Source organism: Buttiauxella sp. JUb87, assembly GCF_004361975.1.
In the GTDB taxonomy this organism is placed as follows: domain Bacteria; phylum Pseudomonadota; class Gammaproteobacteria; order Enterobacterales; family Enterobacteriaceae; genus Buttiauxella; species Buttiauxella ferragutiae.
On record NZ_SNVY01000002.1, the window covers coordinates 110,795 to 226,137 of the forward strand.

A 115,343-nucleotide genomic window follows, 5' to 3' on the forward strand; every position below is an offset into this window, starting at 1 on the left:
CCCCGTTAATTCCTCCGCCAATCACAATCAGATCTTTAGTTTCCATGTCACCCTCACGCACTTTCGTTAAAGTTCAAATATGTTCGTTATCGCTCATACTAGCAAGTCCGTGCGCGCTTTGTAACGAAAAAAAAACATTACTGCGTGATATGGATAACATAATGGCGTTAATATCAGCGGCCAGAGGGCAGATTCCCTTAATATGGCGCAAGCCGATTCAATATTATGACGAGCATAACCATGGAAACTTTTGAGTGTATTGGTGTGGAAGAAGCGCACCAGAAGTTGCAGCAAAAACACGCTGTGTTAGTTGATATCCGCGATCCACAAAGCTTTGCGATGGGCCATACGCCGGGCGCGTTTCATCTGACTAACGATCGTCTGGTGGCTTTTATGCAACAAACCGATTTTGAAACGCCGGTGCTGGTGATGTGCTATCACGGCAATAGCAGCAAAGGGGCAGCGCAATATCTGCTGCAGCAAGGTTACGACCAGGTGTATAGCGTCGACGGGGGTTTTGACGCCTGGCATCACCATTTCCCGGCTGAAGTCGCGCACGGCGCGTCTTAAATCGCTGCGTTAGAGGTATACTGCTTCCTTTTGTATGGATTTGGCTGAAACCTTATGATCATGATTACCTCGTTTGCCAACCCGCGAGTCGCGCAGGCATTTGTCGACTATATGGCGACGCAGGGGATTATCCTCACTATTCAACAACACGAACAAACGGATATCTGGCTGGCAAACGACAGCCAGGAATCCCATGTTCGTGCTGAGCTTGAACAATTCCTCGCAAACCCGGGTGATTCGCGTTACCTCGCAGCAAGCTGGAATACCGGTCATACCGGTAGCGGTTTGCAGTACCAGCGCTATCCTTTCCTCGCGACTATTACGCAAAAAGCTGGCCCGTTCACCATGGTTATCATGGCCGCCTGTGTGCTGGTTTACCTAATGATGCAGGTGATGGGCGACCGAGCGGTGATGGTGTGGCTGGCGTGGCCGTATAAAGAGAGTTTGGACTATGAACTGTGGCGCTATTTCAGCCATGCGTTGATGCACTTCTCTATCATGCATATTGCGTTTAACTTGTTGTGGTGGTGGTATCTCGGTGGCCCGCTCGAAAAGCGTCTCGGTAGCGGCAAACTCATTACCCTGACGCTGGTTTCTGCGCTGTTGAGCGGCTTTGTACAGGCGAAATTTGGCGGCCCGCTGTTTGGTGGTTTGTCGGGTGTGGTTTATGCGCTAATGGGCTATGTCTGGCTGCGCGGCGAACGCGACCCGGACAGCGGCATCTATATGCAGCGCGGCCTGTTAGCCTTTGCTGTTCTGTGGATTGTAATAGGATTTTTCGATGTTTTAGGAATGTCGATCGCCAACGCCGCGCATATTACCGGCCTGGTTGTCGGGCTTGCGATGGCGCTGGTTGATACCCTACACGCGCGAAAACGAACATAGCATTTCAGGAGAATAAAACAGCGTGAAGCAAACACAACGTCATGATGCCATTGTCGAACTGGTTAAAAAACAGGGCTATGTCAGCACTGAAGAGTTAGTCGAAGAGTTTGCGGTTAGCCCACAAACCATTCGTCGCGATCTGAACGATCTGGCCGACCAGAACCTGATCATGCGCCATCACGGTGGCGCCGCGTTACCGTCGAGTTCCGTGAATACACCGTGGCATGATCGTAAGGCGACGCAGACAGCAGAAAAAGAGCGTATCGCCCAGAAAGTTGCCAGCCAGATCCCCAACGGTGCCACGCTGTTTATTGATATCGGCACCACACCGGAAGCGGTGGCACATGCGCTACTCAACCACAGCAATTTACGGATCGTCACCAATAACCTGAACGTGGCGAACACGCTTAAGGTGAAAGAGGATTTCCGTATTATTCTGGCGGGCGGTGAATTACGCAGTCGCGACGGCGGGATTATCGGCGAAGCAACGCTCGATTTTATCTCTCAGTTCAGGCTGGATTTCGGCATTCTGGGGATTAGCGGCATCGATGGCGACGGCTCATTACTGGAGTTTGATTACCACGAAGTACGCACCAAACGCGCGATTATTGAAAACTCACGCTGCGTGATGCTGGTTGTCGACCATTCTAAATTTGGCCGCAATGCGATGGTTAATCTCGGCAGTATTAGCCTTGTTGATCAGGTTTATACCGATGTAATGCCTCCGTCAGGCGTGATGCAGGTAATTGCTGAGAACAATGTGCAACTGGAGTTATGTTGATATTTGCGTGAGAACAACCCTCACCCCGTCCCTCTCCCTGAGGGAGAGGGGGAATACCGGGCTAGCCCCCTCGCCCCTTTGGGGAGAGAGGGAATACCGAGCTAGTCCCCTCGCCCCTTTGGGAGAGGGGGAATACCGAGCTAGTCCCCTCGCCCCTTTGGGGAGAGGGGAATAATTACAATCTCACCGGCTTAATATGCCAAATCTCATCGGCGTATTCCTGAATCGTCCTGTCAGACGAGAAATACCCCATGTTGGCAATATTATGGATGACACGGAACGTCCACTCTACTTGCTGGCGATACACTTCATCTACCCTATCCTGGCAATCTACATAACTGCGGAAATCTGCCAATACCTGATAGTGGTCACCAAAGTTAATCAGTGAATCCAGCAGGTCACGGTAACGTGTAGGTTCGTCAGGGCTGAATGTCCCGGTACCAATTTGCGTCAGCACCTGATGCAGTTCTTCATCCTTTTCATAATACTCGCGTGGCTTATAGCCTTCGCGCCGTAGCGTTTCGACCTCTTCGGCCGTATTACCAAAGATAAAGATGTTATCCGCACCCACGTGCTCCAGCATTTCGACGTTTGCGCCATCCAGCGTGCCAATCGTCAGCGCGCCGTTCAGACCAAACTTCATATTACTGGTGCCGGAAGCTTCCGTTCCCGCCAGAGAAATCTGCTCCGAGAGATCCGCCGCTGGGATAATGATCTGCGCAAGACTGACGCTGTAGTTCGGGATAAACACCACTTTCAGGCGATCCTTTACCACCGGATCGTTGTTGATCACCGCCGCCACATCGTTGATGAGATGAATGATGTGTTTTGCCATGTAGTACGCCGACGCCGCTTTACCGGCGAAGATGTTCACACGCGGTACCCAATCGGCTGTTGGGTCTGCCTTAATGCGGTTGTAGCGCGTAATCACATGCAGCACATTCATCAACTGGCGTTTGTACTCATGAATACGTTTGATTTGCACATCAAACAACGCATTTGGGTTCACCACCACATTGAGATGCTGGCCGATGTAACTTGCCAGCCGTTTCTTGTTAGCCAGCTTCGCCTTACGCACATCCTGATGCACAGTTGGGTAATCAATATGCTGCTTCATCTCGTTCAGCTGACTGAGATCAGTACGCCAGGTGCGGCCAATATTTTTATCTAACACTTCTGAAAGTGGTGGGTTCGCCAAAGCCAGCCAGCGACGAGGTGTCACACCGTTGGTTTTATTGCAGAAACGCATCGGGAAGATAGCGGCGAAATCGGCAAACAGCGACTGCACCATTAAGTTGGAGTGCAGCTCCGAAACACCGTTGACTTTGTGGCTGACGACAACCGCAAGCCACGCCATACGGACTTTACGGCCGTTCGACTCATCAATAATCGAAGTACGCCCCAGCAGCTCGGTATCGTTCGGATGTTGCTCCTGCAAGGTTTTCAGGAAGTAGTCGTTAATCTCGAAAATTATCTGTAAGTGGCGCGGCAAAATTTTGCCTAACATGTCCACTGGCCAGGTTTCCAGTGCTTCACTCATCAGCGTGTGGTTGGTGTATGAGAATGCCTGGCAGCAAACCTCAAACGCATCTTCCCAACTGAATTTATGCTCATCAATTAACAAGCGCATCAGCTCAGGGATCGCCAATACCGGGTGCGTGTCATTGAGGTGGATGGCGATTTTATCCGCCAGATTGTCATAAGTTTTATGTAGCTGGTAATGGCGGCTGAGAATGTCCTGCACGGTAGAGGACACCAGGAAATATTCCTGACGCAAACGCAGCTCACGGCCTGAATAGGTCGAGTCATCTGGATAAAGGACTCGCGAAACGTTTTCTGAATGGTTCTTGTCTTCCACCGCCGCGAAATAATCGCCCTGGTTAAACTTACCGAGGTTAATTTCGCTACTCGCCTGCGCATTCCACAGGCGCAGCGTATTGGTGGCATCAGTATCGTAGCCCGGGATTATCTGGTCATAGGCTACCGCCAGAATCTCCTCGGTTTCTACCCAGCGGAATTTTTTAGCTTCCATTTGCACGCGCCCGCCAAAGCGAACTTTGTAGCGTGTGTTGTGGCGCTTGAATTCCCACGGGTTACCGTATTCGAGCCAGTAGTCCGGTGATTCTTTCTGGCGACCATCAACAATGTTTTGTTTAAACATGCCGTAATCGTAGCGAATGCCATAACCACGGCCAGGCAAACCGAGTGTCGCTAATGAATCGAGAAAACAGGCGGCAAGACGACCGAGCCCGCCATTACCGAGGCCGGGGTCGTTCTCCTCGTCTATCAACTCTTCAAGATCCAGCCCCATCTCTTCCAGCGCATTTTTGACATCTTCATAAATGCCTAACGAAAGCAGTGCGTTAGAGAGGGTGCGGCCAATCAAAAATTCCATCGACAGGTAATAAACCTGGCGAACTTCCTGGGAAAGCTGAGCGCGGTTGGAACGCAGCCAGCGTTCGACCAACCGGTCACGAACCGCAAATAGCGTGGCGTTCAGCCACTCATGCTTATTGGCGATAACCGGGTCTTTCCCAACGGTAAACATCAGTTTGTAGGCGATTGAGTGCTTTAAAGCCTCAATGCTCAGCGTCGGTGACGAATAGGAAAATGGTGCGTTCATATCAGTGATTCCTGGTGGATGGCTACAGCAAACGTTGGTACAGATCGCGGTAGGAATGCGCCGCCACCTGCCAGCTAAAATCCATGCCCATCGCCTGACGTTGGACAAATCTCCACAACGACGGGCGGGACCACAACACGAAGGCACGCCTGATTGCTCTTAACAACGACCAGGCATTACTGTCCTCAAACACGAATCCACTGGCGATTCCGTCAGCCAGGTTTTCCAGTGAGCTATCAGAAACCGTATCGGCAAGCCCACCAGTGCGCCGCACCAGCGGCAAAGTGCCATACTTCAGACCATACAATTGTGTTAAACCACAAGGTTCAAAACGGCTTGGCACCAGTATCACGTCAGCTCCGCCCATAATCCGGTGCGAGAAAGCTTCGTGATAACCGATCTGAACGCCCACTTGTCCAGGATGCTCTGCGGCAGCCGCCAGGAAACCTTCCTGCATCACGGTGTCACCGGCTCCCAGCAACGCCAGTTGCCCGCCTTGCTCAAGTAAACCCGGCAACGCCTCCAGCACCAAATCCAACCCTTTCTGGCTGGTTAAACGGCTCACCACCGCAAACAGCGGCGCTTTCTCGTTCACTTTCAGCCCCATCGCCACCTGCAACTGGCGTTTGTTTTCCGCCTTTTCTTCCAGCGTATCGCGGGTATAGCGTGAAGCCAGAAGTAAGTCATGGGCCGGGTCCCAAATTTTTTCGTCCACGCCATTGAGGATGCCGGACAACCGCCCCTCACGGTGACGCTGACGCAACAGCCCTTCCATACCGTAAGCAAATTGCGGCTCGGTTATTTCGCGAGCATAGGTCGGGCTGACCGCCGTAATATGATCAGCATAATAAAGGCCCGCTTTCAAGTACGAAATTTGACCATTAAACTCCAGGCCGTTCATGTCGTAGAACGACCATGGCAGGTCAATTTCATTCATATGATGAGCGAAAAACAGCCCCTGATAAGCCAGGTTGTGCACTGTAAAGACTGACTTTGCCGGACGCCCTCGCGCTTCCAGATACGCTGGCACCAGGCCCGCATGCCAGTCATGCGCATGTACAATATCCGGATGCCAGAAGGGATCCAGGCCACAGGCCATTTCCGCCCCCACCCAACCCAACAGCGCAAAACGATGCACGTTGTCGGTGTACGCGAACTGGTTAGTATCGTGATACGGGCTACCCGGTCGGTCGTATAAATGTGGAGCGTCAATGAGGTAAATCCCCACGCCGTTGAAGTGGCCATATAACAAAGTCATATGACCCGCGAAGGTGTCGCGATGGGCGACCACTTGCGCGTCAACGATGCCACGACGAATGTCAGGGAAAGCAGGCAGCAAGACTCGCGTCTCAACGCCGCCTGCGATTTGTGCCGCAGGTAGCGCACCAATCACATCCGCCAGGCCACCCGTTTTCAGCAGTGGAAAAATTTCAGAACATACATGTAAGACCTGCATTATCGCTCCCGTATGGAAAGTCGTGGCGCGCTCTTAATGTCACAGCAGGCGCGCCGCGCGTGGGTCATTCCTTCACTTATTAACCATGCAATTTGGCAAGCATCTCGCGCGTCACCAGCACAATACCTTCTTCTGAGCGGTAGAAACGGCGAGCATCTTCTTCGGCATTTTCGCCAACCACCATGCCTTCCGGGATGACACAAGCGCGGTCAATAATGCAACGGCGTAAACGGCAGGAGCGCCCGACGATGACATCAGGCAACAATACTGACGAGTCAATGTTACAAAACGAATTAACACGCACGCGCGGGAACAGCACCGACTGAACCACCACTGAGCCAGAAATGATACAGCCGCCGGAAACCAGCGAGTTCAGCGTCATGCCATGGCTACCGGAGCGGTCTTGCACAAATTTCGCGGGCGGCAGCGGCTCCATATGGGTACGGATCGGCCAATCCCGGTCGTACATATCCAGTTCTGGTGTCACCGAGGCGAGATCGAGGTTCGCTTTCCAGTAAGCTTCCAGCGTGCCGACATCACGCCAGTACGGCTCGGCATTCGGGTCAGACTGCACGCAAGAAAGCGGGAAGGGATGGGCAAAAGCAACGCCGGATTTCATCACGTTCGGGATAATATCTTTCCCGAAGTCATGGCTTGAGGAGTCGTCTTTGTCGTCAGCCTCTAACAGTTCGTAAAGGTAATCTGCATCGAAAACGTAGATCCCCATACTGGCGAGCGCTTTGCTGTCATCACCTGGCATCGACGGCGGATTAGCCGGTTTCTCAACGAATTCAATGATTTTCTCTTCGTTATCTACCGCCATAACGCCAAACGCCGAGGCTTCATGTAGCGGCACTGGCATACATGCCACCGTGCAGCGTGCGCCTTTTTCTACGTGGTCAATCAACATGCGCGAGTAATCTTGCTTGTAGATATGGTCACCCGCGAGGATCACCACGTATTCCGCTTTGTAACGGCGGATAATATCGAGGTTTTGTGTCACCGCATCGGCGGTGCCGCGATACCAGTTTTCACCGTGTACACGCTGCTGTGCCGGGAGCAAATCCACAAACTCGTTCATCTCTTCACTGAAAAACGACCAGCCACGTTGGATATGTTGAATCAAGGTATGTGACTGATATTGGGTAATCACGCCGATGCGGCGAATACCCGAGTTAATGCAGTTCGACAACGCAAAATCGATAATTCGGAACTTGCCACCAAAGTGAACGGCAGGCTTAGCGCGCGTTGAGGTCAAATCTTTCAATCGGGTACCGCGCCCACCAGCCAGAATCAGGGCCACGGATTTATTTGGCAGTTGACGTGCCAACATCAGAGGATCGTTCTTATCAAGCTTAACCATGACTGACTCCTTTTTTTATGACTTCTGGAATACGCAGACTCCGTGCGCAGGACCATGCCATACAGCCATCACCACCGGGTTGTCTTCACCGGCAAACGGAGGAATGGCTCGCCATTCCCCTTCGGGTAGTACGATGTCAGCCAACTCTTCGGTCGCGTTAATCGTAATGAGCCAACGTTCAGAAAGTTGGATTTGCAGGCGATGAACCCCGTTTTCCCACTCGTCAGCACTCAGAGGCTGAGCCTCTTTATTCCACCAGCGAACATTGTCATCACCTTCCTCCCACCAGAGATTTCGGGTTAGTGCCGGAATCGTCTTGCGTAGATGAATCAATGCCGCGGTAAATGTGGTTAAGCCATCGTTACAGTGTTCCCAATCAAGCCAGGTCAGTTGGTTGTCCTGACAATAAGCATTATTGTTGCCGTGCTGGCTGTGGCCATGTTCATCACCAGCCAACAGCATCGGCGTTCCCTGAGAAAGCAGTAACAATGTGAGCAAGGCGTGCACGCTGTCGCGCCGCCGCTCTTTGATATTCAGTGAAGCTTCCAGCCCTTCGAAACCATAGTTATTGCTGTAGTTATTATTAGTGCCATCGCGGTTATCTTCGCCGTTCGCTTCGTTATGTTTTTGATTGAAGCTGACACAATCACGCAGCGTGAAGCCGTCGTGGGCAGTGATTAAATTGACACTGGTTGAAGGCTTGCGCTCTCCACGACGGTAGACATCGCTTGAACCAGCAAAGCGGCAAGCGAATCCCCCCAACGATAGATCTTGTCGCAGCCAGAAACGCCGCATGCCGTCACGAAAATGGTCATTCCATTCCGCAAATAGCGGCGGATAGTTCCCCACCTGATAACCTCCCGCGCCAATATCCCACGGTTCAGCAATCAGTTTTATTTGCGACAAAACCGGATCGTTTTTTATCGCTTCGAACAACGGAGCATCCTGCCGGAACTCCGGCGTACGCCCCATGACCGAAGCTAAATCAAAGCGAAAACCATCGATATGGCAGCTATCGACCCAATAACGCAGACAATCCACCATCTGAGCGACCACGCCCGGCGTGCTCAAATTCAACGTGTTACCGCAACCTGTCCAGTTCTGGTAATCACCGTTTTCCATTAACCAATAATAGCTACGGTTGTCGATTCCGCTCAGTGAGAGGGTTGGGCCATCGCGGTCCAGCTCAGCACTGTGGTTCAGAACAATATCGAGAATGACCTCAATGCCCGCTTCGTGCAGTGCTTTTACAGCACCCCGTAGCTCATTGGCGGCCACCAGTGGATCTTGATTTACCGCGTAATAACCTTCGGCGGCGTACAGCGCACGGGGGTTATAGCCCCAATAATTGCTGAGCCCTAAATGGGCGATGCGCGGCTCGGTGACAAAATGCGCCACCGGCAACAATTCAAGCGCCGTAATCCCCAGGCGTTTGAAATAGTTAATCATCACCGGATGACCAAGTGCGGCATAAGTGCCCCGCAACTCTTCCGGGATGCCAGGATGAAGCAGTGTCAGGCCACGCACATTGGCTTCGTAAATTACCGTGTCGCCCCACGGGATTCGTGGGTGCACATCGTCTTCCCAGTCGAATTTATCCTGCACCACCACACATTTCGCCATGTGCGGAGCGCTATCTTCCAGGTTGGGTTCATCATAACCGCCATGCAGATGCGGATGGTCGGCTGCACCGCCAACTACCACGCGAGCACAAGGGTCGAGCAGCAATTTTGCCGGATTAAAACGATGGCCGTTTTGCGGTTCCCACGGCCCATGCACACGATAGCCGTATTTCAGACCAGGTTTAGCGTTGGGCAAATAGCCGTGCCAGATGTCACCGGTTCGCACCGGTAAATCGTAACGTTGCTCGTGACCATGCTCGTCGAACACACACAGTTCGACTTTATGGGCATTGGCGGAAAACAGGGTGAAGTTCACCCCTTTCCCATCGAAGTAAGAACCGTACGGCGCGGAATTCCCGGCGCTGAGTTGTGTCATTCAGCCTCCCGTACCAGCCAAATGGTCGACAGCGGTGGCAGCGTCAAACTTAAAGAGTGATCGCGCCCGTGGCTTGGGATCGCATCGCTGTGTACCGCCCCGCTGTTCCCGGCATTGCTGCCGTGATAATGCATTGAGTCAGTATTCAGTTCTTCACGCCAGCGTCCTGGCTGGTTAATGCCGAAGCGATAGTGGTAACGCGGCACCGGCGTAAAGTTGCTGGCGACAATGATTTCATTACCTTGTGAGTCGCGGCGCACAAAGATAAATACCGAGTTAACGTTGTCTTCCACCACCAGCCATTCGAAACCGTAACTATCAAAATCCAGCTCGTGCATCGCAGCATGTTGGCGATAAGTGCGGTTCAAATCACGCACCAGACGTTTCACGCCGTGGTGCCAGTTGTCGCCGCCTTCCAGCAAGTGCCAGTCTAGGCTGCTGTCATGGTTCCACTCGCGCCCTTGAGCAAACTCATTGCCCATAAACAGCAACTTCTTGCCAGGGAAGGCCCACATCCAACCGTAATAAGCACGCAAGTTGGCAAACTTTTGCCAGGCATCGCCAGGCATGCGGTCGAGAATCGATTTTTTACCGTGTACCACTTCATCGTGCGACAACGGCAGGACAAAGTTTTCGGTGCTGTTGTACAACATGCCGAAGGTCATTTTGTCGTGGTGATACTGGCGATGCACCGGGTCAAGCTTCATGTAGTCGAGAGTGTCGTGCATCCAGCCGAGGTTCCATTTAAACCAGAAACCCAGTCCGCCCATCGACGCTGGACGCGACACGCCCGCAAAGTCGGTCGACTCTTCCGCCATGGTCACGGCACCAGGCGTTTGCTCGCCAATGATGCGGTTGGTGCTACGCAAAAATTCGATCGCCTCGAGGTTTTCACGGCCGCCTTTATCGTTGGGGATCCACTCGCCTGGCTGGCGGCTGTAATCGCGGTAAATCATCGACGCCACCGCATCAACGCGCAAACCGTCAATGCCGAAACGCTCAATCCAGTACAGACCATTGCCGACCAGATAGTTGCTGACTTCACGCCGCCCATAGTTGTAAATCAGGGTGTTCCAGTCCTGGTGATAGCCTTCGCGCGGGTCGCCATGTTCGTACAGCGACGTACCATCGAATTTCGCAAGCCCGGCGTCATCCGTCGGGAAATGCCCTGGCACCCAGTCGAGCAACACGTTTAAGCCCGCAGCATGTGCGGCATTGATAAAGTAACGGAAGTCTTCTCGCGTGCCGAAACGGCGCGTCGGCGCATACAGCCCTTGTGGCTGGTAACCCCAACTGCCATCGAACGGGTGTTCGTTAATCGGCAACAGCTCGAGGTGGGTAAAGCCCATCTCTTTCACGTACGGCACCAGTTGGTCCGCCAGTTCGCGGTAACTGAGCCAGAAATTATTATCAGTGTGGCGGCGCCACGACCCGAGATGCACTTCGTAAATTGAAATTGGCTGATCGAAGCCATTGGCGCGCTGGCGCGCAGGGCTAAGGGTGGTTTTTTCCGGTAACCCGCAAATCAGCGATGCCGTTTCCGGGCGCATTTGCGACTCAAACGCATACGGGTCGGCCTTCAGGCGCAGATGCCCGTCGGTATCAATCAGTTCGAATTTGTATAACTGCCCAGGGTGAGCGCCAGGGATAAAGAGTTCCCAGATCCCGCTTTCGCGGCGTAAACGCATCGGATGGCGACGGCCGTCCCAATAGTTAAACTGGCCAACGACGGAAACACGGCGGGCGTTAGGTGCCCAAACGGAGAAACGCGTGCCGGTGACGCCATCCATCGTGTCGGCGTGCGCACCGAGAGTTTCATAAGGACGCAAATGCGTACCTTCGGACAACAGCCAACTATCCACTTCCTGGATTAGCGGCCCAAAGCGGTAAGGATCATCAATGAGATTTTCATGGCCATGCCACATGACGGCCAGTTGATAACGGAATGGATTTTTACGCCGGGGAATAACCCCGCAAAAGAAACCGCGCGAATCAAGGCAGTCTAATTTACCGACCTTCCCCCCAGTTTTTGGTTCGATAACCCACACTTCGGTGGCGTCAGGTAACAGGGCACGCACTTCCAGCCCGGCATCCGTTTTATGCATTCCCAGCAAGGAAAAAGGATCAGCAAAGTGACCCGCAATTAGCGCATTTATCACGTCTTTTTCTGGATGAACAGACATGGATTTTGTCCTGTTTTTTGTCTTATCCTGACGCTACGCTTACGCGCTCAGGATAACGTTATCATTGACCCAACGGGCAGCGTAAATGAACTCCTGTAAGCTGCTCCGCCCAACAACCTATCAAGACGGTTTTTTCCGCCCTGAATAAAGCATAGCCAACGCGCTGTTTTACTCCTGAAAAATAATTAATAACGATCATACGCTCCATGTATGACGCGAAAAAAAAGGGGCTGCAATGCCCCTTATGTAAACAAGTGTACTTATGCGAGCAGACGCAACATTCTACGTAACGGTTCTGCAGCACCCCACAGAAGCTGGTCACCCACGGTGAACGCTGAAAGGAATTCAGGGCCCATATTGAGTTTACGCAGGCGTCCAACTGGCGTGGTCAGCGTGCCGGTGACGGCAGCAGGCGTCAGTTCGCGCATGGTGATCTCGCGATCGTTTGGCACCACTTTCGCCCACTCGTTATGCCCGGAAAGCATCGCTTCAATGGTTGGCAGAGAGACATCTTTCTTCAGTTTGATGGTGAATGCCTGGCTGTGGCAGCGCAATGCGCCCACGCGAACACACAAGCCATCAACTGGAATAATCGTGCCGGTGTTGAGGATTTTGTTAGTCTCAGCCTGGCCTTTCCACTCTTCGCGGGTCTGGCCGTTATCCAGCTGCTTGTCAATCCACGGGATCAGGCTTCCTGCTAGTGGCACGCCAAAGTTATCCGTTGGCAGGCCGCCGCTACGGGTCAAGTCAGTCACTTTGCGCTCGATGTCCAGAATGGCAGACGCAGGATCAGCCAGTTCAGCCGCAACGTGATTATGCAGTTGGCCCATCTGGCTCAGCAGTTCACGCATATGACGCGCACCGCCGCCGGACGCTGCCTGATAAGTCGCCACAGACACCCAGTCAACCAGGTCATTCGCAAACAAGCCGCCGAGGGACATCAGCATCAGGCTGACGGTACAGTTACCGCCAACAAAGGTTTTGACGCCATTGTTCAGCCCTTCCTGAATGACGTGCTGGTTAATTGGGTCAAGAATGATGATGGCGTCATCTTTCATACGCAGTGAAGAAGCGGCATCAATCCAGTAACCCTGCCAACCGCTTTCACGAAGCTTTGGATAGATTTCGTTGGTATAATCGCCGCCCTGGCAGGTAATGATAATATCCAGCGCTTTCAACGCTTCCAGGTCATAAGCATCTTGCAGGGTGCCATTATTCTGGCCTGCAAAAGACGGGGCCGCGAGGCCGAGCTGAGAAGTGGAGAAGAAAACCGGACGAATGGCGTCAAAGTCGCGTTCCTCAACCATGCGCTGCATGAGAACGGAACCGACCATACCGCGCCAACCGATAAAACCAACATTTTTCATAGAGACTAATCCTGCGAAGAAGATGTGTGCGTTGTGTGCATTAATTGGAAACAGCCTTCACATTACAAAATGCTGCCAAAGTCGCAAGTGAAATTAATCAATGATATGCAAGCGATTAGAAATACAACTTATTAGAGACAATTATTCATGACCGAAATCATTTCTGCGGCAGTGCTGTTAATCCTGATTATGGACCCGCTGGGCAACCTGCCGATCTTTATGTCAGTGCTCAAACATACCGAGCCAAAACGCCGCCGCGCCATCATGATCCGCGAGCTGCTGATTGCGCTGATCATCATGCTGATTTTCTTATTCGCTGGGGAAAAAATTCTCGCATTCCTTAACTTACGCGCCGAAAGCGTTTCCATATCCGGCGGGATTATTCTGTTCCTGATTGCGATTAAAATGATTTTCCCAAGCCATGAAGGTAATGCCTCTGGCCTGCCTGCGGGTGAAGAACCGTTTATCGTGCCGCTGGCAATCCCGCTGGTTGCCGGACCGACGCTGCTGGCGACATTAATGTTGTTATCGCACCAGTATCCGAATCAGATGGGGCATTTAGTGATCGCGTTACTGCTGGCCTGGGGCGGTACCGTGGCAATTTTGCTGCAATCTTCGCTGTTCTTGCGCCTGCTGGGCGAGAAAGGTGTGAATGCGCTGGAACGCCTGATGGGCCTGGTGTTGGTGATGCTGGCAACGCAGATGTTCCTCGATGGCCTGCGGGTGTGGATGAAGGGATAAACTTGCGTCCCCTCTCCCCCAACTGTCTCTTGTACACATCTTTGAAGAACAGTTCCTGCCAATTCGGAGAAGGTTCCGTTCACCAGGCGATTGAATGTTTATGTCGCCACGAAACCGGTGAACGTCTTAGGGTGGCCACCGTCGCCACCCTAAGGACCCGGACTCCCGGCAAATAAATCGCCGCAAGCGGTAAACCTCCATTTAGCCTCCGTGTCAGGGTCGGTTGCGATTCGTTCCCGACGATCGCGCCCTCCAGCCGTTCCCGACGGCTGGACCCTGCCACCTGGAGTCAAAATGGAGGCGATTTAAGCCGGACCCGAAATTCAAGGTCAAAGTCATAAGCCAGAGCGGTTTTGACCTTGTTCCCGGCTTCGATCGCACCGTTTGCGGGAATTACAGAGATAACTGAACGCACGGGTGAACGGAAAACCTGCGGGGCTGACAGCCCTCAGGGAGAGAGTTAATTGTAGGGCGGGCAAGCGCAAGCGCCCCCGCCACAAACATTAAAGCTCGATAACCAATCCCGCCTCGTACGAATCCGGTGTAATCACCACACCGTGTTCACCCGCTGCACTCTTGCCTTGCTTCACGCCTTTCACACTGCCGATATTACGCAGACACAGCGTCCAGTCTTTCGCCTGGCCTGCGCTTTGTACCGCCAGCGTATTGCCTTCGCGACGCACCTTCAGCGTGAAGACAACCGAACCGTCTGCCGCCGGGACTTCACAAATCGCCTCGCGGCCATCGTCCAGGTTAAACAGCTGGAAAGCGGTGCCTTCGTGCCACGCGTAATCTGGTTTCTGGTCATTATTACCCAGCGCCAACAGCGTATTGTCACGCACATAAACCGGCAGGCTCTGGAAATCATGCTGCTCTTTATGCCAGCGGCTACCTTGCGCTTGCTGGTTGTTGAGCAGATGCGTCCAGCGCCCTTCTGGCAGATAGAACTGCACGTCGCCCGCCTCAGAGAACACCGGCGCAACCATCACTGAATCACCCAGCATGTACTGGCGGTCGAGATAATCGCAGCCCGGATCGTCCGGGAACTCCAGCATCATGGCGCGCATCATCGGCGTACCGAACTCTGCGGCCTGCGCTGCCTGACGGTACAGATACGGCATCATGCGCGATTTCAGCTGCGTGAAGTGGCGCACCACATCGCAAGCTTCGTCGTCATACGCCCATGGCACACGGTAGGATTTGCTGCCATGCAGGCGGCTGTGGCTGGAAAGCAGCCCGAATGCGCACCAGCGTTTATAAACATGCGCCGGAGCGGTGTTTTCGAAGCCGCCAATATCGTGGCTCCAGAAACCAAAACCAGACATGCCGAGCGACAAACCACCGCGCAGACTTTCTGCCATTGACTCATAGTTGGCATAGCAGTCGCCGCCCCAGTGAACCGGGAATTGTTGTGCGCCAACGGAGGCCGAACGGGCAAACAGTACGGCTTCTTCGTCGCCCAGTTCCTGCTTGAGCACGTTCCACACCAGCTCGTTATAAATGAACGCGTAATGGTTATGCATTTTCTGCGGGTCGGAGCCATCGTGCCACACCACATCGGTTGGGATGCGCTCGCCGAAGTCAGTTTTGAAGCAATCCACACCCATGCGCACCAGGCGTTTCAGATGGCTTGCGTACCAGTCGCAAGCCGCCGGATTGGTGAAATCAACAATCGCCTGGCCTGGCTGCCATTTATCCCACTGCCACACCGCGCCGTTCGGGCGTTTCAGCAGATAGCCTTTTTCCATCCCTTCGCGGAACAGCGGAGATTTCTGACCAATGTACGGGTTAATCCACACGCAGATTTTCAGACCACGCGCTTTCAGGCGTTTCAACATGCCTTCAGGATCGGGGAAGGTCACCGGGTCCCACTCGAAATCACACCACTGGAAGGCTTTCATCCAGAAGCAGTCGAAGTGGAACACATGCAGCGGCAAATTACGTTCGGCCATGCCGTCGATAAAACTATTCACCGTCGCTTCGTCGTAGTTGGTGGTAAAGGAAGTGGTGAGCCACAGGCCAAACGACCACGCTGGCGGCAGCGCCGGGCGGCCAGTGAAGCGGGTGTAACGGTCAAGAACCGCTTTCGGCGTTGGGCCGTCAATCACGAAATATTCGAGATATTCACCTGCGACGCTGAACTGCACTTTGGATACTTTTTCGGAACCGACTTCAAAGGAGACACATTCCGGATGGTTCACCAGCACGCCGTAGCCACGGTTAGTGAGGTAGAAAGGAATGTTTTTGTAAGATTGCTCGGTGCTGGTGCCGCCATCGCGGTTCCAGGTTTCCACCGTCTGGCCGTTTTTCACCAGCGCGGTAAAACGCTCGCCCAGACCATAAACCGTTTCGCCAACGCTCAAATCCAGGCGCTCGAACATGTGCGTGTTGCCGCTGTTAGCATCCTGCACATAACCGTTATTTTTCACCGCACTGCCGGTGATGCGCACGCCATCGCGCAGGAAATCCAGCGCCCATTCAACACCTTTGGTGACACGCACCGCCAGATTGCCGCTTTTCAACTCGGCAAATTCAGCGGTGTTTTGCATCGACACTTTCACGTCGTGCAACACGTTCAGTGGATAATGCGGGCCGTTATCCACCGCGCCCTGGAAATGCTCGATACGCACGCCGACCACACCTTCCTGCGGGGAGAAAAAGCGTAACGTAAACAGTGGGGTATCAAGCTGATTTCCCCGCTCGCGCACATCCTTCATGCCTGCATACACCACCATCTCATTACCCTGCTGTTCCACATCAAACACTTGCACCGGGTGGATAAGCGCTAAACCGGGCTGGATAAGCCAGTTACCGTCACTAATTTTCATTATGCCGTCCTTTTCAATGCTGAATTTTTTGGAAACGGTGTGCCCGTGGGTCTGGTGCGCACCTTCAAAAATGAATGTGAAAAATTCGATATCAAAGGTTGTAAAGCATCGGGGACGGACGATGAATTCTAATTTCTGGTTATCAGATTATGTTTCTTGATAAGTGTGAGCGGAGTCGCTCTCTTAGCAGACTAAGATTTAAGGAATGGGTGTTTTTCGCGCGGTTTGATTGATCTGGCTAATAGTTTCAGAAGAATCATGGGGTAAAGGGGAAAGCATTGTTTGGTAAGGGGGAAAAACTGGGTATACTGCGCACCGCCTCCATGTAGCAATCGAGGCAAGGAAGATCGTCGTCTCCGGTGAGGCGGCTGGACTTCAAATCCAGTTGGTGCCGCCAGCGGTGCCGGGCAGGTTCAACTCCTGTGATCTTCCGCCATTTTCTTACGGTCTATTTTCTATATTTCAACAGCAAAATTAATTCAGGTAAATACAGCGATTAGATCGCTCCTTGGTTTTTTAACATGTCAGCATTTTTTAAAATAAACTTCGCAGAGGTAATATTATTATCACAATAACTGACTGCCCACTGATTTAAAATAATCCATATAAACGCAGCCCTTTCTGTTAAAAGAACTTTATTCTCTTCATCGGGAATAGAAAAATCTCGTCTTACTTCATTTTTCAGCGTCTCATTGAGGCTAGCATTTATTTCTAGTTCAAGAGGAAGAAACTTATTCCATAGTTCATCGTATTCCAAGCTATGTTCACGGTCTATATCACACTCTGTTTCCGTAACATCTATAACTCGAGAAAAATTAAAATTCTTGAACTTGATCAATGTGTTACTATTCTCGTGATGCGCTCTAAATATCCAATTCCTTCCATCAAACATAATGACCAAAGGGGATAATACCCGCTCACTCTTATCGGCATTAGCAGCAGAATAATACCTACATTTGATATTTTTCTTGTTATATATACTCCGCGTAATTGTAGCTATAGAATCTCTATTTAATAAAGGTTGATGCAAGCCAATCCGTTCATATCTTATTATTTTTCGTCCACGTAATAATTTATTTTTGTCAAATCCGGTTGCAAGCATACTTAGTGCATCCTCAGCGTGAATATCAATCAATGGGACGAATGATTTTTCTAATAGGAATTTTTTTTCCTTATTACTATATGTGATATTTTTTGGTCGAACTTTTTTATATTCACTAAGGATTCTGGTCGCAGTGATCTCCGAAACAGAAAACTCATTTACTAAATCGGTTCTGGACAAGCTACCTGTGTAGAAGGATTTAAAATCGATGAAAGCAAGCCTTATGGCAAGTTCATGATCCCCATTCAAAACTTCAGTGAAAGTCTTAAGTGACATTTTGTTATACCTCAACTAACCAGTTTCTATCCTGATAGTTTAACACTAACACCCACCATAGTGTCACCCAAAGTCGATATCATTTTGATAACCATATGAAGTAAAAATGCTCACTAGATATAGTGGCGATTAAATGCCTAACTCTAGCATTTATTTGATATGTACGTATTGACAAGGGTACCACAGAGGAATAGTCTGATTTCAGACAGAAGGATGGTCCTTCCGTTCTAAATAAAAAGAGGTGTAGAAATGGCTACTAACCCACCAAAAGACAACAGTCGTATTGGCATGGTTAAACAACGATCTCAGACTTTTAATCCAGTAACCGAAACCTGGGTTAAACGTAATACCGAGACCGGTCGCTTTATGGATGTAAAATCAAATGGTGAACCCTTCAAAGGAGTTCGCAAGGAAAAATAAAACGAGATCACGATCAGATAAATCTCGTTTTATTTAAATTGAATGCACTTAAATTTCCGCCAAGAAAAAAGTGCCTAATCCGCAATGGGACTATTGGCAATACTCTCAGTTTCTGAAAGGACAGTCAATAGTCTTATTTTATGAGACATCAAATATATGAATTTTCAACATTACGATCTTCGTACATTGAGTGCTGGCCAAACTGTAGAGATCAATCTTTCAGGTAATTCTGCAAATGTAAAACTGATGGATAATAATAACTTTAATCTCTACAGAAACGGCAGTCGCCACCAATACTTTGGTGGTCATGCAACGTCCTCTTTGACTCGATTGAATGTTCCTCATACTGGGCATTGGCATGTTACTGTAGATTTAATCGGATACCGGGGTACAGTCCGGTCAAGCGTTAATGTATACTAGAAAAATTAACAACTTTAACGAGGTCTAACCATGGCCTCTTTTATAATATGAAAGCACTAGCATTATTTGGGAGTACAGCACGTCACGAACGAGATTTTAACTCTGATATTGATTTATTAGGTGTTTACGACGGTTCAGCGATAAGATCAGTAAATAGATCTATTGTAAGTTTATTTTTATATCCAGAAGATTATTTAGTCGAAAAAATGACCACCGGCGATTTATTTGCACTTCATTTGGTTAAGGAATCAACAGCGATTTATGGTGCTGATGTTCTTCAAAATATATTTGATAATTTCAGGTATAAAGATAGCTATGGTGAAGATATTTGCACTGCAATTTATTTAGCAAATTCCATCCTTAAAGAATATGCAAAAATAAATAACAAAAAAGAAGCAAATAAAAAAATAGTATGGTGTTTAAGAACTATTATAATCTCTTTGTCTGCTCAAGATCGAACTCCCGTTTTTTCTAAAAAATCCCTTTCCGAATATATAAAACTAGATAAAATCACAGCCAGAGATATACTCACAATGATTGATCTAAAAACATCAAGCATGCCTATACCTTTGATATATTTGAATTTATTTCATGATTTCTTTTATCACTTTGAGATTAAATTCGCATCAGATATGAATGGTATAAATAGAAAACTCATTACTAATTGCTTGATAAATCTTGGTATAATTTCAGGTTCATCAAATTTAAAACAACCACCTTATATTTAATTATAAAAATAAAGTTTACCCTTTGGGTTCAATCCCTTTCCCCTTCAAAGCTTCGCGAGCTAAATTCTTAAACCAGTTCGCAAGGCTCATTCCTTGCTCCGCAGCTTCTACATCTAACTGCTCACGCAAAGCCGGATCTATACGCATTTTGAACTGGGGCGACTTCCCACCCCCTTTTGGTTTTTTTTCACGTGATACAATTGACATGAGGCCACCTATTAGTTCATCTTAGCTATATAGGAGGCCACATTATCATGTGAACTCCTAAAACAGCAACGCCCCGGAGTGCGCTAACACTACCGAGGCGTTTAACCACAAACGTTAATGGAGTTAACGGCATGGCTAACACGAATACTATCACAACCAATCCCCTTGAAACCGCATACACACAACCAGTTATTGAATCCGCAATCACAACGCTATTAAAAACCCCTCTCGGAGCAACGCACGATCTCTTCCAGGTGCTCGACGCCTGCCAGCATTATGTCGATGCGATGATTGAAAACGATGACAACACCGAATGTATGGCGCTTTGTGGGCGTTTGTATGCAGCACTGGAAATGTTGAAGTTCGCGCTTAAAGCGCCGTTACCAGCCCATCTAATCGAACGCCTGACGGTGGATGTGGCAGAACCCGATAATTATCGCGGCGCGCTTTCTACCGATTCAGAAACCCTGCGCGAATACAGCGCGGCGTTAGCCATGCTTTTGTTGCAGCGCCAGCAGTCACCGGAACAAAGCGAACACATCACTGGATTATTATTCGAGTTGATCAACGTTCTGGTCGAGGATTTGAAAACACCGCGTTTTGTTCGTACCGATGGTGGACTGGCAATGATTAGCGGCGAAGCGGTTCCAGGGATTCACTAGTTTTCCCAGGGCGGTTAAGCGTAGCGCCACCCACCAAAAAACGGTGGATGACGCTTGCGCTTATCCACCCAACAAATGCCTCGCAATCAGTCCAGAAATAAACCCTTCGTAATACACCTTAACATTCTGTCTTACTCTCAACAGGTACTATTTTGATTCACTATTAAAGGGATATTTCTGCATGAATAAGTTGATGAAAATTTTGTTGTTAAGCGGCGTTGCGTTGTCTGCTACTGCTTGTTCAAGTGACTATGTGATGTCGACTAAAACCGGTGACATGATTGTGACGCAAGGGAAACCGCAGGTGGATAAAGATACCGGCCTGATTAGTTACACCGATGCGCAAGGTAACGAACGCCAGATTAATGACGAGCAAATCGTGCAGATGATTAAGAAGGACTGATTTGCTGTGCAGATACCAGCCAGCCCATGCTGACTGGTATCTCGTCTTAGCGTGCTTGACCTACCCGCCACGCAACATCACGCATAGCATCGCGCGCTGCCTGGCTGATACCACCAAGCTGGAAGAAGCCGTGGATCACGCCAAGATAGCGTTGGCAGGTGGACTCAACGCCTTGATCCATCAGGCACTCATGCAAGACCTCACCTTCATTGCGAAGTGGGTCGTATTCAGCGGTGATGATATGCACCGGTGGCAGGCCTGCAAAATCTTCACGAAATAACGGGCTGGCTTCATCATCCATTGGGTCAAGATCGGGCATGTAGGCTTCGTAACCGGAAAGCAGCGTATCGCGGGTAATGATGTAGTCGTAGCCATTTTCCTGATAGCTGACAGATTCCGCCGTCGCGTCCAGCATCGGGTAAATCAGCATCAGCCGCGCAGGCAACCAGTTTCCCGCACTTTTCAGGCGCAGAGCGGTGACCAGGGCAATATGTCCACCAGCGCTGTCACCCGCGAGCGTGATTCGTTCACGATCCACTTCCAGCTGTTCAGCCGCTTGCCAGATAGCGTCCGCTGCACGCTCAGCATCATCATGCGCTGCCGGATAAGTGTGCTCCGGGGCTACGCGATACTGAACGGCAATCACCCGACAACCACTGTGATAGCAAAGCTGGCGTAACGGATTGTCATGGGTTTCAAACCCACCGCTAACAAAACAACCACCGTGGTAATAGATCACGGCTGGAAGCGATCCGGTCGCATTTAGCGGGGAAAATATGCGTAACGTGCAGCCATTAAGGCTGATATCTTTCACGTCGACTCGGGTTTCCGTTTCACCCGCTAAAACAGTGCTGGCGATATACCCAGCCCGGCGTTCGGCAAAAGTTTGTTGGCGTGAAGAAGGTCGGCCAGAGTCGATGAATTCATCAACCAGCCCGGCGATTGCGGGTTCGAGGGACATAGCGGAATTCCTTTTATGCTGTATAGATGAACAGTTATATCGCATTTATGGGATCGCGTGAACCGAGTTTTTTCACTATTTCAGCATTCTGGAAAGCGCCTCGAACAAATGAAAACTTCCAGGAAAAAGCAGATAACCGTACGCTTTTTGAGGTTTATAGTACCCAGCAAGCTCATTCACAAAACAACATTAGATGCCGTAAATAATGTAAATGGTTAAACATTGTGCGATTTACCCATCGTGTTAAAATGAGTTTAAACATTGTTTAATTTGGTAATCATTGTGAAAACGCTGATTCGTAAATGGGGTAATTCCGCAGGGGCCATTATTCCTGCAGCTGTTCTGGAGAAAGCTGGGATGAGAATAGGTGACAAAGTGGATATTGAAGCCGTTGAGGGTGGAATTATGTTGCGAGTCGCAAAGCCGATATACACGCTAAGTGAGTTACTGGCCCAATCACCCGAAGGAAGTTTCGAGCTTGATGATGAAGACCGTGAGTGGCTGAATTCTCCGCCTGTTGGCAAGGAGATCGATTAGGTGAGTCTTTATATGCCTGATAGAGGCGATTTAGTGTGGCTCGATTTTGATCCTGCCGCTGGTCACGAACAAGCCAAAACTCGGCCTGCGCTAGTATTGTCTCCAGTCGAATTTAGCCGCAAGGCTGGCATGGCGATTGTGGCACCAATAACATCTCGTGTTCGTGGCAATGCATTTGAAGTACATCTGACAGAAACTCACACCCGGGGGGTTGTCATTTGCCATCATGTTAAATCAATCGATTTCCGGGCCAGACAGATGCGTTTCATTGAAAAAGCACCTGAAGAAGTCACAGAAGAGGCGCTGTCCAGAGTGAAGGTATTTTTCGAATAACACAGTGGGATGCAAAGCATCCCACTGCATCACTTACTCGCCTTCCCCTGGGAACAGGAAAGGATTGATGCTGCTGCGGGCAAAGCCTTCTTGCTCCATGCGTGCATCCAGCACCAGCGAGGCTAAATCGTCGGCCACGGCTTCAACTTTGGCATCTTTTTCCTGATAGAGGATCTTCAGGTAAGTGCCGCAGTCGCCGCAGCTTTCCGCTTTAATCGCTGACTGCTCGCTTTCCAGCGACCAGTAGTTCAAATCGCGGGTTTGCTCGCAGTTGCTGCATTTAATGCGCACCACATGCCATTCGGTTTCGCATAAGTTGCAATGCAGGTAACGCAGGCCGCTGGTGCCGCCAATCTGCACCACGCTGGAAACCGGAATCGAGCCGCAAACCGGGCAGAACTGGCGTTGTTCACCGTATTCAGCTTTCGCACGGCCTGGGATCAGGCTCGCCATTTGCGCCCAGTAGAGCGATAACGCCGCCCAAATGAACGGGGCTTTATCACTGCTTACCAGCGCAAAATCAGCGTTAAACAGCGCGGTCGCCATCTCTTCGAGTTCTTGCGTCGACGCCTTTTCCAGGTTTTCGATAACTGCCAGTGCCTGGCCGCTCATCTCTGGTTTCAGCTCGGCAATCAACGAATTCAGCAGGCGCTGCCAGTGGGGATCACGCGGTAAAACGTGAATATCCAGCGGCGGCTTGCCGGTTTCCGATGACTTCTGAATCAGCGCCGTTAAATCCATTTCCAGCGGGTGGTCGTACAGCACCACTTCCTGGGCGTGGGCGATCAGTGCAGCAAAGCGCAGGAAATCACCCAGCGGATTATCGGTCGCCAACTCAAGCAGGCGTTCAGCGCGGCGGTTATAGAGATTTTTCAGCCTGGGGAACAGCAACGGCGGGATCATCTCCGCCGTGCGTTTATCGCTCTTCTCCAGCTGGTCTTGCGGGATTATGCGAATACTCATTCCGATCGTTTTTCCTGTTTTTGGCGAACTTCACGATACCATTTCGGATGGTGTTTTTTGGCCCAGGTCGTGGTGACCCAGCCTTCCACCATCGCGGTAATCGTGCCTTTCACCCAAAGGGCGGCATAGATGTGGACCATAATAACCACAATCAGTGCCACTGCTGCAAATGAATGCACCAACAGGGCAACGCGAATCAACGGGATTGAGAATGCAGGCGCGAAGTACGGGCGCCAGATAATCACGCCGCTCACCAGCAACAGTACCAGGAAGATAATCGCCGCCCAGAACACGCATTTCTGGCCGAAGTTATACCGCCCGGTGTCCCCCACTTCTTCGTTAACGACGATCTTGCGAATATTCTTCGCCCAGAAAATATCGTCACGATTGATGAGGTTATGGTGCCAGTAACGGAAAAACATGATGATAAACGAGGCAAACATCACCACACCGACGAACGGGTGGAGAATGCGCGCCAGTTGCGGCGTGCCCAGAACGTTCATCAACCAGTTAAAGGAGGGGAAGAAAAACCCCAGCCCGCTGATGGCCGCCAGCATAAAGCAGAAGGCGGTTACCCAGTGGTTGATACGTTCAGGCGCGCTGTAACGCTGAATAGTCACTTGTTTTTTCATGGTTTGCGCACCTCGTCGTCGTCATGGTGCAGGTTATCGTCCTCTTCTTCGGCACGGTTCGGGCCGACCCCCACATAGTGGAACACGCTGGCGGCGAAGGTTGCAGCAAAGCCAATAGCGGCGAGCGGCTTCCAGACACCTTTCCAGAATTTCACGGTTGGGCTGATGGACGGGTTCTCTGGCAGGCCGTGATACAACGTCGGCTTGTCCGCATGGTGCAGCACATACATAACATGTGTGCCGCCAACGCCTTCCGGGTCGTACAATCCGGCGTTGTCGTAACCGCGCGTTTTCAGTTCGCTCACACGCTCGCCCGCCAGGTTTTTCATATCCTCTTTCGAGCCGAAATGAATTGCACCAGTTGGGCAAGTTTTCACGCAGGCAGGCTCCTGGCCGACGGTCACACGGTCTACGCACAGGGTGCATTTGTAGACACGGTTGTCCTCCGGGTTCAGGCGCGGCACGTCGAACGGGCAACCGGCGATGCAGTAACCGCAGCCGATGCACTGCTCAGACTGGAAATCGACAATGCCGTTGGCGTACTGAATGATTGCGCCTTCAGCCGGACACGCTTTCAGGCAGCCTGGGTCCGCGCAGTGCATACAGCCATCTTTGCGGATTAACCATTCCAGTTTGTCGTTTTGTTCCACTTCCGAGAAGCGCATCACCGTCCATGATTTGGCGGTCAAATCTGCCGGGTTATCGTAAACGCCGACGTTGCTGCCGATCTCATCGCGCAGATCGTTCCACTCCGAACAGGCCACCTGGCAGGCTTTACAGCCGATGCAGGTGGTCACGTCGATAAGTTTCGCAACCTCTTGCTGGTGATCCCGCGCTTGTGGCGCGGGTGTGAGGCCATTGGTGGCGGAACGACGGATGATGTCCTGAGATTGATAAGCCATAATTCGTCTCCGTTACACCTTTTCCACATTGACCAGGAACGCTTTAAATTCAGGCGTTTGCGTGTTGGCATCACCGACAAATGGCGTCAGGGTGTTAGCGATAAAGCCTTTCTTCGCCACACCTTCATAACCCCAGTGAATCGGAATACCGATGGTGTCCACTTTCTGACCATTCACATCTAGCTGGCGAATACGCTTGGTCACCACCGCTTTGGCTTTGATAAAGCCACGGTTGGAGGAGACTTTCACCGTGTCGCCGTGCGCGATACCGAGTGAATTCGCGAGCTTCTCGCCAATCTCGATAAACTGCTCTGGCTGCGCGATGGCGTTCAGTACCGCGTGTTTGGTCCAGTAGTGGAAATGCTCAGTCAGACGATACGTGGTGCCGACATACGGGAACTTGTCATGCTTGCCCATCGCTTCCAGGTCACCTTTGAACACGCGCGCCGCCGGGTTAGAAACCACGTTCGGGTGCAGCGGGTTGGTGCCAAGTGGCGTTTCAAACGGCTCGTAGTGTTCCGGGAACGGCCCTTCTGCCATCTTGTCGATAGCAAACAAGCGCCCTAAACCTTCCGGCTGCATGATGAACGGCCCAACGTCAGTACCCGGTGCGGCAGTGCTGTAGTCGGCAATATCTGCGCCGCTCCACTTCGCGCCATCCCAGGAAATCAGGCGGCGTTTTTCGTCCCACGGTTTACCCGCTGGATCGGCGGAAGCACGGTTATACAGAATGCGACGGTTAAGCGGCCACGCCCAGGCCCAGCCTAGCGTGTTACCCAAACCTGATGGGTCCGCGTTATCGCGGCGTGCCATCTGGTTGCCGTCTGGCGTCCAGCTACCGGCGAAGATCCAGCAGCCACTGGAAGTGGTGCCGTCATCGCGCAGTTGTGCAAACGAGCTGAGTTGCTGGCCTTTTTTCACCAGAACCGCACCAGTTGCCGGGTCGACCACGTCCTGCAACGCTTTACCGTTGCTTTCCATCGCCACTTCTTCCGGTGCTGGGTTGTCAGGAGTCTGGTAGTTCCAGCTCATGTTCAGCACTTGCTCAGGCAGCGCACCGCCTTCGCTCTGGTACATGTGGCGCAAACGGCTAAAGATACCCGCGAGGATTTCGCCGTCGTTCAGCGCTTCCCCTGGGGCGTCCGCACCTTTCCAGTGCCACTGCAACCAGCGGCCGGAGTTAACGATAGAACCGTTTTCTTCGGCAAAACAGGTGGATGGCAAGCGGAACACTTCGGTCTGGATTTTCGACGGATCAACGTCGTTCATCTCGCCGTGGTTCTGCCAGAAGTTCGAGGTTTCGGTGTTCAGCGGGTCGATGGTCACGAGGAATTTCAGCTTCGACAGTGACGCAATGACTTTGTTTTTGTTCGGGAACGAAGCAACAGGGTTAAAGCCCTGGCACAGGTAACCGTTCACCTTGCCCTGGTTCATCATCTCGAAATATTGCAGGACGTCGTAGCCCTTGTCCCACTTCGGCAACCAGTCATAACCCCAGCTGTTTTCTGCTGTGGCTTTGTCACCAAAGAAGGCTTTCATCATCGAAACGAAGAATTTCGGGTAGTTGCCCCAGTAGTTGACCTGGCCTTCCAGCAGCGGTTTCGGCGTGTTGGCGGCAAGATAAGTCTGGATGTCAGGCTGTTTCTCGTTCGGCAGCGTCATGTAGCCTGGCAGGCTTTGTGACAACAGGCCGAGATCCGTCAGACCCTGAATGTTGGAGTGCCCGCGCAGTGCATTCACGCCGCCGCCCGCCATCCCCATGTTGCCAAGCAGCAACTGAATCATCGCCATAGTACGAATGTTCTGCGCGCCCACGGAGTGTTGCGTCCAGCCCAGTGCATACAAGAACGACGCCGTTTTATTCCTGGCGCTGGTTTCTGCGATGTATTCACATACTTTCAGGAAATCATCTTTCGGGGTACCGCAAATATTGGAAACCACGTCTGGCGTGTAGCGGGAAACGTGCTCTTTGAGCAGGTTCCACACGCAGCGCGGATGAGTCAGCGTCAGGTCGCGTTTAGCGAAGCCTTTTTCGTCCAGCTCATAGTTCCAGGTGGTTTTATCGTATTTACGGTTTGCCGCGTCGTAGCCTGAGAACAGGCCGTCTTCGAAGCTGTAATCCTCACGCACAATCAGATTGGCGTTGGTGTAAGCCTCGACGTACTCGCGGTTAAATTTATTGTTGTTGATCAGGTACAGCAGTACGCCAGACAAGAAAGCGATGTCTGAGCCGGAGCGAATCGGGGTGTAGAAATCCGCCACCGAAGCGGTACGCGTAAAGCGCGGATCGATAACGATCAGCTTCGCGCCGTTGTGGATTTTGGCTTCCATCGCCCAGCGGAACCCAACTGGATGCGCTTCTGCCGCGTTTCCACCCATCACAATCACGAGATCGGCGTTCTTAATATCAACCCAGTGGTTGGTCATCGCACCGCGACCAAATGTTGGAGCAAGACTTGCTACCGTTGGTCCGTGTCAGACACGCGCCTGGTTATCCACGGCTAACATGCCGAGGGCGCGGGAAAATTTCTGGGTTAAATAACCGGTTTCGTTACTGGACGCTGATGCGCACAACATGCCAGTGGAGAGCCAACGGTTGACCGTGGTTCCCTGGGCGTTCTGCGCAATAAAGTTGGCGTCGCGGTCTGCTTTCATCAGTTTGGCGATACGGTCAAATGCCGTTTCCCAGCTGATTTGTTCCCACTTATCCGAGCCTGGTGCGCGGTAAGAAGGGAATTTTAGACGGCTTTCACTGTGGATGAAATCCACCAGACCTGCACCTTTCGGGCAGAGTGCACCGCGGTTTACCGGATGGTCCGGGTCGCCTTCAATATGGAAGATGGATGCTTTGGCATTTTTCGCGCCGTCACCGAGGCTGTACATCAATAGCCCACAACCGACGGAACAATATGTGCAGGTGTTACGGGTTTCACGTGTACGCAGCAGTTTATATTGCCGTGTTTCCGCGAGTGCAACACCTGGGGCAAAGCCCAGTGCCGCTGCCGTAGTCCCTGCCATACCGCCAGCACAGATCTTAAAGAACTGTCGTCTGCTGACCTGCATGGATGCTCCTTTTTTCGACATTTTTCACATGACTTATAAGTGTAATTTTTGCGGTTTAAGCCGCAAAGGTTCAAACTGGCAATAGCCCTTCATCCGGAAGGGATAGTGTTTCAAGAATACCACATTAGTTTTAAGGCTGTTCCAATCAGGTTAAGACAAAGTGAACAATCCCAACCCGAATCAAAGCAAAATTGTGAACGCCATCACTGGCGCACGGACGATAGATTTGTGGCAACGCCACGATTTACAGCAAGCCAAAGGCGACTGGCTGGCTGAAGAAATCCCGGTAGCACTGGTCTACAACGGTATTTCGCATGTCGTAATGATGGCATCCCCCAAAGATTTGGAACTCTTTGCATTAGGTTTTTCCTTATCAGAAGGAATTATAGAATCCCCTGCCGATATTTACGGAATGGATGTTATCGCGGTGTGCAATGGTCTGGAGGTACAAATAGAGCTTTCCAGCCGCCGTTTCATGGGGTTAAAAGAACGCCGTCGCTCTCTTGCCGGGCGCACCGGTTGCGGCGTCTGCGGCGTTGAACAGCTCAATGATATTGGCCGCCCGCTGTCCCCATTACCCTTCACACAAACTTTTGATTTGAATAAACTGGACGCGGCGTTAAACCAGATGCGCGACTACCAACCCGTTGGGCAACTCACCGGTTGTACGCATGCCGCACTTTGGCTTAATGAGAACGGCACGATTCTGGATGGCAAAGAAGATATTGGCCGCCATGTGGCGCTGGATAAACTGCTTGGGGTGCGAGCCCGCGAAAGCTGGAACACTGGCGCAGTGTTAGTCTCCAGCCGTGCCAGCTATGAAATGGTGCAAAAATCGGCCCAGTGCGGCGTCGAGATTTTGTTTGCTGTTTCTGCCGCCACCACGCTTGCGGTGGAAGTTGCCCATCATTGCAATTTGACGCTGGTCGGCTTTAGTAAACCAGGCCGCGCCACGGTTTATACCCATCCGCAGCGGCTGCGTTAAGGAGTTGTACATTCCGTTACTTACCGACACCAATCACTCACGGAAGGTATTTGTTTATTGGAATAGAGTTATTTCAACGGGCCAACCGGCCGCACATAAACAAATACGAGACTATCAAAATGAAAAAAGTATTAACTCTGATTGCTGTCGCTGTAATGGGTCTGTCTTCTGTTGCTTTCGCGGCTGATACCACCACAGCACCTGCTCCGGCAAAACACACTACTGTGCACCACAAAAAACACCATAAAGCAGCACCGGTAGCGCAGAAAGCGCAAGCAGCTAAAAAACACCACAAAAAAGCCACTCACACAGCAACACCAGCCGCTCCACAGAAAGCTCAGGCTGCCAAAAAGCACCACAAAAAAGCGGCTACCACAGTAGCGCCAGCGGCAAAACCAGCGGTTAAACCTGCTGCATAAGTCAGCCACACAATCCCTCTTCTCTAAAAACACTCGGCTTGCCGGGTGTTTTTTTCTTTGTTAGGGGGGAAGCGATTACGCCGTCCATCATTCACTCGTAATCGCACTCCATTTTTCCCGCAATCTGCCGATAACTTCTACAGGCGCCAGGGCGATTTTCCGCCAGGTTATCGAACAGAGGTTTAAATGGATAGTTTTCAAAAAGATATCGATGAAAGAGCTAACCTGGCGTTATCCAATAAATTTGAGCTGTTACTTTTCCGCTTAGGCGATGGCCAGCACGGTGGGAAATCTGAGTTGTATGGCATTAATGTTTTTAAGCTGCGTGAAATTGTACCGATGCCAAAAATTAACCGTGCAGCGGGAATGATGTCGCCGCTGTTGGGCATGGCAAATATTCGCGACCAGTTTATCCCGGTTATCGACCTGCCAGCCGTTACAGGCTGCACACCAAAAACCGGGCTGAATCTGTTACTGATAACCGAATATGCCCGCAGCACGCAGGCGTTTGCAGTAGAGTCGGTGGAAAATATTATCCGCCTCGACTGGAGCCAGGTTCACGCTGCCGAATCAGGCGTGAGCAGCCGTAACATCACCAGCATTGCCTCACTGGATAGCGACGAGCACAAAGGCGAACTGGCGCTGGTGCTCGATGTTGAACAGATCCTCTACGACATCATCCCTTCCGGGCGCAAAGTCGATATGGCGGCAATCGAAGGCAATACCAATCCGTTAAAACCCGGTGCCGTGGCGATTGTTGCCGAAGATTCCAAAGTCGCACGCCTGATGCTTGAGCAAGGGCTGAAAGGCATGGGCATTCCGGCAATGATGCACTCCACAGGGCTTGAAGCGTGGGAGAAAATCAAGGTTATCGCCGCAGAAGCTAAAGCCGCAGGCCAGCCCATCACCGACCGCATTGGCATGGTGTTAACCGATATTGAAATGCCGGAAATGGATGGTTTTACCCTGACGCGAAACATCAAAACAGATATCACGTTAAAGCACATTCCGGTGGTGATTCACTCGTCTTTATCCGGCAGCGCCAACGAAGACCACGTGCGCAAAGTGGGCGCGAACGGCTATGTGGCAAAGTTCGATGTGAAAGAGCTTTCACAGGTGATTAATAAAGCGCTGGAAGGGGCGGTGGTTTAGTTTGTCAGACCAAGGGCGGGTGGCACTCCCGTCTTTCCCCTCCTTAGTAAACTATTCCCTGGTTGATACGACAATCGTTAATTTTCTGTGTCTTTGGTTATGATACAAAGAAGTACTCACTGAAAATGCCGCTCAGTAAAACGCTGCGCTACCGCCACAGGAAAGGACAATGCCATGACGAATTCAGCAATCACTCCAGCCCCGGATGGTGAATTTATTTTTTTTCAGACATCTGATGGGAGAGTGCGGCTTGAGTGCCGGTTTGAATCTGAAACATTGTGGCTATCACAGGCAATGATTTGTGATCTCTATGGGAAAGCTAAGGCGACGATCAGCGAGCACATCAGCAATATTTTCAGTGAGGGTGAACTAGAAGAAAGTTCAGTTGTTCGGTTTTACCGAACAACTGCCGCAGATGGTAAAAACTACAATGTTCAATATTTTAGCCTGCCGTTAATTCTTGCCGTCGGCTATCGCGTTCGCTCAACGCGCGGCACTCAATTCCGCCAGTGGGCTACGCAGACTCTGCAAGAATATCTGATAAAAGGCTTCGTGATGGATGACGATCGCCTGAAAAACCCGCCAGTGGGTAAATCCGTCGTACCAGATTACTTCGACGATATGCTGGAACGCATTCGTGATATCCGCTCCAGCGAGCGGCGCGTCTATTTGCGGGTACTGGATATTTTTACCATGGCAGCGGACTATCAGCCTTCCAATAAAGAAACCACTCATTTCTTCCGCGTGATTCAAAACAAATTGCATTATGCCAGCACAGGTTTGACCGCTGGTGAACTTATCGCAAAGCGCGTGGATGCCAGCCAGCACAATATGGGGCTAACCAGTTTTAAATATGACGAAGTGCGCCGTACCGATGTCACGATTGCTAAAAACTACCTCAGTGAAACGGAAATTGACGAACTGAACCGTATTGTTTCAATGTGGCTGGACTTTGCTGAAGACCAGGCCAAGCGGCGTAAACAGGTATTCCTGCGCGACTGGCAGACCAAACTCGATCAATTCCTGGCATTTAATGACCGCGAAGTCCTACAGCATTCCGGCTCTGTCAGCAAAAAAGAAGCTGATGAGAAAGCGCATCAAACCTTTGAAGATTTTGCCCAACGTCGCCGTAGCCTGAAAGAAGCGGAAGGCGAGCGAGTGAATATTGAGATTTTGTATGCGACCGCCAGACAGGAAAAAAAAGATAGCTAAGCTGCTGGATGAGTTCTACTTCCCCACCCAGCTATTTTTAATTTTAAACATATCTGCGCGGTTGTAACTGCATGAAAAGTTAAAAGCTTTGCCATCTTCGAGTTTAGTCACACCAGAGACTTTCAGCATTGGCAACCCTTCAGAAATCGACAGTAAAGCGGCAAGTTCCTGATTAAACAAATCGCCTTCAATAACCGAGTTATAAAACTTTATTTTTTTGCCGGTGACTTCTTCGATGTATTGGTACAGCGAACCCTGTTCGAGCACATTAACGGGGATCGTGGGAATAACCTCGCAGTTAATCCATGAGTCTTCAACCAATACCGGAACGTCGTCGATTAAACGAACTCTGCGAATAAAGTGGACGGGCTGATTGGCTGGTATCTCCAGTTGCCCCGCTATCGTCTGTGGGGCCGGGATAAGATTATGCGAAATAAGCTGGCTGGAGATTTTCGCCTGCTGAGCCAATTCACGAGAAAAACCTAAAATCGAATCTCCGGTACCGTTGTTGAGCAAGTAGACGTTGTCTTCAATGACGTTGGTCACAAACATCCCTTTGCCATGAATGCGTTCGATAAACCCTTCTTGCTCAAGGACATTCATCGCCTTTTGCAGTGTGACTCGCGTGACGCCATACAACGCAGCAAGCTCTCTTTCCGAAGGGATTTTCTCACCAACCCGGTAGCGATGGCTGAGGATATCTTCCTGAATACTCTGTTTTATTTCTATATATCGCGCAGCCATAGGGATTCTTTTATTCGCGTTATCGTCGGGCCGTCAGTGTACCACTTCAGCCGAAAACTGCGCTTCCTGTGCTTCAACAGCCAACTGTTTGACTTCCATTATTCTAAAGAATGGATAGTAGATTATTGTCGAGATAATAATCATGCAGCCTGACCAAATGGCCGCCGGAATGTTCCCGCCCGTGGCGAAATAAGCATTCAGGATTGGCGGCATCGTCCAGGGAATTTGAAATACCGGCCTGCCGATAATGCCAAAATCCATCAGCAGATATGAACAGGTGCAAATCACCAGCGGTGCGACAATCAGCGGGAACATCATTATTGGGTTGAGCACCATCGGCACACCAAAAATAACCGGCTCGTTGATACAAAAAATGGAGGGGCCAAAAGAGACCCGACCAATAGATTCGTAGTAACGACTTTTAGACAGCAACATCGCCAGCACTAAGCCCATCGTTGCTCCCGAACCACCCGCGCAGATAAAGAAGTTATAAAAACCTTCGGCAGTAATATGTGGAACAGGCTGGCCGCTTAGATATGCCTGGGTATTTTCAGCAATAAATTTCAGGAAGATCGGGCTGGTGATACCGGAAAGCACATTCGTGCCATGTATACCGCAGCTCCATAATAACGAAATAAGCGCCACCAGAATTAACATGCCAGGCAGCGTATCCAGCCCGTGAACTAAAGGGCTAAGTAAAAGGGTGAAGAACGCATTGATATCAAAATTGAGAATCACACGCACAAACCAGACCAGAGAAAGGCAAACTACCGCTGGCACCAGGCTGATAAAAGATTGCAGTACGGCAGGAGGAACCCCTTCCGGCATACGGATATAGATTTTATGCGTGATAAAAAACCGCACAATATAGACCGTAAAAACCGACAGGATAATTGCCGAGAATAGCCCGGCAGTACCAAAGTTATCGACGTTAATTTTATAATGGCTATCAAGCTGTGCCAGAACAAAAACCGACACCGTAATACAGCAACAGCTTAAGCCATCGAGATGGTACTGCTTCGCGAGGTTATAACTGATGCCAATCGCGGCAACTAATCCGATAATTCCAAAAGTGGCCTGCACCGGAACACTGAGTTTATCGGCATACGTTCCAAGAAACTCGCTCCAGCCAGGAATAGGCAAATTAGCGATAATCAAAAACAGGCTGCCGGCAATAATAAACGGTAGCGTAAAGGCAATCCCGTTACGAGTGGCGACCAAAATAACATTATTGCCGACTTTCATTAAGACGGGAATAACTCTGTTTTCCAGAAAACTTTGCATGAAATATTCCTTTTAATAAGAGACTTATTCATCCATTGATGAGAGTGTACTGCGGTAAGAAATCGCGGTTTGCTGCCAGATAATCCTTAAGGATATTTTCTGCCACCGCAACGGATGGCACCAAAGGATGAGCCGCCAGCGCCAGCAAAGCGGTGTGAGTATTGCCGGTTATCGCCGCTTCAATAGTCAACTCTTCAAAGGCTTTAACGTTCTGGATTAACCCGCGAATGCGCGCAGGTAAACGCCCATAAGCTAACGGGCGCGCTCCCTGCTTATCAATGACCGCATTGGTTTCAATCACTGCATCATCCGGTAAATCAGGTGTGGTACCGCGATTGGCGGTGTTAACCACATGAACTTCTTTTTTATTGTTGTAGAGCGCGCTAATTATCGAGCAGGCGGTATCGGAATAATAAGCGCCACCACGGCTGGACAGTTCCGGTGGTTTTTCACAAAGTGCAGGGTTGCGGTAAATTTCAAACAGGGATTTTTCAATTTGTAGCGAGCATTCGCCACGCGTGCCACCTTTAGCCTGCTCTTCAAGTTCGTGTTCAACCATTTCTTTATTCAGATAGAAATACTTTAAATAGGTGAGTGGATAAAAATTCAGTGCGCGGATAAACTCAGGTGGCAAACCAATATCGGGAATGTTTTTTAGTTTATTGTCGCTCGCACCCTGCGCAAGTTTCTCAATAAAGTCAGCGGTGATATCTGCGCCATGCAGGGTGATGCGGTCGGCAAATATTAAATGGTTCAGCCCCATCACTCTGGCATCAATGGCTTCGCGTCCCACACCGTAGGTTTTCGCAATATCCATCATCATGCTGTTTGCACCGCTACAAATTCCCAGCGATTTAATTTTGCTGTGTTTCTCGATGGCTTCGGTGACAATTCCCGCCGGGTTGGTGAAGTTAAGCAACCATGCATTCGGGCAGAGCGTTTCCATCTCCTTGCATATTTCCAGCAAAACAGGAATGGTGCGCTGCGCTTTCATAAACCCGCCAGGCCCGGTGGTTTCCTGCCCGAGAACGCCATAACTCAGCGGGATTTTTTCATCCTGAATACGTGCCGCCAGTTGCCCGACGCGGATTTGCGTGGTGACAAAATCCGCATCGTTAAGCGCCTGCTGACGGTCGGTGGTAAGGTACACCGTCATGGGAATACCCGCTTTTTTCACCATGCGCTGAGCAAGTTGCCCGACGATTTCCAGCTTTTCACGCCCCGTTTCGATATCCACCAGCCAGAATTCGCTGACCGGAAGTTCGGCGTGTCTTTTAATAAATCCGTCGATCAGTTCTGGCGTGTAACCTGAACCACCGCCCAGCGTGACGATCTTTAATGGCTTCATGTTATGTTCCCTTTAAAATGAAACTGGCATACGCCAGTTAAAAAATAAAAGATATCACAACACTTCAGGGTAACTTTGGATGTTTGTCACATAAAAACAAGGGTTATAAGAAGTGTGAACGTTGCGAGAGCAGCCTTGTTTTTAGCAGTTCTAATTCCTAATTTTTAACATCCATTATCGTGATTAAAGTCACGGTTATTTTTCCATTTCAGTTCTATTTTCTTACTCCAAATTCGCGCTATAACTATGATTTAATTGTATTTATTTAAAATATAATTAGAGAGTGATTATTTACCCTGCTGAATGAGTCCATACTTCGTTGAAGGAATAACATCATGGTATCTGACGGCTTAATATCACCGTCGCCAGCAGCAGCCCGGCGATTGGATTTTCTGAAACTCAAACCATAAACAGGACGTTTATTACTATGGCTAGACCTGCAGCACGACAAACTCTGGATACAGCAGCTCATTCTGGGGTGATAAAGACAGGGAGCCCTAATGTCACCATTGGTGGCTTACCCGCAGCCCGGCAGGGCGATATATTTGTTTGTTTATTACACGGCCCTGGGCACATTGCCGAAGGTTCAAAAACAGTGACAATCAATGGCGTTCCGGCTGCCCGTATGGGAGACATTACCCGTTGTAAAGTTGAATCATTGCCTCCAGACAAAGGCAAAAAAACTTCGATATCTCACTTTCTCACGCCGGTTAAAAATGCGAATCAAGATGGAACAGTTAAAACCGAAAAACCAGATAGCATTGCCCTACGGATTTTAAGTATTTATTCGCTCCAATCAGATGAGTCCAATAATAATTCGTTCGACCAAGTTAAAATCGGCGTCACCACTACGGATTTTCAAATAAAAAACCATATTGGGGATAAGAATAATGGTTTCGATACTGCCGTGGGAGGCTCAGCTGGAAAAGTTGAAGGAACTGCGGGGCTGAATGACAAAGAGGGTGAATATGGTGCTGGAGCAAAAGGCAGAGTTACAGGGGTTTCGGGAAATGCACAGGTAAGTAGCGGCAAGGAAAACTCAGGGGATTATGCGGGCGCTAAATCGGAAGGTTCTGTGGGGTATGCTGATGGCAAAATTGAAGGGAGCATCATATACAAACCCGAAGATCAGAAATATGGTTTCGGGTTTGATGCGGGTGCAGAGGCTGCAATTGCGCATGGAGAGTTAGAAGGGGCTGTTGAAACAAAATATTTTGCATTCAAAGGCACTTTGGGAGGATCTGCGGGAAGTATAGGTGGTGGCGCTGGCCTTACCGTGATTCTTGATACTGATGATATGGTTTTAGAGATAAGAGCTACTGGAAAAATAGCCTTATTACTTGGATTGAAAGGCGATGCATCATTAAGAGCAGGAGATTATGATGATAACAGCCAAAAAAATTTATCAGGGGCTGTGTTGTCAGGATTATCGACAGTAATAATTGGTGGATAACATATGAGAAAAATCTTAAGAGTAGTTGGCGCATTTAAACCATTGGCAAATAATGTCGTTATTCGTTTTATAGTTGGATTTCCAGTGACGATTGGCACATTGCAACTTTCTGAATATTTTTATAAAAATAATTTTATTTTTTTATATAAATCTACATTTACGCTTGCCGTTTACTTATTTTATCAATTAATATTTCTTTCTTTAATAATGGGTATGACCGGTAGAATTTACACTTTCCATGAAACAAAAAACTCTGCAAACATTAATAAAAACCCATTAAAATTCGCAATTAAGCACAGAGATAAAATAGTCATGTTTTACAAGTTATTTTTTATTGTTGGCTCAGCATATGCACTTATCATGCTTTGGTTTTTTGAATAATTAATGGAATAATAATGAACAATAAGACTCAGTCAGCATACCTATTCCCCCAGAACGTTTCTTACTCTATCGAATACCAGAAAGAAAATTTTTGGCGTTGCGTTTACTCATCTACATCTTCAAAGGCTTTGCATTATAAAGTTGTGCTACCCCTCTATGTTAAACCTGTACTGACTAAGCCAACAGAAATTGAAGGTTTAGGTATCACTATGATTGGTTTATATCAAACAACCAAAGTGCAAGCAAAACCCTATCTGGAAGTTACGATTGCTTATGAAACCATAGAAAATGAGATTAATGGTAGTGACTGGCTTTACCATATCCTGGACTTAATGGGCGAAGTCATTATTGATAAAAGGGTATTTTTCGCGGAATCAGGTGAATATACAGATGTATTAACACAAAAAATGTACGATTCTGAAAACATGATTTCTCGCTTTCGAGTGATTAAAGACTCCGGTATGGAAGCTGAGGGGGCGAATTTCTTTTTAATTAAAGCAACGTGCCATAAAGAAAACTATGTGGTGCTGAATGAAGATATATTACAAAGCATAGCTTGGTTTACTCTGATTAATGAAAATGAGTGGAAAATGGCTGAATCCCTCAAAAGCATCAATGCCGATAACCCTGAGAAATTTTCCTTTTACTATCCTGTCTCTTGGTCTGTAAAGCAGGCAGAAGACTCTATACTCGGTTTAAGCCACTATACTCTCGCTCATATTATTGGACATAAGAAAAAGAACATGATCAATCTATTTTTCATGGTCCCCGGTAAAGAAGTAACAGCACAATTTATTAGTGACACTATGTTTAAGCGACTGGAGGATATTTTTCATATAGGATCACCGACACTTAAAAATGTAATGAATAAACGCAATGTTAAACTGGATCAACTATGGACTGCTCAAATCGAAATTAATAATGAAGATAAGAAAATCCGCAATTTACTGACTCTCTACGTAGGCTGCACCGAGTCACTATGGTTTTATTTTGAACTCATATCCCCACATCCAGACCAAAGCTTCTATGATTGGGCAGTGAACAAGCGAGCACTTGAGATCATTCTTAACTCACTAAATAACTTTGACTCAGAATTTAATAATATTGGCTAATTATGAAGGTCAGCACTACCTCATTTGACGGACTGAGATAGTGCTGAAGAATTATGCCAAGGATATTAGCTACATGACCGTTGCCCTACTCCAGATAAAACACCTCTTTCAGCTCCGCACTGACCGGGCTGTTATCCGGGTTGCTCGGCATAATCTCGCTCATGTGCTTCCACCAGCGTTGGCAAACTTCGGTTTGGGCAACCGCGTTCCAGCGGGCTTCTGACTCAATTTCTACCGTGGCAAAAAGTAGATGGCGTTCAGCATCAAGATAGATAGCGTAGTGATGAGCACCGTGCTGTTTAAGTACCGCTTCCAGCTCAGGCCAAATCGGCGTATGGCGACGCTGATATTCTTCATGGGCATCGGGATTCACCTGCATAACAAAAGCTTTGCGGATCATAATGCCTCCAGGTACAGCTCGCGGACTTCCTCACGCGTGGCAACGCGTGGATTGCATGGCGCGCATGGATCAGCCAGCGCGTTGTCCAGCCAGCCTTCGATGTCTGCGGTTTGAATACCAAGCTGGCTAAAACCAGATGGGATGCCGACACGTGTGGAAAGCGCACGAATCGCCAGAATAGCCTCAAAGCTGGCTTCTTCTTCTTCCATATCCTGAGTATTCACGCCCATTGCTGCGGCGACTTTCGCAAAACGTGCAACGGCTTTCGGGCGGTTAAAGGCTTCGATTACCGGCAACAAAATTGCGTTGCAAACCCCGTGTGGCAGGTTGTGCGTGGCACCCGGCTGGTGTGCTAGCGCATGCACCAGGCCAAGACCGGCACTGTTGAACGCCATACCTGCCAGATATTGGCCGTAAGCCATCATTTCACGCGCTTCAAGGTTTTGTCCCTCGTCGACCGCTTTTGGCAACCACTGGCTAATCAGGCGGATAGCCTCCAGCGCATTGGCGTCGGTGAGCGGATGAGCGGCGACAGAAACGTAAGCTTCGATGGCGTGAGTCAACGCATCCATACCCGTTGCGGCAGTGACGCTCGCCGGGATATCGAGCATGACGCTGGCGTCATCGACGGCGATGTCCGGAATCAGGTTAGTGTCGATAATGACTTCTTTTACATGGCGCACGGAATCGATAATTACCGCATTGCTGGTCATCTCTGCCGCAGTTCCCGCAGTGGTGTTAATCGCCACTAGCGGCACGCCAGGATTAGTCACTTTGCCCACGCCGGAATACGCGGTTGATGGGCCTGGGTTTGCGGTCAGGATTTTCACCGCTTTGGCGGTATCAATCGGGCTGCCGCCACCAAAGGCAATCAGGTAATCGCAACCTGCGGCCTGATACGCCGCAAAGCCTTTTTGCACCAGTTCTTCGGTCGGGTTCGGGAAAACTTCGTCGAACAGTTCGTAAGAAAGCTGATGTTCGTCGAGCGCGCTAAACAGGCTTTCGAGCAAGCCCATTTTCACCAGTTGCCCGTCGGTGATGATTAACGCTTTGCCCCAGGGTTTAGCGGCAATCAATTTCACCATATCGCCGATAGCGCCCGCGCCGTGAAGGCTGATTTTTGGTAAGGCCAACATAAAGCTCATAGCTATTCTCCATAATATTGATGTTTTAAAAATCCATATCCTCACCCCGGCCCTCTCCCCCAGGAGAGGGGGGAAACCAGAGCGGGAAAAAATCAAACTCGCCGACGCCCTAAAAAACGCCGGGTAATAATGGGCAGTGAAATCACCACTATCAGCATCGAGCCGACAATAATCGACATCACGATACCTGGCACATTCAACAGGCTCAGGCCGAACGTCACCAGCCCCATCAGGAATGCGGCGATAATCACCCCCGCCATGCTCCCCGAACCGCCCAGAATATTGACGCCTCCGAGCACAGCCATGGTGACCACGCTTAACTCCCAACCTATTGCGATGGTCGGGCGCGTGCTCCCGAGGCGTGAGGTCAACAACACTGACGCCAGCCCCGCCATCACACCAACCAGCACGAACAGCATCAGGTTGTGGCGTTTCACGTTGATACCGGAATACCAAGCACCCGTCGGGTTATTGCCGATGGCGTAAGTCCGGCGGCCAAAGTTGGTTTTGTGCAGCAAGAAAGCGAACACCGCCGCCAGCACTATGAACAAGGCAAATTCAAACGACAGCGCCCCCCAGACATAACCCTGGCCAAACCATGCAAAACTTTCCGGGTACTTATTTAGCGCCTGATCACCCAGCAATATGTAGGTAATGCCGCGGTACAAACTCATGGTGCCGATGGTGATAACAATCGACGAAAGGTTGAACCGCGTAACCAACAAGCCGTTGAACAAACCGCACAACAATCCGACGCCAAGCCCGATGCACACCAGCCCAGCGGTATCGACGCCTGCCTGAGCGCAAAAGCCCATTGCCGTCGAGCTAAGCGCAATAGTCGACGCTACCGACAGGTCAATTTCACGGGCAATAATCAGCATCGCCATCGGCAGCACGATGATCGCCTTTTCCGTGAAGTTGAAAGTGGCGTCCGACAGGTTCCAGATGTTGAGGAAATATGGCGAAGCCAGCGCGTTGGCGATAAATACAGCCAGCGTCACCGTCAGCAAAAATGTCTCCCAGCACAGCAAGCGGCGCAATAGTGATGCGGACACCGCCTGCGATGGTACAGATTCAGAGATCAGCGTTTTATTCATGACTCACTCCCGGAGCTTGCCGCGCAAGCACTGCGTCGCGCAAAATCAGCCGCCCTTTGCGTTTATTGCCGCGTTCGTTGAGCAACACCGCAATCACAATCACCGCGCCTGAAATCGCCATTTGCCAGAACGGCGAGACGCCAATCACCGGCAGCGCGTTGTTGATAACACCAAGGAACAGAGCGCCCAGTAAGCAACCGAGCACGCGCCCGATACCGCCCATGGTGCTGATCCCGCCAATCACACAGGCCGCTACGATTTGCAGTTCAAAACCGTTCGCCACGTCGACATACGCCACAGCAAAACGAGAAATCCACAAATAGCCGCAGAAACCTGCCAGCGCGCCCGAAAGGCTGAAACTGATGAACTGCATTTTTCCGGCGTTGATACCGGTGTAATACGCGGCGGTAGCGTTGCCGCCTGCGGTATACATCGCCCGGCCAGTGCGGCTGTAACGCAAAAAATAGCCGACCAACAACAATGCTGCGACCGCACACCAACTCAGCAACGGCATTCCCAAAATCACCGCACGCGGCAACCCGAGGAAATCGCTACTCATCTGGTGGGCGTTTATCCAGCCACCATTCGAAAGCAGGAAAATAATGCCGCGATAAATACTCATGGTGCCAAGCGTGACGACAATCGCCGGAATACCGAGCTTCCAGACCAACAAACCGTTGATTACGCCCATCAGCAAGCCCAGAACGGTTGCCAGCGAAAGCAGCGCCCAGACGGGAATTTGCGGATAGTGGAAGTTGAGTAACGCGACAATCATGCCGGTAAGCGCCAGGTTTGCCGCCATCGACAAATCAATACCTTTGGTGAGCAACACCATCATCTGGCCGAGGGCGAGAATGATAAGAATCGAGGTGTCGTTGAACATCTCCACCAGGTTGCCAGGTGCGAGGAACGACGGCGCACGGCTGCCAATACCCAGTACCATCAACAGGATGACGCCCGCGAGGAGAAATTCACGATGTTTGAGCAGGGTTTGCCACATTATGCTGCCTCCTCATGCGAGCCGCTGGCGGCGCTGACGATCATTTCCGCACTGGCTTCACCTGCGCGATATTCGGCAACCATTAGCCCTTCATGCATCACGATAATGCGGTCGGCCATGCCCATCACTTCCGGCAATTCGGACGACACCATAATCACCGCCAGGCCGTGACCCACCAGCTCAGACATAAACTGATGCACCGCAGCTTTGGAGCCGATATCGATGCCTTTAGTCGGCTCATCGAGAATGATCACCTCTGGCTGAGTCGCCAACCATTTACCGATTACCACTTTTTGCTGATTACCGCCGGATAGCGTTTCAACCGGTTGTTTCCAGCTAAAAGCTTTGACCTGCAAGCGTTTGGCGTATTCATCGGCCAGCGCCCATTCTCGCGCATCGTTGAGTACACCACGCGGGTTGAGGCGGCTCAGTTGTGGCAAGCTGATGTTTTGGTAGATAGGCAGTTCAATGATGGCACCCTGCTTCTGGCGCTCTTCCGGCACACAGACAATCCCGGCTTTGATGGCATCCGCAGGCTGGCGGAATTGCATCGGCTGACCGTTCAGCAAGATTTCACCATGCGATGGCCGCGACACGCCTGATAATGCCTGCATCAGTTCGGTCCGCCCGGCACCCACTAAGCCGTAGAAACCGAGGATTTCCCCTTTGCGTAACTGGAAATTGATATGGGCAAATTCAGTTGGATGGCAGAGATCGTTGACCTCCAGCACCACATCGCCAAGTTCGCAGTGCACTTTCGGGAAAGCGTGAGTGATTTCACGCCCAACCATCATGGTGACCATGCGCTCTTCGGTTATCTCATTGATTTGCCCGGAACTGATATACACCCCGTCGCGCAGAATGGTGTAGTGATCGGCGATGGCAAAAATCTCGTCGAATTTGTGCGAGATAAACAGAATCGCTTTGCCTTCGCGTTTCAGGCGCTCAACGATTTGATAAAACTCGACAATTTCATGCTGCGACAGCGCGGCGGTTGGTTCGTCGAGAATGACGACCTGTGCCTCAAACGACAATGCGCGCGCAATCGCCACCATATGACGTTGAGCAATACTGAGAGTTTTGAGAGTAGCGCGAGGGTTAATCTGGACTTCAAGACGGGTAAGGATTTCTTCAGCCTGTTGGTGCATCGCGGGCCAATCGAGTTTTTTGAAGAAACCACGATAAATATAGTGGCCGACAAAAATGTTTTCAGTGACGGTCAGTTCATCAAACAGCACCGTTTCCTGGTGAATTGCTGTGATACCGACTTTATGTGCCGCTTCTGGGTTTGGCAGCGTAATCGGGATCGCTTTATATAACAGTTCGCCTTCTTCTGGCTGGTAAATCCCGGTCATGACTTTCACCAGGGTGGATTTACCGGCACCGTTTTCCCCGATGAGCGCCGTAACCTTTCCCGGCCACAAATCGAGGTGGACATTTTCGAGCGCGCGAACGCCGGGGAAGACTTTAGTGATCCCCTTGAGGGATAGCAGTGGTGTCGTGAGTGCCATGGTTAAGTTCTCCGTTGATTCTGGTTGCCCTCACCCCGGCCCTCTCCCCCAGGAGAGGGAGAACACCGATCGGTCCCCTCTCCCTCAGGAAGAGGGAGAAAACCTTGGTCGGTCCCCTCGCCCTCAGGGAGAGGGTTAGGGTGAGGGTGGCTTCTAAAACCTAAATCAGAAGATTTTGGAGAATTTATCGATGTTGCTGGCATCGTAAACAAACGGCTCAGCCATCGCGCCGTTGCCATCCGCATCCAGCTTCACTTTGCCCAATTTACCCATGCTAGCTTCCTCTTTCGTCGCCGTACCTTTGACTAAATCGTCTGCCAGGTAAGTGGCGGCGTAGCCGAGATCGATTGGGTTCCAGATGGCAAAACTTTTCGAGGCACCTGATTTCACGGCACCCGCCATTTCAGACGGCAAGCCAAGGCCGGTCACGTAGACTTTGCCGATTTTGCCCTGGTCTTTCACCGCTTGTGCTGCGGCAACAATTCCGACGGAAGACGGCGAAACGATCACTTTTAAATCAGGATAAGATTTCAGCAGACCGACCGTTTCACGGTAGCTTTTATCGGAAAGATCGTCGCCATAGGCCACGGTGACCAGATTGATAGACGGGTACTTCGGCAGTACCTTTTTCATCTCTTCAATCCAGATATTCTGGTTAGTTGAGGTCGGCGTGGCGCTCAGTATCGCGACATCACCTTTTTCGACGTTCATCGCTTTTAACGCATCTGCGGCCAGTTTGACGTTGGTTTCGCCAATCAATGCGTTATTAGAAGGGTTCAGGTGAATCTGGCGGCCATCTTTTGCCACACCGGAATCCCATGAAACGACTTTAATGCCACGCTGCATGGCCTTTTTCAGCACCGGAACCAGCGCGTCTGGGTCATTAGCAGAAATAGCAATGGCATCAACACCTTGAGCGATCAAGCCGTTGAGAACTTCAATTTGTGCTTCAGCTGTGGTGGTGGTTGGGCCGGTATAAATAACTTTAACGTCCCCCAACTCTTTGGCGGCTTCCTGCGCCCCGACGTTTGCTGCTTCAAAGAAACCATTACCAAGCGATTTCGCCACCAGCGCGATTTTCACTTCAGCAAGGGCAGAACCAGAGAGTGCTAGTGCGACAACGGTAAGCGTACAACCTAATATTGCTTTAGTTTTCATTGCTTGTACTCCGATGTTTGTAGGGTTTGCAGGTATTTTTATTTTTTTAAGGCGGATGGCATCAGCTCACCCGCCCCAATATTGCTGTTTACAACTCTAAAGCACTTGCTAATGGGGTGACGCCAAAACGCTTACCGAGCGCGATAAGTTCATCGCGAGAGATGGTTTGTTTCATGCCACCCATCGAAATAACTTTTACCAACACTTCAGCAGACTTCTCAGCGGTATCAATAAGACCAAACGCTTCATCAAGCGTTGGGCCGCTACCGAATACCCCGTGGAACGGCCACAGAACCAGCGAGTGTTTTGCCATCTCGTCAGCTGTCGCATTTCCAATTTCATCGGTGCCTGGCACCATCCACGGCAGAATGCCAACGCCGTCCGGGAACACCACCAGACATTCGGTGCTGCCTTCCCACAATTTGCGAGTGATGACTTCGGTGGTGTTTTCCAGCACGTAGGTCAGGGCAATCAGGTTGGTGGCATGACAGTGCATGATCACGCGATCTTTACCACCGGTGGTTTTGATGCGTACGCTGTGTGACTGGAAGTGTGCCGCCAGTTCAGACGTTGGCACCGCTTCGTTTTCCAGCCCCCACAAAATGTGGTAGCCAGTTCCGCGGTTGTCCACTTTCACCACGCCAATATTTGCCGCTGGATCCAGTTGTACGTTGCGGAAGAATTTGCCAGAGCCAGTGACGATAAACGGCGTATTCGCCAGTTCAGGCATCGGCTGGCTTAAGGCGATGTAACGAGGTGCGGCGTGGAAATCAGCCTGGAATGGCGTGATGTCCGCTTCATCCAGACGCATGGTGATGTTGCCGCCATTGCGCTCATCCCAGCCTTTCAGCCAGGCATCACTTGTTGCTTTGATCATGCCTTCTACAAACCAGGCTTTGAGGATGTTCTGCATAGTCTTGTGGTTCCTTTGGTATTGGTGAGGGCTTTTTCCCCTCAACCTGGCCCTCTCCCAAGGGAGAGGGAATTAATCATGTTTTCTCCTTCTCCCTCAGGGAGAAGGTCGGGATGAGGGTGGTTAACCGCGTTTGCTCAACACGTCCTGCTCGTAAGTACGCACAGTTTTCAGCCACTGGGCATCAACCGGCGTGTCATTACGCTGGCAATACATTTCCCAAACCGCTGCCCATGGCAGTGATTTTTGCTCTTCCAGCAAGGCCAGACGCGCGGTGTAATCACCATCACGCTCAAGCTGGCGCAGAGTTTCAGTTGGCTCCAGCAACGCACGCAGTAGCGCTTTTTTCATGTTGCGAGTACCGATAACCCACGCCGCAATGCGGTTAATGGAGGCATCGAAGAAATCCAGCCCGATGTGTACGCGGTCGAACAGGTCGTGGCGGATGATTTCGCTGGCGATAGCTTGAGTTTCGTCATCCAGCAGTACCACGTGGTCGCTGTCCCAACGCACCGGGCGGCTCACGTGCAGCAGCAGGCGCGGTACATACAGCATGGCGCTGGAGATTTTATCGGAGATAACTTCAGTCGGATGGAAGTGACCGGCATCCAGGCACAGCGCGGTCTGGCGGCTGGTGGCATAACCGAAGTAGAACTCGTTGGAACCCACGGTGTAGCTTTCGGCACCAATACCGAACAGCTTGCTTTCTACCGCATCGATGTGATGTTGCAGGTTGAGTTTTTCGCTCATCGCTTCATCCAGTGCCGCGACCAGACGCTGGCGCGGAGCCAGGCGATCAACAGTGATGTCTTTCATGCCATCCGGGATCCAGATGTTCATTACTGACGGCGTACCTAACTGCTCGCCGAAGTAAGCAGAAACTTTGCGGCTGGCTTTAACGTGGTCAATCCAGAACTGACGAATTTCATCGTTAGCGTGGGACAACGTAAAACCATCGGCGCTTAACGGGTGCGAGAAACAAGATGGGTTGAAATCCAGCCCTAACTTGTTGGTTTTCGCCCACTCAACCCAGTTTTTGAAGTGTTCTGGTTTGATTTTGTCGCGTGAAACTGGCTGCTCAGATTCCAGATAAATGGCGTGCAGGTTCAGGCGTTTTGGGCCAGGGATCAGGCTTAATGCACGATCCAGATCGGAGCGTAATTCAGTCGCGTTGCGCGCTTTACCCGGATAGTTACCGGTGGCTTGAATCCCGCCGCTCAGCGCACCTTCTGGGTTTTCAAACCCGGCAACGTCATCGCCCTGCCAGCAGTGCATAGAAACCGGCAAGCGGTCGAGCTGTTGCAGAGCAGATTCAACATCAACACCGACAGCAGCAAAACGCTGTTTCGCCAGTTCCCAGGCTTGATCAAGAGGTGTGGTCATGCGCAAAACTCCTTTTGTTTTTGATTGCTCAGCGGGAACTGCGCGATATACCGGGCAATTTCGCTATCTGTTTGTGGGGTAAAAGATTTCAATTCATAGCTGGCGGCGACGATTTTGCGGAAGTCGTCAACGTCAGTGATTTCATCCAGCGCCATTAACTGGCAGCCGATATTGCCAAGCGTTGAGGCCTCAATCGGGCCGGCGAATACCGGAATCCCGCAGGCGTCAGCGCATAGCTGGTTCAGTAATTCGTTCTGGCTACCGCCGCCGACAATATTCAGGCAGCTAAACTCATGGCCACGAACGCTGGCCAGTTCTGCCAAAGTTTTGGCGTACAACAGCGCCAGGCTGTCGAAAATGCAGCGTGCAAGCTCGTTGTCTGTGAATGGAACCGGCTGGTTGCTTTCGCGACATGCCGCCTGAATTTCACGGCTCATGCTTTCAGGGTTAATAAAACGATCGTCGTTCGGGTTGATCACAAAGCGGCAGGCCGGAGTGTTACGGGTGCGATCGATAAGATCGCCCAGATCCGTGATCTCCAACTCTCTCGTGACGCGCTGTAACAACCATAGGCCCATAATGTTTTTCAGCACCCGATAACGCCCTTCCGCACCACCTTCGTTGGTGATGTTGGCGGCTAATGCTGCGCTATTGGCATACGGCGTTTTGCTCTCAAAGCCCATCAACGACCAGGTGCCAGAAGAAAGGTAGGCGGCGTTTTTATCTTTCAGCGGTGCGCCGATGACCGCGCTGGCGGTGTCGTGCGTCGCGACTGATACTACCGGGATTTTGTTCCCTTCGCGGCAAATCCACTGACCGATAACGTTGCCCGGATGGGTCGGCGTGCCGAACCATTTGCCTGGTACGCCCGCCCACTCGAGCAGGGTTTCATCCCAGTTATCGCTATTGATATTGACCAGCTGCGTGGTTGTGGCGTTGGTGTATTCCCAGTTCAACGCGCCCGTCAGGCGGTAGCAGAAATAGTCCGGGATCAGCAGTGCGTGTTCGACTTTATCGAACAGTTCTGGCTGTTGCTGCGCCAAAGCTCGGAACTGGTAAAGCGTGTTGAAAGGCAGGAACTGAATACCAGTACGACGATAGATTTCTTCGCGACCTAACTGGTTGAAAGCTTCGTCCATCACGCCGTCGGTGCGGCTGTCGCGATAAGAAACAGGCTGCCCAACTCGATTACCGTCGCGGTCAATCAGCACGTAATCAACACCCCAGGTGTCAATGCCGATACTGTCAATGGCGATACCTTCATCGCAGGCTTTTTGCAGGCCAGTGCGGATTTCCATTTCCAGCGCGTCCACATCCCACACAGTGGAACCGTCGACCTGTTTTAAACAGTTGGTGAAACGATGAATTTCTCGCAGACAAATGCTGCGGGTATCACGTTCAAAGCGCGCCAGCATGACACGGCCGCTTGATGCGCCCAGGTCTACCGCAACGCTATGGCGTAGAGTCATTTTGGGGGTCCTTGCTAAATTAATTGACCCCACTCTAAAAAGTAACGCTGTTGACCACCTTCTCGTTACTGACAGCGCTAATCCGCCGCTGGCAAAGAAGCAAAGATGAACGTGAGTCATGTCACAGATTCGTGTTTATCACCCATAAAACCGGGCTGTGACACTCTCCGCATTTCCTGATAATTCCCGACCTTTCTTAAAAAACGAGCAGGATTTAACGGATTTCGCGTCGAAAACTTAAGGTGCAGATGAGAAGCGTTATCTACTATCTGCTCATCGCAAAACGGTTTGGGGTTAATGATGACGGTATTACATGGTTTTGACTTTTTCCCATCTGGGCATTCGTCTGTGGCGATTGAGCCGCGTTTACCCCAGGCCGCCTTTCCGGAACACCATCATGACTTTTGCGAAATAGTCATTGTTGAGCACGGCACCGGAACCCACGTTTTTAACGGCCAGCCGTACACATTAAGCGGCGGTTCCGTCTGTTTCGTGCGCGATCACGATCGCCATTTGTACGAGCACACCGAAAATCTGTGCCTGACCAATATTCTGTACCGTGCGCCAGACGCATTTTGCTTTTTGTCCGGGTTGGATAAGTTGCTGCCGCAAGAGCAGGACGGCCATTACCCGTCGCACTGGCGCGTGAATCAACCCGTTTTGCAGCAAGTACGCGGGCTGATTGAACAGTTTGAGCAAATTGGTGAAGCGTCGGATACCCATTCTGTCGCCAACCGTGAAATTCTGTTTATGCAGTTGCTGGTATTGCTGCGCAAAGGCAGCATGGTGGAAGGTGCTGCAAGTTCAGAAGGCCGGTTAAATCTGCTGATGGCATGGCTTGAAGATCACTTCGCTGAAGATATTTGCTGGGAAGCACTGGCTTCACAATTCACACTTTCCCTGCGTACTCTGCATCGCCAGCTAAAACAGCGAACGGGTATGACGCCCCAACGCTATCTCAACCGTTTACGTTTGATGAAAGCACGTCACTTGTTGCGCCATGGCGACGAAAGCGTCACAGACATCGCTTTTCAATGCGGTTTTGGCGACAGTAACCACTTTTCGACGCTGTTTAAGCGTGAGTTTTCCTGGTCACCGCGTGAGATTCGCCAGGGCCGAGATACGCAACTTCAGTAATCGCGAGGGCAATCACCGTTTTTTTAGCCAAAAAAGCCAATACTTGCCTGTTAGTTTGTCGGATGGCGCTGCGCTTATCCGACCTACGGTGCTTGTTTTGTCGGGTGGATAAGCGAAACGTCATCCACCATTTAGATTTTGGTTTTTGAGGCATTACGGTGGCAAATCATTTAGTTCTCAAAAAAGCGGATTTCTTCGTTTCTGCCACGCAGCCCGTGGCGGTGGCGGATCGCTATCCGCAAAATGTCTTTGCCGAACATACCCACGATTTCTGCGAGCTGGTGCTGGTTTGGCGCGGTAACGGCTTGCACACCCTCAATGACCGGCCGTATCGCATCACCTGCGGCGACCTGTTTTATATCCGCGCGGAAGACCGCCACAGCTACGAATCGGTTAACGGTTTAGTGCTGCATAACATCATCTACTGCCCTGAAAGGCTCAAACTCAACGTCGACTGGAATGATTTGTTGCACAGCACACGGGCTGCCGGGAAAGATCCACGCTGGCGGCTGAGTAGCCACGGCATGGCACAAGCGCGGCAGTTAATCGGCCAACTGGAACACGAAAGCGTGAAAATGGACGCGCTGTCGGTGTGTCTGACCGAGAGCCTGTTCCTGCAACTGTGCATTTTGTTGCGCCGCCATCGCTATCAATCTCAGGATGCAACTGGGCCAGACAGTAGCGAAACGTTCGATTTATTGCTGGCAGCGTTGGGGAAAAGCCTCGATTCGTCCTTTGAGCTTGCGCATTTTTGCCAGCAACATCAGGTGGCAGAGCGCCATTTACGGCAGATTTTCCGCCAGCAAACCGGCATGAGCATCAGCCAGTATTTACGCCAGTTACGCATCTGCCAGGCACAGGATTTATTGCGTCATAGTGAGTTGTTGATTGGTGATATCGCCACACGCTGTGGCTTTGAGGATAGTAACTATTTTTCGGTGGTCTTTACCAAGGAAACGGGGTTGACGCCACGGCTGTGGCGTCAACGATATGCTATTGAAACATAATTAATTTGCCATGCCGAGGCCGACGATGTTGGCAGCAATAATAATCACCACGCAACCGACGCTCAGTACACCAACAGGACGAGTTCCTGCCGATTTCCACTCTTTCATAATCAAGCCAACCAACCCGCCGCACAGCACGTAGAAGCTCATGTGCAACATCCAGCTCATGTAGTCGTACTGCGCAGGAATTTTAGCGTGGCCCCAGGCATAGAAGAAGAACTGCAGATACCACATCAAACCGGCAAGTGCCGCGAATAACACGTTGCTGATGATTAATGGTTTTGCCAGTGAGAAGTCTGCTTTTATCGACAAGTTCTGCATTTTTGCCAGACGAATGAAGCAGAAGCCAAGGTTGACAAGCGCGCCGCCGCCCATAATCACCACGTAACTTGGCAAGGCCACATACAGCGGGTCAACGCCCAGTGCTGCTGCCGCTTCGTGCATCGGTTTTGCGGCGTCCATCGCAAAGGACATACCTGCTGAGAAAATGCCGCACATCACCGCCAGAACCAGCCCTTTTTTCAGGTTGAACTCTTCAGCCTTGATGCCCATTTTGCGTTCTTTGAGTTGGCCTGCGCGGGTGACAATGGCCACGCCGATCAGCGCAACCAGAACACCCAGCAACGTCATGCGTCCACCTGGTGTCCCAATCAGCACATCAAATTTTCCGGCAATTATTGGCGTCATTAAGGTGCCGACAATCAGCGTGATGCCAATCGCAATACCGATGCCCATCGACATGCCCAGGTAGCGCATGGTCAGGCCATAGTTAATGTTACCAATGCCCCACATTGCGCCAAACAAGAAGACTGGCAACAAAGTTGAAGCGTTAAACGAGCCGAAGTAAGCCCAAAAATCAGGAAGTAAAACGTAACTCACCGTCCATGGCAAAATAATCCAGGAAACGAAGCCGCCAACCGCCCACATTGTTTCCCATGACCAACGCTGCACTTTTTTAAAAGGGGCGTAAAAACAGGCAGCGCTCGCGGCGCCCACGAGATGCCAGATTATCCCCATCGTTATTGCATTACTCATTATCCATATCCCTCTGTTTTAACTAAAAAACTCAGGGGTGACAGCTGACTACCCCATTGCCACTGAGTCTAAGGATTGAGCAACTTGCTAACCTTCTATGTGCTGCCGTGGCGGAGAGAAAAATGGCAAAATTCAGGGGGTGCGATTGACGGGGGTCACAGTTCTTTATAACCATGATATTTCAAGTTGTGGGTCGATTAGCTGCGAATGAAAGTGAGCGATGGATAAGCGCAAGCGCCATCCACCGTTTTTGGACTAACAGATTTTTGTGGTTTGCACGCCGAGCAACCAGGCAAGTTTTTCCAGAACCGCCCCCTGATGCCCCAGACCAATCGCACAATGGTGCGCTGGCCCACCGAGACACCATTGCGTGGTGAAATCGCGCGCCGAAAGCGCGAAGCGATAGCGACTGTTGGTATTGCCAATATCCAGCACTTCGCCAGCCACCGCCTCCCCTTCGGCATACTGCAAACACACGCCGTTGTGTGCATCCTCAACAATCGACAGGAACGTAACAGGGCCGGGTTTAACGGTCATCTGAATAGAGACGCCTTTACCCGGCTTGCCGTGATAAACCGGCAGCGGCACCAGCCGCACATTGCCTTCGGCCATCAGTGGATGTGCTGGGCCATCGTGCCCCCACAGCACCACATCATCCGCGAATTCAATGCCATACGGCTCAGAGAACGAGCCACCCGCGCCCAGCAATTGCTGGATTTTCATCGCCAGCACATTTTTGATTTCATACTCACCGGCAACGGGAATGCCACGCTGAGTCAGTAACGTGTTACCGAGAATAATCGAGGTAATGATGTTCTCGTAAGCGTTGCCATTGCGCCCTTCGTAGTAATACGCCAGCGCACCAAGGTGGTTGTTTTCTATCAGTTGATCCATGGCGCAAGCGGTCTGGACGGCACGTTCTAATTCGTTTTTTTCACAGGCGGGATCGATTTGCAGCGAGGCTTCCACTTCTTGCCATTTTTGCCTGCTGGCGGTTTGCGTGACCAGCTCGCGGTATTCGGCCAGCTCGCACATTTCCAGCGGCTTGAAGCGCACGCCGAGTTTGGCGCTCAGGTTGGTCATGTTGCTGTAAACGTCGACCATGCCGTCGTAATAATGCCCCAACACGCCCACCTGGCAAGCCGCCAGCTGTTTGTGTACTTCGAGGGCTTGCAGCCATTGTTCCGTTTGCTGCCAGGCATATTCATCACCCTGCAATGCCCCGACGATCAGCTGGTAACGAATCCCCGCGCGATTAAACACGTTTGCCAGTTCCGGTGCGCTGCACGCCTGGCAGTGTGCCAGCCATTCGCCGGTACGTTCGCCACGATCGGCCATCTCGCGGATTTTCCCGTACGGCAAACCCAGTTCTGGTTGCAGGGCGAGGATAATCACCGGCTTATTGATCTTTTGCACCAGCGGCAGCACCGTGGAACTCAGCGCGTAGGTGCTGATATACAGCACGATGGCATCGACTGGTTGGCTTTGAAGTTGTGTAGCAAAGCGGTCAGCTTTGGCGACGCTATCAATCAGGCCACCATTAATCACCGTCGCGTTAAGCCCGGCGAGACGATGGTCAATTTGTTGCAGATAGCCTGTAAGGCGCTGTTCCAGGCCAGAAAATTGCGGCCAGTAGGTATCAAGGCCGATACCGAAAAGGGCGACGTTAAGCGACATTGTAGTGCTCCAGGCAAGAATGAAGCGCCGACTATCACCCTATTTGCCCAACGCTACCTTTGCGGCAATGCCAGTTTCTGTGGCTGATGGCAAAAAACGATTTATCTACCTGACAGTGCTCACATTTTCTCCATCATGACGAAAAGTTATAACCTTGCTAAAAGTACGGCATTGATAATCATTTTCAATATCATTTAATTAACTATAATGAACCAACTGATTACGCGGCGTTAACAGCTTGTGCGCCGTTCGATAATAAATGGAGATGATGAACATGAGTTATACACTGCCATCCCTGCCTTACGCATACGACGCTCTGGAACCGCATTTCGACAAGCAAACGATGGAAATCCATCACAGCAAACACCACCAGGCGTACGTAAATAACGCTAATGCAGCGCTGGAATCTCTGCCAGAGTTCGCAAGCCTGCCAGTTGAAGAGCTGATCGCTAAACTGGATCAACTGCCAGCTGACAAGAAAACCGTTCTGCGTAACAACGCAGGTGGCCACGCTAACCACAGCTTCTTCTGGAAAGGCCTGAAAACTGGCACCACCCTGCAAGGTGACCTGAAAGCCGCCATCGAGCGTGACTTCGGTAGCGTTGATAATTTCAAAGCAGAATTTGAGAAAGCTGCGGCAACTCGTTTCGGCTCCGGCTGGGCGTGGCTGGTTCTGAAAGGTGACAAACTGGCTGTGGTTTCCACCGCAAACCAGGACAGCCCGCTGATGGGCGAAGCGGTTTCTGGCGTATCCGGCTTCCCAATCGTGGGTCTGGATGTGTGGGAGCATGCTTACTATCTGAAGTTCCAAAACCGTCGCCCTGACTACATCAAAGCATTCTGGGATGTGGTGAACTGGGACGAAGCAGCAGCACGTTTTGCCGCTAAAAAATAAGTTGCAAAGCAACTGATGAAAAGCGAGCCTGATGGCTCGCTTTTTTTATATCTGTCGTCTGGCCACAGGGAGGATCCGATGCACTATCCGCTAAACGTATATATTGGCAAAGTTCGTGAGTATGCAGGCAGCAGGCCAAGTGCGATCGCCAAATATCAGGTCGATGGTGAGCTGAAACTCACTGAGTTGGGTCTGGAAGGCGATCAACAGGCTGAAAAAATTGTTCATGGTGGGCCAGATCGCGCGTTGTGCCATTATCCGCGCGAGCATTACACCTGGTGGGCGCGTGAATTCCCCGAACAGGCTGAACTGTTTACCGCCCCAGCCTATGGTGAAAATTTATCGACCGAGGGGCTGACAGAAAAAGATGTCTATATTGGTGATATTTTCCGTTGGGGCGATGCACTGATTCAGGTCACACAACCGCGCTCACCGTGCTACAAGCTGAATTACCATTTTGGCATTAACAATATGTCTTCGCTGATGCAGGAAACGGGTTATTGCGGCTGGCTGTATAAAGTCGTGCTGGCAGGCAATGTATCGACAGAAAATCCACTGGAACTGGTTTCCCGAGTAAGTGATGTTTCGGTGGCTGAAGCTATCGCCATCGCCTGGCATATGCCATTTGATGACGAACAATTCCATCGCTTGCTGTCCGCCGCCGGACTATCGACAAGCTGGACGCGTACCATGCAGAAACGACGTCTTTTGGGAAAGGTTGAAGATAATTCACGACGGTTGTTTGGGAAGTAAATTCCAGAAACAAAAAACCCGCCAGAGGCGGGTTTTTTTAATTCTTAGCTTTGCTAACGCTAACCTTACAGGCTAGTTACGTTACCAGCAGCTGGGCCTTTAGCACCACTTTCGATGGTGAAAGACACTTTCTGGCCTTCGTCCAGAGACTTGTAGCCATCGTTCTGGATAGCAGAGAAGTGTACGAACACGTCTTTTGAGCCATCGTCAGGAGTGATGAAGCCGAAGCCTTTGTCAGAGTTGAACCATTTTACGAGACCAGTCATTTTGTTAGACATAGATATTACCTTTTAAATTAAATTTGCCTTCCGGCGCAATTGGAATGTTTTACAGATTTTTTAAAGCGATAAAGGAAGGTAGATCACGTCGAAGGGTATCTATGATAACTCTTTGAGGACTGCGCTACTAAACTGCTTAAAGGTTCTGTGCTTCAAACCGATGAATGCATTAACTCATATAATCACGGTGAATGACAAGGTTTATTTTAGCCGTCCACAGGGCTGGAGCTCAGGCCGCCTCTGGGCTGAGCGCCTGAAGCATCGCTCTATTCAGTAAATAACTGAATGGTGATACAAAGCCGATTCAAAATCTTCCTTCATGCTTGCGTAGAGTAAAATACTGATTTCGTCATGATTGTTATGGTCATAAAAACAACGATACTCATTTTCCACACCCAGCCATTCACGAATTCTGACACCTTTGTCTGCCAGCGTAGCGTTTATCCGATATCGGTTGGGTCGGCCTCTTCTAGCTGACGTTCTGCTGCGGTCTGGACGAAGAGTTCCGCAACACCATTCCTGGTAACGAATACTCCGCCTTCAAACAGCTCAGGGTTGCTTAACCCTTCACGGGCGGTCTTTTGGGATATTGTATTTGGCATGAGTATTTCTCATTACTGACAGTTAATGATGAGTTTATGAACAGCGCCAGGCGGTGTCATATTTATGACAAATTTGTACACGCGACGTGAAATTAGAAGGAATGGGACGACTAAAAGAGGGAAGCATCCCCCGCCATTAAGCGCTGTCTCTTAGTCACAACTTTGAGGGCCGGTTCCTGTCGAGCCGAAGAAGGTTCCGTTCACCAGGCGATTGAGTACTTATGTCGCCACAGAACCGGTGAACGTCTTAGGGTGGCCACCGTCGCCACCCTAAGAACCCTGACTCCCGGCAAATAAATCGCCGCAAGCGGTAAACCTCCATTTTGCCTCCGTGTCAGGGTCGGTTGCGATTCGTTCCAGACGATCGCGCCCTCCAGCCGTTCCCGACGGCTGGACCCTGCCACCTGGAGTCAAAATGGAGGCGATTTAAGCCGGACCCAAAATTCAAGGACAAAGTCAAAAACCAGAGCGGTTTTGACCTTGTCCCCGGCTTCAATCGCGCCGTTTTTTACCCTTCAGTCGGGGTCACGTGGCCGGGAGCCACGTGAGAGAGCGATCGTCGGGAACGAATCGCGAACGCCCCCGAATGTTGGGTGAAAAACAGTGTTTACCGCTTTAGCGGCGATTGATTTGCCGGGCGCCTGGATTATTAAGGAGTTGGCGTTAACTCCTTAATACGTTCACCGTTTTCGGGAATTAAAGAGATAACTGAACGCACGGGTGAACGGAAAACCTGCGGGGCTTACAGATCTCGCCCCGACAAGATTGCCAGGGCGAGTTGTGTATAAGAGACAGCCATTAAGCGGGGGAAATCACCATTACTGCATAGAGCTTTGTGCAGCCGAGTACGCCTGCATAAATGCCTGATGCTGTGATGCCAGCGGAGCAATCAGCGAGTTGTACTGGCTTGCCTGCTGTGAGGTTGGGAACTGAATGCCGCCTGCGGTAAAACCAACCTGAGTTCCCTGCTGCTGGATGAAATCACCCACTTGCACCAGTTGAGCGGTAAAGGTTTGTGCCGCAGGAATCAGTGGAGCCATCGCCGCTGCCGGACCCGTAACCACTTTCTGATATACCTGATCGTAAACGGGCTTCAGTTCGTCGGCTTGCTTCAGGGTGGAGCGAGCGCTGTCTGCCTGCATTTTGGCATTCTGTACTTGCTGACCTAATACGTTAAGTGAGCCATTTGCCTGACGCAATGGACCGCTCTGGGTCATATAATCTTGCGGCACACGAATACTGTTTACGCTATCGGCGACTGGCTTCATGCCATCGTCCATAACCTGGTTCATCTGTTGGGAGAAGCCATACAGAATCGCGTAATCAGAAACCAGCGGGCCAAATTGCTTTTTCTGATCGGTAGTCAGCGTCGGTAAACGTTCACCGCTGCGCATCGCCGTATTTTGCAAGAAATCGATAAACGCCTTGCGCTGATCGCCTTCTTTATCAAAGCAACCACTCAGGCTCACCACCATTAAAATTGCCGCAAGCGGCGCAAACCAGCGTGACCAGGACTTACCTGTCGCCATCTTTTCTACTCCTTTCATCATTCAGTGCCAAAGCGCAAATGCGTACCCAATAATGCTGCTAAGGATAGTCCAACCTGCCTTTGCAAGATACCCTTTGCGGCTAATCTCTTAAGGCAAATTTGTACGATTAATAGCGGCTTTTGACACGGAGTTAGCGCTTAATCTTTGATGGTTGTTCCACCTCTTCGCGAACTAATGTTGCTTAATTGTTACACCCCTCACAAATCCGATGACATGACACCTGCGTTGAACCACTTTTAAGCTATTAATACTAAAGCGTTTATTTTTCAACGCCCGACGCCGCCCGCCGAATCAGTACGATAATCGCACACAAACACCCGTGGGATGATTGCCCAACTGCCTGTTGAGTGGTTTGATTTAACGAACGATTAACGAATCTTTGTTCGATAATCGAACACCTCAGCATCCTTCAGGACTTGCCTTATGACAAAGACAACAACAACTGATATTCAGGCATTTATAAACAACAATCGGTTTTCCAAATTCCAGTGGATGATTCTCGTGCTGTGTTTCATCACAGTCGCGCTGGACGGGTTCGATACCGCGATTATTGGTTTTATCGCCTCCGACCTGGTACAGGAATGGGGCGTGCAGAAATCTGACCTCGGCCCGGTAATGAGTGCCGCACTGGTTGGGTTGGCGGTCGGTGCATTAACCGCAGGGCCGATGGCTGACCGCATTGGGCGTAAAAAAGTGCTGGTACTTTCGATTCTGGTGTTTGGCGGTTTCAGCCTTCTGACAGCCTTTGCCACCAGTCTGACATCCCTCGCCTTACTGCGCTTCCTCACAGGTCTGGGCCTGGGCGCGGCAATGCCAAACGCAGCAACATTAATGTCGGAATACGCTCCGGAACGTAAACGCGCTTTATTGGTGAACCTGATGTTTGTTGGCTTCCCGATTGGCTCGTCAATGGGCGGCTTTGTCTCCGCCTGGATGATCCCACATTACGGATGGCAAAGCGTGCTGGTTCTGGGCGGTGTAATGCCACTGATTCTTTCGGTGGTACTGATGATTTGGCTGCCGGAATCAGCACGATACCTGGTAGTAAAAAACAAACCACAGAAAGATATCGCCACTATTTTGCGACGCATCGCGCCACTTCCATCAGGTGAAAACCTGCGCTTTGTGCTCAACGAAGTCGGCGGACACATCAAAGATAAAACCGCGCTTGGCGTAATTTTCTCGCCACGTTATCTGGTAGGGACATTAATGCTGTGCCTGACTTATTTCATGGGCTTGCTGATTTTCTATCTCCTGACCAGCTGGCTGCCGCTGCTGATTCGTGAAACAGGCGCAACACTTAGCCAGGCGTCGATTATCACGGCGCTGTTCCCACTCGGGGGCGGCATTGGCGTGCTAATTATTGGCGCGTTGATGGATAAGTTGAACCCGAACAAAGTCGTCGCAGTCGGTTATTTGCTGACCGGGCTGTTCGTCTGCCTGGTGGGCTTCTCCACTTCAAGCCTGGTGCTGATGGGCGTGATGGTGTTTATCGCCGGGACGATTATGAACGGCGCGCAATCTTCAATGCCAGCACTGGCGGCAGGTTTCTATCCAACCCAGGGGCGTGCAACCGGCGTTGCGTGGATGTTAGGGCTCGGGCGTTTCGGCGGGATCCTTGGAGCGTTTAGTGGCGCATTCCTGATGCAGGCTGAACTGTCGTTCAAAACCATCTTCATGCTGCTGGCGATTCCGGCAATACTTTCCGCCACCGCGCTGCTGGTGAAATCCTGGGCAGGCCAGCGTAGTCCTGGTGAAAACCGTGCAGAAAACCATGAGCTAGATAAAGTTACGCAAAAAGCATGATGGAAAATCTTTCAACTGCGGCGGGCTAGTCCCGCCCTTTTGCATAAAATATCTAACCATTTACAAATTTATACTCATTCCCCAGGTACGCAGCGTTTTCAATTCGTTATGCCGCTTAGGTTTTTTGCTGAAACGCATAAGCCCCTTTATGTTTAAAAATAGTTAGCCTCGAAAGCATCGTCACACTTTTTTTCGAACTATTCTTAATGAGCTTCTTACGTGTTCACTATCCATTGTGTGATTTATGAGGAGTACTCGATGGAATATAAAGATCCAATGTATGAGCTACTAAGTAACCTTGAGCAGATTGTTTTTAAAGATAAACAACAAACGATGGCTCTTAATGATAAGCCCAATGCATTTTCTGAGTTTGAGCAGTTAAGAAAAAGTACCGGGCTTAAGATTGATGATTTTGCCCGTGCGATGGGTGTGAGTGTTGCCATGGTGCAGGAGTGGGAATCAAAACGACTCAGACCCTCCACGACCGAACTGAAGTTGATGCGCTTAATGCAGGCGAATCCCACTATCAGTAAGCAATTGATGGAATGATTAAGTACTTTGTACCCTAATGCCTTAATCAAAACCCCGTTAACGCGGGGTTTGTTGTTTCTGGAAGCTACGAAAATAGTATGAAACGAAGCGGCAATCTCCAAAAACCGGACCTGTATCACTCCTCAAATAACAAATCTAATCCATAACTTAAAGAGGGTTATTTACGAGAAAACAAAAGGAGGTTGTATGTCTAAGAAAATCCTGGTTCCTATCGATATTTCTGAAATGGAGCTGACGCAACAAGTCATTCCGCATGTGGAAGCTTATGCCAGACAAGACGACGCCACGATCCACTTCCTGGCAGTGATCCCCGACTATACCTATTTTGCCTCTTACGGCCTGGGTTACACGTCGATTGCGCCCGATGCCAGAGAACGGGAAGTGGCCGCCATGAAAACGCTGAGCGAGATTGTCGCGCAGTTCAGCTTACCTGGCGACAGAGTGAAAAAGCACGTGCTGAGCGGCACACCGAAAGATCATATCCTGCAGTTGGCCGAAGATATTGACGCGGATGTGATTATTCTGGCGTCCCACCGACCGAGTATGTCCACTTATCTTCTTGGTTCAAACTCTGCGGCAGTGGTGCGTCACGCCGAGTGCTCGGTACTGGTTGTTCGCTGAACGGAGCAGCAGCCTCAAACCTCTTCGTCGGCCGGATAAGCGACAAAACTGGCGCAAAGGGTGGATGACGCTATCGCTCATCCGCCCTACAACACTCAAGACTTACCGCCTTCAGCACCTTGTTCAAGGGCTTCAAGAATCGTGCAATAAGTGATGCAGTGATCGCTATCGCAGCAAATATCATTTAAATCTCGCAATGAACGCTGCATAGCCTGGAGCTCTTCAAGACGCGCCTCAACTTCATTCAACCGTGCCTGGACAATATTTTTGGAATTATGGCAACCGTCATCATTGGGTTCGATTCGAATAGCAAGTAGATGCCGAATCGAATCCAGGGTAAATCCCAGGTTGCGGGCATAACGAATAAACCGTAGTCGTTGTAGGTCATTTTCCACATACAGACGAAAACCACCTTCGGTACGGATATTATGGTTCATTAAATGTTGCTTTTCGTAATATCGAATCGTATCAGGTGTTACACCCGTCAACTTTGCTAATTCCCCGATGCGGTACATATCATTATTTTCCTTATATATCTGATGCCAGCAGTTATCCGCACACTTTCTATAAAGAAAGTGGGGGTTTAATTTGATAGTAAAAAATGAAGAGTAAAAGGGGACCAGGTATTAACGGCCCCCGTTTACTTTAACTGTTATTTTTCTTTATATAACACTGCATTAGCCCCAAACCCCGTATTACCACGCGTGAATCGGCTAACATAATAATAATCAGCCCCGGCTTCAGCCGCCTTCATATTAATATTAGATTTAGCATCATCGGGTGAAAAATATTTACCCCCGACAGAAATATCACCAACATGAACGTACTTGCTGGTTTCATCCCATGAGATTTCTGTAGCAGCAAATGAAGGGAGTGATATCACGGAAGTGATGACGGCAGTGGTTAGCATTATTTTCTTGAACATATTCTCTTTCCTTACGATATGATTATTTATTTTTAAATGTGCAGCAGTTCGCTGTTTTTTCACCATAACATTGGAGTTAACTTTAGTTTCAATAGCATATTATTTATATTTAACTTAATTTTCACAATCATGACAATTGTGGAGAATCTTCATTATAAATATGACTACACAACAATCATAAAAAACTCTAACACATTATTTTTAAACACTTTAAACAACAATACCCTTCATAAACCCTGTGAAAACCTTTGGTTTACTTAATTCTCATACTTGCTTACTCAACAATAAACACACTTTCTACATTCAGAAAATGTAAAGCCAGGTAAATACACGACTTTTATATTGAATCTGGAGTTGGTTCAGATGGCTATCATTATGCTTACCTCCATCATGACCTGAAAAGGATGCATTATGATTCGTAAAACTGCTGCGTTAACCATGTTGTTATTTTCTATTTCCTTCTCCGCTTCTTCGGCGACAGAAATTAAAAACAATGAAGCAAAGGCTTATCAGGAAATAGGTCACATTTCAGTTTCTGGTAAACCGTCTTCAGAAGAAGCGGTTGCCGCGATAAAAACACGAGCTGAAGAATCTGGAGCAGATTACTTTTCGATTGTAAGACTAACCACCCCTGGTGATAGCAGTAAATGGAGTGCAAATGCGGTGCTTTATAAATCCCAGTAACTCTATTTTATTTAATCACCGGCATCACCGTTATGGGATGTCTGTTCTTACCAGGAGAGAGATATGCGAATCTGGACGCTGACACTGTTTATTTTTATTGCTCCGGGAAGCATTGCTCTGGCAGCAACAACGGTTCCTCCTACCCTTTCTGAACTTCAACAATATGCACTCAAAAATAATATCAGCTCACCCGATCAGCAAGCGCAATTGAGCTCACTAATAGGAGGCTCAGAATCCGCTGATGCGCTGTTATTTAACAATCCGGTCATCGATGGGAATAGCGGGAAAAGACGTTCTGTGGCGGGTAACCCTGACAATATTCAACAAACTGAATGGGGCGCAGGTGTTTCCCAGACATTTGAAATTGCGGGGCAACAAGGATACCGACAGGAATCAGCTCAATTCGCCATGAGTGCCTTCCGGGAGGAGTCGCTGGATACGCGAAATCAGGTATTGCTGACCACATCAACGCTGTTCTACCAGATTGTGACTTTGCAGGAAAAAGTCCGTCTGGAAAGAGAGGCCGTTGAGTTGTTTTCTCGAGCAGAACTTGTGGTGTCCCGGCAACGGCAGTCAGGTAGTGCCACCCGCCTGGATAACAACGTTGCCACCATTGAGCGCCAGCTTGCCAATAACCAGTTACTAACCGCCCAACAAGACTTAAAGGACACCCGCAACGAACTTGCGCGTTTTTTGCTGACCTCTGAAGACGCGATACCTGAAATGAAAGGGGATTTCGACACAACCGCCAAACCCCTCCCCTATACCTACGCTTCTCTGGGGTCGCGGCTAGAAAAGAGCCCTAAACTCGCGGCGCTGGAATGGCAGGAGAAAAGTGCCATTGCTGAGCTGGAACTCCAGAAAGCAGCTCGGATCCCGGATGTCACCCTTGGCGTCAGCTATTCGCAGGATGGGCCGGATGACAGCCGTGAAGATCTGACCACCTTATCGATTTCCGTACCGCTTCCACTATTTCAGCGAAACGAGGCGGGTATCGGGCAGGCGACCACCGCGGTGACGCGTTCACGTCTGGCCATCAACACCGCTAAGAATGAACAACAGCAAACTCTTAAAAATCAATGGGACAAGCTGAACAACCTGAAAGACAGGGTACGGATCCTCAATCAACAGGTCCTGCCAGCTACAGACATGAACAAACAGCTCACCCTGCTGGCACAGGAAAATGGGCAAAGCAGCCTGCCAGATGTTTTGCTGACCAGCCAACAGATCCTGAATGCCCAACGCACCAGGCTAGACACACTTCTCGAGTACCAGACAACGCGTCTGAAACTAGAAAATATCGCTAACTGGAGTGGACAGGAGCTCCCATGACTCAGAATAATGCGCAGTACCGCCGTTTGCCATCCGCACTGTATTTTATTGTTTTTGTAGGTTTCTTTTCCCCAGCAGTCAGTGCATCACCCGACGATTCAGAAGAAGCGGAGACTGTGTCTACTCCGAAGGAAGTCCTGCTCGAAACTATCGGCCCTGCCCCGATGACCAACGAGTTTCGAGCGCTGGCCACCATCCAGTTAGATCCCCAACGTTCAGCTACCATTTCTTCGCGGATAAACGGCTGGATCACTTCTGTTAATGCTCTTCCGGGTAAAAAAGTGAGTAAAGGAGACACTCTCGCGACCCTGGACAGCATACAGCTTCGTGATGAAAACAATGTCGTTAAGCAGGCCAGGGCAGCACTCAATGCCGCCTCTGAACTGCTCAAGCGTAAACAAAAAATGATGGCAGAAGAGATAATCCCTCGCAACGATCTGACTGCTGCGACGCTTGCTTACCAGCAAGCAAAAGCCGAATTTGATGCGGCACAGGCCCGACAAACATTATTCGGCTCCAACGGTAAATCAGCTTCGCTGTCGACAATTACCGCCCCCTTCAGCGGCACCGTTCTGACCACAACGGCCCGCCAGGAGCAAGCCGTCACCCCCGCAGACGTTCTGTTTACCCTCAGTGATCTGAGCACCGTACTGATTACTGCCAATGTGCCGGAATCTCAGGTTCGTTTCCTCGAGCCAGGAGCCACGGTGCGTATTCAGGCCAGTGCCTGGCCCGACGAAACATTTTCCGGTCAGATTGTGAGTACTGCCGGCACCCTTGATTCCTCATCCCGCACCCTTGCGACCTATATTGCCGTCAATAACGAGGATGGACGTCTGAAACCGGAAATGCAGGTCACCGCTTATGTCCGTTATAACCCCCCTAAGCCAGTCATCAGCGTACCGGACTCTGCATTAACACTGATGGATGGCAAGTCGTCGGTATTTGTCGCAAATGGTGAAAATAAATATCAACCCGTCCAGGTTACGACCGGGAAAAAGGGTCTGAACAGGACAGAAATTACCAGTGGGCTGAAGCCCGGGGACCGTGTGGTTGTTAACCAGACTTACGATCTGAAATCCCGACTGCTTATCGCAGAAACGGCTGGCGGGCACTAAGGAGACACACATGCTCGGTTCGTTGATAAACCTATCTCTGAAATACAAGCTGCTGATCATTGTGTTGTTTATGGCCGTTGTCGGCTATGGCGTCATGGCATTCCGAAGCGTCCCCGTGGACGCCTTCCCCGATGTGACGCCGGTGCAGGTGAATGTCTATACAGAAGCTTCTGGCCTGGCCGCCGAAGATATTGAAAAGCTGTTCACCGTTCCGGTAGAAAGCAATATGGCCGGGTTACCCAATGTGGAACAAATCCGTTCAATGTCATTGGCGGGCCTTTCCTACATCAGTATCAATTTTAAAGACAACACGGATATTTATCTTGCTCGCCAGTGGGTCAGTGAAAAACTTCAGGAGATCGGGGACTCGCTCCCGGCGGGGTACAGTCCGCCAGTGCTGGGAGCCAACTCCTCCGGACTGGGGCAAGTTTTCTGGTATACCCTGGATGCGGGTAATTCCGGCCTTAGCACCATGGAATTACGTTCACTCCAGGAATGGACCATCAGGATGATCCTGAAAACGGTGCCAGGTGTGGATGATGTGGTTTCATGGGGCGGGAATGAAAAACAGTATCAGGTCACGCTCGATCCGGAAAAAATGGCGCTGTACAGCATCACGCTGGCCGACGTGCTCCCGGTGCTTGCAGGGAATAACCGCCAGGCCGGTGGGCAAAGCGTCAACATAGGTGAGGAACAGTATCTGGTTCGTGGTTATGGCCAGCTGGAAAGTCTTTCCGATATTGCAGGTCTGCGCATCACAAGTGCCGGTAACCACCCGGTCTATATTCGGGATATCGCCAAAGTGGAGTTCACACCAGCTGTTCGTGCAGGTGCGGTCACCCAAAATGGGCAGGAAGTCGTCATGGGGATGGTTCTGTCGCGCATTAACGAAAATGCCAGTGATGTCGTTAATGGTGTAAAGGACAAAATCTCAACAGTGGTGAATTCACTGCTGCCTGAAGGTGTCACGCTGAAAACAGTTTATGATCGAACAAACCTGGTTGATCTGGCGCTGAAAACGGCACAAAGCGCGCTGCTGGAAGGAGCTTTGCTGGTTGCCATTGTCCTGTTTTTGTTCCTCGGGGAACTCCGTTCAGCGCTGATTGTGATTATCACTCTGCCCGGCTCCATGCTGATAGCCTTTATTCTGATGCAACAATTCGGCTTGTCAGCAAACCTGATGTCGCTGGCAGGTCTGGCTATCGGTACCGGCATGATGGTGGATGGTGCAGTGGTCATGGTGGAGAATATCCATCGAAGACTGGCGCTCAATCATGCCAGTGGCGCGAAAAACAGCTTCGCGCTGCAAATCCAGGAAGCCGCCAGGGAAGTGGCGATACCGGTGGCCTTTGCGATTTTAATTATCGTCGTGGTCTTTACTCCGCTGCTAACGCTCGATGGTCTTGAAGGCAAGCTGTTCCGCCCGATGGCACTGACGATTATTTTCGCGATGCTGGGGTCGTTAATTCTCTCGCTGACCATCGTGCCTGTGCTGTCGTCGCTGTTGCTCAAGCCCGCACATGAAAATGAAACCCGCATAGTCAGATGGATTACTGCAGGCTACCAACCGTTACTGAACAAAGTGTTATCACGCAGGAAAGCGACAATAAGCATCGCGCTGACCGCGTTTTTGTTTTCCCTGGCACTGTTTCCATTTTTGGGGAAAAGCTTTATGCCCCAATTACAGGAAGGCAGTCTGATGTTCAGGATCACCTCCATTCCATCCACATCACTGGACAGTACGCTGGCTCTCTCGCGCAAAGTTTCTGATGATATTCGTGGCCAATTCCCTGAAGTGAAAGATGTGGTCGCCACCATTGGACGTGCCGAAAAAGGCGAAACCGCAGACGTCAATTCAATGGAGGTTTTGTTGACGATGAACCCGCGGGAAAACTGGCCTGAAGACATTTCTTATGACCAACTGGCCCGTAACATCCAGGCGGTTCTTGAAGAAAAACATCCAGGGGCATTGTTCAGTGCAACACAGCCGATTCAGATGCGTGTCGATGAACTGATTTCGGGGATCCGCGCCACTCTGGCCCTGAAAATTTATGGGCCAGATAGCGCCACACTAGATTCCCTGAGCCAGCAAATCCAGGCCACACTGAATAAAATCCCGGGCGTAGAAGAACTTTCAACGGAGTCCAGCAAGGGTAAACCCCAGGTGATTATCCGCGTCGATCGTGAAAAAGCGGCGGGTTATGGCATCAATACCAGCGACATCATGGATGTGGTGGAGTCCGGTATTGGCGGTGCGAGCATCTCAAGCATCATCGAAGGAACCGCTCGTTTTGATCTGGTGACCCGATTTAGCGCGCCTTACCGGGAGTCTGTTTCAGCTATCAGTGCCATCCCGCTACGTGGGGCGTCAGGCCAACTGATTTCGCTGTCGCAGGTTGCGGATATTGAGCTGGCTGAAGGGTACGCCTTCCTGCGCCGGGAAGGGCTACAACGTTACGTCGTGCTACAGATGGAAGTTGAAGGGCGTGATATTGACGGCTTTGTGAAGGAAGCCAGCCAGGCCATTGAGAAAAACAACCCGCTACCGGAGGGATACTGGAGCACCTGGGGTGGAGCCTTTGAAAATCAGCAACGCGCGATGGGCAAACTGTCTGTGATTCTGCCGCTGACCATTGGGCTGATCTTTATTCTGCTCTACACCGCATTCGGAACTCTGCGACATGCCACACTCATCATCGCGAACGTTCCGTTTGCCATGACGGGAGGAATTCTTTCCCTGTTCCTGAGCGGACAATATATGTCGGTCCCTTCCTCGGTCGGATTTATTGCCGTCTTTGGTGTCTCAATGCTCAACGGGATTGTGATGGTGTCATTCTTTAACGAACTGAGACAACAAGGAGCCAGTATCCGCGATGCTGTCCGACTGGGTGCGGTTCAGCGTCTGCGTCCAGTATTGATTACTGCGACGGTCGCGATACTGGGGCTGATCCCAATGCTGCTTTCCAGCGGCGTCGGTGCCGAAGTACAGCGTCCATTAGCGACGGTGGTGGTCGGAGGATTATTAACGTCCACAGCTCTGACATTATTCTTGCTGCCGCTGCTGTATGAAATGACGGAGAACTGGCATATGAAGCGCAATGCTGCTGCCCAAAAGGAACTGGATGCTCAATAACTAGCAACAAATAACAACGGGGAATATCTTACGATATTCCCCGTTAATTTTTATAACCGCTAAACGCTTATTGCAGCAGAGAAATATCCGCAACCTGCAATAGCTTTCAGTATCACCCGAAGAATATACACTACTGGCGTTATTTCCTTAGCATGCTTGATGATTCAAAATTATTCCCTTGGGCCAATTCCTGTTCCAGTAGGTTTTATTGAACTCGAATGAACCCATCCATCTACAGTCTCTCCATTTTTTTTGAAAAATATAACAGATAAAAATCCTTTGTATTCTGAATAAACATCAACTAAATCCCCGTGAATTATAAAAAGGTCTTTTATCTTACATCTCTCATCAGGAGCACTATAGAAATAAACTCGAGCATTATCACTCACAACATAACCTGACTCAGATGTAGAGATGACGTTTTGGTATATTTCTGCACGAGAATTAATATCATGACACTCTCCCCACGAAGAAAATGAACATACTAAAAAAAATAAAAGCAATAGAGTCTTCATCGTCACCCGCCCTCTCATCATACTAATCACTTTATTTGCAAAATTTGAATCTGTTGTATGCCCTACACTCTATAATACTAACAGTATTTTGAATATTTTCTGTAGCAAATAAACTCATAGTCATGCATTTTACTGACAGCCAAGGGCATTTTCTTTATCACACTGTAATTTACTGGCTAAATCACTCAAGTTATCAGTCTTTGTTTTGATAAAATTGTATCTGTACTCATTATTTAATTTCACATTGAATACAGCCCCCTATTCTTCTTTGTTATCTTCGCATTTACTAAATATGGAATATTTACATTCACCATTAATAAAACTTATCTCCAAATAATCAGTTTGGAAGCGAGAGTAATGATTATAGCGAAATTTACTGTATGCAGGCGAGTTTGAGCTAAATTCAAGCCTGCCTTTATCCCCTGCCATCCTATAAATTAACCGATTATTTGCCATGCTCAAGGTTGCAACCCCTTTGATAGTATTGCAAGAAAAATACTCATTTGTGCCAGGATTAGAAATATCTGATTGGGAATTATATGCCCCCTTATTTACTGAAGCGATGCCTTTCTAAGAGAATAGCTGAGACATAATCATCATCATTTTGAAATTTGAAGTAACTCCAGGAATTACCAGTCTCACTTTGAGCAACTGCTTTTATAGCAGCAACTTCACAAGATAAGCTCATAACCGCTGACTGATAGTCAGAGTCATCTATCGTGTCCCCTTTATAGAAAATTATAAAATCCAGAGGCTCCAATTTTCCATTAATGGGTGTAACTGGAACATAAATATTGCTCAAAGTATCCAAAAACACCACCGGATGCATATGTCACAAGGCTTCACTGCTGCGGATCTCCGGCACATCCTTCAACCACACCAGCTTGTTAATATACACCATATTATACTTTGCCAGATTCGAATACACTTCAAGAAATCACAGCGTCCTGTCAATTGCCCTTTGAGGTATCTTTTTGCTTTGCCCAAGCCCCTGCATTAGTTCAACATATTTTTTATATTTCACTTTCGCTTCTGCTCTATTTCCAGCATCCCAATATGAATCAGCCAGGTTCAAATAGGCGGGAATTCTGCCTGGGCTTCTATTAATTACAACAGTTAAATACTTCACAGCTTCGTCTGGCATATTATTTTGCTGTAAAAAAAAACCATAGTCGTTATAAATGTCAACATTATAATAATTATTAACCAAGGACTCAACCATGTATGGCTCAAGCGAGTTGACTGCAGAGGACACATTATGCACCTTGAAAAACCTCAATGCATTGAAATAATTAATCTTAATTAACTCATCGAAATAATCATTGTAACCAAAAACATTTTTATATATTACCTCATAGTCTCCGGAAAAATTACTGCCTATTGGACAAACATCTAATCCCTCCGAAATTAGCATAATGTGACTTCTGTCACTTCTATTAATTTCGAATAATGCACTGCCCTGTTCTTTTTCAGAATACCCCATAGTATCAGAATAAAATGGTAGTAAAGAAGCAGAAAACCCTTCAGGAATTTTCTTTAGTTTAAATTTTACTACACAATCTGCAGGAGATGAACTCCCAGACTCAATACTTCCACCAAGCAAAGTCGATGATATTAAATCTCTTTGGCCAGATTTTTCCAAGCCAAGAAGAGTTGTAGTGCTTTTATATATAACAACACTAGAATTTGCATAAGAAAAAATCAAAAATAAAAAAACACTAATAACCCACTTCATTATCTAACCTCCCTAAAGCTTCAGATTTTTCACTTACAAACCTAGCACTTACACCGGTCTGTACCTCTGGTAAATTTCGAGAAAAGTACACAAGATTTCCATCCGTTTTTTTCTTCCCTCTTTCGGTATAAATGGCAATAATAAGATTTCTATCATAATCTCTTGTTTCTGAAGCTGTTCCACCCAGTGACTTAATAGCATTGATAATGACATTATTTTCTGGCCCATGCTGCACTGATGTAGACCACACGACATCATTGAGAGTGTGCGAATGATATCTAACATCCACTTCGGTTTCTTCAAGAGTATAATCTACTAATTTATCAAAGTGAGTTTTCCTGATAAATTCATGCTCAATTACTTTGAATGCATCACCCTCTCTAGTTACAACCGTTCTCCATTTTGATGTAAAATCTGCAGAACCTGGAGTTAAATCGGTAAATTCATTCCTCCATATAAAAGAATCATCATTGACAAATTTTTTAACCGTGCCACCAATTATTATTCTCTCTATACCACGAACTGTAATTTTTACTTGGCTTGTCATTTGGTAAGAACCGTAGGAAACACCACCGGCATCCCCATGTCCGCCAGATACAGTTAAAGGCCCCCGACCTCCGGTTTCATATATTGATGATAATGACCCTAAATCGTAATCTCTTCGACGACGTTCATTTTTAATACATGACAAAAACACCACCGGATGCATATGCCACAAGGCTTCACTGCTGCGGATTTCCGGCACATCCTTCATCCACACCAGCTTGTTAACGTACTCCTTATTATACAATGCCAGTTCAGGGTAGCTTTTTTCCTGTTCATCCAGAGCCGCCTGCCACAACGCCGACATACCATCCTTCAGCCATTCACTGTGATGCTTCACCACCAGACGTTGTACCTGATATTGTATATCTGCCTGATTATTATGCAGGTACCGCCATAACTCGTTGGTATCTATCAAACCATCCTGATTCATATCCATCTGCTGAAGTAACTTCTTATAGCTTTCAGCATCTCCCGACGAATAGGTGTCATCGGCATCACTTCGGGTCAGCTCTTCCAGCCGACCAAACGTCTGACGCAGCCATCCTTCTTCCGGGGTCTGGAAGAGACTCTGAGGTTCCTCATTCTGCTCCAGCCGGATAAAACCTCGTTTCTCAAGGTCAAACTGACTCACCTTCTCCACATCATCTGCTGACATCCATGCCGACTCTGCGGGAATCTCGTACCAGGTTTTTCCGTTTGATTCTTTACTCTGGCACTCGCTTTCTGTTGTGAGCCGTTCTGCTTTCGAAAAAAGGGTCACCCCGCCAACACCCGCCACCTCAAATGCCGCACTCTCTTCGTTGTACTTCCACAGCTTCTTACCCGCCAGCGTATGCAATTCTGCTGCACCACTCGTCACGCCTGCTTTATTCGCCAGAAAATCCCCCATACGTGAATCCTGGCTGAAGACCTCCAGATGACAGAAATACTGCGAACCCGCCTCAGGACGCTCGTGATAACTCAGATGACCTATCACTTCACCGGCTTTTACTTCGATGCTTTCGCCAGATACGGCCTGGTTAAATACACCATGCTCACGGGCCCTTTGCATCCACGCAGGCAGGCTGCTGGCACCGCGCCTGACGTATTTATCCAGACCGGAGACCCATCCTGATCCACCTGCTGCCAGTCCGGATTCTTTCCCGTCCGGCACAGATTTAACCCGAACAAACATGAAGGGGGCCGGTTGATTATTAAGCAGGAACGTCGCTTCCTCCTCAATCTCAACGACACTTCCGCGTGGCAAAGTGGTTTCGGTGTCCAGGGGAGCCTCATAGTTGCGACCAGCATCAGCAACATTTCCGTCCGGTAGACCGGCACGCACCCAGCCTTCAGCCGGATTATCCTCGCGAACTTTAAGCGAACTGGCAGTAACTGTGGCTGTGGGGGATTCTGCACCGTATTCAGAAAGCGGTGCTATCTGCACCCACAGGGTGTAAAACTCCAGAGCGTTCTCGGGTTTATTGTTGTCCGGAATGCAGGTGGATTTAACGAGCACAAACGTCGAGCTAAATTTCAGTGATTCCGTACCGTACTTAGCAGTCTGGTAAGCATCATTCAGACGCCAGGCCACTACCTGCCCATCAGTCATGCATTTCAGCCCATGACTTTCCGGATTGTAGACAGCGTTATCCGCAAAACCATCATAAAAGTGAATACCTCCATGCCAGTATTCACCGGGTTTCAGCAGCCAGTACGTATCACCTTGCGTACCTTGCATGGCCTCCATTAACTCCCTGGCCGAACGATATCCGTCAACGGGTAATACCATTTTCATCTTACTCTCCCTGCTCTTATGCGATTATGAAAAGAAAAACCAAACGCCGGACTCTTCACTTTCCGGCTCGTCCGGTTCCTCTGGCCCCTCTCCATTTCCCGAGCCGCCTCCACCACTTCCGTAACCGCTGCTCCTTTCACCATCCTGCGGCGGCTCAACGGGTGCATCTCCCTCACCTGCCAGCGCACTCAACACCGCCGGCAGTTGCGTCAGCACCGGATCCCCCGGTCTGCCGCCGCTGTTAAGGTTGATTTTCAGCCCGCTGATATCCACGCCGCCGGGGTGTATCACCACAAACGAACTTCCCACCCGCAGCGTGATTTTCGTATTGCTCTGCAGCACGATATCGCCCTGTGCATCCGCGCCCAGCGCACCCGCCACTTTCTGGGCCAGGTCGCCTTTGACCTCCAGGCTGTGGTTACCTTCCACCAGGCTGAGGTGGTCTTTCGTGGTTTTATGCGCCTGGCTGCCGTCGACTGTTACTTTGCGGTCATTTGCCACAGTCAGCGCGTCATCACGGCCGGTATTCACTGTGTGGTCACGGGTGACTTTCAGGGTCTGGTCATTGCGTACCGTGATACTGCGGTCGTGCGCCACGGTGATGTTCTGGTCATGCCCGCCGGCATTCTCTTTGCCGACCTTCACCGTCTGCCCCAGACCGACGATGATTTTCTGGTTATTACCAATAGTCTCGGTGTGGTCGACTTTCACATCAGTGGTGCGGTTATTGAGCACCTCGGTGTCCATGTTTTTCTGCGCATGGAGATACACCTGCTCATTAGCTGTCGCATCGTCGAACTTCAGTTCGTTAAACCCGCTGCCCTTATAGGTTTTTGAGCGCAGGGTCATCTGGGTTTTCGTCCCCGGCAGACTGCCCGGCGAGCGGTTATTTTCATGATACGTACGCCCCATCACGATGGGCTGGTCCGGGTCGCCGTTGAGGAAATCGACTATCACTTCCTGGCCGACACGCGGTATCGCCAGGTGACCGAACCCGGCACCGGCCCACGCCTGCGACACCCGTATCCAGCACGAGCTGTCTTCTGTTTCGCCGTGATAACGGTCCCAGCGGAATTTCACCCGCACCCGCCCGTGTTCGTCGCAGAAAATCTCCTCCCCCGGCGGGCCGGTGACCACCGCACTCTGCGGGCCGTCGACCTTTGGTTTCTGCGGGCGATTCGGGCGCCAGGTGCGGTCTCCCGGTATGGCCACAAACCGGTTGGTGAGGGTGGTGCCCTCGCCGCGACTGCCGTGCAGGGCCTGCGGCTGCTCACCGGTCATCGCACTGCTGATGACCTGCCATTGCCGGTTGTGGCTTTTTATCGGGTGGCCGGCAAGGGGGAAGCGCACGCCAGGCGACAGCGCCGGAGAGTTGCTGGTGCCGGTGGCAGTTTCGGCCTGGTTACGCCAGGCGTCCAGTTTATAGCGGGTGAAATCTTCGCCGTGCTGTTCATCCTTAAAACGCCCCGGATAATCCAGAACTTCATACTGCGAGCGCTGGCCATTCAGGCTCTGTGCTTTATGGCGATAGCCCCCCGGCCAGTCCGGCATCTTAAAGGTGTAATCCAGGCTGGTGACCGATGATGGCGCAATGCCCGCTTCGTGACGAAACACACTGATGTGCTCCGTGGTGGCGCCTGTCGACACATTCGGGTTAAAGGGAAACGCATCCTGCCGCCTGCGCAGGCCGGTCACATCATCAGTCAGCATCAGCCGCTGCCCCCCTTCTGGGGAGACGTCGTCAAAGAAGAAAATGCCTTCTTCGGCCCACAGTCTGGATAAAAAAGCGAAGTCACTTTCCCCGTACTGGGCGCAGAACTCGCGGGCCGGATGGGATTCATAAAACACCGACGTCCAGTTGGTGACGCCGTTTTCTGCCAGCAACGTGGCGGTGATGGTCTGAATATCCTGCTGCTGGAAGATGCGGAAGTTCTGGCGCAGACCGCAGCGCCACAGGGGAGGATGAATACGCAGGGTGTACTGCATCTGCCAGCCGTTGTGCTCGCTCATGCCGAAGGTGGCAATAATGCCGCTGACATGGCGCAGGACTTTCTGCCCCTGCCAGAGCGTCAGGGTGACGTTTTTCTCCAGCAACGGGTCAGCCGTCTGGCGGAAAGACTTACTGGCGACGTCAGCATCGAGGACAAATGCAGCGGAGTTATGCTGCAGCAGGCGAAAGCTCACCACCGCAAAGGTGTCCGGCTCCAGCCCTTCCACCTCCAGTGTGAAACGCAGTCCTTTTAATGACATGATCCTTCCCTGGGCCGACAGAATGCCGGACAAATGATAAACATCGTTAACAGGTGAAGGAGAATAATAGGTCTGGTTTTTTATAATGTGATAGCCATCAATTCTTCAGGCTGAAAATCAAATAAATCCTAAATAAAACAATTAAATATCAATAGTTTAATTGGTTATTTGTATGAATCAGATAATGAAATTCGCGTTGTGAATTAAACGAGATATTGAAGGTTACATGCAGTCCTGTAATCCGCTGCACGCCCTCAGCCACATCAGCTCAAACCAAAAAAAACGCCCCCAGCCATCAAGGTCGGAGGCGTTTCAAATGTCAAAACAACGCTTATTGCAGCAGAGAAATATCCGCAACCTGCAAGAACAGCTCGCGCAGTTTGGCAAGCAGCGTCAGACGGTTGATACGCAGTTCTTTATCTTCTGCGTTCACCATCACTTTGTCGAAGAACATATCCACGGGTTCACGCAACGCAGCCAGTTCCACTAACGCTTCCTGGTAACGGCCTTCGGCGAAGAACGGTTCCAGTTTGTCGCGCAGGATAACCAACTGACGAGCAAGATCCATCTCTTCTGGCTCTTTCAGAACCGAAGCACGTACGTGATCTTGTAGCTCTTCGTCTGACTTCGCCAGAATGTTGGAAACACGCTTGTTGGCTGCCGCCAGTGCTGCTGCCGCTTCCAGAGTACGGAAGTGCGACACCGCTTTCATGCGCGCATCAAAATCTGCTGGTTTGGTTGGACGACGTGCCAGAACAGCCTGGATGGTATCTACGCTGTGGCCTTCTTCCTGATACCAGGCACGGAAACGGCCCAGCATAAAGTCGATGACTTCGTCAGTAACCTTCTGGTTGGTCAGCTTATCACCGTAAAGACGCACGGCCTCTTCGGTAAGAGTTTGCAGATCAAGCGGCAGGTTTTTCTCAACGATGATACGCAGAACGCCAAGAGCGGCACGACGCAGAGCAAACGGGTCTTTGTCACCTTTCGGGTGCTGGCCAATACCGAAGATGCCCGCAAGGGTATCCATTTTATCGGCGATTGCCACAGCACAGGCCACCAGGTTAGACGGCAGTGCATCACCTGCAAAACGTGGCTGATATTGCTCGTTGAGCGCAACAGCAACGTCTTCAGCTTCGCCGTCGTGACGCGCATAGTGCATGCCCATCACGCCCTGGGTGTCGGTAAACTCGAACACCATGTTGGTCATCAGGTCGCATTTGGACAGCAAACCGGCGCGAGTTGCGTGGTTTACGTCTGCGCCAATCTGGTCAGCAATCCAACCTGAAAGGGCTTCGATGCGGTTGGTTTTGTCACGCAGTGTACCGAGCTGTTGCTGGAACAGAACGGTTTCCAGACGCGGCAAGTTGTCTTCCAGGCGCTTTTTACGGTCGCTATTGAAGAAGAACTCGGCATCGGCCAGGCGTGGACGCACAACTTTCTCGTTACCAGAGATAATCTGAATCGGGTCTTTCGACTCGATGTTGGCAACGAAGATGAAGTTTGGCATCAATTTGCCGTCGCTTGCGTAAACCGGGAAGTACTTCTGGTCACCTTTCATGGTGTGAACCAGCGCTTCCGCAGGCACTTTGAGGAATTTCTCTTCAAATTTCGCGGTCAGAACAACCGGCCATTCCACCAGCGAAGTCACTTCTTCCAGCAGGCTTTCGCTCAGATCGGCATTTCCGCCAATTTTGCGAGCCGCTTCTTCAGCGCCTTCTTTGATTACCGCTTTACGCTGCTCGTAGTCGGCAATGACTTTGCCGCGTTCCAGCAGAATTTCAGGGTACTGATCGGCGTTGTCGATGGTGAATTCCGGCTCGCCCATAAAGCGGTGGCCGCGAATCACGCGATCGGATGCAATCCCAAGGATGGTAGCGGGAATGACTTCCGCGCCCAACAGCAGGGTCACAGTGTGCACCGGACGCACGAATTGGGTGTTGTTATCGCCCCAGCGCATCAGTTTTGGAATTGGCAATTTGGTCAGCGCGGTGGCAATCATTGCCGGCAGCAGCGCTTGCGCGCTTTCGCCTTTAACGTGCGCACGGTACATCAGCCATTCGCCTTTGTCAGTCGCCAGACGTTCAGCTTCAGCAACGGTGATACCACAACCACGAGCCCAGCCTTCTGCGGCTTTGCTTGGATTGCCTTCTGCGTCAAAAGCAGCAGAAATTGCCGGGCCGCGTTTTTCAACTTCACGGTCTGGTTGAGACTCAGCCAGATTAGCAATCTTCAGCGCCAGACGGCGCGGTGCTGCAAACCATTTCACTTCGCCGTGGGCGAGGTTCGCCGCATCCAGCTCCGCTGTTACTTGCGCCGCAAAGGATTCCGCCAGGCTGCGCAGGGCTTTTGGTGGCAGCTCTTCAGTGCCGATCTCCACCAGAAAAGTTTTTTCAGACATGGCAGCCTCTTATTTGTTCTTATTGCACATCGGGAAGCCAAGCGCTTCACGAGAAGCGTAATAGGCTTCGGCCACAGCTTTGGTCAGAGTACGAATACGCAGAATGTAGCGCTGACGTTCGGTAACCGAGATGGCCTTACGGGCATCAAGCAGGTTAAAGCTGTGCGCGGCTTTCAGAATGCGTTCGTAAGCAGGCAGCGGCAGTGGGTTTTCCAGCGCCAGCAGGTGCTGCGCTTCTTTCTCATACTGCTCGAAGCAGGAGAACAGGAAGTCCACATCGGCGTGTTCGAAGTTGTAAGTTGATTGCTCAACTTCGTTCTGGTGGAACACGTCGCCGTAGGTGGTTTTACCCAGCGGGCCATCGCTCCACACCAGATCGTAAACGCTATCTACGCCCTGGATGTACATCGCCAGGCGCTCTAAACCGTAGGTGATTTCACCGGTAACAGGTTTACATTCCAGGCCGCCCACTTGCTGGAAGTAAGTGAACTGCGTCACTTCCATACCGTTGAGCCACACTTCCCAGCCCAGACCCCAGGCACCCAGCGTTGGGTTTTCCCAGTTGTCTTCTACGAAGCGAATATCATGAATAGTTGGGTCCATACCCAGCTCTTTAAGCGACCCAAGGTACAACTCCTGAATGTTTTCTGGAGAAGGCTTGATGACCACCTGGAACTGATAGTAATGCTGTAAGCGGTTCGGGTTTTCACCATAGCGGCCATCGGTAGGGCGGCGAGATGGCTGCACATATGCAGTCGCCATCGGCTCTGGCCCTAAAGCCCGTAGGCAGGTCATTGGGTGAGAGGTGCCGGCGCCGACTTCCATGTCCAAAGGTTGAACAATGGTGCAGCCCTGGCGAGCCCAGTAGTCCTGTAAAGTCAGGATCAGGCCTTGAAAGGTCTTGGTATCAAACTTTTGCATGTTGATTTCGCACGCGTTCGAGAGGGTTAAAAAGGGAAGCGACCAGTATACCTGTTGATGGGAAGATAATCAGCCTGCATTCTCAGGCTGATGACGTTGTGTTGCGGCTTTATGTAGATGAAAGGTGCAAAAACTGACCACTTTCGTCAAAAGAGCAGGTAAAACCCTCCCGGCGCGTGGTACTGCCAAGAATTTCATAGCTTCCCTGATACTGCTTAAAATCCACCACGCTGATGCGCTGGGCCTGCGTGTTGTAACGATGTGCAGCTTCCTGCTTGCAGGTTTCGATCATCACTACCCCCTGAATTGTGGGGTGTTGCGCGACTTGCGCATACTGTGTTTGCTGCTCCGGCGAACTACAAGCACTCAAGAACAAGGCTGCTAAAGCTAGCGCCCATCGGCTATTTTTTATTTTTGGCATCATCATTCGTTAACTGTACGTTAAAATCTTTTCTGTTAATCAATAATTAACAGGTATTTCATATTCTGCAAACCCACATGGCGCCATACAAGAGGGAAAATGCAAACTCAGATTTATACCTGTTCAGTACTCCGAGGAACGAATGCAGCAGAAAATTAACTGGATTGATAACTTGCGCGGGATTACATGCCTGATGGTGGTGATGATTCACACCACCACCTGGTACATCACCAATGCGAAGATTGTCACGCCATTTAGTTGGGATTTATCGAACGTGCTGAACTCAGCTTCTCGCGTTAGCGTTCCCCTCTTCTTCATGATTTCGGGTTATCTTTTTTTTGGTGAACGCAGTGCGCAGCAGCGCCACTTTTTGCGGATCGCCACCTGCTTGTTGTTTTACAGCGTGATTGCGCTCATCTACATCAAGCTGTTTACCCCAATCAACGCCGGCCTTTCACTGCGCTACATCCTGCAAAAACCGGTGTTTTATCACCTGTGGTTTTTCTTTGCGATCATGGTGATTTACCTGCTTTCACCGTTGATTCAGGTGAAGAAAGTTAACGCGGTGACAATTCTGGGCCTGATGGTGTTACTTGGCGTGATTGCCAACCCGAATACCGTGCCGCAAACGCTGGCGGGCGTGAAATGGCTACCGATTAATTTATACATCCGCGGCGACACGTTTTATTACGTGTTGTATGGATTGCTTGGGCGTGCGATTGGCATGCTGGAAACGGATAAACGCTGGATTAGCGGGCTGGCTGCGGGCTTGTTTGCACTGTGCATTTTTTCGATTTCGACGGGCACACGTCACCAACTGGAAGTGAACGGTAATTTTGCCGACACCTTCTACGTTTATTGTGGGCCGCTGGTGTTTATCGCCGCCATTAGCTTGTTGGTGCTGGTGAAGAATTGCCTGAATGGCCGCCCGTTGCCTGGGCTGACGTTAATCTCGCGACATTCGCTGGGCATTTACGGCTTCCACGCGCTGATCATCCACTTCTTACGCACTCATGGTTATCAAATAACAAATTCGCCGGTGCTGGATATTCTGTGGATTTTCGGCGCGACGCTTGCCGGAAGTTTGCTGCTTTCCATGGCATTGCAGCGCATTGATACCCGTAAAATGGTGAGTTAAGCGTTGCGGGCGCGGGCGCGATGTAACTGGCGTGGCGACGAAAAGCCCGCCGCAACTGCCGCCTGCTCCATGCGTTGCCCCTGTAACAAGCGCTGTTCGGCAACTGCCAGGCGCAATTGCTCCAGATAATCCCGCACCGATATCCCCAAATGCTGCTGAAAAAGCCGCGACAAATGGCGTGAACTGACATGCACTTTGTCGGCAATTTCCTGCACATCCCACGCTGATTCGGGTGTCGCAGAAAGCAAATCCTGAGCACGATGCACCGCCGGGTGAATGTGGTTGCGGTAACGCAGCCACGGCGATAATTGCGGGTCGTCGCCCGAACGGCGGAACCACACCACCATTTCACGCGCTACATCCAGCGCCGCTTTGGGGCCGCAATAGCGGTTAATCAGATGCAGCGAGAGATCAATCCCGGAAGTAATCCCCGCGCTGGTCCAGATACCCCGATCTTCAACGAAAATACGGTTATCTTTCACCTGCGCGGTGGGTGCGGCGGCACGTAATCTGACCAATACATCGTGATGCGTGGTGCATTGCACGCCGTTCATCAGCCCCGCTTTCGCCGCCAGCAACGAACCGGAACAGACGCACATCAAGTTGAGTTGCTGGCTATGAATTTGCGGTTGCAGGCGCGTCAGCCAACGGCGCACCTGTTCGGCTTGTGGCGTCTCAAAGTAGCGATTTGAATCGCACACGCCGGGCAAAACCAGCAGGCTACCTGGCGTGAAGCTGTCCGGCAGCGGTTCGATACCCGAAAAATTCAGCCCAATTGAAGTGGTGACTTGTGGGTCCGGGCCGATGAAATGCAGGTGAAAAGCGTCGCCTGCCAGCGCCAGCGTTTCGGCTGGGCCAGTCAAATCGAGGGATAAAACACCAGGCAAAACAACGAACCAGACCCCAATACTCACGATAAAGACTCCAGGCACTCGGCAACGGTTTGGATTTGCGCAAAACGCCCCGTCAGCACGGTTTCAGTACGGTGGCGCAGAGTTGCGGCATCCAGCGTAACCCCTTTCCAGCTCATCGGGAAGGTGAGCATCGCTTCGCTGACAAATGAAACGCGATAACCCAAATCAGACGCCACCCGCGTGGTCGTTTCGCAACATTGCTCGGTACGAATCCCACAGACAATCATATGGTTAATATCACGGCTACGCAGCCAATGATCGAGGCCGGTATCGGTAAATGCGTTGTGAACGTGTTTCTGGAAGGCCACATCAGCCTGATGTTGCAAGAAAGGCATGGCTTTAACATAGCCGGAAGCCAGCGAGAACGGGCCTTCATCACTCACGTGGAAAATATCCACCACCGGTATATTCAAATCCTGGCAGCCGGAAATCAGCTGTGAAATGGCCTGCTGGAATGCCGGAAAATCGTCTTCTTGCCAGAAATCGCGATGGAAGAAAGATTGTTGTGTGTCGATATTAATCAGAACGGAACGGGACATTTTCGGACTCCTCATCAGTGGGTATGAATCCATTGTGACAAGGGTTGGCCGTATTGCTAATACCAAAAACGGACAGAGTGAGGATGATTTGGGACCAGATGAGATCTTTGAGATGGTGTCGGATGACGCTCACGCTAATCCGACCTTCGAAACACCAGGCCTTGGTCAGGTGGATAAGCACCAGCGTCATCCACCAGCCTGCATAATTTATGTTACTCTCCAGAAAGTTACCCTCGGAGAAAATCATGAACAGCAAGGCTGCGCGCCCCACGATAAGCGATGTCGCGAAAGCGGCAAAGACCGGAAAAACCAGTGTTTCCCGCTATCTTAACGGCGAGCAAAGCGTGTTGTCCGATGACCTTCGTCTGCGCATTGAAACAGCGATTGCCGAACTCGATTACCGCCCAAGCCAAATGGCGCGCGGCCTGAAACGTGGGCGCACCCGTTTAATTGGCCTGATCATCGCCGATATCACCAACCCTTACTCTGTCGATGTGCTGAGCGGTATTGAAGCGGCGTGTCGGGAAAAAGGCTTTACGCCGCTGGTCTGTAACACCAATAACGAAGTGGATCAGGAGCTGCATTACCTGGATTTGCTGCGCAGTTATCAGGTGGAAGGGATTGTGGTGAATGCTGTCGGCATGCGCGAAGAAGGGTTAAACCGCCTGCAACAATCCGCGCTACCGATGGTGCTGATTGACCGAAAAATTCCAGATTTTGCTTGTGATGTGGTCGGTTTGGATAACACACAAGCCGCCACAACCGCCACCGAACACCTTGTCGAACAAGGGTTTGAAGCCATTCTTTTCCTCAGCGAACCGCTCGGCACAGTGAACACCCGCCGCGAGCGTCTGAATGCTTTCCACGCCACGCTTAAACGCTACCCTGGGATTGTTGCCGAAAACGCGGAAGTGCCTTTGCACGAAGGCGAGTTGATGGACAACACGCTGCGCCAGTTCCATTCCGGCCATCGCGGTATGCGCAAAGCGGTGATTTCCGCCAACGGCGCACTCACACTACAAGTTGCACGCTCACTGCGGCGCATCGGCCTGCACTGGGGCAGCGACATCGGCCTGTTAGGCTTCGATGAACTCGAATGGGCAGAGCTTGCCGGTGTCGGCATCACCACGCTTAAGCAACCGACCTGGCAGATTGGTTACGCCGCACTCCAGCAAGTTGTGAAGCGCATTGAAGGCGGCAGCGACAGCGTTTATGAACAGGTCTTTTCCGGCGAGTTAATCGTTCGCGGCTCCACAGTACGCTAATCAATGTTCGTGATAGCGATCATAAATTAAGCATCGCTGGCTTTTCTTTGGAACCGGTTCCATTTAGCGTAATAAACATCATTACGACACCGGACGAAGTTAATGCCGAGAAAAATTATTATTGTCACTGCCGCTTACGGGCATGACCGCATCGCCGCTTTGGGTGGCCAACACGCGCTACTGCCCGTCATCGCCAATGCCGGTGCTGACGGTGTAGAAATTCGCCGCGAACTATTTAGCCGCACCCAGCTTGATGCCCTGCCAGAACTGGCGCAGCAAATCGCTGAACACAAACTTCAGGCCTGTTATTCCGCACCGGAGCCACTGTTTGTTGAAGACGGTAAACTGAATCCGCTCATCCCTACTTTGCTGCTTGAAGCCCACCAGCTCAACGCCAGCTGGTTAAAACTTTCACTCGGCAACTACCGTAGCAGCCAGCAATTTGCGCTTTTGCAGCAGTGGCTTGCTCAAAGCGATGTGCCACTGGTGGTGGAAAACGATCAAACAGCCTGCGGCAAGCTTGCGCCGATGCAGCGCTTCCAGGCCGCCTGTAACGTGCTGAATCTTCCGGTGACACTCACTTTTGATATGGCGAACTGGCTGTGGGTTGATGAATCGCCGGAAGCCGCCGCACGTGTACTGGCACCATCGGTCAGTTACATCCATGTCAAAGCCGCCGTGGCGCACCATTATCACTATCGCGCCATCGCGCTGGATGATGCCGAACCTCGCTGGCTGGAAATCCTGAAAAGCCTGCCAGCAGACGCACCACGCGGAATTGAATTCCCGCTCGAAGGCCGCGACCTGACTGCTGTCACCCGCCATTACGTCAACTTATTACGCGAGGAGTAAGCAATGTCGAGACAACTTGATGTCATCACTATTGGTGAAGCGATGGCGATGTTTGTCGCCAGCCAAACCGGCGATCTTGCCGCCGCTGAGCAGTTCGTCAAACGTGTGGCGGGCGCTGAACTGAACGTTGCTACCGGCCTTGCGCGCCTTGGCCTGAAAGTGGGTTGGGTCAGCCGCGTGGGTAATGATTCTTTTGGCCGTTATGTGCGGCAACAACTGGCAAAAGAGCAGATCGACAGCCGTGGCGTGACAACTGACGAGCGATTCGCAACCGGCTTCCAGCTTAAATCCAAAGCCGAAAATGGAACCGATCCCATTGTGGAATACTTCCGTAAAGGTTCTGCCGCCAGCCATCTTTCAGTGGCTGATTTTAACGAAGAGTACTTTTGTTCCGCACGCCATCTGCATGTGAGCGGTGTGGCGGCAGCGCTTTCTGATACCTCACTTGAGTTGCTCAATCATGCCGCCCGCGTGATGAAGCAAAAGGGCAAAACGATTTCTTTTGACCCGAATCTGCGCCCGGTGCTGTGGAAAAGTGAAGCCGAAATGGTTAAACAATTGAATCAGCTCGCCTTCCAGGCAGACTGGGTGCTGCCAGGGTTAAGCGAAGGCGCGATTCTGACCGGCCACAAAACACCAGAAGCAATTGCCGATTTCTATCTCGACCACGGCGTTAAGACCGTAGTGCTGAAAACGGGCGCTGACGGCGCATGGTTCAAAACGGCCTCCGGTGAAAAAGGGGCCGTAAGCGCGGTAAAAGTCGAGAACGTCGTCGATACTGTCGGCGCAGGCGACGGTTTTGCCGTGGGCGTGATTAGCGCCCTGCTGGAAGGAAAATCTTTACGACAAGCCGTCAGCCGCGGTAATAAAATCGGCTCACTGGCGATACAGGTCATCGGCGATAGCGAAGGGTTACCGACCCGTAGCGCGCTTGGCGAATAAACGAAGACTGCATCAGCTGTGCCCTACACCCGGCATGATGCGACTCTCCTCAACATAGAGGCAAGCCCATGAAAACCCAGTCCCTTTCATCAAAGGTAATCGCGCCAAAACGTTGGTGGTACATCATGCCAATCGTGTTTATCACGTACAGCCTGGCGTACCTTGACCGTGCCAACTTTAGTTTTGCATCTGCCGCAGGTATTAACGACGATCTCGGTATCACCAAAGGGATTTCCTCACTGCTGGGAGCGCTGTTTTTCCTCGGTTATTTCTTCTTCCAGATACCGGGGGCGATGTACGCCGAACGCCGCAGCGTGCGTAAGCTTATCTTCGTCTGCCTGATTTTGTGGGGCGGCTGTGCGTCATTAACCGGCATGGTCAGCAACATTCCGGCGCTGGCGGCGATTCGTTTTATCCTCGGCATCGTGGAAGCCGCGGTAATGCCAGCGATGCTGATTTACATCAGTAACTGGTTTACTAAATCCGAACGCTCACGGGCTAACACTTTCTTAATTCTCGGTAATCCAGTCACGGTGTTGTGGATGTCGGTGGTTTCTGGCTACCTGATTCAGGCGTTCGGCTGGCGTGAAATGTTTATTTTTGAAGGCATTCCGGCGGTTATCTGGGCCTTCGCCTGGTGGGTACTGGTCAAAGATAAACCGGCGCAAGTGGGTTGGTTATCTGATGCTGAAAAATCCGCGTTGCAGGCGCAACTCGAAGAGGAGCAGCAAGGGATTAAAGCGGTGCGTAACTACAGCGAAGCGTTCCGTTCGCGCAATGTGGTGCTGCTGTGTATGCAGTATTTTTGCTGGAGTATCGGCGTGTATGGCTTCGTGCTGTGGCTACCTTCTATCATCCGTGGCGCAGGCACCGCGGGAATGGGCATGGTCGAAGTGGGCTGGCTGTCGTCTGTTCCGTATCTGGCGGCGACCATCGCGATGATTGTGGTTTCCTGGGCTTCGGACAAGATGCAGAACCGTAAGCTGTTTGTCTGGCCGCTGCTGCTGATTGGCGCGCTGGCTTTCCTCGGTTCGTGGCTGGTTGGTGCCGATCACTTCTGGGTTTCCTACACCCTGCTGGTGATTGCCGGTGCGGCAATGTATGCGCCATACGGTCCATTCTTTGCGATTATTCCGGAAATGTTGCCGCGCAATGTCGCGGGTGGCGCGATGGCATTAATCAACAGTATGGGGGCGCTCGGTTCGTTTGTTGGCTCCTGGTTTGTTGGCTACCTTAACGGTGCAACGGGCAGCCCGTCGGCTTCCTATGTCTTTATGGGGGTGGCATTGCTCGCCTCAGTGTGGCTAACTCTGATTGTGAAACCGGCGAAAAACCAACACGTCCCAGTGGCAGCACACCACGCCTAATCTCAGGCCCGGCGGCCGTTAAACCGCCAGGCCTGTCTATAACTATTTAACGGAGAACGCCATGAAGCCGCCCGTCATCCTCTACAAAAAGTTACCTGACGACCTGCTTGCCCGTCTTGAAAGTCACTTTAGCGTCACTCAACTGAATAACCTAAGCCAGGAAACCATCAAGCAAAACGCGCAAGCCTTTGCCGATGCGCAAGGGATTCTGGGTTCCAGCGAAACAGTGGATAAAGCGTTTCTGGAGCACACTCCGAATCTGCGCGCAGCGTCGACCGTTTCCGTCGGCTACGACAATTTTGATGTTGATGCACTGAGCGCGCGCGGTATCGCGCTGATGCACACGCCAACAGTTCTGACAGAAACCGTCGCCGACACCATGATGACGTTAGTACTGGCGACCGCACGTCGCGCGCTGGAAGTGGCTGAACGAGTGAAAAAGGGCGAATGGCAAGGCAGCATTGGAGCGGATTGGTTTGGCATCGACGTGCACCATAAAACGTTAGGGATTCTGGGCATGGGCCGCATTGGCCTGGCACTGGCACAACGTGCGCACTTCGGCTTTAACATGCCGATTTTGTATAACGCTCGCCGCCATCACCAGGAAGCCGAAGAGCGTTTTAACGCACGTTATTGCGATCTCGATACCCTGCTGGCCGAATCCGATTTCGTCTGTATTTCTCTGCCGCTGACGGACGAAACTTATCATCTGATTGGTGCTGAGCAATTGGCTAAAATGAAATCCTCAGCGATTTTGATTAACGCCGGACGTGGCCCGGTAGTTGACGAAAAAGCGCTGATTCAAGCGCTGGTAGACGGCAAAATTCACGCCGCTGGGCTGGATGTTTTTGAACAAGAACCGCTGCCGGTTGATTCCCCGCTGCTGAGCCTGCCGAACGTTGTGGCGCTGCCGCATATCGGTTCCGCGACCCACGAAACCCGCTACAACATGGCCGCCTGCGCGGTGGATAACTTAATTGCAGCGTTGAGTGGCAAGGTGAAAGAGAACTGCGTGAACCCGCAGGTATTGAAGTAATTGATTGTTGGCGGATGACGCTTGCGCTTATCCGCCCTACGAACGATAACCAGTAGGTCGGGCAAGCGCAGCGCCCCCGACATATTGACTAAAGCCAGATTAGAAATCAGTCTTAGAAAAACCAGTCATTTCTTCGAGGCCCATCTCACGGCCTAACGCCGTCATTGGATGCACGATAACCAGGCCGCGCACTGCTTTTTTCAGGGCACCCATGTTGGCTTGTTCTTTCTTGGTAATTGGACGCTTGTACGGCAGCGCCATCAGCTTTTGCGCTTCTTTGCTCAGCTTCTGGTTGCGCACCGCTTGCAGGCGCACGATCTCAATTTCCAGCTTCGCTTTCTCTTTTTCCATCTCAGCGTACTTTTCAGCGTCATTGATCAGATGCAGTTCAGGCATCTCGTGACGGATAAGATCGAGGCGATCGCTAAGACGTTTGATTTCTGCTTTTTCGATTTCTTTCATTTTTAATTAACCGTGAATAACTTTCATTGCTGGCAAGGATACACCATTCGGCTTAAGAGGGCGAAAAGGGAGTTCGGTCAGAATTACTTCTGGAAGGCTTTTTTTAAGCTGATCCGTGAGATCAGCTCGGTTAAAGAGAGCACCATCGTGGAACGAACAATTTGCTGATAACGCTGTTTCTGCATGGCAATCAGCTCAGGATCGCTGCCATCCACAAACTTTGGCGTCGGAGGCAGAGCGGAAACACAATGCAATTCACCAAACGGGCCAAGCATTTCATCGTCGGTAAATTTGTAGTCGTTACCGTCGTGATTAAGTTCTTCACGCAGCGCCATCAGCAGCTCGCAATCTTCGTACTCCGCGCGATTAAGCACGCCAAGGCCGTAGATGAGTTTGAGGCGTACAGAAAGCTCCCCTAACGGGCCATCCCCTTCCAGCAACGGTTCAACGGCATATTTCACCGCATAGTCGTCTTTACGGAAGACCTGAATCACCAGGATATTAACCGCTTCGGTGAGAAGCTCGACAGCAGCAATCAGCAGGCTGCGTACGGTTTTGCCGGCATTAAGACGCTCAAGCACACGGTTTTCAAAGGCCTGGGTTTCTTCCATCTTTGCCTACATCACTAAAAGTATTATTGGGTGCAGCGTCTACTGCACCCGCTTTGCATCACTATTTGCCGTTATAAGCATTCACCGCTTCAGCAACAACATCGCTGTTAGCATCAAGGCCAGAGATTTCAGCCAGCGCTGCTTGTGGGCCTTTTTCTGCCAGTAACTGTTCCAGTTCCTGCGCTTGTGGATCTTGCTCGCTGCGATAATGCATCGCCGCGGCAATACCTTTAACCAGGAATTGGTGCGGTAAACCGTATTCGATAGTGCCCAATAACGGTTTAATCAGTCGGTCGCCCGCGCTTAATTTACGCAGTGGCTGGCGGCCAACGCGTTCCACATCATCTTTCAGATACGGGTTTTCGAAACGACCGAGGATTTTCTGGATATAGGCCGCATGCTTCTCTGCATCAAAGCCATAACGCTTGATCAGCACCGCACCACTTTCATCCATTGCGCCTTTCACCACCGCACGGATTTTCTCATCGAGAATCGCATCGCGAATGGTCTGGAGTCCCGCAAGCTGACCAAGGTACGCGGTTATAGCATGGCCGGTATTCAGCGTGAAGAGTTTACGCTCAACAAACGCCATCAGATTATCAGTAAGTTCCATGCCAGGAATGTTTGGCAGGTCACCTTTGAACTGAGTTTTATCAACAATCCATTCGCTGAATGTTTCAACTGTGACTTCAAGCGGATCGTTAGTGGCAGATTCAGAAGGAGGCACGATGCGGTCAACCGCGGAATCCACGAAGCCAACATGCTGCTCAACCCAGGCTTGATCATCCTCAGAAAGCGCCTTCATCACATGCGCTTTAAGCTGGCTGGTGCCACGCACCATATTCTCGCAAGCGATAATGTTCAGTGGTTTTTCATTACCATTGGTGCGACGCAGAACCAGCCCTTTTGCCACTGCTGGCGCGATACGTTCCAGCACGACTGGCCCAACAGCCGTGGTGACCAGGTCAACTTCTGCAATCAGCGTGACGACCTCGTCACCGATGCTGCTGACGGCATTCACATTAGAAACGGTATCGATTTGCTTTTGCTCGCCCACCACGTGAACCTGGTAGCTATGGCGCGCGTTCAGCGCATCAAGAACGGTTTGGTTGACGTCCGCAAAGGTCAGTTGGATACCGGCATCTGCCAGCAGTTTGCCGATAAAGCCACGTCCGATATTACCTGCGCCAAAATGTAATGCTTTCATGTCGTTCACCTTCTTAAATTTGAATCACCCGAGAGGGTTCGGGTGAGGAGGTATGCGGTGCTGACCACCCTCACCCTAACCCTCTCCCTGAGGGAGAGGGAACTAGATCAGTATTCACCCTCTCCTGGGGGAGAGGGCCGGGGTGAGGGCGACCGGAGCCACCCACACCACCACTGCTACTTCTTACCTGCCAGCAGGTCGAGCACTTCCTGAACACTGGTGGTGTTCGCCAGGCGCTCAATCACTGACTCATCATCCAGCGCGTTGGTCAGGCTGGTGATAACCTGGATGTGTTCGTTATTGCGAGCGGCAATACCGATAACCAGGCGGGCAATATCATCAGGTTCTTCACCAAAGTGAACACCATGCGGATACTGGCAGAACACAACGCCGGTTTTCAGGACGCGGTCTTTCGCTTCAACCGTACCGTGTGGAACGGCAATGCCTTCGCCCAGATAAGTTGGGGTCAGTTTTTCGCGTTCAAACATCGCATCAACATATTCAGGCTGCACGTAACCGCCGTTCACCAGTTGCTCACCAGCAAAGCGAATCGCTTCTTCTTTGGTTGCCGCAGTCAGGCCAAGGAACACGTTACCGGCACCAAGGCGGAACAGCCCTTCTTCGCTTGGCACAAAGCTGTCTTCCAGGCTGCTCATCACCTTAACTTCTTTCTCGCTCAGGTTATGAGAGGCCACCAGACGCTCGGTCAGGTTGGAGTACAGGCTGCTGTCGAGGAAGTTAGTCAGGGAAATATGCTGTGCCTGTGGAACCTGGCGCATCGCACGTTCGGTCAGGTCACGGTGCGTAATCACCAGGTCAACGTCATCCGGCAAACTGTTGATTGCACAGTTAGTAACGGAGATATTTTTCAGACCCGCATCGCTGACTTTCTTACGCAGCACACCCGCACCCATCGCACTTGAACCCATGCCTGCATCGCACGCTACGATGATTTTACGTACGTGGCTGAGGTCGTTAGACAGACCAGCACCGACCGCCAGTGGCGTAGCGCCGCCTTTGGATTCAGCTTTCATCTCTTCCATACGGCGAGCCGCTGCTTCGATATCGTCTTCTTCTTTAACCTTGCTTGTTTTCAGCAAGATGGCAGAAACCACGAAGGACACGGCTGTTGCTGCAACGATTGCCGCGATGTTAGCGAAGTAAGCACCTTTTGGCGTCATCGCCAGAATCGCGAGTATTGAACCCGGAGATGCCGGAGAAACCAGGCCGCCGTTCAGAATAGTCAGCGTAAACACGCCAGTCATACCGCCGAGAATAACGGCGAGGATCAGACGTGGGTTCATCAGCACATATGGGAAGTAAATTTCGTGGATACCGCCCAGGAAGTGGATGATTGCCGCGCCGCCCGCAGACTGCTTAGCATTACCGCGACCGAAGAACATGTACGCCATCAGCACGCCCATACCAGGGCCTGGGTTTGCTTCAATCAGGAAGAAGATTGATTTGCCCAGCTCGTGGGACTGCTGAATACCCAGCGGCGAGAAGATACCGTGGTTGATTGCGTTGTTCAGGAACAGGATTTTCGCAGGTTCTACGAAGATAGACGCCAGCGGCAGCATGTCATGGACAACCATGAAGTTAACGCCCGCCGCCAGAATTTTGGACAGGACTTCAACCGCAGGGCCGATACCCATGAACGCCAGAATCGCCAGAATCATACCGATGATGCCAGCGGAGAAGTTGTTCACCAGCATTTCAAAGCCGGATTTGATCTTGCCATCAACCCATGCGTCAAAATGTTTAATTGCCCAACCACCCAGAGGACCGGCAATCATCGCACCGAGGAACATCGGCATATCCGCACCGACGATAACACCCATAGTGGTGATCGCACCGACCACACCACCACGGTCGCCACCGATTAAGCGACCACCGGTAAAACCGATGAGCAACGGCAGCAGGTAAGTAATCATCGGGCCAACCAGTTTCGCCAGTGTCTCGCTTGGCAACCAACCAGTTGGAATAAATAACGCCGTGATAATACCCCAGGCGATAAATGCGCCGATGTTTGGCATTACCATGTTACTCAGGAAACGACCAAAGCTTTGCACTCTGATCTTGATATCGGATGACATACGCACACCCCTTATTGTGTTCACGTGCTGAAAAAGCAGCCCGAGGTTTATTGTTAATGTGGTGGCAAGCAGTGCTGCCAGATGCTCTAAGTGAGGCGAATCTGGCACTGAATCGTTAAGCTGTCCAGTACACGGGATTTTATGTGATGCAGATCACTCATCACTGGGTGTAACGAAGCATGATCAGGAGATCTTGATCACATAATTGATGTGTAAAAAAAACACAGCAGCTATTTTTTGCGCTGAATTGACCCACATGCGTGATTAAAATCACACTTCTCTATTATCACTTTGTTATTTATATGTGACATTAGTCACAAAATATCTTCATCGAAATTTTCCTACTGCTCTCCAGGGCAGTCATCGCGAAAGCGTTCATTTCATTTTGTTATAAAATTACAGCGCAGCGGCAGGCGACTCTTCACTACTTTTTCATGCATCCTGATCCATACTTACCGTTTGTCGATTAAAAATGGACGATGTAATGAAACTTATCGGTAATTACACCAGCCCGTATGTGCGCAAAATATCGGTGATACTGCTGGAAAAAGGCATCACTTTTGAATTCGTAAACGACAACCCGTGGACATCCGAAAGCACCACGCCCCATTACAATCCGCTGGGCAAAGTGCCTGCGCTGGTCACCGACGAGGGCGAATACTGGTTCGACTCCCCGGTGATTGCGGAATACCTCGAGCTGTTGAATATTGCCCCAACTCTTATCCCGCGTGAGCCTCAAGCTGCATTACAAATGCGCCAAATGGAGGCCCTTGCCGATGGCATCATGGATGCCGCTCTGGTTTCAGTACGCGAACGCCAGCGCCCAATCGAACAGCAATCTGAAGTCGAACTGCTGCGCCAACGGGAAAAAATTAGCCGTGGCCTGACGCTGCTCGAACAATACGCCGCGGATAAAAAACTGAATGCCGAAAACCTGTGTGTGGCAACCATTGCGGTGGCATGTGCAGTGGGATATCTCAATTTCCGCCGCGTTTCCCCAGGCTGGTGTGTAGAGCGGCCACATCTGGTGAAACTGGTCGAGAAACTTTTCGAACGGGAAAGTTTTGCCAGGACAGAACCGCCAACAGCATGATCTCCCGCCATGACAGGGGGCCAACTCCCCCTGTAAACTAATGCGAAATTTCACCACTCTGCGGCTTGTTATGACTACCCATCGCACCTTGTACAGCCAACTTCCTGCCATCGACAAACTGTTACGTGATGCCTCATTTTGCGAGGTGCTGCGCAATTTTGGCCACTCTCAGGTGGTTAATACCTTACGCACGATGCTGGAAACCGCGCGCGAGCATATCCGCACTCAGGAACAACTGCCTGACTGGAATGACGATTGGGCAGCACAAGTGCAGGCACGTCTTGAATCGGGCCTGCGCAGCGCATTGCAGCCAGTGTTTAACCTGACGGGCACGGTACTGCATACCAATCTTGGCCGTGCATTGCAGTCTGAAGCGGCAATTGAAGCTGTGACACAAGTGATGCGCACTCCCGTCACGCTGGAATATGACTTAGACGGCGCGGAACGTGGGCATCGCGATAAAGCGCTGGCATCCCTGCTTTGCGAGCTGACCGGTGCGGAAGATGCCTGCATCGTCAATAACAACGCGGCGGCGGTGCTGTTGATGCTGGCGGCCTGCGCCAGTGGCGAAGAAGTCGTGGTATCTCGTGGTGAACTGGTGGAAATCGGTGGAGCATTCCGTATCCCGGATGTGATGCGCCAGGCAGGCTGCCAGCTGGTCGAAGTCGGCACCACCAACCGCACACATTTGAAAGACTACCGTCAGGCCGCCAGTGAAAACACCGCGTTACTGATGAAAGTCCACACCAGTAACTACCAAATTGCGGGCTTTACTAAAGCAGTCGACGAAGCCGAGCTTGTCGAGCTAGGCAACGAGCTGAACATTCCTGTTGTGACTGACCTCGGTAGCGGTTCACTGGTTGATCTCAGCCAGTGGGGTTTGCCGGAAGAACCGATGCCGCAACAGCTAATTGCCGCAGGCGTAAGCCTGGTGAGTTTCTCCGGCGACAAACTGCTTGGTGGTCCTCAAGCGGGCATTATCGTTGGCAAAAAAGAGCTGATTGCCCGCATTCAGCAACATCCTCTCAAACGCGCGTTGCGCGCCGATAAAATGACACTTGCGGCACTGGAAGCCACATTACGTCTGTATCAACATCCAGAAACGCTGGTTGAAAGATTGCCGACGTTACGCCTGTTAACCCGTGATGCCAGTGAAATCACAGACCTTGCACAGCGTCTGTTGCCTGCTTTTGAGGGTAAATATGGCGAGCAGTTTACTGTTTGCGTCGAGCCTTGCTTATCGCAAATTGGCAGCGGATCGCTACCGGTTGACCGCTTACCCAGCTCAGCGCTGACTTTCACACCAAAAGATGGCCGCGGCACCACGCTAAACACGCTGGTAGAGAACCTGCGCGATTCATCCACACCGATTATTGGCCGCATCAACGATGGGCGTTTATGGCTGGATTTACGCTGCCTGGAAGATGAAGCTGGTTTCATGGAGAGCCTGAACCGATGATTATTGCCACCGCCGGTCACGTTGACCACGGCAAAACCACCCTGCTGCAAGCCATAACTGGCGTGAATGCTGACCGTCTGCCAGAGGAAAAAAAACGCGGCATGACTATCGACCTCGGTTACGCCTACTGGCCGCAACCCGATGGCCGCATTCCTGGTTTTATTGATGTGCCAGGACATGAAAAATTCCTCGCCAATATGCTGGCGGGCGTGGGTGGCATCGATCACGCGCTGTTAGTGGTGGCATGCGATGACGGAGTGATGGCGCAAACACGCGAGCATCTGGCCATCCTGCAATTAACCGGGAAACCGTCGCTCACTGTCGCCTTAACCAAAGCCGACCGCGTGAGTGAATCGCGTATTGATGAAGTGCGCGAAGCCGTACTAGCAACACTCAGTGAATTTGGCTGGCAAGATGCCACTTTATTTGTCACCGCTGCCACCAGTGGTAGCGGAATTGACGAACTACGTGCGCACCTCCTTTCATTGCCCGAACGTGCACATCCGCGTCAGCACCGCTTCCGCCTCGCCATTGACCGCGCTTTTACCGTGAAAGGTTCTGGCCTGGTAGTGACCGGCACGGCGTTAAGTGGCGAAGTGAAGGTGGGCGATTCATTGTGGCTAACAGGTGCCGATAAACCGATGCGCGTGCGCGGGCTGCATGCGCAAAACAGCAAAACTGACACCGCCTGTGCCGGGCAGCGTATCGCGCTCAATATCAGCGGCGATGCGGAAAAGCTCGATATCAAACGCGGCGACTGGTTACTGGCTGAAAAACCCCTGCAACCGGTAGAGCGGGTGATTGTTCAGTTGCAAAGCCACGCCCCACTACAACAATGGCAACCGCTGCATATTCACCACGCTGCCAGCCACGTCACCGGGCGTATATCGCTACTGGAAGATGACCTTGCCGAACTGGTTTTAGATGTCCCGCTGTGGCTTGCCGAAAACGACCGTCTGGTACTGCGTGATATTAGTGCTCGGGTTACGCTTGCAGGTGCGCGCGCAATACTGCTGCATGCACCACGCCGTGGTAAACGTCAGCCCGCATTTTTGGCGTGGTTACAGCAACTTAAACATGCGGAAACTGACCGCCAGACGCTCGACATTCATTTGCAGCGCAGCGCAGTTACGCTAACTGACTTCGCCTGGGCACGGCAACTGACGACCCAGGGATTGCAGGAATTACTGACCCATCCCGACTTTTTGCGCGCGGGTAACAGCTTGCTCAGCGATGAAATGGCCGCCCGCTGGAAACAAAAACTGCTCGACACTCTCGAACGTTATCATCAACAGCATGATGACCAACCCGGCCCTGGTCGCGAGCGCCTGCGCCGCATGGCACTACCGAGTGAAGATGAACCATTGGTTCTGGCGCTGATAGAAAAAATGCGTCAGGAAGGATTGTTGGCTAGCCGCCAGGGCTGGCTGCACCTGCCCGATCACAAACCGGGTTTTTCTGCGGAACAACTGGCAGTGTGGCAAAAAGTTGATGCGTTATTTGGTGATGAGCCATGGTGGGTACGCGATTTAGCGCGGGAAACTCAGCAAGACGAACAAGCAATGCGCCAGCTGTTGCGCTTTGCCGCCCAACTTGGGCTGGTCACGGCGATCATAAAAGATCGTTATTATCGTAACGATCGGATTCAGGTTTTCGCCAATTTGATCCGCGAACTGGATCAAACGCAAGGTGCCACCAGCGCGGCAGATTTCCGCGACAGCCTGGGCGTGGGCCGCAAACTTGCGGTGCAAATTCTCGAATATTTCGACCGCATTGGTTTTACCCGCCGCCGTGGAAACGACCATTTACTGCGCGATAAAGCGTTGTTTATGGTTGAGTAGTGACGACGCAACCCCCGGCTTCGTAGGTCGGATAAGCGCCAGCGTCATCCGACACAACAGGTAAAAATGGTGGATGACGCTAGCGCTCATCCACCCTGGCAAACCCGTCAGAACAACCCTAACGGCTTATCGGAATAACTCACCAGCAAACATTTAGTCTGCTGATAATGCTCCAGCATCATTTTATGGGTTTCGCGCCCGATGCCAGATTGCTTATAACCCCCAAACGCGGCATGTGCCGGATAAGCATGATAACAGTTCGTCCACACGCGCCCAGCCTGAATGCCACGGCCCATTTTGTAAGCCAGATTGCCGTTACGGCTCCAGACACCTGCGCCGAGGCCGTATTCAGTGTCGTTCGCCAGTTCCAGTGCCTCTTCCATGGTTTTGAAGGTTGTCACAGCGAGTACCGGGCCGAAGATCTCTTCCTGGAAAACACGCATGTTGTTTTTACCAAACAAAATCGTCGGCTCGAGGTAGTAACCGGCTTTCAGGTCGCCTTCCAGTGCTTTACGACGCCCGCCAGTGAGCACATCCGCGCCCTCTTTCTTGCCGATATCAATGTAATTGAGGATGGTTTCCATCTGCCCTTGTGAAACCTGCGCCCCCATTTGTGTCCGCGAGTCCAGCGGGTTGCCGCTGCGGATAGACTCAACGCGGCGAATAGCGCGTTCCATAAAGCGTTCGTAGATGGATTCCTGCACCAGCGCGCGGCTCGGACAGGTACAGACTTCACCCTGGTTGAAAGCAAACAGCGCGAAACCTTCCAGTGCTTTGTCGAAGAAGGCGTCTTCTTCATCCATCACGTCGGCAAAGAAGATGTTCGGGGATTTGCCGCCCAACTCCAGCGTTACCGGAATAATATTCTGCGTCGCATACTGCATGATCTGCTGTCCGACTTCCGTCGAGCCGGTAAATGCCACTTTGGCGATACGTTTTGAGGTCGCCAAATATTCACCGATTTCACCACCGGCACCATTCACCACGTTGATAACACCCGGCGGCAGTAAATCGCCCACCAGCTCCATCAGCAACAAAACTGACAGCGGCGTCAGACGCGCTGGCTTCAACACGACGCAGTTACCTGCCGCCAGTGCCGGAGCCATTTTCCAGCTCGCCATCAGCAACGGGAAGTTCCACGGAATAATCTGCGCGACCACACCAAGCGGTTCGTGGAAATGATACGCCACAGTATCGCCGTCAACTTCACTGATCCCGCCTTCTTGTGCGCGGATGCAGGAAGCAAAATAGCGGAAATGGTCGATCGCCAAAGGCACGTCAGCGCCACTGGTTTCACGGATCGGTTTGCCGTTATCCCAGGTTTCTGCCGCCGCGAGCAGTTCAATGTTCTGTTCCATACGGTCAGCAATTTTGAACAGGATATTGGCGCGGTCCTGAACAGACATACTGCCCCAACCGGCTTTTGCGTCATGTGCGGCATCCAGCGCTAAATCGATATCGCCTTTACTGGAACTGGCTATCTCGCACAGCGGCTGGCCGGTCACTGGGGTCAGGTTTTCGTAGTATTTGCCGTCGACTGGCGGCACCCATTGGCCACCAATAAAGTTGTCATAACGCGGTTTAAGTTTGAGTGGGAAACCATACTCGCCGGGGATAATTCGGCTATCGGGAGGATTATTTGTCATCGGTATCTCCTTGTCGTTTGCACTCTCAAGCGTAGTCGGCAGTGGTGATTTCTTCGCCAGTGTTTAGAGGCTTTACGACACAGGTCACGGATTAGTCATCGAATGATTAGGAGTATTCAACCTGCAGGCTATTGGTTTTGATACATACTTAAATTTTGCTTTTCCAACAAGGATTGCTCATGCGCCTCTTTATAGGCTTCGACGTAGGCGGTACTCATGTTAAGCACGGTTTGTTCACTGAAGATGGCGAGGTGCTGATTGCCGAAGAATATGACACCCACTACGACAAGCAGCTATTTCTGGATGCCTGGCAAAGTGTGGTGGCAGGTTATCGGCAGCATAATGAAATTGCCGGGATTGCTATCAGCTTCCCCGGATACATCAACCCACACACCGGGAATGTCCCTAAGGCGGGCGCGCTAGAGTTTCTTGATGGCAGCAACCTACTGGAGATTTTCGGTGCGTTGACCGACCTTCCGATCACCGTTGAAAATGACGCCAACTGTGCAGCTCTCGGTGAGATGTGGCTGGGCGCGGGCAATGAATATGACTCGCTGGTCTGCATCACGATTGGTACTGGTATCGGCGGCGGCATTATCGTCAACCGCGAATTAATGCGTGGCTCCCATTTCAGGGCGGGCGAATTTGGCGTACTGCCGGTGGGCAAATACGGCGAAGATATGCACCAGCTTGCCTCGGCCAAAGGGCTGATGGAAGCGTGTCGGCGTGAGATGAACATCCCCGCCGAAGAGAAAATCAACGGCCGAGATATTTTTGCCCGTGCCGAAACAGATCTGCATATTCAGGGCGTTATCGACAACTGGGTGAAATACCTGGCGCGCGGCATTTACAGCGTGGTATCGCTGTTTGATCCACAAGCCATTTTGCTTGGTGGCGGCGTCAGCACCCAGCCAATGCTGTATCCGATGCTGGAGCGCCACCTCGAAGGCTTTAAATTTTGGGATGTACTGAAAGTCCCGATTCGCCCCTGCAAACTCGGTAATAAAGCAGGAATGCTCGGTGCGGTATGGTTGGCGAAGCAGAAGTAGATAACAAGATTTTGGTGGATGTCGCTTACGCTAATCCACCTTACAAAAGTCTCATCACTCGCCATTAACCCAAATACGCATTTCCCCTTCCCCGCGGTTTGCCCAACTAAACCACGGAATAAAGGTCAGTTTTTTTGGCTCCGCGCTGACTGGAGATTTGTCGTAGTGATACAGCGCCTGCTGTTCAGCCTGTTTGCTTGCCATGCACAGGCCATCGGCCTGAATCAGCACTTTGTGGGCGAAAATGCCTTTGCCCTCAATCAGGTTAAATGTGCTGTCTTTCGGCAACCATAAGTTATGCAGCTCTGCACCGTTATCGGCCTCTTCAAGGCAGTAGACCAGTGGACCACGTTGCACCGCGACTTTCCCGGCGACATGGCGCAACAGCAGGTTGCCATACACCCGGCGCACTGGCATCGCTAACGTCATGGCGATGCGATCGCCCTCTTGCCAGGTACGCGTGATGTGCAAGTAACCCTTACGAATTTCACCCTGACACGTTTCACCGTTAAGCATCACAGACGGCTGTGAGCACCAGTCCGGCATACGCAGTGCAATGGTGTGTTGCACGGGTTGAGGTGAAGTCACCGCTATTTCCACCTGCTCATGCCATGGATAATCGCCACTGATTTTCAGCCCCAGAGATTTGTTACCCACTGGAACGTCCATCTCATTGCCGACGTATAAATGAACGTAGAGCGCCTCCGGTTGCGGGGTGTAAATGTAATGGCCGAGCGAAGTCAGCACGCGGGCGATGTTCGGCGGGCAACAGGCGCAACCAAACCAGCGCTGGCGAACCGGTTTTACGTGGTCGTAAATATGGTTGAACGCCAGGGTTTTCGGGTGCACTTCCAGCGGATTCACATAGAAGAAGTGTTTGCCATCCAGCGCCATTCCACCCAGCACCGTGTTATACAGCGCGCGTTCCATCACGTCGGCAAAGCGGCTGTCAGCTTCCATCTGCAACATGCGGCGGGCGTACATCATCAGGCCGATGGACGCGCAGCTTTCGGCGTACACCGTGTCGTTTGGTAAATCGTAATCCGAGCTGAACGCTTCGCCGCTGCTTTGTGAGCCAATGCCGCCGGTAATGTACATCTGGCGCTGCACCATGTTGTCCCACAAGCGCAGGCTGGTCTGGCGTTTTTCTTCGTCTTTATGCAGCCGCGCCAGGTGCGCTACTCCCGCCATCAGGTAGACAAACCGCACCGCGTGGCCAATCGCCGTTTGCTGCAAGGCCAGCGGTTCATGTGCCTGGCTGTAGGCTTTGTCTTTCACCATCCACGCCGGGCCGTGAATATTCCAGTGCGAAGTACGCCCACGTTTTTCATATTCGATGTCGTAAAAATGCGGCTGTGCGCCACGTTCTTCAACAAAGTAATTCACCAGATTTAAATAGCGCGGATTGTCGGTCACTTCATACAAACGCATCAGCGCCAGTTCGATTTCCGGGTGACCGGGATAACCGTGTAGCTGGTTAACGCCGGGGCCAAACACGCAGTCGATATGGTCAGCCAGGCGGCAAACCACCTCCAGTAAACGGCGCTTACCGGTTGCCTGGAAGAACGCGACACCCGCTTCAATCATGTGCCCGGCGCAGTAAAGCTCATGGCATTCGGCGAGATTCGTCCAGCGCAGCGTCGGTTCTTTCACCGTGAAATAAGTATTCAGATAACCGTCTTCGCACTGTGCGGCCTCGATCAGTTCGATCACTTCATCGGCAGTTTTTTCAAGCTCAGCATTTGGCTTCTGGCACAGCGACCACGCCACCGCTTCCAGCCATTTCGCCACGTCGCTGTCCTGGAAAACCATGCCGTAAAACTCACCGTCTTTGCGCCCTGCAGCTATCTCAAAGTTTTCGATGGCGTGGCTTGGGTCAGCTTCGGTAATGCGGTCGTTCAATGCATCCCACTGATAGGGAATCACCACATCGCGCACCAGCCGTTGGTACTGGCCCAAAAACGCATCGGTCACTTTCAGTTTGTGCAGGTCAACTTCCTGTAATACATCGGGCTGATTCATAACAACTCCTCAGGCGGTCTGGACATGGCGCTGACGTAAGTCAGTGGAAATCTGCGCCATCATCGGGTTATTCAGGCGGCAACGGCGAATAGCCAGAGCCAGTAACAAATGGAATACGGCTGGCAGCAGGGTTTCCAGCGCCGTAATGCCGGAGAGCGACGCCGTCGTTTGGTGTTCAGGGCCAGGCTGATACGCCACGAAAATAAACACCAGGCTGATGATTCCAGCACTGGCCGCCCAGGCTAATTTGATGAAGAACAGATTGAAGGCGAAGTTCATACCCGATGAGCGCACGCCGGTTTTCCATTCGCCGTAGTCATCGGCAAACGCCATGATGGAAAAGTGCAGTGGCAGCGTAAAGCCGAGGATCACGCCGTTGGCCAGTATTACCACCAGCCATAACGTCTGGAACGCCGCGCCAGTGGGCAACAGCCACATGCCAACGGCAAGTACCGCCAGCACCAGGTTGGTGTAGTAATAGAGTTTGACGGTATCGAACCGCTTCGCCAGCGGGTTGACGATCACCGCACCGAGAATCGAGGCGAAGGTCACCATGGTGAAGAACAACGAGGCAAAACCGGCGCTGCCTTGCAGCACGTAAGTGATGAAATACATGTAGCCGCCGCCGCGCAGGTTAAAGACGTTGATCAGCAAGAATGACATCACCAGACTCAACAATAACTGGTCGTTTTTGCGCAAGCCCGCCAGGTGTTCGCGCAGCGTGAACTTGCCCATTAACGCCAACGGCACCCGTTCGCGCACCCAGAAGAAGCAGCACAGGAACATCACCACCGCCACTGCGCACAAAATGCCGACACCCATCTGGTAACCTTTGGCGGCATTACCCTGGCCGATGATTTCCACCAGCCACGGCAAGCCAACCGACACCAAAAAACCCGCCACGCCGCACAATACAAAACGCCAGGACTGGCAGGAAATCACCTCGTCGTGGCGCGTCGTCATGGTGTTGATCAGTGCGCAATACGGTACGTTGATGGCGGTGTAACTGACGGAAAGTAAAAGATATGTTCCGAAAGCCCAGAGGATTTTCATGTTGTAACTGAGATCCGGCACGGTGAACGTCAACACACCGATCACGCCAATTGGCACCGCAACCCATAACTGCCACGGACGGAAGCGGCCAAAGCGACTTTGTGTTCGGTCAGCCAGAATGCCCATTAACGGATCGGAAATAGCGTCAAAAACACGCAGTGCGATAAACAGCGTGCCGACAATAGCGGGAGTTAAACCAAAAACATCGGTGTAGAAAAAGGTCAGGAAATTCATGATAAGACAGGTAATAACGGTGCCACCCGCATCACCTAATCCGTAACCTATTTTCTCGCGTATGGAGAGCCTGCCGTTTAACGCCGAAGTAGCAATATTATCTATAGCGGTAGAGGTCATGATAAAGCCTCGCATCGGGTAAGAAGTCTGGAGTTATTATTTTTTGTATTTGCAAAGTACCCGAATAATTTTGCATTCAATCTCAATACCAACAAGGCGATAACAAAGTATAAAAAGATGACAATTCCGACCTGAAGATAAAACTGTGAAGGAGATCGCCAAACGCCGTTAACAATCCCATCGGGCAGTTTATTTTATCTACACTGCCGCAGTGTGAATGGATTAAAGGAAAATCTAATTGTTTGATTTAAAAATATCTTTACCCATTTCAGTGCAAAATGGCGGCTTGTTTATTTCGCGTGGCATCGGCAGCCATCCGCAACGTGAACTGGACTCATGGGAGTTAATTTTCGTTGAAAAAGGGACACTTACGATCCGTGAGGGTGACACGCTGTTTAGCGTCAGAGAAGGTGAGAGTTTATTACTTTGGCCACATCGAAAACACGTCGGCACAGGAACCTTCCCGGCAGACTTAAAATTCTACTGGCTTCATTTTGAACTCACTCCGCAGTGTGACAAAAAAACAGATTTTCCGGCATCGTTAATCTCATTACCCCAACACGGGCAAGTTCTTAATCCCCAATACGTTATTTCGTTATTCCGTCAGTTTTTAAGCGAACAAGAATCCATGACGCGCAGCAGCGCACTGGAATTAATTTTATTGCTGATCATGCAGCAACTTTCCGTGGCGGCGCACGACAGTATACAGGTCGATAACAGTGGCGCGGCCCTTGCCTACAAAGCACAGCAGTTAATTCGCACCCAATTTCATTTGCCAGTTTCCACCTCAACACTTGCCAGCCAGCTACATTGTAATGCGGATTATCTTGGCCGCGTTTATCGCCAGACTTTTCAGCTAACCATTACCGATGCCATTCATCGCCAGCGCGTGTTGTGCGCTGAAAAAATGCTGATTACCGACTCCTGCTCATTGAGCGAAGTCGCCGAACGTTGCGGATTTCAGGATGTGAGTTATTTCAGGAAGGTGTTTCGTAAAAAAATGGGATTAACACCCGCCGCCTGGAAGCGGCGTTATTGTAAGGTGCATATAAATTCGGACTGAGGCTCATTTCTGCTTTGCCTGCATACAATAAAACAGCGGTGTACCATCGTAACTAAACAAATAACTTGAGACATTTTCACGTTCAACTTGCAGGCTAATACCGCGTTCACGGTATAGGAAGAAGTCCGGTGTTTGCGGGAAATACTGGCCAAATAAATTCTCAACGCCACTGCTTTCTGTCGAAATCATGATGATATTGTCATCCTGATGCCAGTATTTAAAAGTGAAGTGGTTATTGGTATTCAACTCAGGCTTTCCTTTTTCATGAAGTTGCCCAAGCGACGTGTAAACTCCCTTTCCGTTTTCAAAGGTAAAATGGGTCAGCATTTCATAGACGATATTTTCGCCAATAATGGTCGCAGTCGCATCACAGGAAAAGTGATCGCGTTTGTAAGACTGGTACCAGGCAAAGAGTAATGGCAACGCAATCAATACAATAATCAACACCCAACACATTCCCCTTTTTTTAGGCTTCATAGCGATCTTTCCTGAATATGTAGGATTGGCATTCTGCATTACTGTATTCAATTTTTCGGTTACACAGCAGTACCGACAAACCCTGCAGAGAACGGTTAAGGGTCAAATAAGCGACACCGCCAGACTCACAGGCAAGGGGATAACGTTTATCCAACAACTTAAAAGTATGCAGACTTTTCTCCTCGCCAGACCAGGAGGAATAAAGAGCACAACCGTTGACCTGCCCTATATAGCTGTAATCGGAATAGTGGGATTCACCGCCCGACTGTTGGTGATAAAGCACACCGCAGGAAATAATAAATGCCACTCCAGCAGCCAGATACGCCCAGCGTGAATAGTGGCGCGCAGCAAGGTTGTGAGGCTGAACGCCCGGCTGTTCAACTTTAGGCGCGGGCGATAAAACGGTAGCCTCCACAGGCGTAATAAAGTCAGTTATTGTTCCCTCACGTAGCGTGGCAATTGATTTAAACCCCATTTTTGGTACGGTTTTAATGATGTTTTCCGCAAGCCCCGCTGACTGAAGCCCTTTTCTTAGCGATGCGATACTTTGATAGAGCGCATTAGTGGTGACCACCGCACCGTGCTTTTCCCACACTTGCTCAAAGAGAAATCTCTGCGTTAATACCTGTTGGTTGTGGCGAAGCAAAAGCAATAAGCATTCACTTGCTGGCGTGTGGATAACCACTTTGCTGCCAGGCTGCCCATCCATCGGCCGCAGGCTGTGTTCGTCCGGGTCAAACAGCACGGTTTCATTGATTAAAAAGACGGTGTTCATGTTGTCATCCTCGCCACAACCTATTCGGTCAATAAAGCCTTTTGCATGAGTTTCCCTGAGAAAAAATCTTATTCAGATTTTTTCCTCTTAAAATCAATCTATTACAGGAACAGCATCCGTAGCCACTCTCTGTGTGAGCAGACTTCTGACTAAGTATAAATCATATAAAATCACTCCTCCTTGCGGAGGAAATCGCTATGCTGATGCCATCTCAAAAACGAGCGGTTCAGAGATTACCCCTTCAGGGTTAAGGAATAATTTCACCACGCCACATAGCGAGTGATGCGCTGAAATAGATTTCTAAAACAGTCCATTAACTTTTTCAGCAGAACAATATTCTATATATATCAATGAATTCGATATTATAACTTGAGCCATAAGATAATGATGATATCTTAGATTTAAAAAACGACATTCATTCCATTTGCGATATTTTATTCCTGTAATTCAAATTACAACGAAGCTAAATTCCATAAAAAGCCAGAATGTGACGATGGACTACTCTGCTTACCCATGAGTTGTAAGTATTCACCGGAGTCATATAATCCATCCTTATAAACAGTAGGGCTTATAGGAAATGAACACGAGCAAGGGTGCCACAGTCGGATTTATTTTATATGAGCATGAAAAATATGGACTATCAATTGCATGGATTTATGATCGGCAAAGAAATCCATTTCGATATTGATAATGGAAGGTTGTATCGCCTTCCTTCAAGCAGTACAGAACGTAATTTTATTTTTGGCTCGATTTTCTTTAATGAAACCATGCTACAGCTATTTATTTATCTGTTACTTCATGCGCGCCATAAGAAAGTGACCAAAGATGAATTACTCAAGAATGTCTGGGAAGAAAATAACCTTATTCCATCAACGCAACGTTTATGGCAGGTATTAAACAATCTTAATAAAAAGCTACATCTGCTGGGGTTACCCGGTGATTTCATTCAAAACATGAAAGGGAGTGGCTATATAATAAATCACATTGATGTCATACCCATTTATTACAAATTAAGTGATCTCACCCTTACTTCTGGGAAAGAAAAGGATTAATACCATAAGGTCGTACCTTGAGTAAGTGCGACCAACGTAGGATGCTTTTGCCCTGACTATGGAAATACTCAGGGCCCTTTTTTTATAAATATCTTCACCGGTAACTGGTTTTGCAACCTCTCCGTTCGAAATTCAGTTGCCGGTGAGGGTATTTATAAAAGGTATTACCACTTGTATTTTTAGAATGATAGCAATCTTTATATAACAACGCTCACCAAAGGCTCTGGGGCCATTACTGGATAAAATATGAGCATAACGAATAGATTTTCAAATTTAAAAGTCAGCAGAAAACTCAGCTTAGGGTTTGCTGTTGTTTTTGTGATCACAATTATTATCGTGATGACTGGGATGCTGGGTCTGCGAAACGTCCAGGATAAAATAAGCAAAAGTGCCTTAACTGTTGAGTTAAATAAGAGCCTGACTGCGGCACGGTTAAGCCGAACCAATTACCAATATACCCATGGTGTTCATTACCTTGATCAAAACAGCAAAGCATTAAATCAACTGGCAGAAACGGTTACCCAACTGAAAAAATTGAGTTGGGCACCAGACAGTATGGATGCCGTGCTGAAAACAGAAAGTGCGGTGAAAAGTTACCTGGTCAGCACCCCTCCATTTATTAATGCGCTGAACCAAACGAAGCGTGATGAAGAACGTCTGGATTCAAAAGATCTGTATAAAAAGTCTGTTATGGCAGACAAACTCAGCCGCAGCCAAACGCTGCCAGCAGAACAACGCACTCAAGTAGCTCAACTGGGCTTTATATTTAATGACATCGACTCGATGTTAAATGATTACAAAACCCTACCCACTGAGAAATCGCGAGAGATTTTACAAACACGCTTAACCGCAGGCATTGCCCATGCCGAGCAATTGCTTCCTTTGCTACCCGCATCTGAGCAAACATGGGTACAGGCGGGTATCGCTGAAGCACAGGGCTATGTCACTGAGCTGCCTGCGTATCTTGCAGCGTGGACACAACAAAATACACTTTCCGCACAGCTCACTGACCGGGCGGTGGAGCTTACCCGCGCGATTAATGTGCTGTTCGATCTCCAGCAATTGAAAGCTGAAAAAGTGGTTGCGACATCTGAGTGGGAAATGTCACTCGTTGCTCTGATTGGGGTATTGGCAGGTGTATTGATAGCGCTGGCGATCACCCGTTCGATCACCCGCCCGCTTAACCAAACTCTGTTAGTCGCCGAGCAAATCGCCAAAGGTGACCTCACCGGCACACTGGAAAGCCAGCGCGGTGATGAACTTGGTTTGCTGATGCAGGCGGTGTCGACGATGAATAATAATCTGAAGGATATCCTGCATAACGTACGCGATGGCGTCGATAGCGTCGCTCGTTCGTCTTCGGAAATTGCCGCAGGAAATATGGATTTATCTTCACGCACTGAGCAGCAATCCGCAGCGGTGGTGGAAACCGCCGCCAGTATGGAAGAACTGACTTCTACCGTCGCCCTGAACGCTGAAAATGCTAAACATGCCCGCCAGTTAGCGGAATCCGCCTCGCAAAAAGCCAATGAGGGAAGCCAGATTTCGAAGATGGTTATCGACACCATGAAAAACGTGCAAAGCAGCTCGCACCGTATTTCTGAAATCACGACCGTGATTAATAGCATCGCCTTCCAGACTAATATTCTGGCGCTGAATGCGGCGGTTGAAGCGGCGCGAGCTGGGGATCAGGGGAAAGGTTTTGCCGTGGTCGCTGGTGAAGTACGCAACCTGGCACAGCGAAGTGCGCAGTCGGCAAAAGAGATTGAATCGTTAATTCACGAATCCGTTTCTTATGTCGATTCAGGTTTCCGCCTGGTGGAAGGTGCTGGGGTGGCGATGGACAACATCGAAACGTCAGTTATCCAGGTGAGAGACATCATGAGCGAAATTGCCGCAGCCACTGATGAGCAGAGCCGGGGGATTTCGCAGATTGCGCAGGCAATGGCGGAAATGGATACCACCACGCAGCAAAATGCGGCGCTGGTTGAAGAATCTTCGGCTGCCGCCAGCTCACTTGAAGAACAAGCAGTACAACTTGAAAAAGTGGTGTCGATATTTAGGGTTTCAAAAAACCAGGGTGAGACAACAACCGCTCGTCCATCTACTCACAACTTAGTCACTGCAATGCCAACCAGAACAGCTGCGCTCAACAATAGAGATAGCTGGATAGAATTTTAAAGTTTGTTTTTATTGTGCCAACACCAGAGAAATAAAGGGCGGGAAACCGCCCTTTCTGACTAATGACACAACTGGCGTATATGGTGGAGACGCTAACGCTTATCCCCCTACAAAGTCATAATCGAACCGTAGCTCATACAGCAGCGTCATCCGAAAAAACCGGTTAATCCGCCAATTATTTCTTCTTATTCAACAGCGACTTCAAATCAGCGAACGGGTTGTACGTCGCTTCGCCGACGTCTTTTTGCGCGTCTTCACCGGCAACTACAGTGGTGCCGTATTGGTCGGCTTCGGTGTATTTCGAGTGCTCGTGGTCGTGACAATACAGGCACAATAGCTCCCAGTTACTGCCATCTTCCGGGTTATTAGTGTGGTCATGGTCGATATGGTGAACCGTCAGTTCGCGCAGGTTTGAATAGACAAACTCACGCGAGCAACGCCCGCATACCCACGGGTAAATTTTTAACGCTTTCTCACGGTAGCCACTTTCCAGCCGCGTGTAGTTTTTTGGGATCAGTGCCATGGTTAAGGTTACCTGGTAAATAATGTAGGGTTATAACTAGTTTATATTCCCTCTTTATCAATCCCCAAGCGTTTCATGCGCGAAAGCAAGGTGGTGCGTTTTAGCCCCAGCCGTTGTGCCGCACCACGCGGGCCAGCAACTACACCGTTGGTCTCTTTTAGCACACGCAAAATTCTCTGCGCCTCATCTTCCCCTTCACGAATTTCTTTGCTCGCCACCAGACGCGCCGGTTTTTCTTCCGGCTGGATGTAATCCATTTCCGGCAAAGAAAGGTGCAGCACATTGCCGCGAGTCAGCAGCACCGCACGTTCAATGACATTTTCCAGTTCACGAACGTTGCCCGGCCAGTCCATACGGCTTAACGTACGTAAAGTTTCAGCCGGAATACTGTCGATATTACGGTTCATACGATGAGCGATTTTAAAGGTGAAAGATTTCACCAATAGCGGAATGTCTTCCGGGCGCTCACGCAGCGGCGGCAGCGTAATGGGGAACACGTTCAGGCGATAATAAAGGTCACTACGGAATTCGCGCTCGACCACCATCTCTTTGAGGTTGCGGTTGGTCGCGGCAATTAAGCGTACGTCCACCTGCTGAACTTTGTTGCTACCCAGCCGCTCAAATTCCTGCTCTTGCAACACACGCAACAGTTTAGGCTGCAGTTCGAGCGGCATATCACCGACTTCATCAAGGAACATCGAGCTTTTGTCGGCCAGTTCAAAACGCCCGATACGCTGCGTGTTAGCACCAGTAAACGCACCACGTTCATGGCCGAACAGGTCGCTTTCCAGTAATCCGGCAGGCATCGCCGCACAGTTAATTTTCACCATGCGGCGGCTGTTACGCTCGCTGAGGTTATGAATCGCCCGGGCAATCAGCTCTTTACCGGTGCCAGTTTCACCGAGGATTAGCACCGTACTGTCGCTTTTCGCCACCATTTCAACTTGTTTGAGCACGTTGGACATCACGTCGCTGCGGCCAATAATCTCGCCAAAATCACTGGCGACATTATTGATTTGCTCGGTGAGGTAGAGGTTTTCGTCGACGAGATTTTCTTTTAAGCGATTGATTTCCTGGTACGCCAGCGCGTTGTCCACCGCAATGGCAATTCGCTCAGCAATCTGGCGCAGCAGTTTGAGGTTTTGCGGGGTAAAGACCCCTGCCTCGCATTGCGCCAGCTTTAGCACACCCAGCATGTTGTTGCCAAAGGTCAGCGGCAGCAGGCACAAAGTCTGGATTTGGTTGCCCCACATTTCAAACAGCATGCGCTCATACGGCGCGAGTTGGTCACCGTGATGCAGATTCAAAAGCAGCATTTCACCGCTTTTGAATACGCGTTCGGAAAGCGTACCCGCCAGTGCCACATCGCTCTGGTCGTGGATAGACGACTGCTCTTTCACGAAATGCGTGGAGTAGACGGTCAGGCGGTCTTTGCGGTTGCCGCGCAAAACGATGCTGATGGAATCTATCGAGAAATAGTGATGAATTTCGTTGGCGATTTCGCTGATCAGTTCATCGAGATCGAGCTTCGACAAGACCGCGTTGGTCACCGCTACCAGGATTCGGTAGTCATCACGTTCGCGGCACAGTTGTTGGTAATCGTGGCTGGAATCGAGCCGCGACTGGATTTGTTCTGCCACCAGCCCAACCACTTGCGCCAGCGTATGCAGGCGATTAAGTTCTTTGTCGGTCCAGGGGGCGTCGTTATTACGAATAAACTCGCAGCCGCCAAAGATTTTACCTTCAGCCGCCAAAGGCAGCAGGCAATAGCGACTAAATGGCGCATACAGCTCAAGGTTCATCACCTGCGGCCAGGTGTCGTTAAATTCTTCTTCGGTACAAATCAGCGCTTCCGGGCGCGACAGTACACGCCGCACGGGCCCATTAGCCAGCACCATTTCATCTTCGTAATGCAGTTCTTTGCCATGTATATCCAGGCCATAAAAGGCCACACGCTGATGCAACGGATGGTAAAGCAGAATATTCACTCTGTCCGCCAGTGCGCCCTGCTTTGCCATTTGTGTCAGGCAGTGGGCAAGCGCCGGGAGATCAGGTTGCTGCAACAGGGTGCGCGTTATATCAAATAAACCCTGCTGCCCGAGATCGCTCATCGGTGTGTATGGCATTTTGCTTATCCAATTGGTAGTGCGGAGGCGGAGGCGGTGGCGGTGGATGACGCTGGCGCTTATCCACCCTACGAAATCAAACGCCGGCGATTTGTATTATGAAACCGCTCAAGTGTAGCCAGGACGGCACTCGGCATTCCTGGCTTAGGTCAACAAATCCGTGGTAGCGGCTCTGAATGTGGCAAATCGAGTGTCCGTTTTACGCCATAAAGACCGGCGACTCGCACGCCTTTGCGCTCGACGACATCACCGATAATAGCGGCATCTTGCCCCAATGGATGTGCTTGTAAAGCCGCGAGAACACTTTCTGCGGCGTCCCTCGCAACCGCAATCACCAGTTTGCCTTCATTAGCAAAATTCAACGCATCAAGGCCAAGTAATTCACACACACCACGTACCGCAGGGTTCAGAGGTAACTGGCTTTCGGTGATTTCCATGCCGCATCCGCTTGAGGCAGCAAACTCATGCAGCACAGCATTTACGCCACCGCGCGTCGCATCACGCAGCGCTTTCACACCCGCAATATTCAACAAGGGCGCGATTAACGGAGTCAACACCGCGCAGTCACTCATCAACGCACCTTCTAAACCCAACGATTCCCGCAAGTTAAGGATAGTCGCTCCGTGGTCGCCCAGTGTTCCGCTAACGATTAACACATCGCCTGCGCTAATGTGTTGTGCGCCCCAGCTCAGCCCGGCAGGAATGGCACCGATGCCCGCAGTGTTAATAAACAGCTTGTCTGCCGCGCCGCGCTGCACGACTTTGGTGTCACCAGTTACCACTGCGATACCCGCCGCTTTGGCGGTTGCCGCCATACTGGTGACCACGCGTTCCAGGGTTTCAATCGGCAAACCTTCTTCAAGGATAAACCCGCACGATAACCAGCGCGGGGTCGCGCCGCTGACGGCAACGTCATTCGCGGTTCCGCAAATGGCTAACTTGCCGATATCACCGCCGGGGAAAAACAATGGGTCGATAACGTAGCTGTCGGTCGAAAAGGCTAAGCGGTCGCCGCTGGCGGTTAACTCAGCGAGCGGTAATCGCGCCTGGTCTTCTTGTTCTGCCAGCCATGGGTTATCAAACGCCTGCATAAACAAGTCGGCGATCAACTGTTGCATTGCCTGGCCGCCACTGCCATGGGCGAGTTCAATAGTTTTCATGATTTTTTACCTGTGTCGGACGGCTATGTCGGATGACGCTAACGCTTATCCGACCTACATTGGACTCGTTTTTGTAGGTTGGATAAGCGTTAGCGTCATCCAACGAAAAGATTTTATGCTTCGCACTCCTGACCGCGATACTGATACCACGCGGCACATGCGCCTTCGGATGACACCATCAACGCGCCAAAGGCATTTTGCGGGTTGCAGGTTTTGCCAAACATTGGGCACTGGTGCGGTTTGCAACGCCCGGTGAGCACATCACCACAACGGGCGAGCGGGTCGTCGTAAACCTGCTGCGGTGCGGGTTTGAAATGGTCTTCGGCATCAAACTGGCGATAACCTTCTGTCAGTTGCACACCAGAATCACTGATAGTGCCAAGCCCGCGCCATTCGGCATCACCGCGCACAGTAAATACTTCGGCAATCGCCTGCTGCGCAAGGTTATTACCCGCATCCGGCACCACACGTTTGTATTGGTTTTCCACTTTGCTGTGCTGATGAATTTTCTGCTCCACTAGCATCACCACGCCTTGCAGCAAGTCGAGCGGTTCAAAACCGGCAACCACCAGCGGGCGATGATGTTGAGTGGCAATAAAGTCATAGGCTTCTGTGCCTATGACCATGCTGACATGGCCTGGTGCCAGGAAAGCATCAATGCCGTTGTCGGGCTGCTCCAGCAGACTGCGCAGTGTAGGAATCAGCGTTATATGCTGGCAGAAAAAGTAAAAATTGTTGATGCCCTGCGTTTTGGCTTGTTGCAGGGTGATAGCCGTGGTCGGCATAGTGGTTTCAAAACCGAGGCCGAAGAACACCACTTTACGCTCCGGGTTCTGGCTCGCCATCGCCAGGGCGTCCATTGGCGAATACACCACGCGCACATCTGCACCACGAGCTTTGGCCTGCATCAGTGAGCCATTTTTGCCCGGCACGCGCATAGCGTCGCCAAAGGTACAAAAAATCACTTCGGGATGGCTGGCGATTTCGATACATGCGTCAATACGGCCCATCGGTAACACGCAAACCGGGCAACCCGGCCCGTGGATAAACTCAATGTTTTCCGGCAGCAGTTGATCGAGGCCAAACTTAAAGATGGCGTGAGTATGCCCACCGCACACTTCCATAATGCGCAGCGGGCGTTGTGCTGTGTAGGCCAGCTTAGGCGCACGCTCACGCAGTACGTCTATCAACTGCATGACTTTTTCTGGCGCGCGGTATTCATCAACAAAATGCATCATCCGCGTTCTTCCCCAAACAACAGGCCGCCGACATCGGGTTCCACTTCAAACATGTTTTGCAGCGCATCGAGCGTGTCACGAGCTTCGGCTTCATCAATAATCGCCATCGCAAAACCGACATGCACCAGCACCCACTGGCCGATTTGGGCGTCGCCCACCAGCATCAGGTTGACATCACGCTTGATGCCGCAGACGTCGACTTTGGCGCTGCCATCCGGCAAGCGTTCGACGATTTGACCCGGAATGCCTATGCACATCGCTGCGTCTCCAGCCAGTTCAGCCATTCGTCCATACCTTCACCGCTCGTTGCAGAAACCAGCAGGATTTCAATATTCGGGTTCACCTGGCGAGCGTAGTCGAGGCACTTCTCAACATCGAACTGCAAATATGGCAACAGGTCGATTTTGTTGAGTAGCATTAATGAAGAGGCGGCAAACATATGCGGGTATTTCAGCGGTTTGTCTTCGCCTTCGGTCACCGAAAGCACCGCCACTTTATGGCGTTCGCCCAAATCAAAACTCGCCGGACACACCAGGTTGCCGACGTTTTCGATAAACAGAATGCCGTTGCGCTCAAGCGGCAGGCGTTGCATGGCGTCGCGGATCATCTGCGCATCAAGGTGGCAGCCTTTACCGGTGTTCACCTGAATCGCTGGCGTGCCGGTGGCGCGAATGCGTTCGGCATCGTTTACGGTTTGCTGGTCGCCTTCAATCACCGCGCAAGGTACACGGCCAATCAGGCGTTTCAGACTTTCCGTCAACAGTGTTGTTTTACCGGAGCCGGGGCTGGAAACCAGGTTCAGCACCAGTTGCTGCTGTTTCGCGAACTGTTCGCGGTTATAGATGGCGAGCTGGTTATTTTTATCCAGCACGTTGAGTTCGATTTCCAGCATCCGGCGTTGAGTCATGCCTGGCGCGTGAGTGCCTGCGGCACCATGGCCATAATGCAGGTCGCCTTGTTCATCGGTGGTGGGGGCAAATTTAACTCCAGTGATTGGCGTTAAAGCCCGTGCGGCTGGCGCGAAAGGTGCGCTACGGAATCCAGAATGCGGGTTGCGCTCGTCGCCTTCTATATACAGGTTGCCTTCAGCGCAACCACAAGTACTACACATGATTCGTCTCCTCTACTTCCAGACGCTTAATCTGCACGCCATCATCGGCAACGATGCGTAAATTGCTGCCCTCGCACAACGGACAACGCCGGACTAGCTGGGTTAACAAGGTGATGTGCTGCTGGCAGTCATAGCACCAGCATTCCGCTTCTTGCTGATGGATATGAAGCTGGCAACCTTCAGCGAGGGTGTCGCGGCACACCAGTTCGAAACAGAACTCCAGCGCGCTTTGTTCAACGCAGGAGAAAGCACCCACTTCCAGCCAGACGGCGGTGACACGTGTCGCGCCGTGTTGGCGGGCTTGAGCTTCGATGAGTTCCAGTGCGCGTTGGCAGAGAGTGATTTCGTGCATGTTGCCTCCGGGGTATCTGGGGGGAGGTAATGCAAGGATGATGCCAGGGTTTATATCCATTTCTCTGACAGACCGAATTTATTCCGTTCACTGAAAGTTTACCGACCCCTGAACTTACCGAAACGGTGAACGTCAAAAGCCGAACCGGTTTTGACCTTGAGTCCCGGTATAAATTGCCCCAGCGTTACCCATAAGTCAGGGCTGAGCTGCCGGGAGCAGCGAAAGAGAGCGATCGCCGGGAGCGAGTCGCGAACGACCCTGAACGTTGGGGATAAGCTGGGGTTTACCGCGCAGCGGCAATTTAATCACCGGGCGCCGGGGTTGCCAGGGGGCTGGCGTGAGCCACCTGGCACGTTCACCGTTCGCAGATATATGAAGGACCTGAGATCTCCCGGGTGAACGGAACACCACCTTACTCAGCATAAACAATGCTGACATTCCCCCGTCAAACATGTCGAAATGACATGTCAATCCTGTGGTTACTCACTCGCAATTAATACAAAAATCAATAATTTCAAAAAGATACAATGTTGGCACGAAACGTGCTCTGTAGACGCAACAGCAAAAACAGAGTGATTTAATAATGAACATTTGGGAACTGAGCGAAAAAGCCGAATACATTGCCGACAAGCACCAACGCTTGCTCACGCAGTGGCAACATTACTGCAATAGCTTGATTCAGGGCATCACCCTTTCTAAGGCCAAACTGCATCACGCCGTGGGATGCAACCCTGATGATTCACTGCGCTTCTTCTTATTTGACCATTTCGTCATTCACGTCCGCCTGGCAGAAGGCTTCAACAGCCACACCATCGAGTACTACGTCGAGAAGCGTAACGGCGAAGACAGAGTGTTGATTGCTAAAGCAATCCTTGATGACGAAGGCCGTATCGATAGCACCATCAGCAACCGTAGTCGCGACGATGTGCTCGAGCATTACCTCGAAAAAATCCATCCGGTATACGAAAGCCTGTACAGCGCAGTTCACAGCGACACGCCTGTGTCGATGGGCCAACTGCAACAAAGCTCTCAGGCTTGATAGTCATACGGGGTGTCGAAAACTGTCGAAACGGCAGCCGTCGGCACTATTTCGTCAAAAATGATGAAAATGATGAAAATGATGAATCGCTTTATAATCGCCGACTCCAAACTCTGCATGGGTTGCCATACCTGCGAGGCGGCTTGCTCTGAAACGCACCGCCTGCACGGCCTGCAATCCATGCCACGCCTGAAAGTGATGCGTGACGCGAATGATTCCGCGCCGCAAATGTGCCATCACTGTGAAGATGCGCCTTGTGCTGGCGTCTGTCCGGTAAATGCCATTAAACGCGTTGATGGCGCAGTACAGCTTAATGAAAGCCTGTGCGTCAGTTGCAAACTGTGCGCTATCGCCTGCCCATTCGGTTCTATCGAATTCTCCGGCAGCCGCCCCATTCATATCCCGGCTAATGCCAACAGCCCGAAAGCGCCTCCTGCACCGCCAGCCCCTGCGCGTGTCAGCACGCTTATCGACTGGGCGCCGGGCATCCGCGCTATCGCCGTGAAATGCGACTTGTGCAGTTTCGACGAAGACGGCCCGGCGTGCGTGCGCACCTGCCCAACTAAAGCGCTGCGTGTGGTAGATAACAATGACATTGCCAAATCCAGCAAACGCAAACGTGAATTGACCCTGAGCACCACGCTTGGCGATCTCACCCTGTTTACCCAGCCTGAGGTAAAAAAATGAGTGCATTTATCCTGATTCATTGGGCACTAATGGGATTTGTGCTGAGCGCAGTGCTGGCAGGAATCACGGCATTTAATAAACCGCTGAGCGGTTTTATCGCCGGGATTGGCGGAGCTATCAGTTCGGTGCTGGTGCTGATTGCCGGTTTCGATGCCTTAACCGGCTTTAGCGGTATGGCACAAGTCTGGCAACTGCATTTACAGCTCAACGCCTTTAACGGCATCTGGCTGGTGACGTTGGGTCTGCCAGGTCTGTTTATCTCGCTGTTTAATATCGACTGGCATCGCCATCAGGCAGTCAAAGCCAATGGCTTGCTGGTGAACCTGGTGATGGCGGCGGCGGTTGCGGCACTGGTGGCTGATAACCTCGGCA

Annotated in this window: 102 protein-coding genes, 1 tRNA gene and 2 pseudogenes (2 of these 105 running past the window's edge); 45 read left to right on the forward strand and 60 right to left on the reverse strand. The window is 50.7% G+C overall.

Translation table 11 applies throughout. From position 1 onward, the window contains the following. Positions 1 to 46, reverse strand: partial view of a glycerol-3-phosphate dehydrogenase gene (gene glpD, locus EC843_RS08895; protein ID WP_064542756.1) — the beginning only. Its footprint begins 1,463 nt before the window's first position; the window shows 46 of its 1,509 coding nt (coding positions 1-46); its start codon is at positions 44 to 46; its stop codon lies beyond the left edge, outside the window. A gap of 194 nt (positions 47 to 240) precedes the next feature. On the opposite strand from glpD, the gene glpE reads away from it, so the two are divergent. From glpE to EC843_RS08910, 3 genes are read left to right on the forward strand one after another with little or no spacing between them, the layout of a single operon-like run. Beyond that, positions 241 to 570, forward strand: coding sequence for a thiosulfate sulfurtransferase GlpE (glpE, locus tag EC843_RS08900; RefSeq protein ID WP_133522103.1), 330 nt, complete (start codon positions 241 to 243; stop codon positions 568 to 570). 54 nt (positions 571 to 624) lie between these two features. Then, positions 625 to 1,455, forward strand: a complete 831-nt coding sequence (gene glpG / locus EC843_RS08905) for a rhomboid family intramembrane serine protease GlpG (protein WP_064542750.1) — start codon at positions 625 to 627, stop codon at positions 1,453 to 1,455. A 22-nt stretch (positions 1,456 to 1,477) separates the two neighbouring features. Next, on the forward strand, positions 1,478 to 2,236 hold the full coding sequence (locus EC843_RS08910) for a DeoR/GlpR family transcriptional regulator (protein ID WP_064542747.1): 759 nt from the start codon (positions 1,478 to 1,480) through the stop codon (positions 2,234 to 2,236). 175 nt (positions 2,237 to 2,411) lie between these two features. On the opposite strand, the gene glgP is transcribed toward EC843_RS08910, so the two are convergent. The 6 genes from glgP to asd form a co-directional block, all read right to left on the reverse strand. After that, on the reverse strand, positions 2,412 to 4,859 hold the full coding sequence (gene glgP, locus EC843_RS08915; RefSeq protein WP_133522104.1) for a glycogen phosphorylase: 2,448 nt from the start codon (positions 4,857 to 4,859) through the stop codon (positions 2,412 to 2,414). 22 nt (positions 4,860 to 4,881) lie between these two features. Beyond that, complete coding sequence (gene glgA, locus EC843_RS08920) at positions 4,882 to 6,315, reverse strand: glycogen synthase GlgA (RefSeq protein ID WP_064542740.1); 1,434 nt, start codon at positions 6,313 to 6,315, stop codon at positions 4,882 to 4,884. Positions 6,316 to 6,394: 79 nt separating this feature from the next. After that, a complete protein-coding gene (glgC, locus tag EC843_RS08925; RefSeq protein WP_064542737.1) occupies positions 6,395 to 7,678 on the reverse strand; it encodes a glucose-1-phosphate adenylyltransferase in 1,284 nt (427 codons plus the stop codon). Between the two features lie 15 nt (positions 7,679 to 7,693). Beyond that, entirely contained in the window at positions 7,694 to 9,676 is a 1,983-nt protein-coding gene (gene glgX, locus EC843_RS08930; protein ID WP_064542734.1) for a glycogen debranching protein GlgX, read from the reverse strand. Next, positions 9,673 to 11,859: a 1,4-alpha-glucan branching enzyme gene (gene glgB / locus EC843_RS08935; RefSeq protein ID WP_064542731.1), complete on the reverse strand. Its 2,187-nt coding sequence runs from the start codon at positions 11,857 to 11,859 to the stop codon at positions 9,673 to 9,675. Before glgB ends, glgX begins: the two co-directional genes overlap by 4 nt. Before the next feature lie 260 nt (positions 11,860 to 12,119). Further along, positions 12,120 to 13,226, reverse strand: coding sequence for an aspartate-semialdehyde dehydrogenase (gene asd / locus EC843_RS08940; protein ID WP_064542728.1), 1,107 nt, complete (start codon positions 13,224 to 13,226; stop codon positions 12,120 to 12,122). A 147-nt stretch (positions 13,227 to 13,373) separates the two neighbouring features. Here asd and EC843_RS08945 point away from each other — a divergent pair, with 147 nt between their 5' ends. After that, positions 13,374 to 13,967, forward strand: a complete 594-nt coding sequence (locus tag EC843_RS08945; protein WP_064542726.1) for a YhgN family NAAT transporter — start codon at positions 13,374 to 13,376, stop codon at positions 13,965 to 13,967. 503 nt (positions 13,968 to 14,470) lie between these two features. Here the strand turns inward: EC843_RS08945 and yicI are convergent. Beyond that, positions 14,471 to 16,795 carry an alpha-xylosidase gene (gene yicI, locus EC843_RS08950; protein ID WP_133522105.1) on the reverse strand — a complete coding sequence of 775 codons (2,325 nt, stop codon included), beginning with the start codon at positions 16,793 to 16,795 and terminating at the stop codon, positions 14,471 to 14,473. Positions 16,796 to 17,136: 341 nt separating this feature from the next. On the opposite strand from yicI, the gene EC843_RS08955 reads away from it, so the two are divergent. Then, a tRNA-Sec gene (locus EC843_RS08955) sits at positions 17,137 to 17,231 on the forward strand. A 60-nt stretch (positions 17,232 to 17,291) separates the two neighbouring features. Here the strand turns inward: EC843_RS08955 and EC843_RS08960 are convergent. Then, entirely contained in the window at positions 17,292 to 18,173 is an 882-nt protein-coding gene (locus EC843_RS08960) for a WYL domain-containing protein (protein WP_133522106.1), read from the reverse strand. Between the two features lie 249 nt (positions 18,174 to 18,422). Between EC843_RS08960 and EC843_RS24530 the strand changes: the two genes are divergently transcribed. Both EC843_RS24530 and EC843_RS08970 read left to right on the forward strand, forming a co-directional pair. Continuing rightward, positions 18,423 to 18,593, forward strand: a complete 171-nt coding sequence (locus tag EC843_RS24530; RefSeq protein ID WP_166642057.1) for a hypothetical protein — start codon at positions 18,423 to 18,425, stop codon at positions 18,591 to 18,593. Positions 18,594 to 19,060: 467 nt separating this feature from the next. Next, positions 19,061 to 19,741 (forward strand): hypothetical protein, encoded by a 681-nt coding sequence (locus tag EC843_RS08970; protein ID WP_133522108.1) that lies wholly within the window; start codon positions 19,061 to 19,063, stop codon positions 19,739 to 19,741. 15 nt (positions 19,742 to 19,756) lie between these two features. Here the strand turns inward: EC843_RS08970 and EC843_RS08975 are convergent, their stop codons facing one another. After that, entirely contained in the window at positions 19,757 to 19,948 is a 192-nt protein-coding gene (locus EC843_RS08975) for a toxin-antitoxin system HicB family antitoxin (RefSeq protein WP_133522109.1), read from the reverse strand. Between the two features lie 131 nt (positions 19,949 to 20,079). Here EC843_RS08975 and EC843_RS08980 point away from each other — a divergent pair, with 131 nt between their 5' ends. Both EC843_RS08980 and EC843_RS08985 read left to right on the forward strand, forming a co-directional pair. Beyond that, positions 20,080 to 20,610 (forward strand): hypothetical protein, encoded by a 531-nt coding sequence (locus EC843_RS08980; protein WP_133522110.1) that lies wholly within the window; start codon positions 20,080 to 20,082, stop codon positions 20,608 to 20,610. Between the two features lie 193 nt (positions 20,611 to 20,803). Beyond that, positions 20,804 to 21,013, forward strand: a complete 210-nt coding sequence (locus EC843_RS08985) for a YgdI/YgdR family lipoprotein (protein WP_064542803.1) — start codon at positions 20,804 to 20,806, stop codon at positions 21,011 to 21,013. Positions 21,014 to 21,059: 46 nt separating this feature from the next. Here the strand turns inward: EC843_RS08985 and EC843_RS08990 are convergent, their stop codons facing one another. Then, positions 21,060 to 21,974, reverse strand: coding sequence for an alpha/beta hydrolase (locus EC843_RS08990; RefSeq protein ID WP_133522111.1), 915 nt, complete (start codon positions 21,972 to 21,974; stop codon positions 21,060 to 21,062). Positions 21,975 to 22,256: 282 nt separating this feature from the next. Here EC843_RS08990 and EC843_RS08995 point away from each other — a divergent pair, with 282 nt between their 5' ends. Both EC843_RS08995 and EC843_RS09000 read left to right on the forward strand, forming a co-directional pair. Beyond that, positions 22,257 to 22,511 (forward strand): AbrB/MazE/SpoVT family DNA-binding domain-containing protein, encoded by a 255-nt coding sequence (locus tag EC843_RS08995; RefSeq protein ID WP_083963253.1) that lies wholly within the window; start codon positions 22,257 to 22,259, stop codon positions 22,509 to 22,511. After that, on the forward strand, positions 22,512 to 22,844 hold the full coding sequence (locus tag EC843_RS09000; RefSeq protein ID WP_232887123.1) for a type II toxin-antitoxin system PemK/MazF family toxin: 333 nt from the start codon (positions 22,512 to 22,514) through the stop codon (positions 22,842 to 22,844). A gap of 33 nt (positions 22,845 to 22,877) precedes the next feature. Here EC843_RS09000 and fdhE read toward each other — a convergent pair whose 3' ends face one another. The 4 genes from fdhE to fdnG are packed head-to-tail and all read right to left on the reverse strand — an operon-like array spanning position 22,878 to position 28,404. Beyond that, the gene (fdhE, locus tag EC843_RS09005; RefSeq protein ID WP_064542696.1) at positions 22,878 to 23,807 is read right to left on the reverse strand and encodes a formate dehydrogenase accessory protein FdhE; all 930 of its coding nucleotides are present in this window, start codon (positions 23,805 to 23,807) and stop codon (positions 22,878 to 22,880) included. Further along, positions 23,804 to 24,439 carry a formate dehydrogenase cytochrome b556 subunit gene (gene fdoI / locus EC843_RS09010; protein WP_064542693.1) on the reverse strand — a complete coding sequence of 212 codons (636 nt, stop codon included), beginning with the start codon at positions 24,437 to 24,439 and terminating at the stop codon, positions 23,804 to 23,806. The genes fdhE and fdoI overlap by 4 nt, the downstream gene beginning before the upstream one ends. Next, positions 24,436 to 25,341 (reverse strand): formate dehydrogenase subunit beta, encoded by a 906-nt coding sequence (gene fdxH / locus EC843_RS09015; RefSeq protein ID WP_064542691.1) that lies wholly within the window; start codon positions 25,339 to 25,341, stop codon positions 24,436 to 24,438. The genes fdoI and fdxH overlap by 4 nt, the downstream gene beginning before the upstream one ends. Positions 25,342 to 25,353: 12 nt before the next feature. After that, positions 25,354 to 28,404, reverse strand: a complete 3,051-nt coding sequence (gene fdnG, locus EC843_RS09020) for a formate dehydrogenase-N subunit alpha (protein ID WP_133522112.1) — start codon at positions 28,402 to 28,404, stop codon at positions 25,354 to 25,356. Positions 28,405 to 28,564: 160 nt separating this feature from the next. Here fdnG and fdhD point away from each other — a divergent pair, with 160 nt between their 5' ends. From fdhD to rhuM, 4 genes and pseudogenes are all read left to right on the forward strand, one after another. Further along, entirely contained in the window at positions 28,565 to 29,389 is an 825-nt protein-coding gene (gene fdhD, locus EC843_RS09025) for a formate dehydrogenase accessory sulfurtransferase FdhD (protein ID WP_064542682.1), read from the forward strand. Positions 29,390 to 29,508: 119 nt separating this feature from the next. Then, positions 29,509 to 29,760: pseudogene (gene asr / locus EC843_RS09030) on the forward strand (acid resistance repetitive basic protein Asr); the annotation flags it as partial. A gap of 234 nt (positions 29,761 to 29,994) precedes the next feature. Further along, positions 29,995 to 30,960, forward strand: coding sequence for a chemotaxis protein (locus EC843_RS09035; RefSeq protein ID WP_064542676.1), 966 nt, complete (start codon positions 29,995 to 29,997; stop codon positions 30,958 to 30,960). Between the two features lie 174 nt (positions 30,961 to 31,134). Continuing rightward, complete coding sequence (gene rhuM / locus EC843_RS09040) at positions 31,135 to 32,172, forward strand: RhuM family protein (protein WP_133522114.1); 1,038 nt, start codon at positions 31,135 to 31,137, stop codon at positions 32,170 to 32,172. 15 nt (positions 32,173 to 32,187) lie between these two features. Here the strand turns inward: rhuM and EC843_RS09045 are convergent, their stop codons facing one another. From EC843_RS09045 to EC843_RS09055, 3 genes are read right to left on the reverse strand one after another with little or no spacing between them, the layout of a single operon-like run. Continuing rightward, positions 32,188 to 32,916: a GntR family transcriptional regulator gene (locus tag EC843_RS09045; RefSeq protein WP_133522115.1), complete on the reverse strand. Its 729-nt coding sequence runs from the start codon at positions 32,914 to 32,916 to the stop codon at positions 32,188 to 32,190. Positions 32,917 to 32,949: 33 nt separating this feature from the next. Then, a complete protein-coding gene (locus EC843_RS09050) occupies positions 32,950 to 34,200 on the reverse strand; it encodes a PTS transporter subunit EIIC (protein WP_133522116.1) in 1,251 nt (416 codons plus the stop codon). Positions 34,201 to 34,228: 28 nt separating this feature from the next. Continuing rightward, positions 34,229 to 35,548 (reverse strand): 6-phospho-beta-glucosidase, encoded by a 1,320-nt coding sequence (locus EC843_RS09055; protein ID WP_133522117.1) that lies wholly within the window; start codon positions 35,546 to 35,548, stop codon positions 34,229 to 34,231. 427 nt (positions 35,549 to 35,975) lie between these two features. Between EC843_RS09055 and EC843_RS09060 the strand changes: the two genes are divergently transcribed. Genes EC843_RS09060 through EC843_RS09070 form a run of 3 tightly spaced genes read left to right on the forward strand, consistent with a single transcriptional unit; the run spans position 35,976 to position 38,494 of the window. Further along, positions 35,976 to 37,001, forward strand: coding sequence for a PAAR domain-containing protein (locus tag EC843_RS09060; RefSeq protein WP_133522118.1), 1,026 nt, complete (start codon positions 35,976 to 35,978; stop codon positions 36,999 to 37,001). Positions 37,002 to 37,004: 3 nt separating this feature from the next. Then, a complete protein-coding gene (locus tag EC843_RS09065) occupies positions 37,005 to 37,382 on the forward strand; it encodes a hypothetical protein (RefSeq protein WP_133522119.1) in 378 nt (125 codons plus the stop codon). A 14-nt stretch (positions 37,383 to 37,396) separates the two neighbouring features. Further along, positions 37,397 to 38,494 (forward strand): hypothetical protein, encoded by a 1,098-nt coding sequence (locus EC843_RS09070; RefSeq protein ID WP_133522120.1) that lies wholly within the window; start codon positions 37,397 to 37,399, stop codon positions 38,492 to 38,494. 85 nt (positions 38,495 to 38,579) lie between these two features. Here the strand turns inward: EC843_RS09070 and rhaM are convergent, their stop codons facing one another. From rhaM to rhaB, 9 genes are all read right to left on the reverse strand, one after another. Continuing rightward, positions 38,580 to 38,894 (reverse strand): L-rhamnose mutarotase, encoded by a 315-nt coding sequence (gene rhaM / locus EC843_RS09075; RefSeq protein WP_064542667.1) that lies wholly within the window; start codon positions 38,892 to 38,894, stop codon positions 38,580 to 38,582. Then, positions 38,891 to 40,039, reverse strand: a complete 1,149-nt coding sequence (fucO, locus tag EC843_RS09080; protein WP_064542664.1) for a lactaldehyde reductase — start codon at positions 40,037 to 40,039, stop codon at positions 38,891 to 38,893. Before fucO ends, rhaM begins: the two co-directional genes overlap by 4 nt. A gap of 92 nt (positions 40,040 to 40,131) precedes the next feature. Then, positions 40,132 to 41,136: an ABC transporter permease gene (locus tag EC843_RS09085; protein ID WP_133522121.1), complete on the reverse strand. Its 1,005-nt coding sequence runs from the start codon at positions 41,134 to 41,136 to the stop codon at positions 40,132 to 40,134. Then, positions 41,129 to 42,136, reverse strand: coding sequence for an ABC transporter permease (locus EC843_RS09090; RefSeq protein ID WP_133522122.1), 1,008 nt, complete (start codon positions 42,134 to 42,136; stop codon positions 41,129 to 41,131). Before EC843_RS09090 ends, EC843_RS09085 begins: the two co-directional genes overlap by 8 nt. Next, entirely contained in the window at positions 42,136 to 43,647 is a 1,512-nt protein-coding gene (locus EC843_RS09095; RefSeq protein WP_064542655.1) for a sugar ABC transporter ATP-binding protein, read from the reverse strand. The genes EC843_RS09090 and EC843_RS09095 overlap by 1 nt, the downstream gene beginning before the upstream one ends. Positions 43,648 to 43,812: 165 nt before the next feature. Continuing rightward, on the reverse strand, positions 43,813 to 44,805 hold the full coding sequence (rhaS, locus tag EC843_RS09100) for a rhamnose ABC transporter substrate-binding protein (RefSeq protein WP_064542652.1): 993 nt from the start codon (positions 44,803 to 44,805) through the stop codon (positions 43,813 to 43,815). Between the two features lie 88 nt (positions 44,806 to 44,893). Next, positions 44,894 to 45,718 carry a rhamnulose-1-phosphate aldolase gene (gene rhaD, locus EC843_RS09105; protein ID WP_064542649.1) on the reverse strand — a complete coding sequence of 275 codons (825 nt, stop codon included), beginning with the start codon at positions 45,716 to 45,718 and terminating at the stop codon, positions 44,894 to 44,896. Positions 45,719 to 45,841: 123 nt separating this feature from the next. Beyond that, on the reverse strand, positions 45,842 to 47,101 hold the full coding sequence (gene rhaA, locus EC843_RS09110) for an L-rhamnose isomerase (protein WP_133522123.1): 1,260 nt from the start codon (positions 47,099 to 47,101) through the stop codon (positions 45,842 to 45,844). Beyond that, entirely contained in the window at positions 47,098 to 48,570 is a 1,473-nt protein-coding gene (gene rhaB / locus EC843_RS09115) for a rhamnulokinase (protein ID WP_064542643.1), read from the reverse strand. Before rhaB ends, rhaA begins: the two co-directional genes overlap by 4 nt. Before the next feature lie 300 nt (positions 48,571 to 48,870). On the opposite strand from rhaB, the gene rhaS (EC843_RS09120) reads away from it, so the two are divergent. Together rhaS (EC843_RS09120) and rhaR are read left to right on the forward strand one after the other, a co-directional pair. Continuing rightward, a complete protein-coding gene (gene rhaS / locus EC843_RS09120; RefSeq protein WP_064542800.1) occupies positions 48,871 to 49,707 on the forward strand; it encodes an HTH-type transcriptional activator RhaS in 837 nt (278 codons plus the stop codon). 158 nt (positions 49,708 to 49,865) lie between these two features. Further along, entirely contained in the window at positions 49,866 to 50,714 is an 849-nt protein-coding gene (rhaR, locus tag EC843_RS09125; protein WP_064542641.1) for an HTH-type transcriptional activator RhaR, read from the forward strand. Here rhaR and rhaT read toward each other — a convergent pair whose 3' ends face one another. Both rhaT and EC843_RS09135 read right to left on the reverse strand, forming a co-directional pair. Then, entirely contained in the window at positions 50,715 to 51,749 is a 1,035-nt protein-coding gene (gene rhaT / locus EC843_RS09130; protein ID WP_064542637.1) for an L-rhamnose/proton symporter RhaT, read from the reverse strand. It abuts the gene before it with no gap. Between the two features lie 255 nt (positions 51,750 to 52,004). Then, positions 52,005 to 53,426 (reverse strand): L-fucose/L-arabinose isomerase family protein, encoded by a 1,422-nt coding sequence (locus EC843_RS09135; RefSeq protein WP_133522124.1) that lies wholly within the window; start codon positions 53,424 to 53,426, stop codon positions 52,005 to 52,007. 274 nt (positions 53,427 to 53,700) lie between these two features. Between EC843_RS09135 and sodA the strand changes: the two genes are divergently transcribed. Further along, entirely contained in the window at positions 53,701 to 54,321 is a 621-nt protein-coding gene (gene sodA / locus EC843_RS09140; RefSeq protein ID WP_034460735.1) for a superoxide dismutase [Mn], read from the forward strand. 78 nt (positions 54,322 to 54,399) lie between these two features. After that, entirely contained in the window at positions 54,400 to 55,074 is a 675-nt protein-coding gene (yiiM, locus tag EC843_RS09145) for a 6-hydroxyaminopurine reductase (RefSeq protein WP_121814732.1), read from the forward strand. Positions 55,075 to 55,139: 65 nt separating this feature from the next. On the opposite strand, the gene cspA is transcribed toward yiiM, so the two are convergent. The 3 genes from cspA to EC843_RS09160 all read right to left on the reverse strand — a co-directional run bounded on the left by cspA (position 55,140) and on the right by EC843_RS09160 (position 57,483). Beyond that, entirely contained in the window at positions 55,140 to 55,352 is a 213-nt protein-coding gene (cspA, locus tag EC843_RS09150) for an RNA chaperone/antiterminator CspA (protein ID WP_034499351.1), read from the reverse strand. Positions 55,353 to 55,792: 440 nt separating this feature from the next. Continuing rightward, complete coding sequence (locus tag EC843_RS24535; RefSeq protein ID WP_166642056.1) at positions 55,793 to 55,954, reverse strand: hypothetical protein; 162 nt, start codon at positions 55,952 to 55,954, stop codon at positions 55,793 to 55,795. A gap of 818 nt (positions 55,955 to 56,772) precedes the next feature. Next, positions 56,773 to 57,483: a DUF3053 domain-containing protein gene (locus tag EC843_RS09160; protein WP_064542628.1), complete on the reverse strand. Its 711-nt coding sequence runs from the start codon at positions 57,481 to 57,483 to the stop codon at positions 56,773 to 56,775. 444 nt (positions 57,484 to 57,927) lie between these two features. On the opposite strand from EC843_RS09160, the gene EC843_RS09165 reads away from it, so the two are divergent. The 3 genes from EC843_RS09165 to uspF all read left to right on the forward strand — a co-directional run bounded on the left by EC843_RS09165 (position 57,928) and on the right by uspF (position 60,483). Further along, positions 57,928 to 59,310, forward strand: a complete 1,383-nt coding sequence (locus EC843_RS09165) for an MFS transporter (protein ID WP_133522125.1) — start codon at positions 57,928 to 57,930, stop codon at positions 59,308 to 59,310. Positions 59,311 to 59,568: 258 nt separating this feature from the next. After that, a complete protein-coding gene (locus tag EC843_RS09170; protein WP_064542621.1) occupies positions 59,569 to 59,859 on the forward strand; it encodes an HTH-type transcriptional regulator in 291 nt (96 codons plus the stop codon). 189 nt (positions 59,860 to 60,048) lie between these two features. Further along, positions 60,049 to 60,483, forward strand: coding sequence for a universal stress protein UspF (gene uspF, locus EC843_RS09175; protein ID WP_064542618.1), 435 nt, complete (start codon positions 60,049 to 60,051; stop codon positions 60,481 to 60,483). A 95-nt stretch (positions 60,484 to 60,578) separates the two neighbouring features. On the opposite strand, the gene zntR is transcribed toward uspF, so the two are convergent. Next, on the reverse strand, positions 60,579 to 60,998 hold the full coding sequence (gene zntR / locus EC843_RS09180; RefSeq protein WP_064542615.1) for a Zn(2+)-responsive transcriptional regulator: 420 nt from the start codon (positions 60,996 to 60,998) through the stop codon (positions 60,579 to 60,581). Positions 60,999 to 61,135: 137 nt separating this feature from the next. Further along, the gene (locus tag EC843_RS09185; RefSeq protein WP_064542612.1) at positions 61,136 to 61,408 is read right to left on the reverse strand and encodes a YdgH/BhsA/McbA-like domain containing protein; all 273 of its coding nucleotides are present in this window, start codon (positions 61,406 to 61,408) and stop codon (positions 61,136 to 61,138) included. Positions 61,409 to 61,819: 411 nt separating this feature from the next. On the opposite strand from EC843_RS09185, the gene EC843_RS09190 reads away from it, so the two are divergent. The 4 genes from EC843_RS09190 to EC843_RS09205 all read left to right on the forward strand — a co-directional run bounded on the left by EC843_RS09190 (position 61,820) and on the right by EC843_RS09205 (position 67,675). Continuing rightward, entirely contained in the window at positions 61,820 to 62,092 is a 273-nt protein-coding gene (locus EC843_RS09190) for a DUF1471 domain-containing protein (RefSeq protein ID WP_064542609.1), read from the forward strand. 63 nt (positions 62,093 to 62,155) lie between these two features. Next, positions 62,156 to 63,424, forward strand: a complete 1,269-nt coding sequence (locus EC843_RS09195) for a TolC family protein (RefSeq protein WP_064542606.1) — start codon at positions 62,156 to 62,158, stop codon at positions 63,422 to 63,424. After that, positions 63,421 to 64,542 carry an efflux RND transporter periplasmic adaptor subunit gene (locus EC843_RS09200; RefSeq protein ID WP_133522126.1) on the forward strand — a complete coding sequence of 374 codons (1,122 nt, stop codon included), beginning with the start codon at positions 63,421 to 63,423 and terminating at the stop codon, positions 64,540 to 64,542. The genes EC843_RS09195 and EC843_RS09200 overlap by 4 nt, the downstream gene beginning before the upstream one ends. Before the next feature lie 10 nt (positions 64,543 to 64,552). Beyond that, entirely contained in the window at positions 64,553 to 67,675 is a 3,123-nt protein-coding gene (locus EC843_RS09205) for a CusA/CzcA family heavy metal efflux RND transporter (protein WP_121814730.1), read from the forward strand. A gap of 170 nt (positions 67,676 to 67,845) precedes the next feature. Here the strand turns inward: EC843_RS09205 and EC843_RS09210 are convergent, their stop codons facing one another. The 8 genes from EC843_RS09210 to EC843_RS09245 all read right to left on the reverse strand — a co-directional run bounded on the left by EC843_RS09210 (position 67,846) and on the right by EC843_RS09245 (position 78,244). Beyond that, complete coding sequence (locus tag EC843_RS09210) at positions 67,846 to 68,190, reverse strand: hypothetical protein (RefSeq protein ID WP_133522127.1); 345 nt, start codon at positions 68,188 to 68,190, stop codon at positions 67,846 to 67,848. 547 nt (positions 68,191 to 68,737) lie between these two features. Next, positions 68,738 to 69,001: a hypothetical protein gene (locus tag EC843_RS09215; RefSeq protein ID WP_133522128.1), complete on the reverse strand. Its 264-nt coding sequence runs from the start codon at positions 68,999 to 69,001 to the stop codon at positions 68,738 to 68,740. A gap of 126 nt (positions 69,002 to 69,127) precedes the next feature. Beyond that, on the reverse strand, positions 69,128 to 69,925 hold the full coding sequence (locus tag EC843_RS09220) for a tetratricopeptide repeat protein (protein WP_133522129.1): 798 nt from the start codon (positions 69,923 to 69,925) through the stop codon (positions 69,128 to 69,130). Continuing rightward, the gene (locus EC843_RS24805; RefSeq protein ID WP_241939441.1) at positions 69,909 to 72,248 is read right to left on the reverse strand and encodes a hypothetical protein; all 2,340 of its coding nucleotides are present in this window, start codon (positions 72,246 to 72,248) and stop codon (positions 69,909 to 69,911) included. The genes EC843_RS09220 and EC843_RS24805 overlap by 17 nt, the downstream gene beginning before the upstream one ends. A gap of 24 nt (positions 72,249 to 72,272) precedes the next feature. Continuing rightward, entirely contained in the window at positions 72,273 to 74,498 is a 2,226-nt protein-coding gene (gene tssI, locus EC843_RS09230) for a type VI secretion system tip protein TssI/VgrG (protein WP_133522130.1), read from the reverse strand. A 331-nt stretch (positions 74,499 to 74,829) separates the two neighbouring features. Further along, on the reverse strand, positions 74,830 to 76,899 hold the full coding sequence (gene glyS, locus EC843_RS09235) for a glycine--tRNA ligase subunit beta (RefSeq protein WP_133522131.1): 2,070 nt from the start codon (positions 76,897 to 76,899) through the stop codon (positions 74,830 to 74,832). Between the two features lie 9 nt (positions 76,900 to 76,908). After that, entirely contained in the window at positions 76,909 to 77,820 is a 912-nt protein-coding gene (gene glyQ, locus EC843_RS09240; protein ID WP_064542532.1) for a glycine--tRNA ligase subunit alpha, read from the reverse strand. A 109-nt stretch (positions 77,821 to 77,929) separates the two neighbouring features. Next, the gene (locus EC843_RS09245; RefSeq protein ID WP_064542577.1) at positions 77,930 to 78,244 is read right to left on the reverse strand and encodes a YsaB family lipoprotein; all 315 of its coding nucleotides are present in this window, start codon (positions 78,242 to 78,244) and stop codon (positions 77,930 to 77,932) included. A 139-nt stretch (positions 78,245 to 78,383) separates the two neighbouring features. On the opposite strand from EC843_RS09245, the gene EC843_RS09250 reads away from it, so the two are divergent. Continuing rightward, entirely contained in the window at positions 78,384 to 79,379 is a 996-nt protein-coding gene (locus EC843_RS09250) for an acyltransferase (RefSeq protein WP_133522132.1), read from the forward strand. On the opposite strand, the gene EC843_RS09255 is transcribed toward EC843_RS09250, so the two are convergent. Both EC843_RS09255 and EC843_RS09260 read right to left on the reverse strand, forming a co-directional pair. Then, on the reverse strand, positions 79,376 to 80,293 hold the full coding sequence (locus EC843_RS09255) for a helix-turn-helix domain-containing protein (RefSeq protein ID WP_133522133.1): 918 nt from the start codon (positions 80,291 to 80,293) through the stop codon (positions 79,376 to 79,378). The genes EC843_RS09250 and EC843_RS09255 overlap by 4 nt on opposite strands. Next, positions 80,290 to 80,832: an isochorismatase family protein gene (locus EC843_RS09260; protein ID WP_133522134.1), complete on the reverse strand. Its 543-nt coding sequence runs from the start codon at positions 80,830 to 80,832 to the stop codon at positions 80,290 to 80,292. Before EC843_RS09260 ends, EC843_RS09255 begins: the two co-directional genes overlap by 4 nt. Before the next feature lie 245 nt (positions 80,833 to 81,077). Between EC843_RS09260 and EC843_RS09265 the strand changes: the two genes are divergently transcribed. The 5 genes from EC843_RS09265 to ghrB all read left to right on the forward strand — a co-directional run bounded on the left by EC843_RS09265 (position 81,078) and on the right by ghrB (position 86,294). Further along, entirely contained in the window at positions 81,078 to 82,097 is a 1,020-nt protein-coding gene (locus EC843_RS09265; RefSeq protein WP_121814721.1) for a LacI family DNA-binding transcriptional regulator, read from the forward strand. Between the two features lie 102 nt (positions 82,098 to 82,199). Further along, positions 82,200 to 82,949 (forward strand): hypothetical protein, encoded by a 750-nt coding sequence (locus EC843_RS09270; protein ID WP_064542513.1) that lies wholly within the window; start codon positions 82,200 to 82,202, stop codon positions 82,947 to 82,949. Between the two features lie 3 nt (positions 82,950 to 82,952). Then, complete coding sequence (locus EC843_RS09275) at positions 82,953 to 83,891, forward strand: sugar kinase (protein ID WP_133522135.1); 939 nt, start codon at positions 82,953 to 82,955, stop codon at positions 83,889 to 83,891. A gap of 68 nt (positions 83,892 to 83,959) precedes the next feature. Next, a complete protein-coding gene (locus EC843_RS09280; protein ID WP_064542507.1) occupies positions 83,960 to 85,258 on the forward strand; it encodes an MFS transporter in 1,299 nt (432 codons plus the stop codon). A gap of 61 nt (positions 85,259 to 85,319) precedes the next feature. Further along, entirely contained in the window at positions 85,320 to 86,294 is a 975-nt protein-coding gene (gene ghrB, locus EC843_RS09285) for a glyoxylate/hydroxypyruvate reductase GhrB (RefSeq protein WP_133522136.1), read from the forward strand. 99 nt (positions 86,295 to 86,393) lie between these two features. Here ghrB and EC843_RS09290 read toward each other — a convergent pair whose 3' ends face one another. From EC843_RS09290 to EC843_RS09305, 4 genes and pseudogenes are all read right to left on the reverse strand, one after another. After that, positions 86,394 to 86,756 (reverse strand): YibL family ribosome-associated protein, encoded by a 363-nt coding sequence (locus tag EC843_RS09290; protein ID WP_034499383.1) that lies wholly within the window; start codon positions 86,754 to 86,756, stop codon positions 86,394 to 86,396. An 83-nt stretch (positions 86,757 to 86,839) separates the two neighbouring features. Next, a pseudogene (gene mtlR, locus EC843_RS09295) lies at positions 86,840 to 87,367 on the reverse strand (mannitol operon repressor MtlR); the annotation flags it as partial. 61 nt (positions 87,368 to 87,428) lie between these two features. Then, on the reverse strand, positions 87,429 to 88,574 hold the full coding sequence (gene mtlD / locus EC843_RS09300) for a mannitol-1-phosphate 5-dehydrogenase (RefSeq protein WP_133522137.1): 1,146 nt from the start codon (positions 88,572 to 88,574) through the stop codon (positions 87,429 to 87,431). 176 nt (positions 88,575 to 88,750) lie between these two features. Then, positions 88,751 to 90,670, reverse strand: a complete 1,920-nt coding sequence (locus EC843_RS09305) for a PTS mannitol transporter subunit IICBA (protein WP_133522138.1) — start codon at positions 90,668 to 90,670, stop codon at positions 88,751 to 88,753. Positions 90,671 to 91,154: 484 nt separating this feature from the next. On the opposite strand from EC843_RS09305, the gene EC843_RS09310 reads away from it, so the two are divergent. The 3 genes from EC843_RS09310 to selB all read left to right on the forward strand — a co-directional run bounded on the left by EC843_RS09310 (position 91,155) and on the right by selB (position 95,063). After that, positions 91,155 to 91,763 (forward strand): glutathione S-transferase, encoded by a 609-nt coding sequence (locus tag EC843_RS09310; RefSeq protein ID WP_064542492.1) that lies wholly within the window; start codon positions 91,155 to 91,157, stop codon positions 91,761 to 91,763. Positions 91,764 to 91,833: 70 nt separating this feature from the next. After that, entirely contained in the window at positions 91,834 to 93,222 is a 1,389-nt protein-coding gene (gene selA, locus EC843_RS09315) for an L-seryl-tRNA(Sec) selenium transferase (protein WP_133522139.1), read from the forward strand. Further along, positions 93,219 to 95,063 carry a selenocysteine-specific translation elongation factor gene (gene selB, locus EC843_RS09320; RefSeq protein ID WP_133522140.1) on the forward strand — a complete coding sequence of 615 codons (1,845 nt, stop codon included), beginning with the start codon at positions 93,219 to 93,221 and terminating at the stop codon, positions 95,061 to 95,063. Before selA ends, selB begins: the two co-directional genes overlap by 4 nt. A gap of 107 nt (positions 95,064 to 95,170) precedes the next feature. Here selB and EC843_RS09325 read toward each other — a convergent pair whose 3' ends face one another. After that, positions 95,171 to 96,709 (reverse strand): aldehyde dehydrogenase family protein, encoded by a 1,539-nt coding sequence (locus EC843_RS09325; protein ID WP_064542486.1) that lies wholly within the window; start codon positions 96,707 to 96,709, stop codon positions 95,171 to 95,173. Between the two features lie 179 nt (positions 96,710 to 96,888). Here EC843_RS09325 and EC843_RS09330 point away from each other — a divergent pair, with 179 nt between their 5' ends. Beyond that, positions 96,889 to 97,758, forward strand: a complete 870-nt coding sequence (locus tag EC843_RS09330; protein ID WP_121814714.1) for an ROK family protein — start codon at positions 96,889 to 96,891, stop codon at positions 97,756 to 97,758. A 54-nt stretch (positions 97,759 to 97,812) separates the two neighbouring features. Here EC843_RS09330 and EC843_RS09335 read toward each other — a convergent pair whose 3' ends face one another. Beyond that, complete coding sequence (locus EC843_RS09335; RefSeq protein ID WP_133522141.1) at positions 97,813 to 99,780, reverse strand: glycoside hydrolase family 127 protein; 1,968 nt, start codon at positions 99,778 to 99,780, stop codon at positions 97,813 to 97,815. Positions 99,781 to 99,789: 9 nt separating this feature from the next. Beyond that, a complete protein-coding gene (locus tag EC843_RS09340; protein WP_133522142.1) occupies positions 99,790 to 101,187 on the reverse strand; it encodes an MFS transporter in 1,398 nt (465 codons plus the stop codon). 238 nt (positions 101,188 to 101,425) lie between these two features. Between EC843_RS09340 and EC843_RS09345 the strand changes: the two genes are divergently transcribed. After that, a complete protein-coding gene (locus EC843_RS09345) occupies positions 101,426 to 102,250 on the forward strand; it encodes an AraC family transcriptional regulator (RefSeq protein ID WP_133522143.1) in 825 nt (274 codons plus the stop codon). 3 nt (positions 102,251 to 102,253) lie between these two features. Here the strand turns inward: EC843_RS09345 and EC843_RS09350 are convergent, their stop codons facing one another. Then, positions 102,254 to 102,727 carry a hypothetical protein gene (locus tag EC843_RS09350; protein WP_133522144.1) on the reverse strand — a complete coding sequence of 158 codons (474 nt, stop codon included), beginning with the start codon at positions 102,725 to 102,727 and terminating at the stop codon, positions 102,254 to 102,256. Then, positions 102,717 to 103,502, reverse strand: a complete 786-nt coding sequence (locus EC843_RS09355; RefSeq protein ID WP_064542467.1) for a winged helix-turn-helix domain-containing protein — start codon at positions 103,500 to 103,502, stop codon at positions 102,717 to 102,719. The genes EC843_RS09350 and EC843_RS09355 overlap by 11 nt, the downstream gene beginning before the upstream one ends. A 617-nt stretch (positions 103,503 to 104,119) precedes the next feature. Here EC843_RS09355 and EC843_RS09360 point away from each other — a divergent pair. Together EC843_RS09360 and EC843_RS09365 are read left to right on the forward strand one after the other, a co-directional pair. Next, positions 104,120 to 104,554 (forward strand): winged helix-turn-helix domain-containing protein, encoded by a 435-nt coding sequence (locus tag EC843_RS09360; protein ID WP_332879862.1) that lies wholly within the window; start codon positions 104,120 to 104,122, stop codon positions 104,552 to 104,554. A gap of 318 nt (positions 104,555 to 104,872) precedes the next feature. Next, on the forward strand, positions 104,873 to 106,735 hold the full coding sequence (locus EC843_RS09365) for a methyl-accepting chemotaxis protein (protein ID WP_243739141.1): 1,863 nt from the start codon (positions 104,873 to 104,875) through the stop codon (positions 106,733 to 106,735). Positions 106,736 to 106,910: 175 nt separating this feature from the next. On the opposite strand, the gene yajD is transcribed toward EC843_RS09365, so the two are convergent. The 7 genes from yajD to hypA all read right to left on the reverse strand — a co-directional run bounded on the left by yajD (position 106,911) and on the right by hypA (position 113,245). Continuing rightward, positions 106,911 to 107,258: an HNH nuclease YajD gene (gene yajD, locus EC843_RS09370; RefSeq protein ID WP_064542459.1), complete on the reverse strand. Its 348-nt coding sequence runs from the start codon at positions 107,256 to 107,258 to the stop codon at positions 106,911 to 106,913. Positions 107,259 to 107,299: 41 nt separating this feature from the next. Further along, positions 107,300 to 109,384 carry a formate hydrogenlyase transcriptional activator FlhA gene (gene flhA / locus EC843_RS09375; RefSeq protein WP_133522146.1) on the reverse strand — a complete coding sequence of 695 codons (2,085 nt, stop codon included), beginning with the start codon at positions 109,382 to 109,384 and terminating at the stop codon, positions 107,300 to 107,302. A 149-nt stretch (positions 109,385 to 109,533) separates the two neighbouring features. Next, the gene (gene hypE, locus EC843_RS09380; RefSeq protein WP_133522147.1) at positions 109,534 to 110,544 is read right to left on the reverse strand and encodes a hydrogenase expression/formation protein HypE; all 1,011 of its coding nucleotides are present in this window, start codon (positions 110,542 to 110,544) and stop codon (positions 109,534 to 109,536) included. Positions 110,545 to 110,657: 113 nt separating this feature from the next. After that, a complete protein-coding gene (gene hypD, locus EC843_RS09385) occupies positions 110,658 to 111,779 on the reverse strand; it encodes a hydrogenase formation protein HypD (RefSeq protein WP_064542568.1) in 1,122 nt (373 codons plus the stop codon). Continuing rightward, positions 111,779 to 112,039, reverse strand: coding sequence for a HypC/HybG/HupF family hydrogenase formation chaperone (locus tag EC843_RS09390; RefSeq protein ID WP_034499454.1), 261 nt, complete (start codon positions 112,037 to 112,039; stop codon positions 111,779 to 111,781). The genes hypD and EC843_RS09390 overlap by 1 nt, the downstream gene beginning before the upstream one ends. Then, the gene (gene hypB, locus EC843_RS09395) at positions 112,030 to 112,893 is read right to left on the reverse strand and encodes a hydrogenase nickel incorporation protein HypB (RefSeq protein ID WP_064542450.1); all 864 of its coding nucleotides are present in this window, start codon (positions 112,891 to 112,893) and stop codon (positions 112,030 to 112,032) included. The genes EC843_RS09390 and hypB overlap by 10 nt, the downstream gene beginning before the upstream one ends. Then, positions 112,886 to 113,245, reverse strand: coding sequence for a hydrogenase maturation nickel metallochaperone HypA (gene hypA, locus EC843_RS09400; RefSeq protein ID WP_064542445.1), 360 nt, complete (start codon positions 113,243 to 113,245; stop codon positions 112,886 to 112,888). The genes hypB and hypA overlap by 8 nt, the downstream gene beginning before the upstream one ends. 583 nt (positions 113,246 to 113,828) lie before the next feature. On the opposite strand from hypA, the gene hycA reads away from it, so the two are divergent. The 3 genes from hycA to hycC form a co-directional block, all read left to right on the forward strand. Then, positions 113,829 to 114,284: a formate hydrogenlyase regulator HycA gene (hycA, locus tag EC843_RS09405; protein WP_064542442.1), complete on the forward strand. Its 456-nt coding sequence runs from the start codon at positions 113,829 to 113,831 to the stop codon at positions 114,282 to 114,284. Between the two features lie 81 nt (positions 114,285 to 114,365). After that, on the forward strand, positions 114,366 to 114,971 hold the full coding sequence (locus EC843_RS09410; RefSeq protein ID WP_133522148.1) for a 4Fe-4S dicluster domain-containing protein: 606 nt from the start codon (positions 114,366 to 114,368) through the stop codon (positions 114,969 to 114,971). Further along, positions 114,968 to 115,343: the start of a formate hydrogenlyase subunit 3 gene (gene hycC / locus EC843_RS09415; RefSeq protein WP_133522149.1), read on the forward strand. The gene runs 1,433 nt beyond the window's last position; 376 of the gene's 1,809 nt are visible here — the first part of the coding sequence; it begins with the start codon at positions 114,968 to 114,970; the stop codon falls past the right edge of the window. Before EC843_RS09410 ends, hycC begins: the two co-directional genes overlap by 4 nt.

Excerpts from the sequence above, each read along its gene's own strand:
- glpE (WP_133522103.1), top strand. The coding sequence starts at position 241 with ATGGAAACTTTTGAGTGTATTGGTGTGGAAGAAGCGCACCAGAAGTTG.
- glpG (WP_064542750.1), top strand. The coding sequence starts at position 625 with ATGATCATGATTACCTCGTTTGCCAACCCGCGAGTCGCGCAGGCATTT.
- glgP (WP_133522104.1), bottom strand. The coding sequence starts at position 4,859 with ATGAACGCACCATTTTCCTATTCGTCACCGACGCTGAGCATTGAGGCT.
- glgA (WP_064542740.1), bottom strand. The coding sequence starts at position 6,315 with ATGCAGGTCTTACATGTATGTTCTGAAATTTTTCCACTGCTGAAAACG.
- glgC (WP_064542737.1), bottom strand. The coding sequence starts at position 7,678 with ATGGTTAAGCTTGATAAGAACGATCCTCTGATGTTGGCACGTCAACTG.
- glgX (WP_064542734.1), bottom strand. The coding sequence starts at position 9,676 with ATGACACAACTCAGCGCCGGGAATTCCGCGCCGTACGGTTCTTACTTC.
- glgB (WP_064542731.1), bottom strand. The coding sequence starts at position 11,859 with ATGTCTGTTCATCCAGAAAAAGACGTGATAAATGCGCTAATTGCGGGT.
- asd (WP_064542728.1), bottom strand. The coding sequence starts at position 13,226 with ATGAAAAATGTTGGTTTTATCGGTTGGCGCGGTATGGTCGGTTCCGTT.
- EC843_RS08945 (WP_064542726.1), top strand. The coding sequence starts at position 13,374 with ATGACCGAAATCATTTCTGCGGCAGTGCTGTTAATCCTGATTATGGAC.
- yicI (WP_133522105.1), bottom strand. The coding sequence starts at position 16,795 with ATGAAAATTAGTGACGGTAACTGGCTTATCCAGCCCGGTTTAGCGCTT.
- EC843_RS08960 (WP_133522106.1), bottom strand. The coding sequence starts at position 18,173 with ATGTCACTTAAGACTTTCACTGAAGTTTTGAATGGGGATCATGAACTT.
- EC843_RS24530 (WP_166642057.1), top strand. The coding sequence starts at position 18,423 with ATGGCTACTAACCCACCAAAAGACAACAGTCGTATTGGCATGGTTAAA.
- EC843_RS08970 (WP_133522108.1), top strand. The coding sequence starts at position 19,061 with ATGAAAGCACTAGCATTATTTGGGAGTACAGCACGTCACGAACGAGAT.
- EC843_RS08975 (WP_133522109.1), bottom strand. The coding sequence starts at position 19,948 with ATGTCAATTGTATCACGTGAAAAAAAACCAAAAGGGGGTGGGAAGTCG.
- EC843_RS08980 (WP_133522110.1), top strand. The coding sequence starts at position 20,080 with ATGGCTAACACGAATACTATCACAACCAATCCCCTTGAAACCGCATAC.
- EC843_RS08985 (WP_064542803.1), top strand. The coding sequence starts at position 20,804 with ATGAAAATTTTGTTGTTAAGCGGCGTTGCGTTGTCTGCTACTGCTTGT.
- EC843_RS08990 (WP_133522111.1), bottom strand. The coding sequence starts at position 21,974 with ATGTCCCTCGAACCCGCAATCGCCGGGCTGGTTGATGAATTCATCGAC.
- fdhE (WP_064542696.1), bottom strand. The coding sequence starts at position 23,807 with ATGAGTATTCGCATAATCCCGCAAGACCAGCTGGAGAAGAGCGATAAA.
- fdoI (WP_064542693.1), bottom strand. The coding sequence starts at position 24,439 with ATGAAAAAACAAGTGACTATTCAGCGTTACAGCGCGCCTGAACGTATC.
- fdxH (WP_064542691.1), bottom strand. The coding sequence starts at position 25,341 with ATGGCTTATCAATCTCAGGACATCATCCGTCGTTCCGCCACCAATGGC.
- EC843_RS09035 (WP_064542676.1), top strand. The coding sequence starts at position 29,995 with ATGGATAGTTTTCAAAAAGATATCGATGAAAGAGCTAACCTGGCGTTA.
- rhuM (WP_133522114.1), top strand. The coding sequence starts at position 31,135 with ATGACGAATTCAGCAATCACTCCAGCCCCGGATGGTGAATTTATTTTT.
- EC843_RS09045 (WP_133522115.1), bottom strand. The coding sequence starts at position 32,916 with ATGGCTGCGCGATATATAGAAATAAAACAGAGTATTCAGGAAGATATC.
- EC843_RS09050 (WP_133522116.1), bottom strand. The coding sequence starts at position 34,200 with ATGCAAAGTTTTCTGGAAAACAGAGTTATTCCCGTCTTAATGAAAGTC.
- EC843_RS09055 (WP_133522117.1), bottom strand. The coding sequence starts at position 35,548 with ATGAAGCCATTAAAGATCGTCACGCTGGGCGGTGGTTCAGGTTACACG.
- EC843_RS09060 (WP_133522118.1), top strand. The coding sequence starts at position 35,976 with ATGGCTAGACCTGCAGCACGACAAACTCTGGATACAGCAGCTCATTCT.
- EC843_RS09065 (WP_133522119.1), top strand. The coding sequence starts at position 37,005 with ATGAGAAAAATCTTAAGAGTAGTTGGCGCATTTAAACCATTGGCAAAT.
- EC843_RS09070 (WP_133522120.1), top strand. The coding sequence starts at position 37,397 with ATGAACAATAAGACTCAGTCAGCATACCTATTCCCCCAGAACGTTTCT.
- rhaM (WP_064542667.1), bottom strand. The coding sequence starts at position 38,894 with ATGATCCGCAAAGCTTTTGTTATGCAGGTGAATCCCGATGCCCATGAA.
- fucO (WP_064542664.1), bottom strand. The coding sequence starts at position 40,039 with ATGAGCTTTATGTTGGCCTTACCAAAAATCAGCCTTCACGGCGCGGGC.
- EC843_RS09085 (WP_133522121.1), bottom strand. The coding sequence starts at position 41,136 with ATGAATAAAACGCTGATCTCTGAATCTGTACCATCGCAGGCGGTGTCC.
- EC843_RS09090 (WP_133522122.1), bottom strand. The coding sequence starts at position 42,136 with ATGTGGCAAACCCTGCTCAAACATCGTGAATTTCTCCTCGCGGGCGTC.
- EC843_RS09095 (WP_064542655.1), bottom strand. The coding sequence starts at position 43,647 with ATGGCACTCACGACACCACTGCTATCCCTCAAGGGGATCACTAAAGTC.
- rhaS (WP_064542652.1), bottom strand. The coding sequence starts at position 44,805 with ATGAAAACTAAAGCAATATTAGGTTGTACGCTTACCGTTGTCGCACTA.
- rhaD (WP_064542649.1), bottom strand. The coding sequence starts at position 45,718 with ATGCAGAACATCCTCAAAGCCTGGTTTGTAGAAGGCATGATCAAAGCA.
- rhaA (WP_133522123.1), bottom strand. The coding sequence starts at position 47,101 with ATGACCACACCTCTTGATCAAGCCTGGGAACTGGCGAAACAGCGTTTT.
- rhaB (WP_064542643.1), bottom strand. The coding sequence starts at position 48,570 with ATGACTCTACGCCATAGCGTTGCGGTAGACCTGGGCGCATCAAGCGGC.
- rhaS (WP_064542800.1), top strand. The coding sequence starts at position 48,871 with ATGACGGTATTACATGGTTTTGACTTTTTCCCATCTGGGCATTCGTCT.
- rhaT (WP_064542637.1), bottom strand. The coding sequence starts at position 51,749 with ATGAGTAATGCAATAACGATGGGGATAATCTGGCATCTCGTGGGCGCC.
- EC843_RS09135 (WP_133522124.1), bottom strand. The coding sequence starts at position 53,426 with ATGTCGCTTAACGTCGCCCTTTTCGGTATCGGCCTTGATACCTACTGG.
- sodA (WP_034460735.1), top strand. The coding sequence starts at position 53,701 with ATGAGTTATACACTGCCATCCCTGCCTTACGCATACGACGCTCTGGAA.
- yiiM (WP_121814732.1), top strand. The coding sequence starts at position 54,400 with ATGCACTATCCGCTAAACGTATATATTGGCAAAGTTCGTGAGTATGCA.
- cspA (WP_034499351.1), bottom strand. The coding sequence starts at position 55,352 with ATGTCTAACAAAATGACTGGTCTCGTAAAATGGTTCAACTCTGACAAA.
- EC843_RS24535 (WP_166642056.1), bottom strand. The coding sequence starts at position 55,954 with ATGCCAAATACAATATCCCAAAAGACCGCCCGTGAAGGGTTAAGCAAC.
- EC843_RS09160 (WP_064542628.1), bottom strand. The coding sequence starts at position 57,483 with ATGGCGACAGGTAAGTCCTGGTCACGCTGGTTTGCGCCGCTTGCGGCA.
- EC843_RS09165 (WP_133522125.1), top strand. The coding sequence starts at position 57,928 with ATGACAAAGACAACAACAACTGATATTCAGGCATTTATAAACAACAAT.
- EC843_RS09170 (WP_064542621.1), top strand. The coding sequence starts at position 59,569 with ATGGAATATAAAGATCCAATGTATGAGCTACTAAGTAACCTTGAGCAG.
- uspF (WP_064542618.1), top strand. The coding sequence starts at position 60,049 with ATGTCTAAGAAAATCCTGGTTCCTATCGATATTTCTGAAATGGAGCTG.
- zntR (WP_064542615.1), bottom strand. The coding sequence starts at position 60,998 with ATGTACCGCATCGGGGAATTAGCAAAGTTGACGGGTGTAACACCTGAT.
- EC843_RS09185 (WP_064542612.1), bottom strand. The coding sequence starts at position 61,408 with ATGTTCAAGAAAATAATGCTAACCACTGCCGTCATCACTTCCGTGATA.
- EC843_RS09190 (WP_064542609.1), top strand. The coding sequence starts at position 61,820 with ATGATTCGTAAAACTGCTGCGTTAACCATGTTGTTATTTTCTATTTCC.
- EC843_RS09195 (WP_064542606.1), top strand. The coding sequence starts at position 62,156 with ATGCGAATCTGGACGCTGACACTGTTTATTTTTATTGCTCCGGGAAGC.
- EC843_RS09200 (WP_133522126.1), top strand. The coding sequence starts at position 63,421 with ATGACTCAGAATAATGCGCAGTACCGCCGTTTGCCATCCGCACTGTAT.
- EC843_RS09205 (WP_121814730.1), top strand. The coding sequence starts at position 64,553 with ATGCTCGGTTCGTTGATAAACCTATCTCTGAAATACAAGCTGCTGATC.
- EC843_RS09210 (WP_133522127.1), bottom strand. The coding sequence starts at position 68,190 with ATGAAGACTCTATTGCTTTTATTTTTTTTAGTATGTTCATTTTCTTCG.
- EC843_RS09220 (WP_133522129.1), bottom strand. The coding sequence starts at position 69,925 with ATGAAGTGGGTTATTAGTGTTTTTTTATTTTTGATTTTTTCTTATGCA.
- EC843_RS24805 (WP_241939441.1), bottom strand. The coding sequence starts at position 72,248 with ATGAAAATGGTATTACCCGTTGACGGATATCGTTCGGCCAGGGAGTTA.
- tssI (WP_133522130.1), bottom strand. The coding sequence starts at position 74,498 with ATGTCATTAAAAGGACTGCGTTTCACACTGGAGGTGGAAGGGCTGGAG.
- glyS (WP_133522131.1), bottom strand. The coding sequence starts at position 76,899 with ATGTCTGAAAAAACTTTTCTGGTGGAGATCGGCACTGAAGAGCTGCCA.
- glyQ (WP_064542532.1), bottom strand. The coding sequence starts at position 77,820 with ATGCAAAAGTTTGATACCAAGACCTTTCAAGGCCTGATCCTGACTTTA.
- EC843_RS09245 (WP_064542577.1), bottom strand. The coding sequence starts at position 78,244 with ATGATGCCAAAAATAAAAAATAGCCGATGGGCGCTAGCTTTAGCAGCC.
- EC843_RS09250 (WP_133522132.1), top strand. The coding sequence starts at position 78,384 with ATGCAGCAGAAAATTAACTGGATTGATAACTTGCGCGGGATTACATGC.
- EC843_RS09260 (WP_133522134.1), bottom strand. The coding sequence starts at position 80,832 with ATGTCCCGTTCCGTTCTGATTAATATCGACACACAACAATCTTTCTTC.
- EC843_RS09265 (WP_121814721.1), top strand. The coding sequence starts at position 81,078 with ATGAACAGCAAGGCTGCGCGCCCCACGATAAGCGATGTCGCGAAAGCG.
- EC843_RS09270 (WP_064542513.1), top strand. The coding sequence starts at position 82,200 with ATGCCGAGAAAAATTATTATTGTCACTGCCGCTTACGGGCATGACCGC.
- EC843_RS09275 (WP_133522135.1), top strand. The coding sequence starts at position 82,953 with ATGTCGAGACAACTTGATGTCATCACTATTGGTGAAGCGATGGCGATG.
- EC843_RS09280 (WP_064542507.1), top strand. The coding sequence starts at position 83,960 with ATGAAAACCCAGTCCCTTTCATCAAAGGTAATCGCGCCAAAACGTTGG.
- ghrB (WP_133522136.1), top strand. The coding sequence starts at position 85,320 with ATGAAGCCGCCCGTCATCCTCTACAAAAAGTTACCTGACGACCTGCTT.
- EC843_RS09290 (WP_034499383.1), bottom strand. The coding sequence starts at position 86,756 with ATGAAAGAAATCGAAAAAGCAGAAATCAAACGTCTTAGCGATCGCCTC.
- mtlD (WP_133522137.1), bottom strand. The coding sequence starts at position 88,574 with ATGAAAGCATTACATTTTGGCGCAGGTAATATCGGACGTGGCTTTATC.
- EC843_RS09305 (WP_133522138.1), bottom strand. The coding sequence starts at position 90,670 with ATGTCATCCGATATCAAGATCAGAGTGCAAAGCTTTGGTCGTTTCCTG.
- EC843_RS09310 (WP_064542492.1), top strand. The coding sequence starts at position 91,155 with ATGAAACTTATCGGTAATTACACCAGCCCGTATGTGCGCAAAATATCG.
- selA (WP_133522139.1), top strand. The coding sequence starts at position 91,834 with ATGACTACCCATCGCACCTTGTACAGCCAACTTCCTGCCATCGACAAA.
- selB (WP_133522140.1), top strand. The coding sequence starts at position 93,219 with ATGATTATTGCCACCGCCGGTCACGTTGACCACGGCAAAACCACCCTG.
- EC843_RS09325 (WP_064542486.1), bottom strand. The coding sequence starts at position 96,709 with ATGACAAATAATCCTCCCGATAGCCGAATTATCCCCGGCGAGTATGGT.
- EC843_RS09330 (WP_121814714.1), top strand. The coding sequence starts at position 96,889 with ATGCGCCTCTTTATAGGCTTCGACGTAGGCGGTACTCATGTTAAGCAC.
- EC843_RS09335 (WP_133522141.1), bottom strand. The coding sequence starts at position 99,780 with ATGAATCAGCCCGATGTATTACAGGAAGTTGACCTGCACAAACTGAAA.
- EC843_RS09340 (WP_133522142.1), bottom strand. The coding sequence starts at position 101,187 with ATGACCTCTACCGCTATAGATAATATTGCTACTTCGGCGTTAAACGGC.
- EC843_RS09350 (WP_133522144.1), bottom strand. The coding sequence starts at position 102,727 with ATGAAGCCTAAAAAAAGGGGAATGTGTTGGGTGTTGATTATTGTATTG.
- EC843_RS09355 (WP_064542467.1), bottom strand. The coding sequence starts at position 103,502 with ATGAACACCGTCTTTTTAATCAATGAAACCGTGCTGTTTGACCCGGAC.
- EC843_RS09360 (WP_332879862.1), top strand. The coding sequence starts at position 104,120 with ATGAGCATGAAAAATATGGACTATCAATTGCATGGATTTATGATCGGC.
- yajD (WP_064542459.1), bottom strand. The coding sequence starts at position 107,258 with ATGGCACTGATCCCAAAAAACTACACGCGGCTGGAAAGTGGCTACCGT.
- flhA (WP_133522146.1), bottom strand. The coding sequence starts at position 109,384 with ATGCCATACACACCGATGAGCGATCTCGGGCAGCAGGGTTTATTTGAT.
- hypE (WP_133522147.1), bottom strand. The coding sequence starts at position 110,544 with ATGAAAACTATTGAACTCGCCCATGGCAGTGGCGGCCAGGCAATGCAA.
- hypD (WP_064542568.1), bottom strand. The coding sequence starts at position 111,779 with ATGCATTTTGTTGATGAATACCGCGCGCCAGAAAAAGTCATGCAGTTG.
- EC843_RS09390 (WP_034499454.1), bottom strand. The coding sequence starts at position 112,039 with ATGTGCATAGGCATTCCGGGTCAAATCGTCGAACGCTTGCCGGATGGC.
- hypB (WP_064542450.1), bottom strand. The coding sequence starts at position 112,893 with ATGTGTAGTACTTGTGGTTGCGCTGAAGGCAACCTGTATATAGAAGGC.
- hypA (WP_064542445.1), bottom strand. The coding sequence starts at position 113,245 with ATGCACGAAATCACTCTCTGCCAACGCGCACTGGAACTCATCGAAGCT.
- hycA (WP_064542442.1), top strand. The coding sequence starts at position 113,829 with ATGAACATTTGGGAACTGAGCGAAAAAGCCGAATACATTGCCGACAAG.
- EC843_RS09410 (WP_133522148.1), top strand. The coding sequence starts at position 114,366 with ATGAATCGCTTTATAATCGCCGACTCCAAACTCTGCATGGGTTGCCAT.